At 67.3% G+C, this 88,262-nt stretch carries 77 protein-coding genes, 4 tRNA genes and 2 pseudogenes; 42 read left to right on the top strand and 41 right to left on the bottom strand.

Annotation, left to right across the window (positions count from 1 at the left end; all coding sequences use genetic code 11):
• Nucleotides 1-304 precede the first annotated feature (304 nt).
• Nucleotides 305-454 (top strand): annotated as a pseudogene (locus B1A74_RS14455) (DUF4172 domain-containing protein); the annotation flags it as partial.
• Between the two features lie 226 nt (nt 455-680).
• Here B1A74_RS14455 and B1A74_RS03750 read toward each other — a convergent pair.
• Both B1A74_RS03750 and B1A74_RS03745 read right to left on the bottom strand, forming a co-directional pair.
• A tRNA-Asn gene (locus B1A74_RS03750) sits at nt 681-756 on the bottom strand.
• 36 nt (nt 757-792) lie between these two features.
• On the bottom strand, nt 793-1,983 hold the full coding sequence (locus B1A74_RS03745) for a pyridoxal phosphate-dependent aminotransferase (protein WP_018946004.1): 1,191 nt from the start codon (nt 1,981-1,983) through the stop codon (nt 793-795).
• Nucleotides 1,984-2,045: 62 nt separating this feature from the next.
• Between B1A74_RS03745 and uvrB the strand changes: the two genes are divergently transcribed.
• The 5 genes from uvrB (at nt 2,046) to B1A74_RS03720 (ending at nt 7,164) form a co-directional block, all read left to right on the top strand.
• A complete protein-coding gene (gene uvrB / locus B1A74_RS03740; protein WP_077243799.1) occupies nt 2,046-4,127 on the top strand; it encodes an excinuclease ABC subunit UvrB in 2,082 nt (693 codons plus the stop codon).
• A gap of 27 nt (nt 4,128-4,154) precedes the next feature.
• Nucleotides 4,155-5,207 carry a beta-N-acetylhexosaminidase gene (nagZ, locus tag B1A74_RS03735; RefSeq protein ID WP_018946006.1) on the top strand — a complete coding sequence of 351 codons (1,053 nt, stop codon included), beginning with the start codon at nt 4,155-4,157 and terminating at the stop codon, nt 5,205-5,207.
• Nucleotides 5,208-5,325: 118 nt separating this feature from the next.
• Nucleotides 5,326-5,694 (top strand): DsrE family protein, encoded by a 369-nt coding sequence (locus tag B1A74_RS03730; RefSeq protein WP_018946007.1) that lies wholly within the window; start codon nt 5,326-5,328, stop codon nt 5,692-5,694.
• A 128-nt stretch (nt 5,695-5,822) separates the two neighbouring features.
• Complete coding sequence (locus B1A74_RS03725; protein WP_077243798.1) at nt 5,823-6,374, top strand: hypoxanthine-guanine phosphoribosyltransferase; 552 nt, start codon at nt 5,823-5,825, stop codon at nt 6,372-6,374.
• 37 nt (nt 6,375-6,411) lie between these two features.
• Nucleotides 6,412-7,164, top strand: coding sequence for an S-methyl-5'-thioinosine phosphorylase (locus B1A74_RS03720; RefSeq protein WP_024328798.1), 753 nt, complete (start codon nt 6,412-6,414; stop codon nt 7,162-7,164).
• 120 nt (nt 7,165-7,284) lie between these two features.
• Here B1A74_RS03720 and B1A74_RS03715 read toward each other — a convergent pair whose 3' ends face one another.
• Complete coding sequence (locus B1A74_RS03715) at nt 7,285-8,643, bottom strand: adenosylmethionine--8-amino-7-oxononanoate transaminase (RefSeq protein WP_077243797.1); 1,359 nt, start codon at nt 8,641-8,643, stop codon at nt 7,285-7,287.
• 3 nt (nt 8,644-8,646) lie between these two features.
• On the bottom strand, nt 8,647-10,017 hold the full coding sequence (locus tag B1A74_RS03710; protein WP_077243796.1) for a KamA family radical SAM protein: 1,371 nt from the start codon (nt 10,015-10,017) through the stop codon (nt 8,647-8,649).
• A gap of 266 nt (nt 10,018-10,283) precedes the next feature.
• On the opposite strand from B1A74_RS03710, the gene B1A74_RS03705 reads away from it, so the two are divergent.
• The gene (locus B1A74_RS03705) at nt 10,284-11,414 is read left to right on the top strand and encodes an aminotransferase class V-fold PLP-dependent enzyme (protein ID WP_018946012.1); all 1,131 of its coding nucleotides are present in this window, start codon (nt 10,284-10,286) and stop codon (nt 11,412-11,414) included.
• A gap of 6 nt (nt 11,415-11,420) precedes the next feature.
• On the opposite strand, the gene B1A74_RS03700 is transcribed toward B1A74_RS03705, so the two are convergent.
• The 10 genes from B1A74_RS03700 to fabD form a co-directional block, all read right to left on the bottom strand.
• A complete protein-coding gene (locus B1A74_RS03700) occupies nt 11,421-11,759 on the bottom strand; it encodes a PilZ domain-containing protein (RefSeq protein WP_024328801.1) in 339 nt (112 codons plus the stop codon).
• Between the two features lie 40 nt (nt 11,760-11,799).
• Nucleotides 11,800-12,825 carry a DNA polymerase III subunit delta' gene (locus B1A74_RS03695; protein WP_077243795.1) on the bottom strand — a complete coding sequence of 342 codons (1,026 nt, stop codon included), beginning with the start codon at nt 12,823-12,825 and terminating at the stop codon, nt 11,800-11,802.
• The gene (gene tmk / locus B1A74_RS03690) at nt 12,822-13,457 is read right to left on the bottom strand and encodes a dTMP kinase (RefSeq protein WP_077243794.1); all 636 of its coding nucleotides are present in this window, start codon (nt 13,455-13,457) and stop codon (nt 12,822-12,824) included. Before tmk ends, B1A74_RS03695 begins: the two co-directional genes overlap by 4 nt.
• Complete coding sequence (mltG, locus tag B1A74_RS03685; RefSeq protein WP_077243793.1) at nt 13,457-14,500, bottom strand: endolytic transglycosylase MltG; 1,044 nt, start codon at nt 14,498-14,500, stop codon at nt 13,457-13,459. The genes tmk and mltG overlap by 1 nt, the downstream gene beginning before the upstream one ends.
• A complete protein-coding gene (locus B1A74_RS03680) occupies nt 14,487-15,293 on the bottom strand; it encodes an aminotransferase class IV (protein WP_208855975.1) in 807 nt (268 codons plus the stop codon). The genes mltG and B1A74_RS03680 overlap by 14 nt, the downstream gene beginning before the upstream one ends.
• On the bottom strand, nt 15,290-16,645 hold the full coding sequence (locus B1A74_RS03675) for an aminodeoxychorismate synthase component I (protein ID WP_077243791.1): 1,356 nt from the start codon (nt 16,643-16,645) through the stop codon (nt 15,290-15,292). The genes B1A74_RS03680 and B1A74_RS03675 overlap by 4 nt, the downstream gene beginning before the upstream one ends.
• An 18-nt stretch (nt 16,646-16,663) precedes the next feature.
• Nucleotides 16,664-17,884 (bottom strand): beta-ketoacyl-ACP synthase II, encoded by a 1,221-nt coding sequence (gene fabF / locus B1A74_RS03670; protein ID WP_018946019.1) that lies wholly within the window; start codon nt 17,882-17,884, stop codon nt 16,664-16,666.
• 109 nt (nt 17,885-17,993) lie between these two features.
• A complete protein-coding gene (gene acpP, locus B1A74_RS03665; protein WP_018869396.1) occupies nt 17,994-18,233 on the bottom strand; it encodes an acyl carrier protein in 240 nt (79 codons plus the stop codon).
• A gap of 127 nt (nt 18,234-18,360) precedes the next feature.
• Complete coding sequence (gene fabG, locus B1A74_RS03660) at nt 18,361-19,098, bottom strand: 3-oxoacyl-ACP reductase FabG (protein ID WP_018946020.1); 738 nt, start codon at nt 19,096-19,098, stop codon at nt 18,361-18,363.
• A gap of 31 nt (nt 19,099-19,129) precedes the next feature.
• A complete protein-coding gene (fabD, locus tag B1A74_RS03655) occupies nt 19,130-20,074 on the bottom strand; it encodes an ACP S-malonyltransferase (protein ID WP_077243790.1) in 945 nt (314 codons plus the stop codon).
• Nucleotides 20,075-20,257: 183 nt separating this feature from the next.
• Between fabD and infA the strand changes: the two genes are divergently transcribed.
• The gene (gene infA, locus B1A74_RS03650; RefSeq protein ID WP_018946022.1) at nt 20,258-20,476 is read left to right on the top strand and encodes a translation initiation factor IF-1; all 219 of its coding nucleotides are present in this window, start codon (nt 20,258-20,260) and stop codon (nt 20,474-20,476) included.
• A gap of 105 nt (nt 20,477-20,581) precedes the next feature.
• On the opposite strand, the gene clpA is transcribed toward infA, so the two are convergent.
• From clpA to icd, 3 genes are all read right to left on the bottom strand, one after another.
• Nucleotides 20,582-22,858 carry an ATP-dependent Clp protease ATP-binding subunit ClpA gene (gene clpA / locus B1A74_RS03645; RefSeq protein ID WP_077243789.1) on the bottom strand — a complete coding sequence of 759 codons (2,277 nt, stop codon included), beginning with the start codon at nt 22,856-22,858 and terminating at the stop codon, nt 20,582-20,584.
• 5 nt (nt 22,859-22,863) lie between these two features.
• The gene (gene clpS, locus B1A74_RS03640) at nt 22,864-23,190 is read right to left on the bottom strand and encodes an ATP-dependent Clp protease adapter ClpS (protein WP_018869392.1); all 327 of its coding nucleotides are present in this window, start codon (nt 23,188-23,190) and stop codon (nt 22,864-22,866) included.
• 229 nt (nt 23,191-23,419) lie between these two features.
• Entirely contained in the window at nt 23,420-24,682 is a 1,263-nt protein-coding gene (icd, locus tag B1A74_RS03635; RefSeq protein WP_018946023.1) for an NADP-dependent isocitrate dehydrogenase, read from the bottom strand.
• Nucleotides 24,683-24,782: 100 nt separating this feature from the next.
• Here icd and B1A74_RS03630 point away from each other — a divergent pair, with 100 nt between their 5' ends.
• The 7 genes from B1A74_RS03630 to B1A74_RS03600 all read left to right on the top strand — a co-directional run bounded on the left by B1A74_RS03630 (nt 24,783) and on the right by B1A74_RS03600 (nt 33,066).
• Nucleotides 24,783-25,265 carry an NUDIX domain-containing protein gene (locus B1A74_RS03630; RefSeq protein ID WP_018869390.1) on the top strand — a complete coding sequence of 161 codons (483 nt, stop codon included), beginning with the start codon at nt 24,783-24,785 and terminating at the stop codon, nt 25,263-25,265.
• Between the two features lie 5 nt (nt 25,266-25,270).
• The gene (gene mnmA / locus B1A74_RS03625) at nt 25,271-26,392 is read left to right on the top strand and encodes a tRNA 2-thiouridine(34) synthase MnmA (protein ID WP_077243788.1); all 1,122 of its coding nucleotides are present in this window, start codon (nt 25,271-25,273) and stop codon (nt 26,390-26,392) included.
• 61 nt (nt 26,393-26,453) lie between these two features.
• Entirely contained in the window at nt 26,454-27,083 is a 630-nt protein-coding gene (gene hflD, locus B1A74_RS03620; RefSeq protein WP_077243787.1) for a high frequency lysogenization protein HflD, read from the top strand.
• Nucleotides 27,084-27,100: 17 nt separating this feature from the next.
• The gene (gene acnA / locus B1A74_RS03615) at nt 27,101-29,854 is read left to right on the top strand and encodes an aconitate hydratase AcnA (protein ID WP_077243786.1); all 2,754 of its coding nucleotides are present in this window, start codon (nt 27,101-27,103) and stop codon (nt 29,852-29,854) included.
• A gap of 47 nt (nt 29,855-29,901) precedes the next feature.
• Entirely contained in the window at nt 29,902-30,264 is a 363-nt protein-coding gene (locus B1A74_RS03610) for a hypothetical protein (RefSeq protein WP_051130319.1), read from the top strand.
• Nucleotides 30,265-30,266: 2 nt separating this feature from the next.
• Complete coding sequence (locus B1A74_RS03605; RefSeq protein WP_077243785.1) at nt 30,267-31,106, top strand: HDOD domain-containing protein; 840 nt, start codon at nt 30,267-30,269, stop codon at nt 31,104-31,106.
• Nucleotides 31,107-31,113: 7 nt separating this feature from the next.
• Nucleotides 31,114-33,066, top strand: a complete 1,953-nt coding sequence (locus B1A74_RS03600; RefSeq protein WP_077243784.1) for a putative bifunctional diguanylate cyclase/phosphodiesterase — start codon at nt 31,114-31,116, stop codon at nt 33,064-33,066.
• Between the two features lie 31 nt (nt 33,067-33,097).
• Here B1A74_RS03600 and B1A74_RS03595 read toward each other — a convergent pair whose 3' ends face one another.
• Nucleotides 33,098-34,489: a class II fumarate hydratase gene (locus tag B1A74_RS03595; RefSeq protein ID WP_077243783.1), complete on the bottom strand. Its 1,392-nt coding sequence runs from the start codon at nt 34,487-34,489 to the stop codon at nt 33,098-33,100.
• A gap of 74 nt (nt 34,490-34,563) precedes the next feature.
• Here B1A74_RS03595 and purB point away from each other — a divergent pair, with 74 nt between their 5' ends.
• The gene (gene purB, locus B1A74_RS03590; RefSeq protein ID WP_077243782.1) at nt 34,564-35,931 is read left to right on the top strand and encodes an adenylosuccinate lyase; all 1,368 of its coding nucleotides are present in this window, start codon (nt 34,564-34,566) and stop codon (nt 35,929-35,931) included.
• 7 nt (nt 35,932-35,938) lie between these two features.
• Nucleotides 35,939-37,105: a cupin domain-containing protein gene (locus tag B1A74_RS03585; protein ID WP_077243781.1), complete on the top strand. Its 1,167-nt coding sequence runs from the start codon at nt 35,939-35,941 to the stop codon at nt 37,103-37,105.
• Between the two features lie 49 nt (nt 37,106-37,154).
• On the opposite strand, the gene dusA is transcribed toward B1A74_RS03585, so the two are convergent.
• Complete coding sequence (gene dusA / locus B1A74_RS03580) at nt 37,155-38,228, bottom strand: tRNA dihydrouridine(20/20a) synthase DusA (protein WP_167539478.1); 1,074 nt, start codon at nt 38,226-38,228, stop codon at nt 37,155-37,157.
• A gap of 217 nt (nt 38,229-38,445) precedes the next feature.
• Between dusA and B1A74_RS03575 the strand changes: the two genes are divergently transcribed.
• Complete coding sequence (locus tag B1A74_RS03575) at nt 38,446-39,879, top strand: Glu/Leu/Phe/Val family dehydrogenase (RefSeq protein WP_018946035.1); 1,434 nt, start codon at nt 38,446-38,448, stop codon at nt 39,877-39,879.
• Here B1A74_RS03575 and B1A74_RS03570 read toward each other — a convergent pair.
• A complete protein-coding gene (locus B1A74_RS03570) occupies nt 39,872-41,266 on the bottom strand; it encodes a leucyl aminopeptidase family protein (RefSeq protein WP_077243780.1) in 1,395 nt (464 codons plus the stop codon). The genes B1A74_RS03575 and B1A74_RS03570 overlap by 8 nt on opposite strands.
• A 92-nt stretch (nt 41,267-41,358) precedes the next feature.
• Between B1A74_RS03570 and B1A74_RS03565 the strand changes: the two genes are divergently transcribed.
• The 4 genes from B1A74_RS03565 (at nt 41,359) to mnmC2 (ending at nt 46,623) form a co-directional block, all read left to right on the top strand.
• The gene (locus B1A74_RS03565; RefSeq protein ID WP_077243779.1) at nt 41,359-42,336 is read left to right on the top strand and encodes an ABC transporter ATP-binding protein; all 978 of its coding nucleotides are present in this window, start codon (nt 41,359-41,361) and stop codon (nt 42,334-42,336) included.
• Nucleotides 42,333-43,115 carry an ABC transporter permease gene (locus B1A74_RS03560; RefSeq protein ID WP_018946038.1) on the top strand — a complete coding sequence of 261 codons (783 nt, stop codon included), beginning with the start codon at nt 42,333-42,335 and terminating at the stop codon, nt 43,113-43,115. Before B1A74_RS03565 ends, B1A74_RS03560 begins: the two co-directional genes overlap by 4 nt.
• A gap of 104 nt (nt 43,116-43,219) precedes the next feature.
• Nucleotides 43,220-44,749, top strand: a complete 1,530-nt coding sequence (locus B1A74_RS03555; RefSeq protein ID WP_077243778.1) for a peptidoglycan DD-metalloendopeptidase family protein — start codon at nt 43,220-43,222, stop codon at nt 44,747-44,749.
• Nucleotides 44,750-44,772: 23 nt separating this feature from the next.
• Nucleotides 44,773-46,623: a tRNA (5-methylaminomethyl-2-thiouridine)(34)-methyltransferase MnmC2 gene (gene mnmC2, locus B1A74_RS03550; RefSeq protein WP_077243777.1), complete on the top strand. Its 1,851-nt coding sequence runs from the start codon at nt 44,773-44,775 to the stop codon at nt 46,621-46,623.
• Nucleotides 46,624-46,768: 145 nt separating this feature from the next.
• On the opposite strand, the gene B1A74_RS03545 is transcribed toward mnmC2, so the two are convergent.
• The 4 genes from B1A74_RS03545 to B1A74_RS03530 all read right to left on the bottom strand — a co-directional run bounded on the left by B1A74_RS03545 (nt 46,769) and on the right by B1A74_RS03530 (nt 51,879).
• The gene (locus B1A74_RS03545) at nt 46,769-48,943 is read right to left on the bottom strand and encodes a sensor domain-containing diguanylate cyclase (RefSeq protein WP_077243804.1); all 2,175 of its coding nucleotides are present in this window, start codon (nt 48,941-48,943) and stop codon (nt 46,769-46,771) included.
• Nucleotides 48,944-49,194: 251 nt separating this feature from the next.
• A tRNA-Leu gene (locus B1A74_RS03540) sits at nt 49,195-49,281 on the bottom strand.
• 24 nt (nt 49,282-49,305) lie between these two features.
• On the bottom strand, nt 49,306-51,282 hold the full coding sequence (locus B1A74_RS03535; protein WP_018946042.1) for a M48 family metallopeptidase: 1,977 nt from the start codon (nt 51,280-51,282) through the stop codon (nt 49,306-49,308).
• A 12-nt stretch (nt 51,283-51,294) separates the two neighbouring features.
• Nucleotides 51,295-51,879 carry a LemA family protein gene (locus tag B1A74_RS03530; protein ID WP_018946043.1) on the bottom strand — a complete coding sequence of 195 codons (585 nt, stop codon included), beginning with the start codon at nt 51,877-51,879 and terminating at the stop codon, nt 51,295-51,297.
• 131 nt (nt 51,880-52,010) lie between these two features.
• Between B1A74_RS03530 and B1A74_RS03525 the strand changes: the two genes are divergently transcribed.
• A complete protein-coding gene (locus tag B1A74_RS03525; RefSeq protein ID WP_024328824.1) occupies nt 52,011-52,823 on the top strand; it encodes a motility protein A in 813 nt (270 codons plus the stop codon).
• 3 nt (nt 52,824-52,826) lie between these two features.
• Nucleotides 52,827-53,681: an OmpA/MotB family protein gene (locus B1A74_RS03520; RefSeq protein ID WP_244269159.1), complete on the top strand. Its 855-nt coding sequence runs from the start codon at nt 52,827-52,829 to the stop codon at nt 53,679-53,681.
• 8 nt (nt 53,682-53,689) lie between these two features.
• On the opposite strand, the gene B1A74_RS03515 is transcribed toward B1A74_RS03520, so the two are convergent.
• Nucleotides 53,690-54,877, bottom strand: coding sequence for a BaiN/RdsA family NAD(P)/FAD-dependent oxidoreductase (locus B1A74_RS03515; RefSeq protein ID WP_077243776.1), 1,188 nt, complete (start codon nt 54,875-54,877; stop codon nt 53,690-53,692).
• A 212-nt stretch (nt 54,878-55,089) separates the two neighbouring features.
• On the opposite strand from B1A74_RS03515, the gene B1A74_RS03510 reads away from it, so the two are divergent.
• Complete coding sequence (locus B1A74_RS03510) at nt 55,090-55,614, top strand: hypothetical protein (RefSeq protein ID WP_024328827.1); 525 nt, start codon at nt 55,090-55,092, stop codon at nt 55,612-55,614.
• A gap of 101 nt (nt 55,615-55,715) precedes the next feature.
• Here the strand turns inward: B1A74_RS03510 and B1A74_RS03505 are convergent, their stop codons facing one another.
• The 11 genes from B1A74_RS03505 to B1A74_RS03455 form a co-directional block, all read right to left on the bottom strand.
• The gene (locus B1A74_RS03505; RefSeq protein WP_018946048.1) at nt 55,716-57,335 is read right to left on the bottom strand and encodes a methyl-accepting chemotaxis protein; all 1,620 of its coding nucleotides are present in this window, start codon (nt 57,333-57,335) and stop codon (nt 55,716-55,718) included.
• A gap of 174 nt (nt 57,336-57,509) precedes the next feature.
• Nucleotides 57,510-57,583 (bottom strand) — tRNA-Cys (locus B1A74_RS03500).
• A gap of 78 nt (nt 57,584-57,661) precedes the next feature.
• A tRNA-Gly gene (locus B1A74_RS03495) sits at nt 57,662-57,737 on the bottom strand.
• Nucleotides 57,738-57,802: 65 nt separating this feature from the next.
• Nucleotides 57,803-58,354, bottom strand: a complete 552-nt coding sequence (pgsA, locus tag B1A74_RS03490) for a CDP-diacylglycerol--glycerol-3-phosphate 3-phosphatidyltransferase (RefSeq protein WP_018946049.1) — start codon at nt 58,352-58,354, stop codon at nt 57,803-57,805.
• Nucleotides 58,355-58,360: 6 nt separating this feature from the next.
• Nucleotides 58,361-60,187, bottom strand: coding sequence for an excinuclease ABC subunit UvrC (gene uvrC / locus B1A74_RS03485; protein ID WP_077243775.1), 1,827 nt, complete (start codon nt 60,185-60,187; stop codon nt 58,361-58,363).
• 7 nt (nt 60,188-60,194) lie between these two features.
• The gene (locus tag B1A74_RS03480; protein ID WP_077243774.1) at nt 60,195-60,860 is read right to left on the bottom strand and encodes a uracil-DNA glycosylase; all 666 of its coding nucleotides are present in this window, start codon (nt 60,858-60,860) and stop codon (nt 60,195-60,197) included.
• Entirely contained in the window at nt 60,853-61,329 is a 477-nt protein-coding gene (locus B1A74_RS03475; RefSeq protein WP_077243773.1) for a CYTH domain-containing protein, read from the bottom strand. Before B1A74_RS03475 ends, B1A74_RS03480 begins: the two co-directional genes overlap by 8 nt.
• 13 nt (nt 61,330-61,342) lie before the next feature.
• On the bottom strand, nt 61,343-62,305 hold the full coding sequence (locus tag B1A74_RS03470; protein WP_018869360.1) for a beta-ketoacyl-ACP synthase III: 963 nt from the start codon (nt 62,303-62,305) through the stop codon (nt 61,343-61,345).
• Entirely contained in the window at nt 62,302-63,330 is a 1,029-nt protein-coding gene (plsX, locus tag B1A74_RS03465; RefSeq protein ID WP_077243772.1) for a phosphate acyltransferase PlsX, read from the bottom strand. The genes B1A74_RS03470 and plsX overlap by 4 nt, the downstream gene beginning before the upstream one ends.
• A 93-nt stretch (nt 63,331-63,423) precedes the next feature.
• Nucleotides 63,424-63,621 (bottom strand): 50S ribosomal protein L32, encoded by a 198-nt coding sequence (gene rpmF / locus B1A74_RS03460; RefSeq protein WP_018869358.1) that lies wholly within the window; start codon nt 63,619-63,621, stop codon nt 63,424-63,426.
• 104 nt (nt 63,622-63,725) lie between these two features.
• On the bottom strand, nt 63,726-64,253 hold the full coding sequence (locus B1A74_RS03455) for a YceD family protein (protein WP_167769397.1): 528 nt from the start codon (nt 64,251-64,253) through the stop codon (nt 63,726-63,728).
• Nucleotides 64,254-64,384: 131 nt separating this feature from the next.
• Here B1A74_RS03455 and B1A74_RS03450 point away from each other — a divergent pair.
• The 5 genes and pseudogenes from B1A74_RS03450 (at nt 64,385) to mltF (ending at nt 70,786) form a co-directional block, all read left to right on the top strand.
• Nucleotides 64,385-65,795 (top strand): annotated as a pseudogene (locus B1A74_RS03450) (acetyl-CoA carboxylase biotin carboxylase subunit).
• Between the two features lie 50 nt (nt 65,796-65,845).
• Nucleotides 65,846-67,699, top strand: coding sequence for a sodium-extruding oxaloacetate decarboxylase subunit alpha (oadA, locus tag B1A74_RS03445; protein ID WP_077243770.1), 1,854 nt, complete (start codon nt 65,846-65,848; stop codon nt 67,697-67,699).
• Nucleotides 67,700-67,702: 3 nt separating this feature from the next.
• Nucleotides 67,703-68,302, top strand: a complete 600-nt coding sequence (locus B1A74_RS03440) for a Maf family protein (RefSeq protein ID WP_077243769.1) — start codon at nt 67,703-67,705, stop codon at nt 68,300-68,302.
• Nucleotides 68,303-68,380: 78 nt separating this feature from the next.
• A complete protein-coding gene (locus B1A74_RS03435; protein ID WP_077243768.1) occupies nt 68,381-69,241 on the top strand; it encodes a diiron oxygenase in 861 nt (286 codons plus the stop codon).
• Nucleotides 69,242-69,304: 63 nt separating this feature from the next.
• The gene (mltF, locus tag B1A74_RS03430; RefSeq protein WP_077243767.1) at nt 69,305-70,786 is read left to right on the top strand and encodes a membrane-bound lytic murein transglycosylase MltF; all 1,482 of its coding nucleotides are present in this window, start codon (nt 69,305-69,307) and stop codon (nt 70,784-70,786) included.
• A gap of 5 nt (nt 70,787-70,791) precedes the next feature.
• Here mltF and B1A74_RS03425 read toward each other — a convergent pair whose 3' ends face one another.
• Nucleotides 70,792-71,703, bottom strand: a complete 912-nt coding sequence (locus tag B1A74_RS03425) for an NAD(P)-dependent oxidoreductase (protein ID WP_024328836.1) — start codon at nt 71,701-71,703, stop codon at nt 70,792-70,794.
• A gap of 53 nt (nt 71,704-71,756) precedes the next feature.
• On the opposite strand from B1A74_RS03425, the gene B1A74_RS03420 reads away from it, so the two are divergent.
• The gene (locus B1A74_RS03420) at nt 71,757-72,629 is read left to right on the top strand and encodes a DMT family transporter (protein ID WP_018946061.1); all 873 of its coding nucleotides are present in this window, start codon (nt 71,757-71,759) and stop codon (nt 72,627-72,629) included.
• A 121-nt stretch (nt 72,630-72,750) separates the two neighbouring features.
• On the top strand, nt 72,751-74,007 hold the full coding sequence (locus B1A74_RS03415; RefSeq protein ID WP_208855974.1) for a thioredoxin domain-containing protein: 1,257 nt from the start codon (nt 72,751-72,753) through the stop codon (nt 74,005-74,007).
• 138 nt (nt 74,008-74,145) lie between these two features.
• On the opposite strand, the gene B1A74_RS03410 is transcribed toward B1A74_RS03415, so the two are convergent.
• Complete coding sequence (locus B1A74_RS03410; RefSeq protein WP_077243765.1) at nt 74,146-75,504, bottom strand: NRAMP family divalent metal transporter; 1,359 nt, start codon at nt 75,502-75,504, stop codon at nt 74,146-74,148.
• A 215-nt stretch (nt 75,505-75,719) separates the two neighbouring features.
• Between B1A74_RS03410 and B1A74_RS03405 the strand changes: the two genes are divergently transcribed.
• The 9 genes from B1A74_RS03405 to B1A74_RS03365 all read left to right on the top strand — a co-directional run bounded on the left by B1A74_RS03405 (nt 75,720) and on the right by B1A74_RS03365 (nt 85,361).
• Nucleotides 75,720-76,625, top strand: a complete 906-nt coding sequence (locus tag B1A74_RS03405) for an ABC transporter ATP-binding protein (RefSeq protein ID WP_077243764.1) — start codon at nt 75,720-75,722, stop codon at nt 76,623-76,625.
• A gap of 6 nt (nt 76,626-76,631) precedes the next feature.
• Entirely contained in the window at nt 76,632-77,420 is a 789-nt protein-coding gene (locus B1A74_RS03400) for an ABC transporter permease (protein ID WP_018946065.1), read from the top strand.
• 113 nt (nt 77,421-77,533) lie between these two features.
• On the top strand, nt 77,534-79,123 hold the full coding sequence (locus tag B1A74_RS03395) for a methyl-accepting chemotaxis protein (protein WP_077243763.1): 1,590 nt from the start codon (nt 77,534-77,536) through the stop codon (nt 79,121-79,123).
• Between the two features lie 79 nt (nt 79,124-79,202).
• Nucleotides 79,203-79,982 (top strand): FKBP-type peptidyl-prolyl cis-trans isomerase, encoded by a 780-nt coding sequence (locus B1A74_RS03390; protein ID WP_024328841.1) that lies wholly within the window; start codon nt 79,203-79,205, stop codon nt 79,980-79,982.
• On the top strand, nt 79,982-81,499 hold the full coding sequence (locus B1A74_RS03385; RefSeq protein WP_244269158.1) for a S10 family peptidase: 1,518 nt from the start codon (nt 79,982-79,984) through the stop codon (nt 81,497-81,499). Before B1A74_RS03390 ends, B1A74_RS03385 begins: the two co-directional genes overlap by 1 nt.
• A gap of 63 nt (nt 81,500-81,562) precedes the next feature.
• Entirely contained in the window at nt 81,563-82,207 is a 645-nt protein-coding gene (gene lexA / locus B1A74_RS03380) for a transcriptional repressor LexA (protein ID WP_077243761.1), read from the top strand.
• Complete coding sequence (gene imuA, locus B1A74_RS03375; RefSeq protein WP_077243760.1) at nt 82,204-82,857, top strand: translesion DNA synthesis-associated protein ImuA; 654 nt, start codon at nt 82,204-82,206, stop codon at nt 82,855-82,857. The genes lexA and imuA overlap by 4 nt, the downstream gene beginning before the upstream one ends.
• Before the next feature lie 152 nt (nt 82,858-83,009).
• Complete coding sequence (locus B1A74_RS03370) at nt 83,010-84,485, top strand: Y-family DNA polymerase (protein ID WP_167769398.1); 1,476 nt, start codon at nt 83,010-83,012, stop codon at nt 84,483-84,485.
• Between the two features lie 330 nt (nt 84,486-84,815).
• Complete coding sequence (locus B1A74_RS03365) at nt 84,816-85,361, top strand: hemerythrin domain-containing protein (protein ID WP_024328846.1); 546 nt, start codon at nt 84,816-84,818, stop codon at nt 85,359-85,361.
• A 37-nt stretch (nt 85,362-85,398) separates the two neighbouring features.
• On the opposite strand, the gene B1A74_RS03360 is transcribed toward B1A74_RS03365, so the two are convergent.
• Together B1A74_RS03360 and B1A74_RS03355 are read right to left on the bottom strand one after the other, a co-directional pair.
• Nucleotides 85,399-86,163, bottom strand: coding sequence for a hemerythrin domain-containing protein (locus B1A74_RS03360; RefSeq protein WP_018946073.1), 765 nt, complete (start codon nt 86,161-86,163; stop codon nt 85,399-85,401).
• The gene (locus B1A74_RS03355) at nt 86,156-86,701 is read right to left on the bottom strand and encodes a hemerythrin domain-containing protein (RefSeq protein ID WP_024328848.1); all 546 of its coding nucleotides are present in this window, start codon (nt 86,699-86,701) and stop codon (nt 86,156-86,158) included. Before B1A74_RS03355 ends, B1A74_RS03360 begins: the two co-directional genes overlap by 8 nt.
• A 263-nt stretch (nt 86,702-86,964) precedes the next feature.
• Between B1A74_RS03355 and rnk the strand changes: the two genes are divergently transcribed.
• Nucleotides 86,965-87,375, top strand: coding sequence for a nucleoside diphosphate kinase regulator (gene rnk / locus B1A74_RS03350; RefSeq protein WP_018946075.1), 411 nt, complete (start codon nt 86,965-86,967; stop codon nt 87,373-87,375).
• A gap of 21 nt (nt 87,376-87,396) precedes the next feature.
• Here rnk and B1A74_RS03345 read toward each other — a convergent pair whose 3' ends face one another.
• Nucleotides 87,397-88,194, bottom strand: a complete 798-nt coding sequence (locus B1A74_RS03345; RefSeq protein WP_018946076.1) for a metallophosphoesterase family protein — start codon at nt 88,192-88,194, stop codon at nt 87,397-87,399.
• Between the last annotated feature and the right edge of the window lie 68 nt (nt 88,195-88,262).

The raw sequence follows: 88,262 nt of genomic DNA, 5'->3' as shown, positions 1-88,262 counted from the left end.
GCACCCGCCCCGACCAGCGCGCCCGGGCCACCCCCGCACGGTTTCCCCACAGCCCGCCACCGGATCCGTCCATGCTCCATCCCCGCACCACAGTCGCCAGTGCCCGCCAGTTTCCCGCACCCGGGTCGGATCGCGCCAGCGGGCGGAGACCATCATGCCCTGTAGCCCGGTCGTGGCGGGGTGGAATCGGGATGGATATCGTGGCGCTCGGCCGGAGAGATCCTGCGAATCAAGAGCGGGATCCTGGCCAGAATGTGGGGCCTGCTCGCAGGCGAAGTCCCGGCTGGTTCGTGCGGAGAATAGCGTGGGAAACCTCCGGGAAGCCGCCGGCTGGCCGAACTGGAACTGGGGTGCGGAGCGCATTGCCCGCCCGCTGGCCGCAGCGGCCCGGGAACAGGGCCGTCTGCTCGGGCGGATGCAGGGCGTGGGGTTCGCGCTGCGGGACAAGACCAGCGACTCAACCTGGAATTGACCCATTGGGACCAGGCCAACGCCGATACCCTTCGACCCCGCTACGGCGGGTTTTTTGTGTCGGAACATAGTCCGTGTCCGCGATGGCGTTGGTACTCGCAGAACGACCGTTGGTACACGCTCCTGTACACGACTCGCGAAGTGGTACAAATCCGGGTACACAAACGAAAAAGGCCAACCCGAAGGCTGGCCTAAGTCGTTGTTTTGTTTGGCTCCCCGGGACGGGCTCGAACCGCCGACCTAGTGATTAACAGTCACCCGCTCTACCGACTGAGCTACCGGGGAATTAGCCGCGTATCGTATAGCCCGATCCGGGGTCCGTCAAGCGTTTCGGGAGGCGAACTCGCGCAGGCGTTCCAGTGCCTTGTCCAGCATCTCCAGGCTGGTGGCGAAGGACACGCGCAGATGCCCGGGGGCCCCGAACGCGCTGCCCGGGACCAGGGCCACGCCGGCCTCGTCCAGCAGTCGCTCGCCGAGGGCCACGTCGCTGTCGACCCCGGCACGTTCCATCAGGCCGGTGACCCGCGGGAAGCAGTAGAAGGTACCGTCGGGCATGCGGCATTCGATGCCGTCGATGGCGTTGAGGCCGTCCACCACGTGCCGCGCGCGCTGGGCGAACGCCGAACACATCTGGCGCACGCAGGTCTGGTCGCCGTTGAGGGCGGCTTCGGCGGCTGCCTGGGCGATGGAGGTCGGGTTGGAGGTGCTCTGCGACTGGATCTTCTTCATCGCGCCGATCAGCTCGGCGGGGCCGCCGGCGTAGCCGATGCGCCAGCCGGTCATGGCGTAGGCCTTGGACACGCCATTGAGGACGACAGTGCGCTCCAGCAGGTCGGGGGCCGCGTTGACGATATTCACGAACTCGGTTTCGCCGAAGCGGATGTGTTCGTACATGTCGTCGGTGGCGATGACGATCTGCGGATGGCGCCGCAGCACCTCGGCGAGGGCCTCCAGTTCACCGCGCGAGTAGGCGGCGCCGGTGGGGTTGGAGGGGCTGTTCAGGAAGATCAGCCGGGTGTTGCCGGTGATCGCGGCTTCGAGGGTCTCCGGTCGCAGCTTGAAGCCTTCTTCCTGCGAGGCGCTCACGATGACGGGCCGCGCGCCGGCCAGCATCGCGATGTCGGGGTAGGAGACCCAGTAGGGGGCCGGCACGATCACTTCGTCACCCGGATTGAGCAGGGCCTGGCACAGGTTGAAGATGCTCTGCTTGCCGCCGGAGGAGACCAGGATTTGCCCGGGAGTGAACGTGAGCTCGTTATCACGTTCAAACTTGCGGATGATGGCGTCCTTCAGACCGGCCGTGCCGTCGACCGCGGTGTACTTGGTCTCACCGCGGGCAAGCGCATCAATCGCCGCCTGCTTGATATGCTCCGGCGTATCGAAGTCCGGCTCGCCGGCCCCCAGCCCCACGATGTCGCGGCCTTCGGCGCGCAGCCGGGCGGCCAGGGCCGTCACGGCCAGGGTGGGGGAGGGCTGGATGCGCTGTACACGATCGGATAGCTGGATTTCCAAGGGACTGCCTCGATGTGGATGGGGTCGAGCAGGCGGAGAGGCCGACCGGCTCGCGGCCCGAAATGATACTGAAATCAGACGCGGAGGATAAGCGGTTGGCGGAACATGAAGATGGAACGTTCCGGGTGGTATCGAAATACCAGCCGGCGGGGGACCAGCCCCAGGCCATTCGCGAACTGACCCGGGGCATCGAAGACGGCCTGGCGCACCAGGTCCTGCTGGGCGTGACGGGTTCGGGCAAGACCTTCACCGTCGCCAACGTGGTGGAGAACCTGCAGCGCCCGACGATCGTGCTGGCGCCCAACAAGACGCTGGCCGCGCAGCTCTACGGCGAGTTCAAGGAGTTCTTCCCCAACAACGCGGTGGAGTATTTCGTTTCGTATTACGACTACTACCAGCCGGAGGCCTACGTCCCGTCCTCGGATACGTATATCGAGAAGGACGCGTCGATTAACGACCACATCGAGCAGATGCGCCTGTCGGCCACGCGCGCGCTGCTGGAACGCCGCGATGCCATCATCGTCGCCTCGGTCTCGGCCATCTACGGCCTGGGCGACCCGCGCAAGTATCTGTCCATGGTGCTGCACCTCAAGCGCGGCGAGCGCATCGACCAGCGCGACCTGCTGCGGCGCCTGGCCGAACTGCAGTACACCCGCAACGACACCGAACTGCGCCGCGCGACCTACCGGGTGCGCGGCGAGGTGATCGACATCCATCCGGCGGAATCCGAACGCGAGGCGGTACGCATTGAGCTGTTCGATGACGAGATCGAGCGGCTGTCGTACTTCGACCCGCTGACCGGCGAGGTGTCGGGCACGGTGCCGCGCCTGACGATCTACCCCAAGACCCACTACGTCACCCCCCGCGAGACCCTGCTGGAGGCGGTGGACAAGATCCGCGACGAGCTGAAGGAGCGCCTGGATTTCCTGCGCCAGGAGAACCGGCTGGTGGAGGCCCAGCGCCTGGAACAGCGCACCCAGTTCGATCTGGAGATGATCCTGGAGATCGGCTACTGCAACGGGATCGAGAACTACTCGCGCTATCTCTCCGGACGCGCGCCGGGCGAGCCGCCGCCGACCTTCTTCGACTACCTGCCCGAAGACGCCTTGCTGGTGATCGACGAGTCGCACGTATCGGTGCCGCAGGTGGGCGGGATGTTCAAGGGCGACCGTTCGCGCAAGGAGACCCTGGTGGAGTACGGCTTCCGCCTGCCGTCGGCGCTGGACAACCGGCCGATGCGCTTCGAGGAATTCGAGCAGCTGATGCCGCAGACCATCCACGTCTCGGCCACGCCGGGGCCGTACGAGCGCGAGCACGCCGGCGCCATCATCGACCAGGTGGTACGGCCCACCGGGCTGCTGGACCCGGAACTGGAGGTGCGCCCGGTGGCTTCCCAGGTGGACGACTGCCTGTCCGAGATCCGCGACCGGGTGGAGCGCGACGAACGCACCCTGATCACCACGCTGACCAAGCGCATGGCCGAGGATCTGACCGACTACCTGTCGGAGCACGGCGTGCGCGTGCGTTACCTGCACTCGGATATCGACACGGTCGAGCGCATGGAGATCATCCGCGACCTGCGTCTGGGCGAATTCGACGTGCTGGTGGGGATCAACCTGCTGCGCGAGGGCCTGGACATGCCCGAGGTCTCGCTGGTGGCGATCTTCGACGCCGACAAGGAGGGCTTCCTGCGCTCCGACCGCTCGCTGATCCAGACGATCGGCCGCGCGGCGCGCAACGTGCGCGGCAAGGCGATCCTGTACGCGGACACCATCACCGGCTCGATGCGCCGCGCGATCGACGAGACCGAACGCCGCCGCGCCCGCCAGATCGAGCACAACGAGGCCCACGGAATCACGCCCGAAGGCATCCACAAGAGCGTGGCGGATATCCTCGAGGCCGGTCAGGCCGCGCCCGGCACCCGGCGCAAGTCCGGCGAGCGCAAGGGCGCGGACAACAAGGTGGCCGAGGAGGCCGCCGACTACGTCGACGCGCCACAGAATGCGGCGCGCGAGATCGAGCGTCTGGAACAGGAGATGTTCCAGAAGGCGCGCGACCTGGAGTTCGAGGAGGCGGCGCGTCTGCGCGACCGCATCGAGAAGCTCAAGGCCCTCGCTTTCCTGCCCGAGGCCTCGCTATCCTGATGCGCCCCTGACACCCCGGACCCGCCCATGCGCACACAGGATCCCCGCCCGCCCGGCGTGGTCATGCTCGACCTCGTCGGCACCGAACTGACCACCGAAGACCGCGAACGCCTTCAGCACCCCGCGACCGGCGGGGTGATCCTGTTCGACCGCAATGTCGGCGGGCCCGAACAGGTGCGCGCCCTGACCGGCGCGATCCGCCGTGAGCGCCCCGAACTGCTGATCGCGGTGGATCAGGAAGGAGGGCGGGTACAGCGCCTGCGCGAGGGCTTCACCCGCTTCCCGCCGATGCGCAGCCTCGGGGAGCTGCATGACCAGGTGCCGACACGGGCGCGCGAACTGGCCCGTGCCGCCGGCGAACTGCTTGCCCTGGAGCTGCAGTCGGTGGGCATCGATTTCAGCTTTACGCCAGTGCTGGACCGGGATCTGGAGATCAGCGAAGTCATCGGCGACCGTGCATTTCATGACGATCCCGCGGTGATCGCGGAACTCGGGCTGGCATTCGTACGCGGTCTGACCGCCGCCGGCATGGCCTCGGTGGGCAAGCATTTCCCCGGACACGGGGCCGTGGCCGCAGACTCGCACGTGGCCGTGCCGGAGGATCCGCGCCCGCTGGCCGAGATCGAGGCCGGAGATATCGAGGCATTCCGGCCACTGACAGGGCATCTGGAAGGGATGATGCCGGCGCATGTAGTGTATTCCGCTGTGGATGCGCGGCCCGCCGGATTCTCCCGTACCTGGCTTCAGGCCATCCTGCGCCGTGAGACGGGCTTCCAGGGGGCGATCTTCTCCGACGACCTCGCGATGGCCGGCGCCGAAACCATGGGCTCGCCCGCCGAGCGGGCGGACGCAGCCCTGGAGGCGGGCTGCGACATGATCCTGATCTGCAATCGCCCGCAGGAGGCCGATACAATCCTCGATCACCTGCGCGAACACCAGCAGAATGCCGACACCCGGGCGCGCCTGCGGCGCATGCACGCCCGGGCCGTGGAGAGCGATCCGCGCCGTCGCGAGGCCCTGCGCGTCCAGCTGCACGCCTGGCTGGAAGCGGGCCATGCAAGCCCGACGAAGGGTTCCTGACCGCAGCGTTTGCCGCCCCGTTGGCGCCGGGCTACCGACCCGCCTATAATGCGCCACCGGTTCGACACTGAGCTGCTAATAATATACTTAACCAATCCCACAATGATGGAGAATCGTCATGGCCGATAAGCTCATGATCGTCATGGTCAACACCGACCCGAACAATCCGTCCGAACTCGGCGCTCCGTTCTTCCAGGCCACCGTGGCCGCCGCCATGGAATACGACGTCGAGGTCGTGATGACCGGCCGTGCCGGCGAACTGGCCAAGAAGGGCGTGGCCGAGAATCTGTTCGTGCAGGAAGGCAGCAGCAAGAGCGTCTACGACTTCATCAAGGACGCCCACGAAGCCGGCGTCGTGCTGAAGGTCTGCACCCCGACGCTGGACCTGTGGGGCAACGACCTGATCGACGAAGTCGAGGAAACCGTGGGCGGCGCCTACGTGATCTCCGAGGCGATGGACGACGACACCGTCACCTTCACCTACTGAGGCGAAGCGACGGAATCCGTCGAGTGACCGGCCGGCCCCAGCGTCGGCCGGTCCTGTTTCGGGGCGGGGCATTCGCCACGCCCGCAGGCCGGGACTCCGCTTCCGGCCCCAGACGACCGGGGACCCGCATGAATCCCGAACAGGCACGTGCCACGCTCCGCGACGCCGACTGTCTGTACAGCCGTGACGCGGTGGAAACCGCCATCGACCGACTGGCCGAACGCACCGCGCATCAACTGGCGGACGAGAACCCGCTGGTGCTGGGCGTGATGAACGGCGGAGTGGTCCTGCTGGGCGGGCTGCTCACCCGCTGGTCCTTCCCCATGCAGGTCGATTACCTGCACGCTACCCGCTATCGCGGCGCCACGCGCGGCGAGGAACAGCTGCACTGGCTGTCCCTGCCGCACCAGTCCATGCAGGGACGCACCGTCGTGATCGTCGACGACATCCTCGACGGCGGCATCACCCTGGCCGGCATCCAGAACTTCTGCCGGGAGCAGGGCGCCCGTCGCCTGGTCACCATCGTGCTGGTGGACAAGGCCACCCCCGAGCGGGACCCGTCGATTACGGCCGACCATGCCGCCCTCGAAGCGCCGAACCGCTATCTGTTCGGCTACGGGATGGACTACCAGGACTATCTGCGCAACGCGCCCGGCATATTTGCCGTGGCCGAAAACTGAGACACCATACCCGACCAGCGAATCACGAGAGCGCGCGATGACCGCACCCCGACTGGCCATCATTGGCGGCACCGGACTGACCCGACTGAAGGACCTGGAGATCACCCACCGTCGGGTGATGCACACGCCGTATGGCGAACCCTCCGGCCCGCTGGTGTTCGGACACCTCAACGGCATTGAGACGGTGTTCCTGCCGCGGCACGGGGCGCGTCACACCATCCCGCCACATCAGGTGAACTATCGCGCCAATATCTGGGCCCTGCACAACACCGGGGTCGAGGCCGCCATCGCGGTGGCGGCGGTCGGCGGCATAACCGAATGCATGCAGCCGGGGCAGCTGGCAATCCCCGACCAGATCATCGACTACACCTGGTCGCGCGCGAACACCTATTTCGAAGGTGGCCACCTGGACGAGGTCACCCATGTAGACATGACCTGGCCGTACTGTCCCGAGGTTCGCGAAAAACTTCTGAACGCAGCCGGCGAGCTGGAACTGCCTGTCTGCGAGCAGGGGACCTACGGTGCTACCCAGGGACCGAGGCTCGAAACCGCGGCGGAGATCGACCGCATGGAACGAGACGGCTGTGACCTGGTGGGGATGACCGGCATGCCGGAAACGGCCCTGGCTCGGGAGCTGGGCCTCAGTTATGCCGCCTGTGCGGTGATTGCCAACCGTGCCGCCGGGCGCAGCAAGGGCGAGATCACCATGGACGAGATCGGGCGCAATCTGGAAACCGGGATGGAGCAGGTCAAACGTCTTCTTGCTCGCGTGATCGCGAGTCTCGACTGAAGGGGTGCACGCAGACGAGCGTGCTTCTCCGTCCATCTACACGATTTAACATAATATTCATTATGCGACATTACATGGACACAGGAAGGAATCGGTTTACGCTGATTACGCGCCGTGTCGTCAGTCGCGGGTGGCGATGTCGATGCCCTCGCCCATGACGTCCACGAGGAAGTCGATCTGCTCCTCGGTGATCACGTAGGGGGGCATGAGATAGGAGACATTGCCCAGCGGGCGCAGCAGCGCTCCCCGGGTCAGACCGTGCCGGTAGATGTCGAGCCCCCGCCGTTCCTGCCACGGATACGGGGTCCGGCTGGCCTTGTCCTGCACCAGCTCGACCGCGGCGATCATGCCGTGCTGGCGCACGTCGGCCACGTGCGGGTGATCATTGAGCGGCTCCAGGCGGCGCGCGATGTGCGCAGCCAGCTCGCGATTGCGCTCCAGCACCGGTTCGGACTCGAAGATGTCCAGCGTTGCCAGCGCGGCCCGGCACGCCAGAGGGTTCCCGGTGTAGGAATGCGAGTGCAGGAACATGTTGAGCTTTTCGTAATCGTCGTAGAACGCCTGATAGACCGTATCGGTGGTCAGCAGCGCCGCCATCGGCAGATAACCGCCGGTCAGGCCCTTCGACAGGCACAGGAAATCGGGCGTGATCGGCCCCTGCTCGCAGGCGAACAGGGTCCCGGTACGGCCGAAGCCCACCGCGATCTCGTCGGCGATCAGGTGCACGCCATGGCGGTCGCAAGCCTCGCGCAGCAGGCGCAGGTATTCCGGGTCGAACATGCGCATGTGACCGGCGCACTGCACCAGCGGCTCGACGATGACCGCGGCGACCTCGTGGGCGTGGCGTTCCAGCGCCTGTTCCATGTGCGCGAACTGGCGGCGCGCCACATCGGCGCAGTCCTCGCCCGGCTCGCGGTGAAAGCAGTCGGGCCCCGGGACATTGATCACGTCCAGCATCAGCGGCTCGTAGGTATGCCGGTACAGCGGCACGTCACTGACCGAGAGGGCCCCGATGGTCTCCCCGTGATAGGCGTTGGAGAGCCCGATGAAGCGAATCTTCTGCGGCTGGCCGACATTGCGCCAGTAGTGGAAGCTCATTTTGAGCGCCGCTTCCACGCCGGCCGAGCCGTTGTCGGCCAGGAACACCCGATCGAGGCCCGCCGGCGTTATGTCGATCAGGCGTTCGCTCAGCTCCACCACCGGTTCATGGGTGCAGCCGGCCAGGATGACGTGCTCCAGGCGGTCGACCTGGTCCTTTAGCGCGTCGTTGATGCGCGGATTGGCGTGGCCGAACAGGTTCACCCACCAGGAGCTGATGGCATCCAGATAACGGTTGCCGTCGAAATCGTACAGCCACACGCCCTCGCCCCGCTCGATCGGCAGCAGGGGAAGCGTGCCCTCCTCCCCGTAATCCTTCATCTGGGTACAGGGATGCCACAGGGCACGCAGGTCCCGCCGGCGTACGTCTTCGTTGCTCATGGATCAGACCCCGTGGCCGGCCTTCATCGCCTCGAATTCGTCCTCGAAGAAGAATTTCTCTTCACCGAAAGCCGGTTTCAGCTGATTCAGCCAGGTGGCGTTCTCGTCGTAGCGGGCAAAGAACGGACGCTGCACCCAGTCCGGGTTGCGACCCTGGATGAAGCGCAGCACGAAGACCTTCTCCCCGTGGATCTCGGTCACGCCCTGGATCTCCACCTTGCCCGGATCGGCGCTCATGGATGGCCCGCGCGCGGTGCGAGCCAGCCCCGAGACCTGCTGCATCGCCTCGCGGTAGATCTCCCATGCACGCGCCAGCGGCACCTCGAAGTAGCGCCGGGCGCCGGTGTCACGTTCCACGAACATATAGTACGGAATGATCCCGAGCCGCACCTGCTCGCGCCACAGATCGGCCCAGGCCTGCGCGTCGTCGTTGATGTGGCGCAGCAGCGGCCCCTGAGCACGGATCTCGGCGCCGGTGTCACGCACCCGGCGAATCGCCTCGCGGGCGATCGGCGTGCGCAGCTCGTTGGGATGGTTGTAATGCGCCATGAGCGCCACGTGCTTGCCGCCCTCGACCAGCTGTTCCAGCAGCCGCAGCAGGTCATCGGCATCACTTTCGGTCACGAAACGGTAGGGCCAGAAGGACAGCGCCTTGGTCCCGATCCGCACCGTCTGGACATGCTCCAGCCCGGGTTCCAGCAGAGCTTCGAGATAGCCGCGCAGGTTCCTGGTTTTCATGACCATCGGATCGCCACCGGTCATCAGAAGATCGGAGATCGCCGGGTGCTGGCGCAAGTACTGGTGCAGCAGATCGGCATCGGTGGAGGCGATGCGCAGTTCCTTGTCCCCCACGAACTGGGCCCAGCGGAAGCAGAAGGTGCAGTACGAATGGCAGGTCTGTCCCTGACTGGGGAAGAACAGCACCGTCTCGCGATACTTGTGCTGCAGGCCGTTCATGACCTCGCCGTCATCCTCGCTGGGCCGGTTCAGTTCCATCTGGCCGGCCGGATGCGGGTTCAGCTCATCCCGCAGCTCCTTCGCCAGGGCCGCGATCTCCTTGCGCTCGGCCCCGCGGCGATGCAGCGCAGCCATCCGCTCGTAGGCCTCCGGGGACAGCATCTCCCGCTGCGGGAAGGTGAGCTGGAACATCGGGTCGTCCGGGATATTGTCCCAGTCGATCAGCTCGTCGATCACGTACTCGTTGATCCGGAATGGCAGCACGCTGGCCACCACGCGCATGTCGAAACGCATGGATTCGGGCACGCGCTCGAGGGCTTCGATCCGATCCAGGTTGCGATCGTTGTAGACCTTGAAGTCACGTGGCTCGATCGAGCCCATCTCCGGGTCCCGGTAGAACTTGAGAACGGAATTCATCCGTGCCTCCTGTCGACGGTCGATGCGCCCGCTCCGGCCCCCGGGCCGTCGCGATCGTGGGAATTACGGTTACTTCGGGACCGAGGCGGTCACACGGCGGGCCTTCGGGGCGAGGGCTGCCGCCTCGGTGGTGAGCGGCGTCAGGGAAACAGCGACGCGTACGTTATCAAGCACCTCGCGGGCGGACAAGAGATTTCGCGTGACTCTCAGGTTACCACCCCTGCGGCAGTGTGGGTTACCCTCGCCGAACCTGAAAGGAGGGCGTCATGCACCCGGAATTCCCCCACAAGGACATCATCCACCTCAACCATGCCGCGGTCGGACCGTGGCCCCGGCGCACCGCCGAAGCGGTCGAGGCCTTCGCCCGCGAGAACCTGCATTACGGCTCGCGGGGTTATGGACGCTGGCTGGAAACCATCGCCGCCACACGGGAGCTGGCGCGGCAACTGATCGGTGCACCCGAGGCGGAAGACGTGGCCTTCGTGAAGAACACCTCGGAGGCGCTGTCCATGGTGGCCTTCGGTCTGCCCTGGCAACCGGGGCAGAACATCGTGATTCCCGAGGGGGAGTTTCCCTCCAACCGCGTGGTATGGCACGCCGCTGCCCAACGTTACGACCTGGAAGTCCGGGAGGTCGCCATCGGCGAGGAGCCCGAGCTGGATCTGCTGCGGGCCTGCGACCAAGCCACGGCCCTGGTGTCCGCGAGTGCGGTGCGCTATGACTCGGGCCTGCGCATGGACGTTCAGTTCCTCGGCAACGAGCTGCACGGGCGCGGCATCCTGTTCTGCGTGGATGCCATCCAGCATCTGGGCGCCCTGCCCTTTGACGCCCCGGGATGCCGTGCGGATTTTGTGATGGCCGACGCGCACAAGTGGATGCTGGCTCCGGAAGGCATCGGTCTGTTCTACGTCAATCCGGAGGTCCGTGATCGCCTGCAGCTGAACGAATACGGCTGGCACATGCTCGAGCACGCCGGCGACTTCGACAATCCCGCGCTGACGCCCTCGCCCGGCGCCCGGCGTTTCGAGCCCGGCAGCCCCAACATGCTGGGCATCCAGGCGCTCCATGGCAGTCTGTCGCTGTTGCTGGAAACCGGCATGGACCGGGTGGACGAAGAGATCCGGGAGCACTGGCTGCATCTCGAGGATCGCCTGCGCGGACTGGGCTGCGAGATCCTCAGTGCCCGCCACCGCCGCGCCGGCATCCTGACCTTCCGCCCCTCCGCGGGCCTGCTGGGGGATACCCCGCTGGAGACCGTCTACCACCGGCTGCAGGCGGACGGCATCCTGTGCGCCATGCGCGGCGGCGGGATCCGTTTCTCCCCGCATTTCTACCACGAGACCGCGGATCTGGACCGCGCGGTGGAGGGGCTGCGCGAGGCCCTGCCGGGCGGGTAAGGCCGTTCAGAAGGTGTGGGTTTTGCGATCCGAATTGAGCATGCCGCCCAGGTGATCCTCGATCCGGCGGCGGGTCTGCCCCTTGTCGGAGGTGTTGAACTGGACTCCGATACCGCGCAGGCGATTGCCCTGGGCCCGTGGCGGGGTGATCCAAACCACCGTACAGGGCGTTGGCAGGCGATCACCGTCCTCCAGCAACGACAGCAGCAGGAAGACCTGATCACCCAGCTTGTACGACTTGTCGGTGGGAATGAACAGCCCCCCGTTGCTCACAAAGGGCATGTACGCCGCATACAGCGCGGGTTTTTCCTTGATTGCCAAGGTCAGCATCCCTTGCCCGGCCATGAGCCCTCCCCAATTTCCACAGTGGTTTTTGCAGCGGCGCTCAGTATGCCCCGGAGCGCCCCCGCGATGCCAGCCGACTGGCCGTCGCCTGCGGCAGCATGGCCGCCGCCATGTCTTCCAGCCGCAGCTGCGGGTTCAGCTGCGCGCGCGCCTGACGCTGCCAGCGCCGCGATTCCTGGACCAGCGAGGCCAGTCCCCGCGCCCCGCGCTCACGGGCAAAGGCCTGCAGCCGATCCGGCGGGAACTGCGCGGCGAATCGATCCACCTCGCCGCTCACCAGCCAGCGCTGGGCCGACAACAGCAGGGCCTGCCAGCGCGGCAGCAGGGTCTCCAGGTTGCAGCGCGCCAGGTGCGTGACCGCCGAATGCAGCTCGCGTGTCTGCAACAGTTCCGCCAGAGCCTCACGTTCCTGTCGCCAGGCGGCGTGACGCTCGGGATCCGCCAGGAGTTCGGCCGCGACCACCGGGCGTCCGAGGCTGGCCGCCCAGGCCTCATCCACCGCCGAAGAATCCGGCGCGCCGGCGGCCAGCCAGTCACGTGCGGCCTCGAGATCCGGCGCCGGAAGATGCAGATCCTCGCACCGGCTGCGAATGGTGGCCGGCAGGGCCGAGGGTCGCGCGCTCTCGAGAACGATCAGCCCGCCCGCCGGGGGCTCTTCCAGGGTCTTGAGCAGCGCATTGGCCGCACTGGCGTTCATGGCGTCCGCCGGATGCAGCCAGAGCACTCGCCAGTCACCGGAGCCGCTGAGCGCCAGGAATTCACCGGCTTCGCGCACGGCATCCACCGGGATATCCTTGCCCGGCTCCGGCGGCATCACGTCGTGCAGCTCCGGATGCACGCCCCCGAGAAAACCGCGACACCCGCCACATTCCCCGCAGGCCGGCTGCGTGCCCGTGGCCCTTTCGCAGAACAGGCGCTGCAGCAGGGCCGAGACCAGCAGGCCCTTGCCCACGCCCTCGGCGCCGGTGACCAGCAGGCCACCGGGCAAATGCCCGGCCGCCGCGCGCAGCACCAGCGCCTGCCAGGGCTGCGCGAGCCACGGCGGCACCGCGCCCGGCTCGTTCACGTAGACGCCTCCAGCAAACCGCGGGAGCGCAGTCCATCGAGCATCCGCTGCCCCACGGTGGCGGCATCCGCCGAGGCATCCACCATCAGATAGCGCTGCGGTTCGGCATTGGCCCGGCGCCGGTAAGCCGCGCGGGCACGTTCGAAGAAATCCATCGCCTCGCGCTCGATGCGGTCCCGTCGTCCCCGCTGCACGGCCCGCTCCAGCCCGGTTGTCGGGTCGATGTCCAGCAGGATCACCAGATCCGGTCGCAGATCGCCCTGCACCCAGTCCTCCACTGCCGCAACCCGGGTGTCGCCCAACCCGCGTCCTCCGCCCTGATAGGCAAAGCTCGCATCGGTAAAACGGTCGCTCACCACCCACTGTCCCGCATCCAGGGCCGGACGGATCACTTCGGCGAGATGCTGCGCGCGCGCCGCGAACATCAGCAGCAGCTCCGCCTCCGGGATCATCTGCGGCAGGTCCGGATCCAGCAACAGGCCGCGGAGGCGTTCGCCCAGCCCGGTGCCCCCGGGTTCGCGGGTCGCGCATACTCGGTGGCCGGCCGCCTCCAGCGCCGCGACCAGGGTTTCCATCTGGGTGGTCTTGCCGGCCCCTTCTATGCCCTCGAGGGTCAAAAATCGCCCGGTCATCAACGTCCCCTTCGGCCGTAGCGGCTCGCGTCGCCATCCAGCTGATAGCGAATCACGGCCTCGCGATGTTCGCGATAGGTCTCGGAAAAATGGTGGCTGCCATCATTGCGCGAGACAAAAAAGAACTCCCGGGTGTCCGCCGGCCGCGCGGCCGCTTCGATGGCGGCCCGGCCCGGCAGTGCGATGGGCGTCGGCGGAAGCCCTGCCCGGGTATAGGTGTTGTACGGATGATCCCGCTCCAGCTCCGCGCCCGTCAGTCGTTGCACGCCGGTCTCCTGCACATACAGCAGCGTGGGATCGGTCTGCAGCCGCATCCCCTCGCGCAGGCGATTCACGAACACGGCGGCCACCCGGTCACGCTCGTCGCCGCGCCCGGTCTCGCGTTCCACGATCGAGGCCAGGATCAGCAACTCGTACGGCTCCTCCAGCGGCAGATCCTCGGAACGCCCCGCCCAGGCCGCATCCAGCGTGGCCCGCATCGCCTCGTGGGCCCGCCGCAGGACGTCCAGCGAGTCGGTCCCGGAGCCGAAGAAATACGTATCCGGCAGGAACCAGCCTTCGGGGTGCTCGATGTCGTCGAGGCCCAGGACATCCGGCAGATTGTGGACACCCACCGATTCCGCCGGCGGGTCCAGTTCATCATGCCGGCGCACCGCGGCGAGTGCCTGGCGCACGGTCCAGCCTTCCGGCAGTGTCAGACGGTGCCGCACCACGTCGCCACGTGCCATGGCCTGCACCAGGTCCGCCGGGGTCATCCCGGCATCCACCGCGTACTCGCCGGCCTGGAGCCGGCCCGCCACACCCTGTCGCCGGGCATACACCTCGACCACCCGCGCCGACTCCACCCAGCCGCGGCGTTCGAACTCCCGGCTGAGGCTGCGCAGACCGGTCCCCGGCTGCAGCTCGAAGCGCTGCGGCTCCTCCAGGGCCAGCGGGCGTTCCAGCTGGGCCCGATACCAGTCGGCCAGCCACAGCGCCCCGGCCGCAACCGCCAAGAGCGTCAGTACGCCCGCCAATGCCATGATCTTCCTAATCCGCTTCATGCAGTGCCCTCCTGAGCGCCTGCAAGGCAGCAGGCTCGGTCCTCGCCGCCCCGCCCCCGATCAACACGCCCGCGGCCAGCCCCAGCCGCGCGTTGCTCACATACAGTCCGTCGGCGGCCTGCAGACGCTCGTACGTCGGCCAGGCGACCTCGGTGCTGACACCAAATTCCTCGGCCTTCTCCAGCACCCAGGCACGTCGCGTGCCGGCGATTCCGGCCTCGTCAACCGGCGGTGTCACGAGGTGAGTCCCCTCGCGCAACCACAGGTTCCCCTGCGTGGCACAGGTAATCCGACCGGCGGCGTCCCGCAGGATCGCCTCATCCTCTCCCTCGCGCCAGTGCATGCGCGCCAGCACGTTATCCAGGCGTCCCAGGTGCTTGATCCCGCCGAGGGCCGGATTGACGCTGGCCGGTATCGTCGAAAACCCGATGCGCAGCGGCGTCGCCCCTGCCGGGTCCGGCCGCGACATCTCCGGCCCGGCACTGACCAGCCGGGTGACCGCTGGCTCCGCCGGAGGCGCATAGCCTCGCGGGCCGCGGCCCCGGGTCAGGGTAAGACGCACCAGCCGTTCGCCCGGCCCCGCCGCCGCCTCGATCTCCCCGCGCAGCCACTCCGGGTCCTGCGCGGGGAACCCCAGGCGCTGCAGCCCCAGCTCGAGGCGCGCCCGATGCCACGCCCACAGGCAGGCATGCCGCTGGCGTACCAGTACCGTCTCGAACAGCCCGTCGCCCAGCAGCAGGCCCCGATCGTCGGCCGTCACCTCCGATCCGGAGCCATCGTTCGCCCGACTCACCCCCCCCGCTCCACATCCGTACCCAGCGCATCCAGCAGACCGCGCGCCTTGTGCCGGGTCTCCTCGAGCTCCTGGTCGGGATCCGAATCGGCGACGATCCCGGCGCCGGCGCGAAACCGCAGTTCCCGGTCCCGCACCACCAGGGTACGGATCAGGATATTGGTATCCATGCGACCGTGATCACTGACATAACCACAGGATCCGGTGTAGGCCCCGCGCGGCACTCGGCCCTCCAGTTCCTGGATTACCTGCATGGAGCGGATCTTGGGGCATCCGGTGATGGTCCCGCCCGGGAAGGTCGAGCGCAGCAGTTCTTCCGCGCGCGTCCCCGGCCGCAGCCGTGCCGTGATGCTGGACACGATGTGGTGGACCCGGCGGTAGCTCTCAATGGTCATCAGCTCGGCGACCCGCACGCTGCCGGTACATGCCACGCGGCCCAGATCGTTGCGTTCCAGGTCCACCAGCATGATGTGCTCGGCGCGTTCCTTGAGGTTGACCTCCAGTTCGCCATAAAGCTCACGGTCGGCGTGCGCATCCGGGTCGCGCCGACGGGTGCCGGCGATCGGCCGGGTTTCGGCGACGCCTTCCTGAGCCGACACCAGGCGTTCCGGCGAGGAGCTGATCACCTCCGCTCCCGGCAGCCGCAACCAGGCCGCAAACGGCGCAGCGTTGGCACCCCGCAGGCGCCGATAGAGCTCGCCGGTATCCAGGGACCGGTCGGCACGAGCGTGCCATTCGCGTGACAGGTTGGCCTGGAAGGTATCCCCGGCGCGGATGTACTCCAGCGCCCCGCGCACCGCCGCGCGGTAATATTCGGGATCGTCCTCCTCGATCTGCAGCACCGGCAGGTCGCCGCCCCCCGGGCCCGCCGCCGCGTCCGTTGCCACCGCCGCCAGGTCGGCCTCCAGCTGCTCGCGCCGCGCGCGATCAGCCTCGGAATCCACCCACCAGGTGACTCCTTCGTGATGATCGCGGATCAGCGCGGCAGGAAACCGCGTCGCAACGGCCGTCGGCAACCATGGATCCGGTGCAAAGCGCCCCAGCGCGGGCTCCAGGTGCCAGGCGAATTCGTAGCCCACATACAGGAACCAGCCACCGAAGAACGGCAGATGGGCATGTTCGGGGGCTGGCATGCACGCGGTCGGCGGACACCCCAGATCGACATCGGCCGCCGCCAGCAATGCGTCACCATCGCCGGCATCCAGCGTGCGCCCGGGGAACGCAAACAGGATGGAAAAGCGCGCCGGCGCCTGCCCGATCAGGGCCGACTCCAGCAGATGCGGATAACGCTGGGGGAAACGCCCTGCGAGGACCGCCAGATCGATCCCCGAGGGCAGCCTTTCGACGGCCATGCCCGCGCGAGGCCGGCGTCAGATGGCGCGGAACACCAGGGTTCCGTTGGTGCCGCCGAATCCAAAGGAGTTGGACAGGGCCACGCGGGTGTTCATGTCACGGGCCTCGTTGGCGACATAATCCAGATCGCAGCCCTCACCCGGATTGTCCAGGTTGATGGTTGGCGGCGAGACCTGATCACGCAGGGCCAGCGCGGTAAACACAGCCTCGATCCCGCCCGCGGCACCCAGCAGGTGCCCGGTCATGGACTTGGTCGAATTGACCAGAAGGTTCTTCGCATGATCGCCGAAGGTCCGCTTGAGCCCCTCGGTCTCGGCCAGATCCCCGGCCGGGGTAGAGGTTCCGTGGGCGTTCACGTACCCCACTTCCTCCGGCTCAACGCCCGCGTCTTTCATGGCCCGGACCATGCACTTGGATGCCCCGCTGCCATCCTCGACCGGCTGGGTCATGTGATGGGCATCGGAATTCCAGGCGAAGCCGCCGATCTCGCAGTAGATGTTCGCGCCGCGGGCCTTCGCGTGTTCGTACTCCTCCAGGACCATCACCCCGGCCCCGTCACTGAGTACGAAACCGTCCCGGTCGGCGTCCCATGGCCGCGAGGCGCGGGCGGGATCGTCGTTGCGGGTCGACAGCGCGCGCGCCGCGGCAAAGCCGCCGATGCCCAGCGGCGTGGTGGCCATCTCGGCCCCGCCCGCAACCATCGCGTCGGCATCGCCATAGGCGATCATGCGCGCGGCGTCACCGATGTTGTGGGTGCCGGTGGCACAGGCGGAGACGATGGAGATGTTCGGCCCCTCCAGTCCCCGCATGATGGAGAGATTCCCCGCCACCATGTTGATGATGGCGCTGGGGACGAAGAACGGAGAGATCTTGCGGGCCCCGCCCTTCAGGTAGGCACCGTAGGAACGCTCGATGTAGGGCAGCCCCCCGATGCCGGAGCCAATCGCGACCCCGATCCGCTCCGGATCGGAACTGTCCGCGGACAGCCCGGCATCATCCAGGGCCTGGAGTCCCGCCGCCAGACCATAGATGACAAAGGTGTCCATCTTCTTCTGGTCCTTGACCGGGACATAGTCATTGGCATTGAAGTCCCGCACCGCGCCGGAAATCTTGACCGGCATGTCCGAGGCATCGAACACGTCGATGGGCGTGATCCCGCTCTTCCCGGCCTTGATGCTGGACCAGGCCTGGTCGATAGTGGATCCGACCGGGGACACGATGCCGAGGCCGGTGACCACAACACGTCGCTTAGCCAATGATTTTCTCCCTCGAAAGACGGCTGCACGCGGACGGCGAAGAGGGGGACGCGCCGTGTTGGCGCGCCCCTCGCCGCGACCATGGACCCGATCAGTCCTTGGCGTGCTCGTTGATGTAGTCGATCGCCTGCTGCACGGTGGTGATCTTTTCGGCCTGCTCGTCGGGGATTTCCGTTTCGAATTCCTCCTCGAGCGCCATCACGAGTTCGACGGTGTCAAGCGAATCCGCGCCCAGATCGTCGACGAAAGCGGCGGCGTTCGTGACATCCTCTTCCTTGACTCCCAGCTGCTCGACAACGATTTTCTTGACGCGTTCTTCAATGCTGCTCATGGTTGAAACATCCCCTTGGATATGAGGCGGGTCCGGTAAAGGTCCGCCATTCTATTGAAAAGCACCGCCGTGATCCACAACCCCGGCGGAGGACTCCGCGTAACGGGCCCGCGGCTCAGTGCATGAATCAGTGCATGAACATGCCGCCGTTGACGTGCAGGGTCTCGCCGGTAATGTAACCGGCCTCGTCGGACGCCAGAAAGCCCACCGCCGCCGCCACTTCCTCGGCGTCACCCAGACGGCCCAGCGGGATCTCGCCCAGCAGCCGTTCGCGCGTCGCCTCGTCCAGCTCGCGCGTCATGTCAGTGTCGATGAATCCGGGGGCCACCGTGTTGACCGTGATATTGCGGGCGCCCACCTCGCGCGCCAGGGAGCGGGCGAAGCCGGCCAGCCCGGCCTTGGCGGCGGCGTAGTTGGTCTGTCCCGCATTCCCGGCCGTCCCGACCACCGAGCCGATCAGCACAACCCGCCCGCGGCGGGCCTTCATCATGCCCTTGATGACCTTCTGCGTGAGTCGAGCGGCCGCGGTCAGATTGGTGTCGATCACCGCATCCCAGTCCTCGTCCTTCAGGCGCATAAAAAGGTTGTCGCGGGTGATGCCCGCGTTGTTCACCAGCACCTCGATGCCGCCCTCGGTCGCCTGAATGTCCTCCAGCGCGGTCCTGACCGATTCGGCATCGGTGACGTCCATGGCGACACCGCGGCCGCCCCAGGGGGCCAGGGCCTCCGAGATCCGGCCGGCGCCGGCGTCGCTGGTGGCGGTGCCCACCACCTGCATGCCCTGTTCCGCCAGACGGCGGGCGATGGCCGCGCCAATGCCGCGGCTCGCCCCGGTCACGAGAGCGATTCGTTGGTTTTCCGACATCAACGGTTTCCTTGCTGTTGGGAAATGGGCGTCAGCCGGCGGTCAGCCGGTCACGGACGCTTTCCAGGGTGGCCCGATCGGCCACGTCCGGATGATCAATCGAACGGTCGATGCGTTTCGCCAGCCCGGTCAGCACCCGACCGGGGCCACATTCCACCTGCACCCCGGCGCCGGCATCGCGCAGCCCCTGAACGGTTTCGACCCAGCGGACCGGGCGGTAGAGCTGCTCCGCCAGTCGGGTCTTCAGGCTGTCCACGTCGCTCGCCGGTGCGGCGGTCGCGTTCTGCCACACGGGAATCTGCGGGGCACGGAATTCGGCGGTGTCCAGCGCCGCCTGCAGACGTTCGGCCGCCGGGCGCATCAACGCACAGTGGGAAGGGACCGACACCGGCAGCTTCAGCGCCCGTTTGGCGCCCGCATCGCGAGCCGCCGACACCGCGCGGTCCACGGCCCCGGCCGTGCCGGCGATCACCACCTGTCCCGGTGCATTGAAGTTCACTGCCTCCAGGGTGTCGCCCTCGGCCTGTGCCTCGCACAGGGCGATCACGTCGGCATCCTCCAGGCCAAGGATCGCGGCCATGCCCCCCTCGCCTGCGGGCACGGCCTCCTGCATGGCCCGGGCGCGCTCCGCGACCAGACTAACGGCATCCGGAAACCGCAGGGCCCCGGCCGCCACCAGGGCGCTGTATTCGCCCAGGCTGTGTCCGGCCACCGCCATGGGCTCCGGAACCCCCTGTTCACGCAGCATCCGCCAGCAGGCCACGCCAGCCGCCAGCATCACGGGCTGGGTCCAGCGGGTCTCGTCAAGCTGTTCCGCCGGTCCGTGCTGAACCAGGCTCCACAGGTCGGCGTCCAGGCAGTCCGAGGCTTCCTGAAAGGTATCGCGTACCACGGCGAATTCATCACCGACATCGGCGAGCATGCCCACCGACTGGGACCCCTGTCCCGGAAAAACCGCTGCCCAGGAAACTGTCATGGTTCGTGTCCGAAATTCACTGGATGAGAAAGCGGGCGTAGTTTAGGCGCTGATGCCGGCCCCGGCAAACCCCGAAACGCGACCGGTTTCGTGTCCATCGAACGAAAAACCGGGAGTTTCCCTTGAGTTCCATCCATGCATCCGCATAATGTCGCAACCCTGATTCATTACGCGAGGAACTGCATGGCGAAGGAAGACGAAATCGAGCTCGAAGGAACCGTCGTCGAGACGCTCCCCAACACCACCTTCCGGGTGGAGCTCGAGAACGGGCACACGGTCACCGCGCACATCTCCGGGAAGATGCGCAAGCACTATATCCGGATCCTGCGCGGCGACAAGGTCATCGTGCAGATGACGCCCTACGACCTGAGCAAGGGTCGCATCGTCTACCGCAACAAGTAAGCGCGCCACAGTCTCCCCGGCATGCAAAAGGCCGGCGCCCCCGAAGGGTGCCGGCCTTTTTCGTGAGGGACACCACAGGCTCGTGGTGTCCCGTTCGTGGTCGGATCAGGAAGAGACGGCGGGTTCGTGGATATCCAGCTCGAGACCGTCCTCGCCCAGGCGCACGGTCACTTCGCCACCCTGCGCCAGCTTGCCGAACAGGAGTTCGTCCGCCAGCGGCTTCTTGATGTGCTCCTGGATGGTCCGCCCCATCGGCCGCGCACCCATCTGCGCGTCGTAGCCGTGCTCGGCCAGCCAGGCGCGCGCCTCGGATTCCACCGTCAGGGTCACCTTCTTCTCGTCCAGCTGGGCCTGGAGCTGGGTGAGGAACTTGTCGACCACGTTCAGGATGGTCGCCTCGTCCAGCGGGCCGAACTGGATGGTGGCATCCAGACGGTTGCGGAATTCCGGGGTGAACGTCCGCTTGATGGCCTCCATCGCGTCGGTGGAGTGATCCTTGCGCGTGAAGCCCACCGACGGCCGCGAAGCCGCTTCGGCACCGGCGTTGGTGGTCATCACCAGGATCACGTTGCGGAAATCCACTTCCCGCCCGTTGGCGTCGGTCAGCGTGCCGTGGTCCATCACCTGCAGCAGCACGTTGAACACGTCCGGGTGCGCCTTTTCGATCTCGTCCAGCAACAGCACCGAATGCGGATGCTTGAGGATCGCGTCCGTAAGCAGGCCGCCCTCGTCGTAGCCGACATAACCCGGCGGGGCACCGATCAGGCGCGAGACCGTGTGGCGCTCCATGTATTCGGACATGTCGAAGCGTGCCAGATGGATGCCCATCTGCTGGGCCAGCTGACGCGTGACCTCGGTCTTGCCGACACCGGTCGGACCGGCGAACAGGAAGGAACCGATCGGCTTGTCCTGATCACCCAGGCCGGAACGCGACATCTTGATGGCCGTGCTCAGGGTGCCGATCGCCTCGTCCTGACCGAACACCGTCATCTTCAGGTTGCGTTCCAGGTTGCGCAGGGTCTCCTTGTCGGTGCTGGACACCGATTTCGGCGGGATGCGCGCGATCTTGGCCACGATGTTCTCGATGTCCTGCACGCCGATGGTCTTCTTGCGCTGGCTCACCGGCAGCAGCTGGCGACTGGCACCGGCCTCGTCGATCAGGTCGATCGCCTTGTCCGGCAGGAAGCGATCGGTGATGTAGCGGTCCGACAGCTCCGCCGCAGCCTGCAGCGCCGGCTTGGTAAAGCGCACGTTGTGGTGCGACTCGAAACGCGACTTGAGCCCTCGCAGGATCTGATAGGTTTCATCCACCGTGGGCTCGGGTACCTCGATCTTCTGGAAACGCCGCGCCAGTGCGCGGTCCTTTTCGAAGATCCCGCGATACTCCTGATAGGTGGTCGAACCGATGCACTTGAGCTCACCGGAGGCCAGCATCGGCTTGATCAGGTTCGAGGCATCCATTACCCCGCCGGACGCGGCACCGGCCCCGATGATGGTATGGATCTCGTCGATGAACAGGACCGCGGCGGGTTCCTTCTTGAGCTGGGCGAGCACCCCTTTCAGGCGTTTTTCGAAGTCGCCGCGATACTTGGTTCCGGCCACCAGCGCGCCCAGGTCCAGGGCATAGACCGTGGCTTCCTCGATCGCTTCCGGCACCTGGCCATCGACCACACGCCGCGCCAGCCCCTCGGCGATCGCGGTCTTGCCGACCCCGGCCTCGCCCACCAGCAGCGGGTTGTTCTTGCGCCGCCGGCAGAGGATCTGGATGGTGCGCTCGATCTCGTGGTCCCGCCCGATCAGCGGGTCGATCTCGTCATTGCGCGCCTTCTCGTTGAGGTTGGTCGCGTACAGCTGCAGCGCGTTGGTCTTTTCTTCGGTCACCGTCTCGCCCTGCTGCTCGGAGGATTCCTCCGCCTGCTCCTGGTGAATCTGGCCGAGCTCGTCCTCGCCGACCTTCGAGATACCGTGGGAAATGAAGTTGACCACGTCCAGACGCGAGATGTTCTGCTGGCCCAGCACGTACAGCGCCTGACTGTCCTGCTCGCCGAACAGCGCCACCAGGACGTTGGCCCCGGAGACCTCCTTGCGACCACTGGACTGCACGTGGAACACCGCGCGCTGCAGGACCCGCTGAAAACCGAGGGTCGGCTGGGTCTCGCGCGTGTCGTTCGGCGGGATCCGCGGGGTGTTTTCGTCGATGTAGGCCTCCAGTTCGTCGCGGATCCGGTCAAGATCCGCACCGCAGGCACGCAGTACGGTGGCTGCACTGGGGTTCTGGGCCAGGGCCATCAGCAAGTGCTCCACGGTCACGAACTCGTGGCGTTTCTCGCGGGCCTCCTTGAAGACCAGGTTCAGACTGAATTCGAGTTCCTTGTCGAGCATGGGGGTCAGGCCTCCTCCATCGAGCATAGCAGTGGGTGCTGATGGCTCCGGGCGTATTCATTCACCTGGGCCACCTTGGTCTCGGCGACATCTCGAGTGTAGATGCCGCACACGCCCTTGCCCCGGGTATGCACCTGCAGCATCACCCGGGTGGCCTTCTCGCGATCCATGCCGAAGAAGGTCTCCAGGACCTCCACCACGAATTCCATCGGCGTGTAGTCGTCGTTGTTCAACACGACCTTGTACTGCCGTGGCGGCTTGAGTTCCGGCCTCGATTCATCGACCGCAACGGAATCGTCGTGATCGGGTTGGCGGGGCTTATCGTCACTCATCTTTCGGTCCAGCTCGCACTCGTGGCGCCCTCGGGCACCGCGTGTTCATTTCTGTAGAGTCCTGACATCATCGAACGGTTCCCGGCGCTTGCCAAGTGTCCGCATGGCGCGGGAGGCCAGCCCGCCTGTGGTGGGAGCGCAGCCCTCTGCGCGATCAGGCATGGCCGATCGGCCAGGGGGCTGGCCTCCCACAGGCTGTATCTCCACTGGCTGCCTGCGCCCGGGTCGTTCAGCCGTCCATGTGGCGGATCATCGCCTCGCCGAAGGCGGAGCAGGCGATCGGTTCCACTCCGTCCATCAGCCGCGCAAAGTCATACGTCACCTCGCCGGCGGCGATCGCGCCCTCCATGCCGCGCACCACGAGATCCGCCGCCTCGGTCCAGCCCAGGTGGCGCAGCATCATCTCGGCCGACAGCACCAGCGAGCCCGGATTGACCTTGTCCTGACCGGCATACTTGGGCGCGGTACCGTGCGTGGCCTCGAACATCGCGGTGGTGTCGGAGATGTTGGCCCCGGGCGCGATGCCGATCCCGCCGACCTGGGCGGCCAGGGCGTCGGAGATATAGTCCCCGTTCAGGTTCAGGGTGGCGATCACCGAGTAGTCCTCCGGGCGCAGCAGGATCTGCTGCAGGAAGGCATCCGCGATGACGTCCTTGATCACGATCTCGCGACCGGTCTTCGGGTTCCTGAACACCTGCCACGGGCCACCGTCGAGGTCCTCGGCACCGAATTCCTCGCGCGCCAGCTCGTAGCCCCAGGCCTTGAAGGAGCCCTCCGTGAATTTCATGATGTTGCCCTTGTGCACCAGGGTCACCGACGGGCGGTCATTGTCGATCGCGTACTGTATGGCCTTGCGCACGAGGCGCTTCGTACCCTCGCTGGAGACCGGCTTCACGCCGATCCCCGCGGTATCCGGGAAGCGGATCTCGCGCACGCCCATCTCGTCCTGCAGGAAGTCGATGAGCTTTTTCGCCTCGGGCGTGCCGGACTCGAACTCGATGCCGGCGTAAATATCCTCCGAGTTCTCGCGGAAGATCACCATGTCGGTTTTTTCCGGTTCTTTCAGCGGGCTGGGCGTACCCTGGTAGTAGCGCACCGGACGCAGGCAGACATACAGATCCAGCTTCTGCCGCAGCGCCACGTTCAGCGAACGGAAGCCGCCGCCCACCGGGGTGGTCAGCGGGCCCTTGATCGACACCTTGTATTCGCGCACTGCATCCAGCGTCTCATCGGGGAGGCCGGAGTCATCGTCGTAGACCTGCGTGGCCTTCTCGCCGGCATAGACTTCCATCCACTCGATCGCCTTCTGGCCGCCATAGGCCTTCTCCACCGCCGCATCCGTGACCCGGCGCATCACCGGGGTGATGTCCGCGCCGATGCCGTCCCCCTCGATATAGGGGATCACCGGACGATCCGGCACCACCAGGCCGCCGTCCTTGCCCACCTCGATGGGTTGGCCTTTCTCCGGGATGCGAATGTGCTGGTACGCCATGAAGACTCCTTTTGCAGCGCCGTGTCATTGGGATTTGGATGCCGGCGATTATACATGGCCTCCGTGGCCTTCGCCGCCGGGCGGCGGGTATCATTGCGCCATGAATGAACGCCTGCGCTGCCATATCACCGTCGCTGCGGTCATCGAGGATCGAGGCCGCTTCCTGTTTGTCGAGGAAGAGGATGCGGGCCTGCGCGTTCTCAATCAGCCCGCGGGCCACCTGGACCCGGACGAGGACCTGATCGCCGCAGTGCGGCGCGAGGTCCGCGAAGAGACGGCCCTCGAATTCGCCCCGCAGCACTCGCTGGGCTGCGACCTGCTGCGTCTGGCCGACGGCGCGGTCATCCTGCGCGTGGCCTTCACCGGCACGGTGTCGACACCGGCGCAGCCGATCCGCCGCGACCCCGCAATCCTTGCCACCCACTGGCTGGATGCCGCCACCGCGCTGAACGGTCATCGCCTGCGCAGCCCGCTGGTGGCCCGCAGCCTGCGACGCTGGGAATCGGGTCTGCGCCTGCCGCTGGAATCTGCCGGCGAACTCGTCGACAACGTGCGGCCCGCCCCCGCACGCCCCGAGGAATGAGCCGCATGGCCACCAGTGAACGCATCATCGTCGGGCTCTCCGGCGGCGTGGATTCGGCGGTCGCCGCCCTGCGCCTCCTGCAGACGGGACACCGCGTCGAAGGCCTGTTCATGAAGAACTGGGAAGACGATGACGCGGACGGCCACTGTGCCGCGGAAGACGACTACGCGATGGCCCGCGAGGTCGCGGCCACCCTCGAGATCCCGTTGCACAAGGCGAACTTCGCCGAGGATTACCGCCAGCGGGTCTTCGCCCACTTTCTCCACGAGTACCGCGCCGGCCGCACCCCCAACCCGGACATCCTGTGCAACCGCGAGATCAAGTTCCGCGCCTTTCTCGAGCAGGCCCAGGCACTGGGCGCCGACGCCATCGCCACCGGCCACTATGCCCGCGCCTGGCACGGCCCCGACCACAGCGAACTGCGACTCGCCGAGGACGCCAACAAGGATCAGACCTATTTCCTGCACGCCCTGGATCAGGCACAGCTGCGCCCGGCCCGTTTCCCGCTGGGGGACCTGCCCAAGGAACGGGTGCGCGAACTGGCATACGAGCACGGTCTGCCCAATCACGCGCGCAAGGATTCCACCGGCATCTGTTTCATCGGCGAACGCCCGTTCCGCGAATTCCTCGCCCGTTATCTCGAGGGCAGCGAGGGCGACATCTGCACCCCGGACGGTCGCGTGGTCGCCCGCCATCACGGCCTGATGTTCTACACCCTGGGGCAGCGTCAGGGACTGGGCATCGGCGGGGTCGAAGGCGCGGCCGATGCCCCCTGGTACGTGGTCGACAAGGACCTCGCGGGCAACCGACTGATCGTGGCGCAGAATTCGGCCCATCCGCTGCTGATGAGCCCGGAGCTGACGACCGAACCCGTGCACTGGATCCACCGCTTTCCGGCCGACGGGGAAACCCTGCAGGCGCGTCTGCGTCATCGCCAGCCGCTGCAGGACTGTCGAGTCTATCCGGAGGCGGACGGACGCGCGCGCGTGGTCTTCGAACAGCCGCAGCGTGCGGCCACGCCCGGCCAGTCCATCGTGTTCTATCGCGACGGCACCTGCCTGGGGGGCGGCGTGATCGCCACACGCCACACCCTGTCCGCGGACACCCCGGTTGCCGCCGGGGCATGAGTCCGGAGGGCGGTTTCCGGTATAGTGCCTCCCCTGATACCCAGACCCGGACGGACACGGCTTGGAGCGCAGCGACCACAACCGCACCCTGGCACTGGCGGCCATCTTTCAGGCCGCGAGCCTGGTCAAGGACCTGGCCTGGCGAGGCTCCTGCGACGAATACGAGCTGGAGGTCCTGATCGGAAGCCTGTTCGCCTTCGACTCGACCACGCCCGAGGAGATCTATCGCGGCGAAGTCAGCCTGCGTACCGGGCTGGAACGCGTGCGCACCCAGCTGGAAAGCGGTGGCAAGCCGCCGGACATGGAGATCACCCGCTACGCGGTGGGGCTGATCTTCCTCGAACGCAAGCTGCAGAAGCGCGGCGACATGATGCAGCAGCTGGCCGACGGCCTGCAGGGCGCCCAGCGGCAGGTGGACTACTTCACCCTGGCCCACGAGAGCGTGATCTCGCGGCTGGGCGAGATCTACAAGGAGACCATCTCCGAGCTCGGCCCGCGCATCATCGTCCAGGGCGAACAGAACAATCTCTCCAACCCGGATACCGCGGCCCGTATTCGCGCGCTGCTGCTGGCCGGCATTCGCGGCGCCGTGCTGTGGCGCCAGGCCGGCGGCTCGCGCTGGAAGCTCCTGTTCGGGCGCAAGCGCCTGATGAACGAGGCCGGCCACATTCTTCAACGTCTCAACACCTGACTTCGGATGGACGCATCATGAGCGACGCTATGCCCCGGAACACCCGCACCCTGTCCGCCGGCGGACACGAGTGCCAGTACGTCCCGATCGCCGACGACCGACGCGCGCAGACCCTGCCCTTCGCGCTCAAGGTGCTGCTGGAAAACCTGATGCGCCACGAGGACGGGCGCACGGTGACCCGCGACGACATCGAGGGCCTGCTGGACTGGGACCCGGCGGCGGAACCCTCGCGCGAGATCGCCTTCCGGCCGGCGCGCGTGCTGCTGCAGGACTTCACCGGCGTCCCCGCGGTGGTCGACCTCGCCGCGATGCGTGACGCCATGGAAGACCTCGGCGGCGATCCAGCGAAGATCGCGCCCCTGCAGCCGGCGGAGCTGGTGATCGACCACTCCGTGCAGGTCGATTCCTACGGCGAGGCCAATTCCATGAACCTGAACGCCGAGCTGGAATATTCGCGCAACCGCGAACGCTACAGCTTCCTCAAATGGGGCCAGCAGGCGTTCGAGACTTTCAAGGTCGTGCCCCCGGATACCGGCATCGTGCACCAGGTCAACCTGGAGTACCTGGCGCGCACCGTGTTCCTCGAGGACCGCGCCGACGGCAGCTGCATGGCCTATCCCGACACGCTCGTCGGCACCGACTCCCACACCACCATGATCAACGGCCTGGGCGTGCTGGGCTGGGGCGTGGGCGGGATCGAGGCCGAGGCCGCCATGCTGGGCCAGCCGATCTCCATGCTGATCCCGCAGGTGGTCGGCTTCCGCCTGACCGGCAAGCTGGCCGAGGGCGCCACCGCCACCGACCTGGTGCTGGTGATCGTCGAACAGCTGCGCAAACACGGCGTGGTCGGCAAGTTCGTCGAATTCTTCGGCGACGGCCTCGCCGACCTGCCGCTGGCCGACCGCGCCACCATCGCCAACATGGCGCCCGAATACGGCGCGACCTGCGGCATCTTCCCGATCGACGACGAGACTCTGGAATACCTGCGTCTGACCGGCCGCGAGGAAAGCCACATCCAGTTCATCGAGGCCTATGCCCGCGGGCAGGGCCTGTGGCGCGACGACAGCGCCCCGGTGGCGCGCTACTCCGACCTGCTGGAGCTGGACCTGTCCACCGTCGAGCCGAGCCTCGCCGGACCCAAGCGTCCGCAGGACCGGATCCCGCTGAGCCAGGCGGGTGCCGAGATCAGTCGCCACCTGGACACGGTCCTGAAGGAACGCGTTTCCGGCAAGGACGAGCCGTCGGAGGCCGAACGCTTCGCCACCGAAGGCGGCCATACCGCAGTGGGCGTAGAGCATCAGGCGGAAGAACCGCATCACACAGCCATCGAGATGGGCGGCGAGACCTTTACCCTGGACCACGGCGACGTGGTGATCGCCGCGATCACCTCCTGCACCAACACCTCGAACCCGTCGGTGATGCTGGGGGCCGGCCTGGTGGCTCGCAAAGCGCGCGAGCGCGGCCTGAAGGTCAAGCCGTGGGTCAAGACCTCGCTGGCCCCCGGCTCGCGCGTGGTGACCGATTATCTGCAGAACGCTGGCCTGCTCGAGGACCTGGAAGACCTGGGCTTCTATGTGGTCGGCTACGGCTGCACCACCTGCATCGGCAACTCCGGTCCGCTGCCGGAAGCGATCAGCGAGGCCATCGTGAAGGACGACCTTGTGGTCTCCTCGGTGCTCTCCGGCAACCGCAATTTCGAGGGCCGCATCCATTCCGAGGTGCAGATGAACTTCCTCGCCTCACCGCCGCTGGTGGTGGCCTACGCCCTGGCCGGACGCTCGAACCTGGATCTCTACAACGATCCGCTGGGCGATGATGCCGATGGCAATCCCGTCTATCTCAAGGACATCTGGCCGACTTCTCAGGAGGTGCGTGACGAGGTGGCCCGCCATGTCGGCGCCGGCAGCTTCACCACCGCCTACGGCGACCTCTATACCGGCGAGAACCGCTGGCGCAATCTCGAGGCCCCGTCAGGCGACCGCTTCGATTGGCAGGAAGACTCCACCTACGTGCGCAAGCCGCCCTACTTCGACGGCATGGGCATGACGCCCGCCGAGACCCCGGACATCGAGGGCGCGCGGGTCCTGGCCCTGCTGGGCGATTCGGTGACCACCGACCATATTTCGCCGGCGGGCTCCATCGCATCGGACAGCCCCGCCGCCCGTTACCTGGAAGAACAGGGGGTCAAGCCCGCCGACTTCAACTCCTATGGCTCGCGGCGCGGCAACCACGAGGTGATGATGCGCGGCACCTTCGCCAACGTGCGCCTGCGCAATCTGCTCGCACCGGGCACCCAGGGCGGCGTAACGCGGCACCTGCCGGACGGCGAGCAGATGTCCATCTACGACGCCTCCATGCGCTATCAGGCCGAGGGGACCCCGCTGGTCGTCATCGCGGGCAAGGAATACGGCACTGGCTCCTCGCGCGACTGGGCCGCCAAGGGGACCCTGCTGCTGGGCGTGAAGGCGGTCATCGTGGAAAGCTACGAACGCATCCACCGCTCCAACCTGGTGGGCATGGGCGTGCTTCCGCTGCAGTTCCACGACGGCGAGAACGCCGAATCGCTGGGCCTGACCGGCGAGGAGACCTATACCATCACCGGCATCCGGAGTGGCGAGGCGAAGGAAGCGACGGTGACCGCCACCGCCGATGATGGCTCACGGAAGGAGTTCCGCGTGCGCGTACGGCTGGACACCCCGCAGGAGATCGACTACTACCGTCACGGTGGAATATTGCCGTACGTCCTGCGTCAACTTGCGGGCGAAGGCTGAATCGCATCATGTCGCGAATCGCCCCCACTGCGGAACTGCGTGCCGGGATGACGCTGGCCGCCCCGGTGCATGACCGTTCCGGTCGCCTGCTGATCCCCGCGGGCATGACCCTGCAGGACAAGCATCTGCGGGTCCTGCGGGCCTGGGGCGTCAGCGAGGTGCGGATCCAGGACGGGGACCCGCCCGCGACCGAACCCGTCCCGGATGCGGCCGAGGGTACGCAGCCGACCGCCGGCGAAGAGGATCCGGATGCCGCCGAGGCGCGCCTTGGCGCCACCGCGGACGAAGCGCTGGCGGAACGCTTCCAGCACTGCGACATCGAGCGCTTTCCGATGGACGGGATCTACCGCATCGCGCGACGTGCGATGATCGACGAACTTCGGCAGTCCAGGGGTGCGGGCTCGCGATGACTATGCGGTTGGAAGATTTCCTGCAGGCGGATGACGCGCTGTGCAGCTTCTCCGGTGCGTTCAATGCCATCGTCGAACGCATCAACGATCCAACCGCGAGCGTCGCCGACATCACCGAGGCGATCGAACTGGACCCCACAGTCGCAGCCAAGACCCTGCGCCTGGCCAATTCGTCGTTGTACGGGTTCCCGCAGGAGATCGAGACCCTGCATCGGGCAGTGGCCATCATCGGCCTGCAGCAGATCCGGCAGATCGTACTGTCCACCGTGGTGATCGAACATTTCCGCGGCCTGCCGGTGATCGGCGTGGACATGAGTTCGTTCTGGCGACACAGTCTGGCGACCGCGATCATCGCCCGCGGGATCGCCCGTTTCCGTCGCGAAGCCAACGTTGACCGGCTGTACCTGTTCGGGCTGCTGCACGACATCGGCCGTCTGATTCTGTTCCTGCGCCTCGGCCGCGATACCGAGGACCTGATCAACCTGCGCGAACGCGACGGTGAGCTGCTGTTCGTCACGGAACAGCGTTTTCTCGGATTCGACCATACGACCATCGGCAGCGGCCTGCTGGAGCAATGGGGCATGACGCCCGCTCACGTGGAAGCCACCCGCTATCACCACGACCCGCTGGCCGCGCCCGCCTTCCCGGTCGAGGCCGGCATCGTGCACGTCGCCGATTCGCTGGCCAACGCCCTGCGCCTGGGTTCCTCCGGGGAGCGCATGGTGCCGCCGGTCCGGGCCGAGGCTTTCGAACGGATAGGACTGGAGACCGCCGCCTGTGAAGATATCGCCGATACGGCACGCGAACAGCTCGATCAGCTGGCCCGAATCCTCCTGGACTGACCCCGCCATGAGCCCTTCGTACCGGACGCCGGAAGAATTCGAGCAGCTGCAGGAGCGAATTCGCTACCTGGAGCAGAGCCTCGAGGGCAACGCCTACGTGATGGACGTGCTGTCCTCGACGACGGCAATCTTTGGCGATACCGAGGGCAACCGCCGCCCCGAAGTGATCGTGCGCAACACCCTCGAAGCCGTGCGCCGCCTGCTGGCGCTTCCGGAGTCGGCCATCTATCTGCTCGACGGCGACGCCTCGTTCAATCTGGCCCAGCACGACGCGGAAGACGATACCCACGGTGACCTGCCCGACCGTGTGGAACAGCTGATCCAGCAGGGGACCTTCTCCTGGGCCCTGCACGAAAACCACCCGGTGTTCCTGCCCGCCGGCGAAGATGGCGGGATGGTGCTGCTGCACGTCATATCCACCCGTACCCGGGTGCGCGGGATGTTCGCCGCCCGGCCGGGCCAGGACGAAGCCCCGCGTCACGAACTGGTCATGTCCGCCCTGACCCTGGTGCTGTTCAACGCGGCCTACGCGCTCGAATCGGCCGATCTCTACCACCTGATGGAACGGCGCCAGCAGGCCCTGCAACGCATCACCGAACGGCAATCGCGCGAGCTCCTGCATCACATGTCGCACGACTCGCTGACCAACCTGCCCAACCGCATGCTGTTCAGTGATCGTCTCGCCCAGGCCATGGAGCGTCATGCCAACGGCTCCAGCCATGTCGCGCTGATCCTGCTCGACCTGGACAATTTCAAGCGGCTGAATGACGCGCTGGGTCATCGCGCGGGGGACGAACTGATCCGCAAGGTAGCCACCGATCTTTCCGTCCTCCTGGAGACCCCCCGCGGATCAACGGGTGGCCAGGGCCCCAGCCCGACGCTATCGCGGCTGGGTGGCGACGAATTCGGCATCCTGGTGGAGGGGATCCAGGGGCTGGAGGGCGTCGTCCGTCTGGTGACCGAAATCGTGCGGACCACGGCGGTGGAACGGACGGTGGCCGACCATCCGGTGCTGACCTCCTGCTCGGCCGGGATCGCAGTGTTCCCCTACGACGGCGACGAACCCGACACCCTGCTCAGCAACGCCGACGCCGCGATGTACGATGCCAAGGAACGCGGCCGCAACGGCTTCCGCTTCTACACCCAGGACCTCAATTCGCGAACCTTCCGGCACTTCCGCCTGGAAACCGACCTTGGCGGCGCCATCGAGGATGACCAGCTGCGGCTGCACTATCAGCCCAAGATCGAGCTGGCGACCGGCCGTGTCGTGGGTGCCGAGGCCCTGATCCGCTGGGACCACCCGCGTCTGGGGATGCTGCCCCCCGGTCAGTTCATGGAAATCGCGGAAGACATGACCCTGATCGAACAGATCGGAGAATGGGTTCTGCAACAGGCCTGCCGCGATCTCGCCTCCCTGCCCGGAACCGCGCAGGCGCTTCCGCATATCGCCATCAACGTCTCCGCGCGCCAGCTGCGCCAGCCCAATCTTGCGGAGGAATTCTTCGCGATCACCGAGGAACACGGGATCCCCGCCGACCGCATCGAGCTGGAGCTCACCGAGAGCGTGATCATGGATGACGCCGACACCGCCGCGCGCGTGTTCCAGCGCCTGCGCGAAGTCGGCATGTCACTGGCAGTGGACGACTTCGGTACCGGACATGCATCGCTGACCCAGCTCAAGCAGCTTCCGGCCGACACCCTCAAGATCGACCGCTCCTTCGTGATGGATCTGGAGAAGAGCCACGAGGACGCCAAGATCGTGCGTGCGATCGTGGTCATGGCGCGCAGCCTGGACATGCAGCTGGTGGCCGAAGGAGTGGAAACCGACGCGCAGATCCACTTGCTGCGGGAATTCGGCTGCGATTACGCCCAGGGGTTTCGCTATTCCCGGCCGGTCGCCTTCGACGAATTGCGGGAGATGATCGTCAACGACGTGCGCATGCTGCCCGAGTCCGAATAACGCGAACACCGAACCGCGCCGAACGGCCGGTTCAGGCGCCGCCGTCCGCTCCTCCGGTCAGACGCAGCGGATCCAGCAGGCCGCGCAGGCGATCGCGGTCCATGCCGGTGTGCTCCGCCGCCACTTCGATGATCGGCCGCCCGGAGGCGTAGGCCTCCTTGGCGATGCGGGCCCCCGCCTCATAACCGATCTCGGCGTTGAGCGCGGTCACCAGGATCGGGTTGCGATCCAGGGCCGCGCGCATCACCTCCTCGTTGACGCTGAAGCCCGCCACCGCGCGCTCGCCCAGATGGTCGGCGGCGCGCGCCAGCAGCCCCGTCATCTGCAACAGGTTGTCGGCGATCAGCGGCAGGCCCACGTTGAGCTGGAAATTGCCGGCGGCGCCGGCGGCCGTGACCGCAGCGTCCAGTCCGATCACCTGGCGCGCCGCCATCAGCACCGCTTCAGGAATAACCGGGTTCACCTTGCCGGGCATGATCGAACTGCCCGGCTGCAACGCCGGCAGCGCAATCTCGCCGAGTCCCGCGAGCGGGCCCGAGTTCATCCAGCGCAGGTCCTCGGCGATCTTGATCAGCGCGGTGGCCACGGTCCGCAGCTGACCCGAATATTCCACTGCGGTGTCCTGGCTGGCCAGCGCGGCGAACCCGTTCGGCTCGCGCCGGAATGCCAGCCCGGTGCGTTCGGACAGGCGCTCCGCCACCCGCTCGCCGAACCCTTCCGGGGCATTGACCCCGGTACCCACCGCGGTCGCGCCGATGGCCAGCCGCCCCAGCCGGTCGCGGGTCGCCTCGAGGCGCTCCACCGCCTGCTCCAGCTGCGTGCGCCAGCCGGACAGTTCCTGGTCCAGGCGTACCGGCATGGCATCCATCAGATGAGTACGCCCGGTCTTGACCAGGGTCTTTGCCCCCGCCTCGCGCCGTGCGATGGTCGCGATCAGGCGCCGCACCGCCGGAAGAAGCTCGTGTTCCAGCTGGTTGAGCGCGGCCACGTGCAGCGCCGTGGGGATCACGTCGTTCGAGCTCTGCGAGCGGTTCACGTGATCATTGGGGTGGACCGCCCCGGTGGCGCCGGTCGAGGCCAGATGCGCCAGCACCTCGTTCATGTTCATGTTGCTGCTGGTGCCCGAGCCCGTCTGGTACACGTCCACCGGGAAGGCATCGGCATGCTCGCCCAGCGCCACCGCCTCGGCCGCCTGCACGATGGCCTGCGCGGCCTCTCCGTCCAGCTGGCCCAGACCGTGATTGGCCTCGGCACAGGCCGCCTTGACCTGCGCCAGGGCACGGATGAAGGCGCCCGGCAGCGGGCGTCCGGCGATGGCGAAGTTGTCGATTGCACGCTGGGTCTGCGCGCCCCACAGGGCATGTTCGGGCACCTCCACGGTGCCCAGGCTGTCGTGTTCCTGGCGATGGCCTGATCGGGTCATTCCTGGCTCCGGCGGTCGACTTGATCGTTGTATTATACTGCGCCGCACAAGCAAGCCCCATCACAAGGCCGACCATGTCCCTGAACGCCCTCACCGCCATCGCCCCGGTCGATGGCCGTTATGCCCGTCACACCCGCGACCTTGCTCCCTGGTTCAGCGAGCAGGGCCTGATGCAGGCCCGCGTGCGCGTCGAGATCGCCTGGCTCAAGGCGCTGGCCGCCGAGCCCGCGATCACCGAGGTCCCGGCGCTCTCCGCCGAAGGCACCGCCGCGCTGGAGCGCATCGCGGCCGAGTTCGACAACGCCGCCGGCGAACGCGTGAAGGCCATCGAGGCGACCACCAATCATGACGTCAAGGCGATCGAGTACTACATCAAGGAACAGATGCAGGACCATCCCGAACTCGCCGCACGCATGGAGTTCGTGCATTTCGCCTGCACCTCCGAGGACATCAACAACCTCGCCTACGGCGTGATGGTGGGCGAGGCGCGCAACGAGGTGATGCTGCCGGCGCTGGACGGCATCGTGGATACCCTGCGCCAGTTGAGCGGGGAGTTCGCCGACCAGCCGATGCTCTCGCGCACCCACGGTCAGCCCGCCTCGCCCAGCACCATGGGCAAGGAATTCGCCAATGTGGTGCATCGCCTGCAGGCCCAGCGCGAGCAGCTGGCCGGCGTGGTCTGCCGCGGCAAGATCAACGGCGCGGTGGGCAACTTTAATGCCCACGTGGTGGCCTACCCCGAGGTCGACTGGCCGGCACTGGCGCGGCGCGTGGTCAGTGACCTGGGCCTCGAGCCCAGTTCGCACACCACCCAGATCGAGCCGCACGACTACCTCGCCGAGATGTTCCATGCCTTCATGCGCGCCAACACCATCCTGCTGGATGCCTCGCGCGACATCTGGGGCTACATCTCGCTGGGCTATTTCAAGCAGAAGGTCGTGGCCGGCGAAGTCGGCTCCTCGACCATGCCGCACAAGGTCAACCCGATCGACTTCGAGAACGCCGAAGGCAACCTCGGCCTGGCCAACGCGGTGTTCGATCACCTCGCCGGCAAGCTGCCGGTCTCGCGCTTCCAGCGCGACCTCACCGACTCCACCGTGCTGCGCAACATCGGCATGGGCTTCGCGTGGTCGCTGATCGCCTGGAAGGCCTTCGCCCGCGGACTGGGCAAGCTGGAGATCGAATCCACTCGCATGGACGAAGATCTGGATGCCAACTGGGAGGTCCTCGGCGAAGCGGTGCAGACGGTGATGCGCCGCTACGGCATCGATTCGCCCTACGAGAAACTCAAGGACTTCACCCGCGGCCGTCGGATCACCCCCGAGGCCCTGCACGAGTTCATCGACGCGCAGGACATCCCCGAGGAGGCCCGCGCGCGCCTGCGCGAGCTGACCCCCGGGCGTTACACCGGTCTGGCGGACCGCCTGGCCCGCGACGTCTGAGTCGACCATGGCAGCGCCCGATCCGGATACCCCGCTGACCCTGCTGGGCGGACTCACGCCGGCCGCGTTCCTGCGGGATTACTGGCAGCAGAAACCCCTGCTGATCCGCGGCGCGATCCCCGGGTTCCAGAACCCCATCGAAGCCGACGATCTCGCCGGTCTGGCGACCGATCCCGAGGCCGGCAGCCGGCTGGTCCTCGGCCATCGCGAGCGCAACGACTGGGACGTGGAATACGGCCCGTTCGAGCCGGACCGCCTGGCCCGGCTGCCGGAACGCGACTGGACCCTGCTGGTCAGTGATATCGAACGGTTCTGGCCCGATGGCCCCGGATTCCTCGCACAGTTCGATTTCATCCCGCGCTGGCGGCGCGACGACCTGATGATCTCGTACGCCCCGCCCGGCGGCTCGGTGGGCCCGCACGTGGATCAGTACGACGTCTTCCTGTTTCAGGCGGCGGGCCGCCGCCGCTGGCAGATCCAGGATCCGCCCGGGAACCCGGAATGCTTCGAGGATTTGCCGCTGGCGATCCTGCGGGACTTCCGGCCCACCGACTCCTGGGATCTGGAACCGGGCGACATGCTGTACCTGCCGCCGGGCGTCCCGCATTACGGTGAATCCCTGGATCGCGAATGCATGACCTGGTCCGTCGGCTTCCGCGCCCCGGCCATCCTCGACGTGCTCACCGGGTTCCTGGAAGAACGCGCGAACGTGATCGGGGATCAGGCCCGCTTCGAGGACCCGGGGCGCCCCGCCGACCAGTGGCCGGGGGAGCTTCCGGCCGGCGACCGGCGCGAACTGCGCGATGCCCTGCGGGCCCTGCTGGCCGCGGACGACGCCGATCTGGACGCCTACCTCGGCCGCTTCCTGACCCGTCCCACGGCAGGCACCGGGCTCGCTGCCCCGGACGAGGACGCCCCGCCCCCGGCCCCGCAGCCGGGTGTGCGTTACCGCATCCATCCGGGCATCCGTCGGGCCTGGTTCCACGGTCCGGACGGCCCGGTGCTGTGCATCGCCGGGCATGATCACCCCACGCCGGCGCTGGAACCGGAACAGCTGGAGATCTTTTGTACCGTGGAGAGCCTCGCCGCGGCAGACTGGGAAGCCGGCTTTCCGTCGATCCATCAGGTGCTGGAAGATGGCCTGCGCGAGGGGTGGCTGGAGCCCGACGACTGAGGGAAACACTGAGCGGCGGTACCGCCCGGGGCCAGCCCTGCAGCGGATTTCAGCCGGCCGGGGCCACCGCGTCGACCTGCGCCGCCGGACAGGCGGCCGCCGCCCGTTCGATCAGTTCGGGGCCGGCATCGGGACGATGGGCCCCTTCGGTCAGGATCCGCCGCCACTGCCGGGCCCCGGGTTCGCCGTGGAAAAGCCCCAGTATGTGGCGGGTCAGCCGCGCCAGCGGCACGCCCTCGCGCCGCATCCCTTCGGCCATGTCCTGCAGCTTGCGGACCACCTCGGCACGCTCGGGCCGCCGGGCCTCGCCGAAATACAGCCGGTCGACCTCCGCCAGACTCCAGGGGTGATGATAGGCATGACGGCCGAACATGACCCCGTCCAGGGTGGTCAGATGTTCGCGCGCGGCCTCCACGTCATCCAGCCCTCCGTTCAGCACGATCACGCACCCCGGGAATTCGGCCTTCAGCCGGTGTACCCGCGCGTAGTCCAGCGGCGGGACGTCGCGGTTGTCCTTCGGGCTCAGTCCCTGCAGCCACGCCTTGCGCGCATGCACGATGAAATGCCGGCAACCGGCATCCGACACGGTACGCACGAAGGCATGCAAATCCGCATCCGAATCCTGCTCGTCGATACCGATGCGATGCTTGACCGTCACCGGGATGTCGACCGCCGCCTGCATGGCCTCCACCGCGCGCGCGACCCGGTCGGGTGTCGCCATCAGGCTGGCTCCGAAATCACCCGACTGTACCCGGTCCGACGGACAGCCCACGTTGAGATTGATCTCGTCGTAGCCGAAGTCCTCGCCAATGCGCGCGGCCTCCGCCAGCGTGTCGGGCTCGGATCCCCCCAGCTGCAGCGCCAGCGGATGCTCGACCTCCGCGTAGCCGAGGAGATGCGCGCGATCGCCCCGCACCACCGCGTTGGCATGCAGCATTTCGGTGTACAGCAGCGCATGCCGCGTCAGAAGCCGGTGGAAGCGTCGGCACCAGCGGTCCGTCCAGTCCATCATCGGCGCGACGGAAAAGCGCTCCGGCCGGCCCGCGAGCGATGGCACGCAGGCCGTCGGCGAGCCGGATTGCGGCGCGCACACGATGGGGTTGGCAGAAGGCGGATCGGACATTCCGGGCTGAACCATAAATGGGCCGCCCATGGTGTCCCGGCGCGCCCCCGACGTCCAGCAACGCCCGACTCTGCCTGTGCCAATGCGACACGGGTCAGCCTGACCCGCTGTGTCCGACCGACTCGACCGCCCGCGCCCGAACGCTTCGGCGTCTTTTTGCCTGCATGCGGGCCTGCGCATGTACAATCCGATGCGAATTCAGTCACGGAATCGCCGGATGACGTCTCCCGCAACCCCGCAGACCAACGATTTCCAGCAGAACGTTTCGCGCATGGTGGAACGCGCGATGCGCTACCTCGAGATCCCCGACGGGGCGTGCGAGGCGCTGCAAACCTGCGATTCGGTCATCCAGGTGTCCTTCCCCATCCAGTTCCGGGACCGCGTGGAGGTCTTTCATGGCTGGCGAGCCGTGCATTCCGCGCACCGGCTTCCGGTCAAGGGCGGCATGCGTTTCGCACCCAACATGGACCAGGCCCACGCCGAGGCCCTCGCGGCACTGATGTCCTACAAGTGCGCAATCATCGACATCCCGTTCGGCGGTTCCAAGGGCGGCCTGCGCATCGACCCGCGCCAGTACAATGAATGGGAACTGGAACGCATCACCCGCCGGTTCGCCCACGAACTGATCCAGCGCGACTACATCTCTCCGGCGCAGAACGTCCCGGCCCCCGACGTCGGCACCTCCCAGCGGGAAATGGCCTGGATGGCGGACACCTATCGCCAGCACCGTCCGGACGATATCAACCACGTCGCCGCGGTGACCGGCAAACCGGTGGATCTGGGCGGCATGCGTGGCCGGCTGGAAGCCACCGGCCGCGGCGTGCAGTACGCCCTGCAGGCCTTCTTCCGTTCGAAGGCGGCCGTCGCGGAGGCGGGCCTCGAGGGCGGCCTGAGTCAGCAGCGGGTCATCGTCCAGGGCTTCGGCAACGTGGGCTATCACCTCGCCCATTTCCTGCAGCAGGACAACAACGTCCGCATTGTCGGGATCATCAAGAGCGACGGCGGCATCTACGCCGAGCAGGGCCTCGATGTCAACGCGGTACATGACTACATGAACCGCACGGGCACCCTGGAAGGCTATCCGGGCGTGCGTTTCGAACGCGATGGCAACCGCCTGATGGAAGAAGACTGTGACGTGCTGGTCCCGGCCGCGCTGGAAGGCGCGATCCACGAGGACAACGCGCCGCGCATCCGCGCCCGCCTGGTGGTCGAGGCCGCCAACGGCCCCTGCACCTTCGAGGGCGACCGCATCCTGCAGCAGCGCGGAATCACGGTGCTGCCCGACGTGTTCGTCAATGCCGGCGGCGTGGTGGTCTCCTATTTCGAATGGGTGCGCAACATCCAGCACATCCGCTTTGGCCGCATGGAACGCCGCTACGACCAGGCCCAGGGCCAGCACATCGTCAGCGCCATCGAGATGATGACCAACCAGGATGTGCCCGAGTGGCTGCGCGACTCCATCGTGCGAGGTGCCGAGGAGATCGATCTGGTGCGCTCGGGCCTGGACGACACCATGCGCGAGGCCTTCAGCGAGATGCAGGAAGTGCGCGAGGTGGAAAGCAACGGTGAGGTCCTCGACTACCGTACCGCGGCGTACCTGATCGCCCTGCGCAAGATCATCCGCGCCCGTCCCGACCTGAAGGTCATCTGACCCGACCGAAACGGGCCTCCAGCGCCGCGAACACCGCCCGCAGCCCCATCGCCTCGCCACCCTTCGGCCGGCCCGGGCGTGCGCGGGTGTTGAAGGCCATGATGTCGAAATGCAGCCAGGGCGTTTCGGCCGGCACGAAATCCTGCAGGAACAGCGCCGCGGTGATCGCCCCGGCCTGCCCGCCCGAACTGGCGTTGACCACGTCGGCCACGTCGCTCTCCAGCATGTGCCGGTACGGCGCATGCAGCGGCAGCCGCCAGACCGGATCGTCCCACGCCCGTGCCGGCTCTTCCAGGGCGGCCGCCCAGGCGTCGTCGCTGGCGAAGAACGCGGCGATCTCGTGCCCCACGGCCACCCGCGCCGCACCGGTCAGGGTCGCGAAATCCACCACCAGGGCCGGCTCCAGTTCGCCCGCGCGGTCCAGCAGATCGGCCAGCACCAGGCGGCCCTCGGCATCGGTATTGTCGATCTCCACGGTACGCCCGCTGCGCGTGCTCAGGACATCGCCCGGACGGAAGGAACGCGAACCCACCGCATTCTCCACCGCCCCGATCAGGACCGTCAGGCGGACTGCAAGTCCGGCCCGCATGATCAGGTCGGCCAGCCCCAGCGCCGTGGCCGCACCGCCCATGTCCTTCTTCATCTGCCGCATCGCACTGTCGGGCTTGATGTTCAGACCGCCCGAATCGAAACAGACCCCCTTGCCCACCAGTACCACCGGCGGGGCATCCTCCGGCCCCCAGGTCAGCTCGATCACCCGCGGGTGGTGTTCGCTGGCGCGCCCTACGGCATGGATGCATGGCCAGTCCCGGGCCACCTCATCGGGATCCGCCACCACCCGGGCGGCTCCGCCGTGACGTTCGGCCAGATCCTCGGCCTCCGCCGCCAGTTCGCCCGGCATCAGATCGGCCGGGGCCGTATTGATCAGATCGCGGGTGTGGCCGATCGCCGCCACCATGGATGTGACCCGCTCCCGATTCACCCCGTCCGGCCAGATCAGCCGCACCGGCGTGTCGTCGGTCGGTGGCTCGCTGCGATATCGGCGAAAGCGATAACTTCCCAGCCCCCAGCCGACCGCCGCCCGTTCGATTGCCTCCGCTGTCAGTCCCGCCTCCTGCAGGCGATAATCTCCCCCCGGCAGGGACCCCGCCGCCGCGGCGAGCATCCACAGGGGCTGGTCGACGTCGTAGCCGACCAGGACCGCTTCCAGCTCACCCTGGTCCCCGGCGATCTGCAGAACACCTCCGGCCTCGCCGGTAAAACCCGTCGCCCGCGCCCAGCGCGCATAGCGCGCGGGCCGCCCCTCCAGCGCGGCATGCAGGGACTCCGGCGTCACCGGGATCAGTTCAACAGCGGCGGGCGACTCATCAACAAAAACGGATTCCACTGGGGGCTTCCTCATCAGCACGGCAAAGGCCCCATAATAACGCCACCTGCGGCCGGGACGCCCGGCCCCCACCGACCGACAGGGAACGTGCCATGACGCCAGCACTGGAAATCCGCGGGCTGCGCAAGACCTACAACAACGGCTTCGTAGCCCTCAAGGGAATCGATCTCGAGGTCTCCCCCGGCAGCTTTTTCGCCCTGCTCGGGCCCAATGGCGCCGGCAAGTCCACCACCATCGGCATCATCACCTCGCTCGTGAACAAGACGGCCGGGGAAGTCCGGGTGTTCGGCCACGACCTCGACCGGGATCCCCAGGGCGTAAAGCGCTCGATCGGTCTGGTCCCGCAGGAGTTCAATTTCAACCAGTTCGAACCGGTGGGCGAAATCGTCGTCAACCAGGCCGGCTACTACGGCATTCCCCGCCGCGAGGCCTGGGACCGCGCCGGCCACTATCTCAACGAACTGGGCCTGTGGGACAAGCGCGAGAACATGGCCCGCACGCTCTCCGGCGGCATGAAACGCCGCCTGATGATCGCCCGCGCCCTGGTGCACGAACCGCGGCTGCTGATCCTCGACGAACCCACCGCCGGGGTCGACATCGAATTGCGGCGCTCCATGTGGGACTTCCTGCAGAAGATCAACGACGACGGCCGGAGCATCATCCTGACCACCCACTATCTCGAGGAAGCCGAATCGCTCTGCCGCAACATCGCGATCATCGACGACGGGCGCATCATCGAGAACACCACGATGAAGCAGCTGCTGGCCAAGCTCGAGACCGAGACCATGGTCCTGGACCTGGTGGAACCCCCACTGGCGGTACCGGAGGGCGGCCCGATCCCGCTGCGACGCATCGACGAGCTGACCCTGGAGGCCGAAATCCACTCCAACCAGAACCTGAACGATCTGTTCCAGCTCCTTGATAACCAGGGGATCCGGGTCCAGAGCATGCGGAACAAGGCGAATCGTCTGGAAGAGCTCTTTGTCCGCATGACCCAGAACGAGGCCACCCGCAGCCCGCTGACACCCGGCGGCGACGGAGCCACCGAGCAGCAGGAGGGCCAGGCATGACCCGCGCGGATCTCCGGTTGTGGGGCACCGCCCTGCGCACCATCGCAATCAAGGAAATACTGCGTTTTGCCAGAATCTGGGTGCAGACCGTTCTGCCCCCGGTCGTCACCACCGCGCTGTACTTCATCATCTTCGGCGGCCTGATCGGCGAACGCATTGGCGAAATGGAAGGCTTTCGCTACATGGACTTCATCGTTCCCGGGCTGATCATGCTGGCGGTGATCACCAACAGCTATTCCAACGTCGTATCATCATTTTTTGGTTCAAAGTTTCAGCGTCATATCGAGGAGCTGTTGGTCTCGCCGATCCCCAACAGCGTCATCATCCTGGGCTTCATATTCGGCGGCGTAGCACGCGGGCTCACCGTGGGCGTGGCCGTTCTGATTGTCTCGCTGTTCTTTTCGCCCCTGAGCGTGCACAACCCGATCGTGATGCTGCTGGTCGTCCTTTTGACTTCCATCCTGTTCGCACTGGCCGGGCTGATCAATGGAGTCTTCGCACGAACTTTCGACGATATCGCGCTGATTCCAACGTTCGTTCTAACCCCTCTGACCTACCTCGGAGGCGTCTTCTATTCAATCAGCCTGCTGCCCGATTTCTGGCAGGGCGCGTCCATGCTGAACCCGATCTTTTACATGGTGGACGCCTTTCGTTACGGCAGTCTGGGAACCAGTGACTTTCCCGTGATCGCATCCTTTGCCATCATCGCGATGTTCATCATTGTGCTCTATGGTCTGGCACTGTGGCTTCTGAATCGGGGAACGGGCATTCGCTCATGAAGACATTCAAGCGACGGCACCGCGAGAATCGGCGTATCCGTGAGGGTGGTTCACATCGCGGCCAAACGTGGTATAAATCGGCAACGCCCAACGGAACCACGTCCATGAACGGTCAGCGCAGGATCACGTCTTCGGTCATCGTGGGAACCGCCGGCCTCGCCCTCGCAGTGGGTTCCGGCCTGGTCCTCGCCTCCAAGCCACAGGAAACGGAACAGCCCCTGCAGATCGCGCCACTCTCGACCGCGGACTCCGGGTCGCCGTACAACGGTTCCGGGTCTCGGGACACGGGGACCCGTGCCGACTGGAGCCAGGCCTCGGTGGCCGAACCGGTGCCCGCGGTGGGCGGCGCGGTTCCGCCGGGGGACACCCGCACGGTGGCATTCGCGTTCGAACCGGAGCGGGATGCCGGAGAGCCGCCGTCGGCCAGCGAGCCGACGACCGGGGCCACTTCGTACGAAACCTTTGACCTGGATGACGACGAGCCCTCCGCAACGGCCGAACTCGGCCACTCGGACTGGAATTCGCACACCCTGGATCGCAACGAGCGCCTCTCCGGGCTGTGGGAACAGGAATGGGATCTGCCGCTGGCCACGCTTTATCGCCTGCTGGACGACGACGAAAATGCCGACATCCTGAACCGTGTCCGCCCGGGCCAGGAGATCGAGTGGCAAGTGGACGACGAAGGCTACCTGACCCGGATGCGGCTGTGGACCGACAGCGCCTCGGGCTACGAATGGGTCCGCGAGGAGGACGGCTGGGACTTTGACCGCCATGAGGTCGAGAATGCCCGCGAGACCTCGCACCTGATCATCAGCGCCGAGATCGACGGCTCGATTTCCGCGGCCCTTTCTCGCCAGACCGAACTGTCCTCGCGGGCAGCCGCGGCGATCGCCGTGCTGATGGACCGCCACCTGCCGGTGCGCCTGAACGCACGCGCCGGCGATGAATTCACCCTGCTGGTGGAACAGGAGACCGTCGTCGGCGAGGACACGCCGCAAAACCTGAGACTGCTGGCGTTCGACTACAACGGCGAGCGGATTCAGGAGGAAGCCGCGCGCAACGTCAACGGACGCTTCTATCGCCCGGACGGCGAAAGCCTGCTGCCGCCGTTCGACCGCCGCCCCTTCTCCGGCAACTACCGCATCAGCTCGGGCTTCGATCCGCAGCGACGGCACCCGGTTACCGGCCGGGTCGCTCCGCACCACGGAACGGACTTCGCCATGCCGGTGGGGACCTCCATTCAGGCACCGGCGGATGGTCGAGTCACGCGCGTCGAGCACGACCGGTATGCCGGTCGCTTCATCGTGATCGCGCACGGGCAGGGCTACTCCACGCGCTATCTCCATCTGGACCGTGCCCTGGTCAGCCCGGGGGATGATGTCGAGCGGGGCGATCGCATCGCCCTGTCGGGCAACACCGGACGCAGTACCGGCCCGCACCTGCACTACGAGGTGCACGTAAAGGGACGGCCGAAGGATCCGATGCGAGTGGCGTTGCCCGAGAGCGACTCGCTCGAAGGCGAAGACCTCGAGCAGTTTCGCGAGATCGGCGAAGTCCTGTTCGCGCAGCTGGAGAACGGGCAGCGCGGCGAACAGGTCGCTCTGCGGCCGTTCAGCGAACTCGCCGGGCAGTAAGAACCAGCCCGCCGCTCCCGCCGTTGCCCGAAGCACTGGCCTTTGCACGTCTCGAATGGAGGGACGGACAGCCCGTCTCTCCCGAGTTCGGCGACGGCTATTTCGGCTCGGACGCGCCGCTCGAGGAAGCGCACGAAGTCTTTCTCGAGGCCAACGACCTTCCGCGGCGTTTTGCCCGGCCCGGCGCCCGACTTGCGGTCGCCGAGACCGGCTTCGGCACCGGTCTCAACGCCCTTCTGACACTGCGGGAGTGGCGCTCGCGGGCGCAGCCCGACGGCTTCCTGTCCCTGATCGGCTTTGAATCACGCCCCCTGCACCCCGACGACCTCGACCGCGCACATCGGATGCTGGGGCTGGACGGACCTGACGCCGAGCGTCTGCGCAGCGGTTACCCGCCTCCGGTAACCGGCCTGCACCGGATCCATTTCCCGCAGGCACGAGCAGTCCTGACCCTGGTGTTCGGTGATGCGGCCGTCACCCTCCCGCAGCTGAATGCCGGCGTGGATGCCTGGTACCTGGACGGATTTGCACCGCGTCGCAACCCCGGCCTGTGGAATATTGGCGTGTTCCGTCAAATGGCGCGGATCTCCCGGCCCGGCACCACCTTTGGAACCTATGCAGCGGCCGGACAGGTGCGGCGGGACCTGGAAGCGGCGGGCTTCACCGTGCGGCGGGAACCCGGCCATGGCCGGAAACGCGAACGGCTGTGCGGTCATTTCGGCGACAGCAAACCCGCAAGCGACCCGGAAGGTCGCCCGCGGCCCGAGCGCGTGGCGGTCATCGGCGCGGGTATTGCCGGGCTCTCGGCCGCCCTCGCCCTGCAGGACCGCGGCTGCAACGTCCACCTGTTCGATCCCGCCGGTCCCGGCGGCGGAGCCTCCGGTAACCCCGCGGCGGTGCTTCTGCCCCACCTGCTGCCCGACGACGCCGGGCTCAATGCCCTCGCCCTGACCGGGATGCGGCATACGCATGCGCTGATCAAGCGTGCCGCCGAAGGGCTGAACGGCGATGAATCCGAGGTCCTGCTGGGAGACAGCGTCGCCTTCCATGGTATTTCGGGGCATGCGCGCAAGCGCGTGCAGCGCCTGCGTGCGCGCGATCCGGCCGAGAGCGGGTATCTGTTCGATCCCGCCGCCACCACCCCTGCCGGCGCCCCGGGCCCGGTTCTGGACTACCCCGGCGGACGAGCGGTCAACATGAGCGCCCTCTGTCGCGGCCTGGCCGGCGCTCTCCCGGCAGTGGAACGCTACCGGGTCAGGGAGATCCGGCCCGGACCCGACGAAGTGCTGCTGGAGTTCGACGGGGATCCGGCAACAAGCACGACGTTCCACGCCGTCGTCATCGCCACGGCTGGCGTGCCCCTTTGTCCCGAACAGGCACGGCTCGACACCGTTGGCGGACAGATGACCCGTCTGCGTTACCCGCTGGCAAGTCGCGATTTCCGGGTGCGCACCGGCCAGGGCTACTGGATACGCCAGGACACGGACGACCACTGGATCGGCGCAACCTATCGCCATGACGGCCTGCCCGATGATCCGTCCCTCCCGCCCGAACCGACTATCGAAGACGACCATCACAACCTGAGGCACCTGGCATGGGTACCGGGGATGCCGTCTCCGGAGGATGCCCGCATCATGGAACGCTGGACCGGGATCCGCGCCGTCTACCGGGACCGTCTGCCGCTAGTGGGAGCATCCAGCATGGACGCGCGCGGCCGGGTGATGCTGACGCTCGGGCACGGCTCCCGTGGGCTGCTGTATGCCCCGATCAGCGGTGAACTGGCCGCCGACCGGCTGGTGGACCTGCCGGAACCCGTTGAAAAGGCCGTGGCGCGGCGCCTTTCACCGCGGCGCCTGGACAAGGGTCCGGGTTAAGGAAACGCTGATCCATGTGCACGCTGGCGGTGGTTCCCCGGGTTTTCCGAGACAAGGCGCGTCGCGCAGCGGGTAGTGACTCCGCCTGCAAGCGACGCAACGCAGGATCGGGGAACCGGGAGTGCCAACCCCGATCAGTGTTTCCTTAACGGACGTCGTCCCCCTCCACCCACGCCACCGCATTGCGTCCCCGCCCCTTCACCCGGTACATCGCCCGGTCGGCGGACGCGATCAGTTCGGACAGGCTCTCGCCGTGCTCCGGATGAAACGCAACGCCAATGCTGGCCGTGACGACGACCGAAACCAGCGCACCGTCATCCAGTGTCAGCTCCCATCGGGTTTCGAAGACGCCGCGGAGCCTCTCGATGAGGGGGGGCACTTCATCCCGTGAGGCGAGGGATCCCGTCAGTATCAGGAATTCGTCGCCACCCAGACGCACGAGCAGGTCTTCGGCCCGCAGCTGGTCCGCGAGAGCCGCGGACAACCTGCGCAGTAGCTGGTCACCCACCGCATGTCCGTACTGGTCATTGATCGGCTTGAAACGGTCCAGATCGATGAAAATCATGGCCAGCTGCTCGCCCTGGCGTCGGGCACGGGAAGACATGCGGGGAAACGCGCGTTCCAGCGCCGCACGATTGGCCGCCTCGGTCAGTGGATCCTGCCACGCGAGCGTCTGGAGCCGCTCTTCCAGGTGGCGGCGGGCCGTGACATCCAGCGCATGCCAGACCACCGCCGCCCGGCCTTCGAAATGCGCGGCAATGGGACGCACGCGGGCCTCGAACCAGCGTTGCCCGTCCTCGCGGCATTCGCCCGGGGCATATCCCTCCGCCGATCCGGCCGGATGCAGAACGCCCGGGTCCAGAAGATATTCGGTTTCCTGCAGGGCTCCCTCGGAGAGCGCACGCCTTACAACCGCGAGAAACTGCCGGGCCACGGGCTCGGGCAGCAACTCCTCCACGCAATGGCCCACGATCGCCCCGGGCCCCTCAGCGTCGACTTCCCCCCGTGCCCAGGCATCTCCGAAGGAGCGATATACCCTCCCCTCTTCGCCAATGACCAGCGCGTGCCCGGGCATGGCCTCGAACAGGGCATCCTGCAGGTCGCGCGCCTGGGCAAGGGCCTCGAACAGCATCCGGTTTTCGTGCACGTCCACGAGGATGAGGAGCATGGCCTGCCCCTGCTCCCATGGGATCGGCACCCAGCGCAGCAGATGGAAGCGCCAGTGACCATCCGCCATGAGGACACGGACCTGACGGCCGGATGGCTCCGGGTCTTCTTCGGAGAAGTCGAGATCGGCCGGCAGACCTTCGATATCGTCCGGATGAAACAGAGCAAGGTCTTCAACCGTACCGAGCACACCGGGGGTGCGCCCGGTAGCGCGGCGAAACGCCGGATTGGTCCAGAGCAACCGTGTACCCCGCACCACCAGCGTGGCATCTTCCAGGTTGCTGACCAGTGCATGATATTGCGCCAGAAGGCGACGACGGTCGCGGACGTATCCCGTCACGCGCCAGCTGAGACCGCCCAGGGCCAGCGTACCGACGATCCCGAAGGCCCACCAGGCCGGTGGCCGGGCGGTGGGAATGGCATCCTCCGCCGGGCGCGCCAGCAGCACCCATTCGCCACCGGCAAAACTGACCGTCTGGCGCCATTCAATGGGACCGGCCGCGATCTCCTGCGGATCATGGAACACCTCACCACGCGCGCCAGTCCCGTCCCTGCCCTTTATGGCAAGCTGCACGAGACCGCTGCCCTGCCCGAAACCCGCCCGCTCCAGAATCGCCTCGAAATCGAGGGCAACGCTGGACATCGTGAACAAGGGGGCAGACGGCGAACCGTTCGTCACCCCGTCAACGGAGCCCGGTACTCCAACCGGGCTGCGTACCAGCAGGCCGACCCCGCCCTGCTCCAGTTCCCAGGGCCCGGCCACCACCGTCTGTCCGGAATCCATGACCCGACGGAACGAGTCTCCCTGTTCGGGGTGCTCCGCAACGTCGAGGCCGAGGGCTTCACGATTGCCCTCCAGCGGATACACGAAATGGATGCGGGAACCTGCCAGCAGCGTCAATGAGCGGAAGACTTCCGGATCCCGGCGATAGAGCCGTTCGGCCACGCGTTCGAATTCCTCGACATCCAGACCGGGCCGGGCCTCGGCATAGGCCGAAAGACCGATGGTGGCGTGAACCAGACTGTTGATCACGCTTTCCAGGCGCGTACGCTTGCTGGCTACCTCGCTGGCGAGGTTGGAGTGATGGCGCTCCGTGAGCTGCCGCTCCCAGGCGCGATCCGCCAACAGGAACATGCCGGCAAACAGCAGCATTGCCACGAAGCCGACGGCCAGTGGCAGGGAACGCGGACTCCCGTGAAGGACCATCCCGCCAACGTCGTGGGCCCCGGGGTTTCGACCAGAATCTTCTTCGGACGGCTGGCTCATTTCCCCTGTCCCCGCAAACCTCATTTCCCCTGTCCCCGCAAACGGGGTCCCTTGAATCCACAATGCATCGGGAGCGGCACGAAAACCATTGCCTGTTGTCCTTCCGCCGGAAGAGCACAGATTCCCGGCAGAGAAGCTGGTGGGGACGGCCGGACTCGAACCGGCACGGCCTTGTGGCCGGCAGATTTTAAGTCTGCTGCGTCTACCTGTTTCGCCACGCCCCCGCAGACACGGCGGATGATACCGCGTCAATCGGCGGAGGACATTCCCTCCTCGCCGGCGTCGAATTCCGCCAGCGGCAGCGGGACGTGCATCGACGCCGCCATGGCCCGCAGCAGTTCCACTTCGGCGGTCCGTACCTGCCCCCCGTGCGTCACGGTCGTCAGCATGGCCCGCACAAGGCGTTCCTTGTCCGCCATGCGCAGCGCATCGAGGGTATCCAGCACCTGGTCGAGGACTCCCGCCCATGCCCGGCTCCCCTCGGATTCGGTCCAGGCTTCGGGGAAATCCACCGCCGCCGGCGCCTGTCCCTCGATGCGCTCGATCCCCGCCGTCAGTGCGGCGCGTCCGGCGTCCGGGTCCCCGGGGTGGCCATGACGCGCGAGCACGGCCAGCAGGAACCGGGCCTCTTCGTGGTGCCGATCGAGTCGCCCATGTCCACCGGCACCGTCGTCACCAGGCTTTCCGGCATCCATCAGATGCCGGTTGAGCAGACGCCCCAGGGCATATTCAAATGCCGAAACCCGGCCATCCGCATGGATCAGGCTTTCCACCAGCTCCTGCAACTGCTCGCGTTCCTCGCGCGGGTGGCGGCGCAACACGGGGAAGGCCATCTCCAGCAGCGGAATCCGCAGGTCGTCACGCAGTTGCGGCACCATGTCGAGCAGCTGTCCGACCCTGCGCTCGCTGTCCCCGCCGCGTTTCTCCGCGACCATCAGGCGTTGTTGCTCACGCACATCGGGGTCGGCATTCATCAGGAGATACAGCACCACTTCCGCTGCCCAGCCATCGCTGTGGGCGGCCTGTTCCAGCGGCCCCGGCATCGAGGCCATCAGGAGCCCGGCACCGAGTATCTGCGCCAGTCCCGGATCGGCAATGCCGTCCACCAGCCGGTCGGCATCCAGGGGCAGCCCCCCGGGGCCCCGCCGGTCTTCCTTTTCCTCCTGCTCGGCGGCCGCCTCGGCCGCGGCCTGCCCCGACTCGGCTTCTTCACGCATGCGCCGGGCGACCTGCTCGAACTCGGACGGATCGAACCCCGGCTCGATCGCCCGAATCCGTTCCTCCAGTGGGGGGTGCGTCGCGAACATGCGCCCGAGGCCTCCACTGGCGAACAGCATGTGCCCCACCTCTTCGGAGTCCGCATCGAGGCGGGCATGACGTGCGCCGATCTTCTTCAGAGCCCCGGCGATGCCATCGGGCTGACGGGTAAACTGCACGGCCGAGGCGTCCGCCAGATACTCGCGCTGGCGCGAAACCGAAGCCCGGATCCAGCGGCCGAAGAACAGGCCGATGTAGCCCACCACCAGCAGTGCCAGGCCCGCGGCCATCAGACCGGCGGCGTTGCGGCTGTCACGCGAGAAACGCATGGCGATCAGCACCCGCTGCCCCACCAGGGCAAGCACCAGGATCCCGTACAGGATTCCGATCAGACGAATGTTCAGGCGCATGTCGCCATTGAGGATATGCCCGAATTCGTGGGCGACGACGCCCTGCAGCTCGTTGCGGTTGAGGGTTTCCAGGGTCCCCCGGGTCACCGCGATGGCTGCGTCGCCCGGCGCATGCCCCGCAGCAAAGGCATTGATGCCGCTTTCCTCCTCCAGCACGTAGATCTCCGGTACCGGCACCCCGGAGGCGATCGCAATTTCCTCGACCACGTTGACCAGGCGTCGGCGCAGCGGGTCCCGGGTGTCCGGCTCGACCCGCGTGCCGCCCAGCTCCCGGGCGACCTGGCCACCCCCGCCTCGCAGTGACGACGCCCGGTAAAGGCTCGCGCCACCGATCAGGACGATCGTGAACAGGGTCACCCAGAACAGGAGATCGAGATTGTTCCGGACCAGCTTGTCCAGCTGCAGGGGCTCGCCCGGCTGTGCCGATGGATCGTGGCCCAGAAACAGCAGGGCGATCGCGTTCATCGCCACCACGATGGCCAGGACGGCCAGGGAAAACAGGACCAGCAGGACCCGGGTGCGGCGATGCGCCCGGTCCTGGTGTTCGAAAAAGTTCATGGTCGGGCTCGCTTACTGGAAGTTGACCTCGACCGCCTCCCGGCGCTGCGGATCCTCGATTTCCAGCAGCTCGGCGCGACGGAAACCGAAATTGTTCGCGATCAGGCTGTTGGGGAACATTTCGCGCAGGATGTTGTAACTCATCACCGCGTCGTTGAATGCCTGCCGCGCGTAGGCGATGCGGTTCTCGGTGCTGCTGAGCTCTTCGGAGAGCTGCATCATGTTTTCGTTCGCCTTGAGGTCAGGATAGGCCTCGGACAGCGCGAACAGACGCCCGAGCGCGCCGGACAGCCCCTGTTCGGACTGCGACAGCTCACGCATGGCCTCGGGGTTGGAAGGATCGGCCGCCGCCTTCTGCAAGCTGCTCTGAGCCTGGTTCCGGGCCTGGATGACCGCCTCCAGCGTATCTTTCTCGTGCGCCATGTAGCGATCCGCGACCTTCACCAGATTGGGGATCAGGTCATACCGGCGGTTGAGCTGAACATCGATCTGCGCGAACGCGTTCTGATAGCGATTGCGCGACGTCACCAGGCGGTTGTACGTCCAGACCCCCCAGATCACCAGAAGGATCACGATCCCGAGCAGGACCCATTCCATGTCTCTTCTCCCATGCTTGCAACGAGGTCTTGGCAGTGTACGCCTTCCACCGGCGGCTCGCGAGCGCGACGCGCGGGCGCGGGATGTTTATCCTTGGGACATATGTCCATCCAATCCCGGCCACTGCTCCCATGAATGTTTCATCCCTGCTGGGCATGATCGGCGGGCTGGCGCTGTTCATCAGCATCATCGCCTTCACCAGCCAGGACCTGCTGGTATTCCTCAACCTCCCCGGTCTGGGCATCGTGGTGGGCGGGACCCTCGCTGCCACCCTGCTCAGCTACCCCCTGCATGAGCTGGTGCGGGTGTTCCGTCTCGCGGCCACGGTCATCCGCGACGAGCGCTACGACGTCACCCAGGACATGGAGGAGATCGTCGAAGTCTCGCGGCTGTGGTTCGCCCAGAACCTGCCCCGAGTCCAGGAGCGCCTGGAGAGCCTGCGCAACCCGTTCCTCAAGACCGGGGTCCAGCTGGTCATCGACGACACGCCCATGGAGGACGTTTCGGATCTGCTGCACTGGCGTCTCGCGCGTCTGCGGGCCCGCGAACTCGCCGAGGCCCAGGTGTACCGCACCATGGCCACCTATGCGCCCGCCTTCGGCATGCTGGGGACGCTGCTCGGCCTGATCAACCTGCTGCTGACCACCGAGACGGACGATTTCGCGGTAATCGCCGTGAACCTGGGCATTGCCCTGATCACCACCTTCTACGGCATCCTGCTGGCCAACCTTGTGTTCCGCCCCATTGCCATCAAGCTGGAACGCCGTACCGAGGAACGCGTGGTCGTGATGACCATGGTGCTGGAAGGCATCATGCTGATGCGCAAGGGGCGTACCCCGGGCTACATCCGCGAGACCCTGCGTTCGTTCGCCGAGAACCACCACGATGAAATCCGTCAGGTTCCGCCGACCGAGGAAGACGAACCAGGAGCGGGCGGGCGCTGAACCATGGCCACGAACGGCGAACCGGAACCGGCCGCATCCGCTCGGGACCAGGCTCGGTCCCGCGACGGGGATCATGTCCTCGCGCGCGATGCGCTGGCGCCGGAAACCGGGCGCAGCCCCGACAGCCTGCGCGAGGACGAACACGCCTGGATCCTGACCTACCTCGACGTACTGACTCTGGTGATCGTGGTCTTCGTGATCATGCTGACCTTCGCCGAACCGCGGGACGAAAGCATCCGTGCCGCCGATGACGACCCGGTGGAGCTGGTCTATCGCGACCTCTCCAATCTGGTCGATCCGCGGCTGTTCCGGCTGTCACCCGAGGCCCCGGAAGTGCCCCCCGGGCCGGTCGAAGATCCGCCGCTGGCCGCCGATCCGCCCTCGCCCGTGGCGACCCCGGCCGACGACCCGCCGCCGGAGGCCGATCCCGAGGCAGTCCGCGACATGCGCGACCGCGCGCCGGAGGGCGTCGAGGTCATCGCACAGCCCGGCAGCATCGAGCTGCGGATCCAGGACGACATACTGTTCGCCACCGCGCAGGCCGATCTGGCCGCCGACGGGCAGGCGTTGCTGGACGACCTCCTTCCGCTGCTGGAAGAACACGAGGGTCGCGTGACCATCGAGGGCCATACGGACAACGTGCCCATCGCGACCCCGCGCTTCCCGTCGAACTGGGAACTCTCCTCGACGCGCGCCAGCGGTGTAGTGCGCTATCTCGTCGACCGCGGCATCGACCCCGGCATCCTGCAGGCGGTCGGCCACGCGGACACCCGACCGGTGGCCGACAACGACACCCCCGAAGGGCGTGCGGAGAACCGCCGCGTATCCATCGTGCTCGAAACCCCCGCCGACTCCTGAGACCCGGATCAGGCGACCTCGCCGGCGGCGTGACCGGAGGCCCAGGCCCACTGGAAATTGTGGCCCCCGAGATGCCCGGTGACATCCACCACCTCGCCGATGAAATAAAGCCCCGGGTATCCCTTTGCCTCGCAGGTGCGCGACGACAGCGCGCGGGTGTCCACGCCCCCGGCCATGACCTCCGCACGGGCATAGCCCTCGGTCCCCGACGGCGTGAACACCCAGGGCTGGAGACGACCGGCCAGCGCGGCCAGGTCGGCGTCGGAGAAACGCTCCAGCGGCCGCTCCGCCACCTCCGGATCCAGCCAGTGCCGGGCGACCCGCCGGGTGAGCCATTCGCCCAGCACCCGACGCAGCTGGCGCTTCGGCGTCTCTTCGCGCGCTGCGCGCAGCCCCTGTTCCAGGGACTCGCCGGGGAAGAAATCCACCGTCACCGATTGCCCCGGCTGCCAGTACGAGGAAACCTGCAGGATCGCCGGACCGCTCACGCCCCGGTGGGTGAACAGCACATTCTCGCGAAAGCCCGCATCGCCCGCCTCGGCCACCGCGTCCAGCGCAATGCCGGACAGCGCCTCGACCGCCGCGCGTGCGTCACCGTCCAGGGTCAGCGGAACCAGCGCGGGCCGCGTCGGCTCCAGCGGGATATCCAGACGTTGCGCCAGGTCCAGGCCGAAGCCCGTGGCGCCCATCCGCGGGATCGGATAGCCGCCGGTCGCGATCACCAGGGACTCGGCCTCGATGACCGCGGACGGCGTGCGCAGGCGCCACGGCGCCTGATCGGATACAACCTCCACGGGCGTGGACGTCCGCAGGGTCACCCCGGCCGCGGCGCATTCGTCCAGCAGCATGCGCACGATGTCCTTCGACGAATGGTCGCAGAACAGCTGACCGAGCTTCTTCTCGTGATACGGGATCCCGTGCGCCGCCACCAGGGCCACGAAATCCCAGGGCGTGTAACGGGCCAGGGCCGATTTCACGAAATGCGGATTCGCGGACAGGAAGTTGTCCGGCCCGCATTCCATGTTGGTGAAGTTGCAGCGGCCGCCCCCGGACATCAGGATCTTCTTGCCGGCCCGGTCCGCGTGATCCAGAAGGACCACGCGGCGCCCGCGCGCTCCCGCCACCGCCGCGCACATCATGCCCGCGGCCCCGGCCCCGATCACCGCCACATCGAAGATTTCCGTCGATTCGTTCATGGGCGGGGATTCTACCCGAGCAGGCCGCGCGGGCGGATCCATGCCGCCGGACAGGCACCAACTTGCCGGCATGGAACCCGTTCCCTGTACTATACTTGTATCCGGAAAGGCCTCGGGGGGCTTGCAAGCTGGTTTCGTGCGTCTCTCCCGCACCTTTCCGGGCATACCCCCTGCGTGGCCCTGCCGACAGCGAACCTGAACAGGAGCGACCCATGATCAACGGGATCGGACCCAATCCGGCCGCCATGGCCAGCCAGACCGCCGCCATGAACGCCAACCAGAATCCGGCCCAGAATCGTGCCGAGGGGGCTCAGCAGCCCGGATCGGCCCAGGCCCCGCAGGCCAGCTCCGGAGCACAACCGGCCCAGCCGGGTCAGGCCACGTCCGTCGGCGCCAGCCAGGGCGCCACCGCCCCGTCGCCCCAGGCGGCCGACACCCCCTCGGCCGCGCGCGGCATCGAGCAGGCCAGCGGCACCCAGGAAGCAAACGCCACGGGCGGGGCCACGGCCGCCGGTGCCATCAACGGGCCCGAGGGCGGTAACGCCGTCAGCGCCACCGACGAGGCGAGCAGCGTCGACGGGGCCGGCAACAACGGTGACGACCGATCCGTCCAGCTGGCCGCCCGCGAAGAGGAGCAGGTGGCCGAAGACAATCTGGCCGCTACCCTGATGCCCGACGGCACCATGGACAACCGTGGCATCAACACCGCGGGCTCCACCCTCGACATTCAGGTCTGACACCGCGGCTGCCCGCCGACCGGCCCGGCGGGCAGCGCACGGTCTCGACCGACCGGACCTGCCGCGACCCCCACCTGCACCATTCCGGCGGACGGCCACCCTTACACGCGGAAGCGCTGGGTCATCTCCTGCAGTTCGCGCGCCAGGCGCATCAGTTCCGCTGCCGAATCACTGGCCTGGCTCGCCCCCTCGGCGTTCTGCTCGGCCTCTTCGGTCACCGTCGCCACATTGCGGTTGATGGTCTCCGCGACCTGGCTCTGCTCCTCGGCCGCGCTGGCGATCTGGTCAATCATCTCGGTGATCGACTGCACCGCCTCGCGGATATCATCCAGCGCCGAACCGGCCTCGCCGGCCTGATCCACGGTCGCGCGCGCCCGCTCCTCGCCGGCCTGCATCACCTCCACCGCGTTGCGCGTGCCCCCCTGCAGGGTCTCGACCGTGCGCCGGATCTCCTCGGTGGATTCATGCGTACGCGACGCGAGGGCCCGTACTTCGTCGGCCACCACCGCGAAGCCACGTCCCGCCTCTCCGGCACGTGCGGCCTCGATCGCGGCGTTCAGCGCCAGCAGATTGGTCTGTTCGGCAATCTCCTGGATCACCTGCAGGACCTTGCCGATGCTCTCCGAGTCCTGCTCGACCCGCTGGATTGCCTCCGCGGCACGATGCACTTCCGAGGCCAGCTGCTCGATCCCGGTTACGGTCCGCTGCACCACCTCCTGGCCACTGCGCGAAGATTCCAGAGAGCGGTGTGCCGCCTCGGTCGCCGATTGCGAGTTACGGGCCACATCCTGGGCCGTGGCGGTCATCTCGTTCATCGAGGTCGCCACCTGCTCGATCTCCCGACGCTGACGATCCCCGCCTTCGCGCGTGCGATCGGACACGTTCGAGACCTCTTCCGCGGCCGAAGTCAGCTGCCCGCTGGAACCGACCACCGCACCGATCAGGGAGCGGAACTGTTCCATCACGTCGTTGAACGCCCGGGCCGCACGCCCGACCTCGTCATCGCCGTGCACGTCCAGCCGCCGGGTCAGATCGCCCCCGCCCCCGGCGATGTCACGCAGCCCTTCCGTCATCTCGGCGAGGGGGCGCGTAACGAAACGGCGGATGAACAGAAAGATCGCACCCAGCAGCGGCAGGCTGACCAGGATCGCGAAGCCGAACAGCTGGATCCCGAAATTCGTCGCTCCCTCGTGCACCTCGGTCATGTCGAGACGCATGGACGTGGCCCCGAGAACCTCGCCTTCCTCCGCGACCCCGTGACAGGTCATGCAGTTGCGCCCCAGGTAGTCGCGCTCATTGCGGATCGGCATGACCACGCGGAGCTCGTCCGTCTCGCGGTCCACGCTGACGAACGATTCGCCCCCGGCGAGGACCTCGCGCTCGATTTCATCACGGGGGGCGCTTTCTTCCGTCCCCTCACCCCACTGTTCGATCACGCCGTCGCCGCGCACGGCACGGAGATCCCGCACATTGCCCATTTCCTGGATCTGTTCCATGAACTCGTGACGCTGGTCCATGGTGCCGGTGATCATCAGGGTCGTCAGTCCGGCCCAGGTCATCTCGTGCAGGCTGCCGGCAAAATGCCCGGCCTGCTCCTGTGCGGTGTCACGCTGCTCCAGCACCGCCCATCCGATCATGCCGGACCAGACGAAGACCAGGATCAGCCAGATGACGCCGAGCAGCCTCAGCCAGATGGGAAGATCGTACAGGCGACGCAGCATGCGGTTACCCCGAGGTCATGGATTGCGGGCGCCCGGACTCACCGGCGCCTCCATCCGGTTTTTCGGCCGTTCGGCCCCAACCTTGAATGGCCGAAGGGAGCTGCGAAGACCCGGCAGGCACCCCGCAAACGAAAAGGCCCGCCGGCATAAAGCCGGCGGGCCTGCAATCGAAGATGGAGGCTGGGCCCGGAATCGAACCGAGGTACGCGGATTTGCAGTCCGCTGCATCACCACTCTGCCACCCAGCCGGGGCAAGGCTTGTTCGACGGTCATGGATGCCGCCGAAACAGAAAGCCCCGGCGGTGCCGGGGCTTCGGGAAATCGTTTGGAGCGGGAAACGAGATTCGAACTCGCGACCCCAACCTTGGCAAGGTTGTGCTCTACCAGCTGAGCTATTCCCGCCCGTCGACAGATGCGTATTCTACAGACAGCGCCGGCGTCGTCAACACCGGATACAAAAAATTCGTTCAGGCGTCCCGGGCCGCGGCCAGCATGTACTGCACCATGGACACCAGCGTCAGCACCGCCGCCAGGTACAGCAGCCATTCCCCGATCAGGAACAGCGACAACCCCGCCACCGGCTCGGCCCACAGCAGCAGGAAGATGGCCACCATCTGGGCGCTGGTCTTGAACTTGCCGATCCAGGACACGGCCACCTTCGCGCTCGTTCCGACCTCGGCCATCCATTCACGCAGCGCCGAGATCGCGATCTCGCGGCCGATGATCACGATCGCGGCCAGCGCCAGCCCCAGGCCGGGGTTGTGGTCCACCACCAGCACCAGCGCGGCGGCGACGATCAGCTTGTCCGCCACCGGGTCGAGAAAGGCACCGAAGCGGCTGGTCACCGACCAGCGCCGGGCCAGATAACCGTCCAGCCAGTCGGTCACCGCGGCCAGCGCAAAGATGATGGCCGCCACGATCCCCGCCACCGGCATCGGCAACGCATAGAAGGCCCCGATCATCAGCGGGATCATCACGATGCGCGACCAGGTCAGCCAGGTGGGGAGTCGTGGAAACATGTCGGATCAGGCCTCGTGGAACTGGTCGTAGATCGCCTGCGCCAGGCGACGATTGATGCCGGGCACCTTGGCCAGCTCGTCGACCCCCGCGCGGGAGACCCCGCGCAGCCCGCCAAAGTGCTTGAGCAATGCAGTGCGACGCTTGGGCCCCAGCCCGCGGACCGACTCCAGGGTGGACTCCTTGCGCGCCTTCGCCCGCCGCGCCCGATGACCGCTGATCGCGAAACGATGGGCCTCGTCACGGATCTGCTGAATCAGGTGCAGTGCACTCGAATGGGGCGGCAGTATAGAAGGCGCCTCCACCCCGCTCAACACCAGGGTTTCCATGCCGGGCCGGCGCTCTTCGCCCTTGGCCACCCCGACCACCCGGATGTGATCCAGCCCCAGATCGGCCAGCACGTTCAGCGCCTGGGTCACCTGTCCCTTGCCGCCGTCGATGAACAGGATGTCCGGTTCCCGGCCCTCGCCCTTTTTCAGCCGCGCGAAGCGACGGCTCAGCGCCTGGTGCATCGCGGCATAGTCATCGCCCGGCTCGATCCCTTCGATGTTGAAGCGCCGGTAATCGGATTTGATCGGCCCCTCCGGCCCGAACACCACGCAGGACGCCACGGTGCCCTCGCCGCGGGTGTGCGAGATGTCGAAACATTCCATGCGCTGCGGCGGTGCCTCAAGTTCCAGCTCCGCGGTGAGCGCATCCAGGCGTGCGGTCTGCCCGGCCTGACTGGCCAGCCGGGTCTTCAGGGCCTGCTCGGCGTTGCGCTGCGCCATGTCGACCCAGCGGGCGCGTCCGCCTCGTAGCGACCAAGCCAGCCGCACGCGTGCCCCGCGGCGTTCGCCCAGCAGGGTCTCCAGGGCCTCGGCCCCTTCCGGCGCGTGCGACAGCAGCACCTGCGGCGGTGGCTCACGTTCGGCGTAGTACTGGGCGAGGACCGCAGCCATGATCTCGTCGTGGCCCGCCGCCTCGGGGACGTCCGGGAACAGTTCACTGTTGCCCAGATTCTGGCCATTGCGAACGAAGAACACCTCCACCGCAAAACTCCCGCCCGACTGCGCCAGGGCGATCACATCGGCATTGCCCTCGCCGCCGGCTACAAACTGCTGCTGCGAGATCTCGCGCAGCCGGCCGATCTGATCGCGCAGGCGCGCCGCCTTCTCGAACTCGAGTGCGGCCGAGGCGGACTCCATGCGTTCCATCAGATCACCGATCACCGCCTCGCTGTCACCCTCCAGGAAACGCACGCTGGCCTCGACGTCGCGGGCGTACTCCTCCGGTGAAATATAGTCCACGCAGGGGGCGGTACAGCGACCGATCTGGTACTGCAGACACGGCCGACTGCGATGCGCGAACACGCTGTCCTCGCACTGGCGCACCTGAAACAGCTTCTGCAGCAGTGCAAGGCTTTCGCGCACCGCCCCGGCCGACGGATAGGGCCCGAAATAGCGGACCCCCTTTTTCTTCGCCCCGCGATGAAACCCCAGACGCGGATATTCGTGTTCGGAAACAAAGATATAGGGGTAGCTCTTGTCATCGCGCAGCAGCACGTTGTAGCGCGGCCGGTGCTGCTTGATGAGATTGGCCTCCAGCAGCAGCGCCTCGGATTCGGTGTGCGTGACCGCGATGCGGATGTCCGCGATCTGCCGCACCATCGAACGGATGCGCGGACCGCGGTCATCCCCGCCGCGGAAATAGCTGGTGACGCGGCTGCGGAGGTTGCGGGCCTTGCCCACATAGAGCACCTTCCCGTCCACGTCCAGCATCTGGTACACGCCGGGCGAACGGGTCAGGTTCTCGAGGAAGGGTTCGGGGTCGAATCCGGTCTCTGGCGCGCTCATGGCGCTTTCAGGATACCTGTTCACGGATGCGGGCGAACAGCCTCCGGAACATCGCCGGGGTCAGGCGCCCGGTCTGGGTGTTGTAGCGCGAGCAGTGATAGGAGTCCACCAGCACGGTGTCGTCATCCAGCCGGTGCTCCGCGGCGTGGGCAAACGGGTGTCGGGCGAGTGCCAGCCCGCGCGTGCGCAGGGCCGCGTCGTGGGCGACCTTGCCCAGCGCCAGGATCACGCGCGGACGGACCCCGGCGATCTCCGCCGCAAGGTAGCCGTTGCATTCGCGGATCTCGGCGGTGGTCGGCCGGTTCTGCGGCGGCAGACACTTCACCGCATTGGTGATACGGCAGTCGTGCAGCGCCAGACCATCATCCGCCCGTTCGCTCTCGGGCGCGCTGGCGAATCCGTATTCGTGCAGGGTGGCGTACAGCAGGATGCCGGCATAATCGCCGGTGAACGGCCGCCCCGTCGCGTTGGCCCCGTGCATTCCGGGGGCGAGACCAACGATCAGCAGCCGTGCATCGACCGGTCCGAACGACGGCACCGGAGCCGCATGGTAGCGGGGGTGCTCCGCACGTACCTCGTCGAGGAACTGCACCAGGCGGGAACAGCGCCGACAGTCGGGGGCAAACCCTCCGGACGGTTCCGGAGGCGGCGTCCCCTCCGCCGGGTCACTCACCCCGCTCCCACTCGCTGTAGGGGTGGCGCGCCAGTTCGGTATTGTAATAGCGCGGATCGTGCGAGACCTCGTCGCCGAGCCATTCCGGACGCGGAAATTCGGCGTCCGCATCGTCGAGTTCCAGCTCGGCGACGATCAGCCCCGCATTCGCCCCGTGGAATTCGTCCACCTCGAACACCCAGCCGTGGTGATCGACCCAGTGCCGGGTCTTCTCCACCTGCGCTCCGGCAAGGGTATCCAGCATTGCGTGTGCTTCAGCTTCCGGAACCGGGTACTGGTATTCGTCGCGCTCCACGCCCAGGGTCGCGCTCTTGATGTTGAGGTTGGCGGCCCCCGACTCCACCCGCACCCGGATGGAGGCCCGCTCGTTGCCGCACAGGTAGCCCTGGCGCATGTAACAGGACCGGTGCGCCTGCTCGCGCCAGCCGTCCCCTGCCAGCAGGAACTTGCGTTCGATTTCGCGTCCCATGTCGGTGTTTCCCCTACATGCGGATCAGGGCCGAGCCCCAGGTGAAGCCGCCGCCGAAGGCCTCGGTCAGGATCAGGTCCCCGCGCTTGATGCGTCCGTCGCGTACCGCCGTGTCCAGCGCCAGCGGCACCGAGGCCGCGGAGGTGTTGCCGTGGCGATCCACGGTCACCACCACATCATCCATGGACATGTTCAGCTTCTTCGCGGTGGCCTGGATGATGCGGATGTTGGCCTGATGCGGGACCAGCCAGTCCAGTTCCGACTTGTCGATCCCGTTGTGCTCCAGGGTTTCGTCGACGATCTGGTCCAGAGTATTGACCGCCACGCGGAACACCGCCCGACCCTCCATGCGGATGAAGTCCAGATCGGGGTTGTCACCGGGCTGCGAGATGCCCCCCGGGACTTCCAGCAGGGACCGGTGCTGGCCGTCGGCATGCAGGTGGGTGGAGATGATGCCGGGATCAGTGGACCGCGAGAGCACCACCGCGCCGGCCCCGTCGCCCCACAGGATGCAGTTCGAGCGGTCGGTGTAATCGGTGATGCGCGACAGCGTCTCGGCCCCCACCACCAGCACGTGCCGTGGCCCACCATTGCGCATGAAACGGTCGGCGGTCGCCAGGGCGTACACGAAGCCGCTGCACACCGCCTGGATATCGAACGCCGGGCAGCCACCGATGCCCAGCTTGGCCTGCAGGATACAGGCGGTGCTGGGGAAGATCTGGTCGGGCGTCGTGGTCGCCACCAGGATCAGGTCCAGGTCGGAGGCCTTCAGGCCGGCTGCATCCAGAGCACGCTGCGACGCCTGCAGCGCCAGATCCGAGGTCAGCTCCTCTTCCGCGGCGATGTGCCGCTCGCGGATCCCCGTGCGCTCGCGGATCCAGGCGTCGGAGGTCTCGACCATGGATTCCAGTTCCTCGTTGGTGAGGATGCGCTCGGGGAGGTAGCTCCCGGTTCCGGCAATACGGGCGTGGTTCACTCCGGCGTCTCCTGCCGCAGCAGCCGCTCCAGCTGCTTGTCGATGCGGGTCGCGATATTGGCCTCGGCCTCGATCCGCGCGATGCGGATGGCATTGGCGAAGGCCAGCGAATCCGCGCTCCCATGACTCTTGATGACGATGCCCTGCAGCCCCAGCAGCGAGGCGCCGTTATAGCGCCGGTGATCGAACCGCTGGCGCAGTCGGCGCAGCACCGGCAGGGCCATCAACCCGGCCAGACGCGAGTACAGCGAGCTGCGGAACTCGGCCTTCATGTTGCTGGTGATCATTTTCGCCACGCCTTCGCTGGTCTTGAGCGCGACGTTGCCGACGAAGCCGTCGCAGACCACCACGTCGACGTCACCGCAGTAGACATCATTGCCCTCGACAAAACCGACGTAGTTCAGTGAGGATTCCTCGAGCATGCGCCCGGCTTCGCGCACGCGGTCGTTGCCCTTGATCGCCTCCGAGCCGATGTTCAGCAGACCGACCCGCGGGCTGTCCAGACCGTCCACGGCCTTCGCCAGCACCGAGCCCATCACCGCGAACTGATACAGGTGCTCGGCCTCGACATCGACGTTGGCGCCCAGATCCAGCATGTGGGTATGGGCGTTCATCGACGGCAGGGCGGTGGCGATTGCCGGCCGGTCGATCCCGGGCAGGGTCTTGAGCACGTAACGCGCGGTGGCCATCAGTCCACCGGTGTTGCCGGCGCTCACGCAGGCCTGGGCCTCGCCCTTGCGCACCTGGTCGATGGCAACCCGCATGGAGGAGTCCCGCTTGGTACGCAGGGCGACCGCGGGCAGTTCCTCCATGCCCACTACCTGGGACGCATGGACGATCTCCACCCGCTCACGCTCCGCAGCGTTCCAGTCCTCCAGCTCCGGCTCGATCACCGCCTGATCGCCGACCAGCTGCAGCCGGAAGTCACCCTTGCCCTTCAGGGCCTGACGCGCCGCCGGAAGCACCACGGGCACGCCGTAATCGCCGCCCATCACGTCAAGGGCGATGGTGTAGCTGCTGCTCATGCCGAGTACCGTTGTGGCTGCCGGAACCGGGGCTCCCCGGAAACAACGGGGCCACGAGGCCCGTTACCCCATGGCCCCCGCATGTCCTGCAATTCAGTCTTCGTCGTCGTCGACTTCGACCGGCTGCTGCACGACCTGACGGCCGCGGTAGAAACCATCCGGCGTCACGTGATGCCGGCGATGGATCTCGCCCGTGGTCGGATCGGTGGACAGGGTCGCGCCCTTGAGCCCGTCGTGGGAACGGCGCATGTCGCGCTTGGAACGGGTCTTGCGGCGTTGCTGAACGGCCATGATGAATCTCCAGATTGAAGCCAGTTGGTACGGATAGCCCGTAAAACGGGCGGCAGTATAGCGTTTCACCGCGGCGAATGCCCGCCCCGGTACCTGCGGTCGGGTCAGGAGTCGTCCCCGCGGCCGGCGAGGTCGTCCTTCAGCCCGGCCAGCACCGCAAATGGATTCTCGCGTCCCTCGCCCTCGGCGAATTCGTCCGTCCGACCGGTGTTGCAGTCCTCGTGGCGCGGCACCAGCGGCCAGGCCAGCAGGACCTCTTCCTCCACCCAGTCGCGCGGGCGCAGCAGGCCCTCGGCATCCAGCTCGACGAAGTCGTCACCGGCATCGAGGCCCTCGATGGATCCCTCCAGCGGCACCAGCACCGCATCCGGCGTCAGGCGGAAATGCCAGGCCATCGGCTGCAGACAGCGCTGGCACTCGTGCCACAGCTCGCCCTCGATGGTCCCGGAGAGCCGCAGCTCGCCCAGCGCCCCCCGCCGGATCTCGAACCGCGCCGCCACATGCAGCGGATGACCCTCCAGCGACTCGGCACGCAGACGCGGCAGATCGCCGGGCACGAGCGCGTCCATGACGAACTCGCGCTGCTGGACGCGGGGCTGCTGCGGATCAAGTGAGGCGGGGACGCGGCTCATACAAACGGGACCGTGTACAAGGGCGCGGATTATGCGCGCGCGCGAACGGGGCGTCAAACCGAAACAGAAACTTGCGGGCACCCCCCGGGCGTGTCGATACTGCGGTTTCCAGGGTCGCCCGGAGAGCGATGTTGATCCGCAAACTCCTGATCGCCAACCGCGGCGAGATCGCCGTCCGGATCATCCGCGCCTGCCACGAGCTGGGCGTCACGCCGGTGGCCGTGCATACGGACGCCGACCGCCACGCCCTGCATGTCCATCGCGCGACGGAAGCGGTCGACCTCGGCCCCGACACCGAGTCCGGTTACCTCGATATCGCCCGACTGGTGGAAGCCGCCCGGACGCGGGGTTGCGACGCCGTGCATCCGGGCTACGGCTTCCTGTCGGAAAACGCCGATTTTGCCGAGGCCGTCACGCAGGCCGGCCTGATCTGGGTGGGTCCGCCGGCCGAGGTCATCCGCCGCATGGGCGACAAGGTCGCCGCGCGGGCGACCATGCAGGCGGCCGGTGTCCCGGTTACGCCCGGGTCCGAAGGCAACCTCGCCGACGCCGCCGAAGCACGCGCGGTCGCCGACGCAATCGGTTATCCGGTAATGCTCAAGGCGACCAGCGGTGGTGGCGGCCGCGGGATCCGCCTGTGCGAGGACCCCGAGGCGGTGGAACAGCAGTTCGAGCGCGTGCGGTCGGAGGCAACCCGTGCCTTCGGTAACACCGAGATCTTCCTCGAAAAGGCGGTGGTCAATCCGCGCCACATCGAGGTCCAGATCCTCGCCGATACCGAGGGGCGCGCCGTCCACCTCTACGAGCGCGACTGCTCCATCCAGCGGCGTCACCAGAAGCTCCTGGAGATCGCCCCCTCGCCGGCCCTGACGAGCGACCAGCGGGAACACCTCGGCGCCCTGGCGGTGCGCGCCGCCGAGGCGGCGGGCTACCGCAATGCCGGGACGGTCGAGTTCCTCCTGGATCACGACGGATCCTTTCATTTCATGGAGATGAATACACGACTTCAGGTGGAACATCCGGTCACCGAGATGATTACCGGTGTCGATCTGGTGCAGGCACAGCTGCGCGTGGCGGCCGGTGAACCGCCGGGTTTCACCCAGGCCGACATCCGTCCACAGGGGATGGCGATCGAATTCCGCATCAACGCCGAAGACCCGGCGAACGATTTCCTCCCCGACATGGGCCGGATCACCCGTTTCGTTCCGCCCGGGCGTGCGTACCGACAGCGCCCTGTACGATGGCTACGTGATCCCGCCGAATTTCGACTCCATGTGCGCCAAGCTGATCGTTCACGCCAGCGGCTGGGCATCCCTTCTGCCACGCTGCGAACGTGCGCTGAACGATCTGGAACTGCGCGGCGTACGCAGTACCGTGCCCTACCATCTGGCCATCCTGAATGACCCGGACTTTCGCCGGGGGGTGTTCGATACCGGGTTCATCGCCGCCCGACCGCACCTGGCACGGGCTCAACCGCCACCCGACCCGCGTCACCGCGCCGCGGTGGTGGCAGCCGCCATCGCCGCTCACCACGGACTTTAGCAGGCTCACATGTCCGGACCGTTCACTTGTTCCCAGCCAATGGATCGCCCATGGACCGCGTTCGCCTGACCGACGTGACCCTCCGCGACGGGCACCAGTGCCTGATCGCGACCCGCCTGAGGACCGAGGACATGCTGCCGGCCTGTGCGCAGCTGGATGCCATCGGCTTTCATTCCCTCGAGGTCTGGGGCGGTGCCACCTTCGATGCCTGCCTGCGCTACCTGGGCGAGGATCCGTGGGAGCGTCTGCATCGCCTGAAGGCGGCCCTGCCCCGCACCCCGCTACAAATGCTTCTGCGTGGCCAGAACCTGCTGGGCTATCGCCATTACGCCGACGACGTGGTGCGCGCCTTCGTGGAGCGCGCGGTGGCCGGCGGGATCGACATCATCCGCATCTTCGACGCGATGAACGATGCGCGAAACCTGAGGGTGGCGATCGAGGCGACCCGCGAGACCGGGGCGCACGCCCAGGGTACGCTCTGCTACACCACCGGACCGGTGCATGACAGCGCCCAGTTCGTGGCGCTGGCGCGCGAACTCACGGCCATGGGGGCGCAGAGCATCGCGATCAAGGACATGGCCGGCCTGCTGACACCTTCGGCCACGCGCGAACTGGTCACCGAACTGGTCGACGCCCTGGACGTACCCGTGCATCTGCATGCCCACGCGACCTCGGGCCTGTCCGAGCTGTGCCACTGGGAGGCGATCCGTGCCGGCTGCCGGCACATCGAAACCGCACTGACACCGTTTGCGGGCGGCACCAGCCATCCGCCCACGGAAAGCATGGTGGCCGCGCTGGCCGGCACCGAACACGACACCGGCCTGGATCTGGAGGCCCTGCAGACCGTCGCCCGCCATTTCCACGACGTGCGGCCGAAATACCGCCGCTTCGAGAGCCGCTTCACCGGGGTGGACACCCGGGTTCAGGTCAACCAGGTGCCCGGCGGCATGGTCTCCAATCTCGCCAGCCAGCTGCGCGAACAGGGTGCCCTGGACCATTTCGACGCGGTGCTGGAGGAAGTGCCGCGGGTCCGCGAGGACCTAGGATACCCGCCGCTGGTCACCCCGACTTCGCAGATCGTGGGCACCCAGGCCGTGCTGAACGTGCTGAGCGGAGAACGCTACGCCCGCATCACCAACGAGGTGAAACGCTATCTCGGCGGCCACTACGGCCGGGCCCCGGGGCCGGTGAACGAAACCGTCCGTCGTCAGGCCATCGCCGACGGGCCGGTCCTGGAAGAACGCCCCGCCGACCGGCTGGAGCCGGAAATGGAACGGCTGACCGCCGACGCCGGCGACCTCGCCGAATCCCCCGAGGACGTCCTGACCTGCGCGCTGTTCCCCGAGATCGGACGGCGCTTCCTCGAGGACCGACGCGCCGGGACCCTCGCCCCGGAACCCCTGGACCTGCCCGGCGATGACCGTCCCGGCTGCCCCGCCCCGCGGCGTTTCACGGTGCAGCTCGACGGCGAAGCGCACGAGGTGGAAATCCGCGGCAGCGGGCCGCGCGACGATGGGACCCGGAACCTGTTTCTGAGCGTGGACGGCGTTCCCGAAGAGATCGGCCTGGTCACCCACGACAGCATCGAGCTGGCCCCGTGGGGCAGCAGCGCGACGGCGCCGCCGGCGTCGTCGCCGGTCGCAAAAAGCAAGCCGGGCCCGAGCGCCGGTCCGGGCGATGTCACCACCACCATGCCCGGAACCGTGGTGGACATCCTGGTGGCCCCGGGAGATCCGGTGGAGGCCGGGCAGGCGGTGGTGGTGGTCGAGGCGATGAAGATGGAATCCGAACTCGTCGCCCCCGCCGGAGGCACCGTGACCGCAGTACATGTGGAACGCGGCGCCGCGGTGACCGCCGGGTGCGTGCTGGTGACGGTCGAAACCGCCGTCGCCACGGGAGACTGAGCCATGCCATCGCCGGAACGCAGCGTCATCCTCGCCTCGACCTCGCCCTATCGCGCACAGCTGCTGCAGCGTCTGGCGCTGCCGTTCGGCACCGATGCCCCCACCGTTGACGAAGGGCCGTACCCTGGCGAAGCACCGGCGGATCTGGTCCGCCGCCTGGCCGAAGCCAAGGCACGCGCGGTCAGCGGGCGCCACGGCGACGCCCTGATCATCGGTTCCGACCAGAACGCCGCCCATGCCGGGCGCATCCTGGGCAAACCCGGAGACGAAACAAGCGCGCGCGAGCAACTGGCGATGCTGTCGGGGGGCACGGTCACCTTCCACACCGGGCTTTGCCTGCTGGACACCGCAACCGGCGAGGCACAAGTGGAAGAGATCCCCTGCCGGGTGACCTTCCGCGATCTGGACGCCGCCGAGATCGCCGCGTACGTACGCCAGGACCAGCCGCTGGACTGCGCCGGCAGTTTCCGTTCGGAAGGCCTGGGCATCAGCCTGTTCGAGCGCATGGACACCGAGGACCCCACCGCACTGGTCGGCCTGCCCCTGATCCGCCTGGCCGCCCTGCTGCGCGCGGCGGGCGTGAGCGTTCCCCCGCGTACCTGAATCCGGGACATTGGTCCCGCAGCGGTTTGCGAGTATGATTCGCGCGACTGACTGCAGCCATTGCCCGGTGATCCCCTGATGAATTCGTCGCAGGAGCTGCTCGACCATCTGAGCCGCAACAGCGCGCCCTACGAGGATCCGCTCCTGCGAGTGGAATGGGAGACGTTATCCCTGGACGATTTCTGGATCCCGGAACAGGCCATCTCGCTCTACGGGACACCCGAATACGAGCAACTGCCCGAGGCGCTCAAACGGCGCCTGTCGCAATACGAATTCATCTACTTCATCAGCGGGGCCCTGTGGCTGGAGGGGCTGTTCATGGAGCGCATCGCGCGCATCTCGATGCACTCCGCCGACCGCCTCGACCGGCTCAATTACCGTCTGCACGAACTGCGCGAAGAAGCCGGTCACAGCCTGATGTTCATCGAGTTCATGCGGCGCAGCGGTCTGGAACTGCCGATCCGGCGGTTCCCCAAGCCGCGCATGGCCACGCTGGTCGGACGCTTCGCCCCGTTCGAATCGGCGGTGTTCTGGATCGCGGTGATGATCGGCGAGGAGGTCCCCGACCGCATGAACCGGCTGATCCGCCGCCACCGCGAGGACATCAGCCCCGCCGTGCATGACGTGGTCACCACGCACATGATCGACGAGGCCCGGCACATGGCCCACGCCCGGGATACGCTGGAACAGCACATGGAAACCCTGCCGAACTGGCAGAAGATGCTGTACCGCCCCCTGATGCGCCGGGTGTTCCGCCAGTTCGTGCACGCCTTCTATTACCCCACGCCGGACATCTACCACCTTGCGGGACTGCCCGAAGGCCCCGATTACCGCCGGATCGCGCGGAACAACCCGCAGCGGGCCGCGTTCATCGACGACTGCGTGGACCCCGCCCTGCAGATCCTGCGCCAGCAGGGTCTCGTACTCCACTGGCGCTGACCCGAACCGGCCGCTGATCCGGATCACGGATCCGGAGCGGCACGATGCGCTACCCTTCGGCCCATGCGCCCGACCCACCGCCTCCGCCCCGCACTCTCCACGCGCCACCAGATCGAACTGGGCGTGTTCATCGTGGTGCTGGTCGCGCTCGCCCTGCGGGTGTGGCTGCAGCCCGCGCCGGTCACCGAGCAAATCCAGTTCCGCGAGGAACTGCGGGTGGCCTTCGTGGAACACGCCCTGGGCCGCTCCGACCTGGCGGACTACGGCGGGCGCGAACAACTGGAACTGGAGCTCCTCGACCGCCTCGCCGAACGTCTGGGCGTTTCCCTGGAGGTCCGGCGCGTGGAACGCCCCGCGGATGTCCACGCCCTGCTGCGGGCCGGTCGCGTCGATCTTGGAGCCGGTCTTCTGGTACCGCCGGGCGACGATTCCGGACTACGACGGGGCCCCGAGATTCTCGAGGTTCAGCGTATCCTGGCCTACTGGCGGGGTTCCGCGAACGGCGGCCCCCTGCTGTCGCCCATGGACATCCCCGCAGGCAGCCGGATCGGCGTCCCCGCGGGGGCATCGCTGCCGCCCATGCTGCATCGCCCGCACCGGGAGGATGGCCAGGATGACGTCGCCACCACGGACCCGCACGAGATCCTGCCCCTGCCCGGGCCGCAGCTCATGCGCGACGCCCTGGAGCGCGGCGAGATCGATTTTGCCCTGATGACATCGCTGGAATACCGGCGCCTGCAGCGGCTGCATCCCGAACTGCGCGCCGGGTACGAACTGTCCGGAAACACCCCGGTAGTCTGGCTGTTGCCCGACCGTGGCGACACCAGCCTGGAGCGCGAGGCACGGGCACTCCTGGATGAACTGCGGGGGCACGGCGCGCTGGAGCGGCTCATCGATCAGTATCTGGGTCACCTGGAAACCCACGACCTGGTCGATACCCTGACCTTCGAACGACGCGTCCATGACCGTCTGGAACGCTTTCGCGATCTGTTCGAGGCCGCCGGCGAGGAATACGGCCTCGACTGGCGCTTCATTGCCGCCGTGGCCTATCAGGAATCGCACTGGAACCCCGACGCGGTCTCGCCCACGGGGGTGCGGGGCCTGATGATGCTGACCCGGGCCACCGCGCAGGATCTGGGGATCCCCGACCGCACCGATCCACAGGCCTCGGTGGACGGGGGCACGCGCTACCTGCTGCAGATGCGCGAACGCCTCCCCGAAAGCATCCCCGAACCGGACCGCACCTGGATGACCCTGGCCGCCTACAACGTGGGCCTGGGGCATGTGAACGACGCACGTGCGCTGGCCGCCAACAACGGCGACGATCCGGACCGCTGGGTCGACGTGAAGGAATGGCTGCCGCGACTGGCCGAATCCCGCTGGTACGAACAGACCCGGCACGGCTACGCCCGCGGCTGGGAGCCGGTCAGCTACACCCGCAATATCCGCAGTTACTACGACAAGCTGATGCAGCGCTTCCCCGAACCCGGCGATCGCGCGCAGCCCCCCGCCCCCGGTTACCGCAACACCCCCCTGGCACTGTAGCCGGGTTATTCGGCACGCCCGCCCGACGATCCGGCACAGTAGCGTGCCAGCAGGGACACGTCGGCGTCACCGCGCCCGTCCGCGCAGGCGGCGTCCACGGCAGCGCCGATCCGCCGGACCCCGTCCAGTTCCAGACCCGTGCGCCGGGCCAGCTCGGCCACGATCCCGGCGTCCTTCTGGTAGAGTCCCAGCTGGAACCCGGGCTCGAAGTCGCCGTCCAGCAGCCGCTGGCCGTGCACCTCGAGGATCCGCGATCCGGCAAAACCGCCCAGCAGCGCCTCGCGGATGCGTGCGGGATCCACGCCCTGCCCCTCGGCCAGCGCAAAGGCCTCGCCGATCGCCGCCAGGGTTTCGCCGACCACCAGCTGGTTGCAGGCCTTGGCGATCTGCCCGGCACCGCTGTCACCGACATGGGTGAGCGTGGAGCCCACGGCCTCCAGCAGGGGCCGGATCTGCTCGACCGCGTCCGCGGGCCCGCCGATCATCAGGCTCAGGGTACCGGCGCGGGCACCGGGCTCGCCCCCCGAAACCGGGGCGTCGATAAACACCATGTCACGCTCCGCCGCGGCGCGTGCGAGCTCGCGGGAACGTACCGGCTCGATGGTGCTGTGGTCGATGATGATCAGGCCCGGACGACCGTGTTCGAGCACCCCGCCGGGCCCCTCCATCAGGGCCGCGACGTCGGGCGTATCCGAAACGTTGAGCACCAGGACACGGACCTGCGCGAGCAGCCCGGCCAGATCCCCGTGCACCCGGGCACCCTCCGGTTCGAAGGCCCGCGCCTGTTCCGGACGTCGGGCCCAGACATGCACCTCGGCCCCCGCAGCAAGCAGGTTGCGGGTCATGGGCGCGCCCATGATGCCCAGGCCCACGCAGCCGACCGGCTGCAACGCGGCGGGGATCGTCGCTGACGACATGGAAAACTCCTCGGACTGGAAATCCGGCCAACGTAGCAGAAAAGGAGCCCGCATTGATTCGCAACCTCAGTCCGCACGCCACCGGTGCCCTGTTCGCGTTCATCGGAGTCATGGCGATCAGCTTCGACGGCCTGCTGGTACGCCTCGCCGATGCCAGCGCGCCGGACATCCTGTTCTGGCGCGGCCTGTTCATGGCGATCACCCTCACCGTCGTGCTGCGACTGATGAACGGGCGCTGGACCTGGGCCTGCATGCAGCGCGGCGGCATGGACGCATGGTGGACCGCGACCGGATTCGCTGCCACCAACTATCTGTTCGTCCTCGCGGTTTTGCATACTACCGTCGCGAACGCCGTGGTCATCCTCGCCGCCTCGCCGCTGTTCGCGGCCCTGTTTTCGGGCCTGATCCTGCACGAATGGATCCCGCTGCGGACCTGGGTCGCGATCCTGCTCAGCCTGGCCGGCATCGTCGGCGTGTTCGCCGGCTCGCTGGAAACCGGCGGCTGGCTGGGGGACCTGTTCGCGCTGGGCGCGGCCATGGTGGTCGGCCTCAAGCTGACCCTGCTGCGCCGTTCGCCGCAGATCGACCGGCTCGCGGTGATCGCCACCGGCGGCCTGCTGGGCGCGGTGATTGCGCTCTTCTTCGCCGCGCCGCTGGCGGTGTCGGCCACCAGCCTGGCCACACTGCTGCTGATGGGCGCGGTGCAGCTGCCACTGGCGCTGGTGATGATCGCCCTGGCCACCCGCCACCTCCCGGCCGGGGAAGTCGCCCTGTTCCTGGTCCTGGAAGCGGTGTTCGGTACCCTGTGGGTCTGGCTGTTCCTGGCCGAGGCGCCGCCGCTGATGACGCTCGTCGCGGGGACGGCCGTTCTGGTAACCCTGGCTCTGCACGCGCTGGCCAGCTGGCGCGACGACGAGGCACGCTGAAAGCCGGTTATACTCGGCGACAGGGAACAGTACGGGGAGCCCCATGCCGGGAAGGCACGATCCACCCGCGAAGAGTCACGGACATCCGGCACGGAGGTACGCGTTACTGGCCTGGATATTGATGGGCTTCCTGCTGCTGTCGCTCGCCGGCGGCACCGCCCAGGCCCAGACCCCGGGTGGCGAACCCGACGACGCCGACGGGGCCTCCCCTGCCATCACCCTGCATTTCTTCTGGACCCGCGAGTGCCCCCGCTGCCTCGACGCACTGCCCGTGGTCCATCAGCTGGCGCAGGACTACCCCTGGCTGGACGTGCGCAGCTACGACCTGACCGCACACCCGCAACTGGGCTCGCTCTACCGCCAGATGGCCGCCGAACGCGGCGAACAGGCCCGGGCGGTGCCCGGTTTCCTGTTCTGCGGCGCGATGCTCGAGGGGTTCGACACGCGCGGACGCCAGGAGGCCCGGCTGCGCGAACTGCTGGAGACCTGTCACCGGCGGGTTCAGGCCGGCGAACCACCCGAGCTGGAACGCGCGCTGTGGACCGAGGCCGAACCGCTGCGCCTGCCCCTGTTCGGCGAGCTGCACCCCGACCGGCTGTCCCTGCCGGCGCTGACGCTGATCCTCGCGGGCTTCGACGCGTTCAATCCCTGCGCCTTCTTCGTCCTGCTGTTCCTGCTGAGCGTGGTAGTGCACAGCCGCAGTCGGGGCCGCATCCTGCTGATCGGCGGGGTCTTCGTAACCATCTCGGGGGTCATCTACTTCACCTTCATGACCGCCTGGCTGAACGCCTTTCTGGTGCTCGGCGAGATGCCTCTGATCACGCGCATCGCCGGGGCCGTGGCGCTGGCGATGGCGCTGATCAACATCAAGGACTACTTCCTGTTCAAGCGCGGAGTATCGCTGAGCATCCCGGACTCGGCCCGGCCCGGACTGTTCCGCCGCATGCGCGAGCTGACCCAGGCCGACAGTCTGCCCTGGGTGCTGGGCGCCACCGTGGTCCTGGCGGTGGTGGTCAACCTCTACGAGATCCTGTGCACCCTGGGCTTCCCGATGATCTACACCCGGATCCTGACCACCCACGACCCCGGGGCCGTGGGCTATTACGGCTATCTGCTCGCGTACAACCTGATCTACGTGCTGCCGATGCTGGCGATCGTCGCACTGTTCGCCTTCACCCTGGGCAACCGCAAGCTGCAGGAACACGAGGGGCGCCTGCTCAAACTGCTGTCCGGGATGATGATGCTGGCGCTGGGCCTGTTACTGCTGCTGCGCCCGGACCTGCTCTCCAGCCCCGCGTTCGCGATCGGGGCGATCGGCGTGGCCGTCCTGCTGACGCTGATCGTGCGCCGGCTCACCCGAGCGCGCGCCTCGAGCTGAGGTAATTCCTGTCACAAGGAGCCTGCCGGCACGCGAATGCATTCGCGGCCAGGGCCGCTCCTGCGGCACCTCCACCACACCTGCCTGTGGGAGCGTGCTTGCACGCGAACGCGATATGCGCCGGGAATCTCCCGGCAATCACACCCGGGCCGTCGGCTCGAACGGGACGACCAGAGCCTGCTCCTCCTCCTGGATCCGCTCGCGTTCTTCCTCGGCCGCATCCTGCAGCCCGAAGAACCACACCACGAACAGCAGCGTGAACACGATGAAGAACGTCATCCCCGCCCAGGACAGTACATGCATGACCGGACCCGGGCGATCCTTTTCCGGCACCTCCGGACGCTGGATGGCGCGGTAATTGAGCCAGGCGAACACCGGCGAGGTCAGGAACGACACCACCATCGCGAACTGCAGCATCGCCAGCAGATCGGTCAGCAGAAACTGAATAATCACGATGCAGGCCACCACCGTGAACAGCAGCCATGCGACCAGAGTGCGCCGCAGCCCCGTCTCCGGGCGGTCGAACAGCAGCAAGGTGCTCATCGCCAGCGAGCGCGGCCATCCGTCCATGCAGGTCAGGGTAGTACTGAACATCGCGGAAAACGCCGCCAGCACGATCAGCCAGTGCGCCCAGTCGCCGATGGTCGAGGTATACATCTCGATGAAGCGAGCGGAGAACTCGCCGGCCGTCATGTCGGCCAGCTCGATCCCTGCGCCGGCGCGATACATCACCAGCGCACCCAGGGCGAGGAAGAACACCGCCAGGACCACGGTCACGATGTAGCCGATGTGGAAATCGGTGGTCGACTCGCCCACCGTGGCGCGGTGGCCGGTCTCGATCTCGCGCGAAGTCCGCCACAGCGACGGCCACGCCGCGATGTCGATGGGCGCCGGCATCCAGCCCATGAACATGATGATGAAGCCGATGGAGGCAAGGTCCCAGGGATCGCGTCCGACGAACCCCTCGGGGATCTCCGCACTCTGCCAGATCGCCACGATCACCGCGGTCAGGGTGGACACCGCCAGCAGGAACACCACCACCTTGGCGATCTTGTCCAGCAGCTGATAATGCCCGGCGATGATGATGGCGGCACACAGCAACAGGATGCCGATGGCGATCCCGGTTACATGCTCGGCCGCATCCACGAACGGGAACGCCAGAAACAGACTGGCGGAGATGAACGCGACCCCCGCGGTATTGAGGAAGGCGTTGACCAGATTCAGGCCAAAGAAGGCCGCGAGAAGGCCCTTCCCCATGCGCCGGTAGCCATGCAGGATCGTGTCGCCGGTGGCCGCGCGGTACTTCACCGCGTACAGGAAGAACGGGTACTTGAACAGGTTGGCCAGCAGCAACAATCCCAGCAGGGACCAGCCGTAGAGTGCACCGGCCTGGGTCGAAGACACCAGATGGGAACCGCCGATCGCGGCGCCGGCCATCAGGATGCCCGGCCCGATGGCCTTGCCCAGATCCGTCCGGGGTTGCCAGAACAACTGCATCGATCACCTCGCGTTGGCCGGAACAGTCTGCCGCAGAGCTGCTGCCTTTACAGGAGCGCGCTTGCGCGCGAACGCGGCGAAGGGTAGCGCATTGCCCCGGCGACGACCATGGGCACCGGAAATCCCCGTGCTGTCCTGCCCCCTTCGCGGCACCCGGCGGGAACACCTTACACTGTGCGGGATCCCGACTACTCGTTTTGCGAAAAGGACACCCCTTGACCGCCATCCGCATCCAGGACCTGCGCAAGTGGTACGACGGCACGCCGGTGGTGGACGGCGTCAACCTGGACATCCCGGAGGGCGAGTTCTTCGGCCTGCTGGGCCCCAACGGGGCGGGCAAGACCACCACCCTGCGCATGCTGCTGGGCCTCACGCCCATTGATGCCGGTCACATCGAGGTCCTCGGCCGGAGCATGCCCGAGGGCGAGCGGGCGGTCCGCCACCGACTGGGCGTGGTGCCGCAGTTCGACACCCTGGATCCCGATTTCACCGTCAGCGAGAACATGACCACCTATGCCTCGTATTTCGGCCTGTCCGGCCCGGCGCTGCACACGCACATCGACCGGCTGCTGGAACGGGTGAACCTGAGCGACAAGCGCGACGCGCCGATCCAGTCACTGTCCGGGGGCATGAAGCGCCGCCTGACCCTCGCCCGCGCGCTGATCAACGACCCGGCCGCGGTGATCCTCGACGAACCCACGACCGGACTCGATCCCCAGGCCCGTCACCACCTCTGGCGACAGCTGCGCGAGCTGCGTGCCTCGGGCGTCACCCTGGTGCTGACCACGCACTACATGGAGGAGGCCGAGGAGCTGTGCGACCGCATCGCGATCATCGACCATGGCCGCATCATCGCCTGTGACACGCCCGCCGGGCTGATCCAAGAGCACGTCGAGCCGTGGGTGGCCACGGTCGCCGGCCACGGCGCCGCCGCCTCCATCGAAAACGAACTGGGGCCGCGCGACCGCGCCCACCAGGTCGCCGACACCTGGCTGATCTACACCCCCGACCCGGAAGGCCTGCGCGGCCGGCTGGAGGCGCGCGGGGAACGCATGGGCCTGCGCGAGGCCAACCTCGAAGACGTCTTCCTCAAGCTCACCGGCCACGACCTGCGGGACTGAATGCCCATGCGCCAGCGCACCCACCCCCTGCTGCCCCGCCCCGGCCCGCGCCTGTTCACGGTGTGGCGCCGCAATCTGCGGGTGTGGCGCAAACTGATGCTGCCGGCGGTGGTCGGCAATTTCGGCGAACCGATCCTCTACCTGCTCGCGTTCGGGGTCGGCTTTGGCGCCATGGTGGGCGAGGTCGACGGCATGCGCTACATGGTGTTCATCGCCTCCGGCATCGTCGCCTCCAGCGCGATGATGACCGCCAGCTTCGAGGGCATGTACTCGGCCTATACGCGCATGGCAGAACAGAACACCTGGCTCGGCATGCTGGCGACCCCGCTGACCCTGGACGACATCGTCTTCGGCGAGGCGATCTGGGCGGCCACCAAGGGCCTGGTCAGCGCCATCACCGTGCTGATCGTCGCCAGCCTGCTGGGCCTGGTGACCGACGCGCGCGCCCTGCTCGCACTGCCGGTGATCTTCCTCGCCGCCTTTACCTTCGGCGCGCTGGCGCTGGTCGTCACCTCGCTGGCGCGCAGCTACGATTTCTTCCTCTACTATTTCACCCTGGCGGTCACGCCCATGCTGCTGCTCTCCGGAGTATTCTTCCCGCTGGAACAATTGCCCGACTGGGTGCAGACCCTGGCCTGGATGCTGCCACTGGCCCACGTAATCGAGCTGGTCCGACCCTTGATGACCGGCAGCTGGCCAGTGCAGTGGCTGCCCCATCTTGCCGTCATCACCGGCTACGGCGCCGTGGCCATCAGCCTGGCCAGCTACCGCATCCGTCGCCGCCTTCTTCGCTGACCCCGAAAAATCAATTGACAGCGCTAACAAAAGGGATTTAGCTTCAGTTCCGCCCGCAGCCGCCGTAAGCCTGCAAGAGACCCGGCAACACGGCCTTTCCCGAGGGGGGAAACATGAAGAAGAATCTTCCGGTCACCCAACGTGAGGTGGACTACCCCGAGAGCGCCAATATTCTTTCCACTACCAACCTCAAGGGCGCCATCACCTACGTGAACCCGGATTTCCTCCGGATCAGCGGTTTCGAGCACGAAGAGCTGATTGGCAAGAACCACAACGTCATCCGCCACCCGGACATGCCGCCGGCCGCCTTCGCCGATCTCTGGAACACCATCAAGAGCGGGCGCTCGTGGATGGGAATGGTGAAGAACCGCTGCAAGAACGGGGACCACTACTGGGTCAGCGCCTATGTCACTCCGGTCATGCGGGATGGTCAAGTGATTGAATACCAGTCCGTACGCACCAAACCCCGGCGCGAACACGTAGAAGCGGCCGAACGCGTCTATGCCGATCTGATGCAGGAGCGCACGCCACTGGCCCTGCGCCTGCCCCGGATGGGCATCAAGACCCGGGCCCTTGCTTCCATCGCCGGCGGGCTGGCGGCCGGGCTGGGCGTGGCCGCCACCTTTACCGGCCTGACAGCCCCCAGTGCCGCAGTGATCGCCGCTTCGGGACTGGTGGTGGGTGGCGGACTGGCGTGGAACGGTCTTTCTCCGTTATGCAACGCGGTCGCCCGGGCGCGCCGACTCACCGGCAACCCGGTCAGCCAGTACATCTATACCGGCCGCATGGACGAAGCCGGGGAACTGGAATTCGCCATGCGGATGCTGGAAGCCGAAGCCGGCGCGGTGGTCGGCCGCATGGGCGACGCGGCGGAACAGCTCGGCGAGACCGCCGAAGGCCTGACGGCCGCGGTCAATGAAAGCCGCTCCGCCTGCGACCGGCAGCAGCAGGAGACCGAGGAGGTCGCCAGTGCGACCAACCAGATGGTCAACAGTGTGCAGGACGTTGCCCGCAGCGCACAGAGCACCGCGGACGCCGCCGATCAGACCGATTCCGAGGCCCGCGAAGGCCAGGAAATCGTCCAGAAAAGTACCCGCTCGATCGAAACCCTGGGTGAAGAAGTTGCGCGCGGAGCCGCGGTCATGAGCGAACTGGGGGAAGAAAGCGAGAAAATCAGCAGCGTTCTGGACGTCATCCGGGGTATCGCGGAGCAGACCAACCTGCTCGCCCTGAATGCGGCCATCGAGGCCGCCCGCGCCGGCGAACAGGGTCGCGGGTTCGCAGTGGTCGCCGACGAGGTCCGCACCCTCGCCAGCCGGACCCAGAACTCCACCTCCGAAATCCAGGCGATGATCGAAAGGCTTCAGGACCGGGCCCGGGCCGCCTCGGAAGTCATGAACCAGAGCCATGAACAGGCCCGTGCGAGTGTCGACCAGGCCCGCCGGGCCGCCGAATCCCTGACTCATATCACCGAAGGGATCGCGCGCATACGCGACATGAGCAATCAGATCGCCGCCGCCGTGGAAGAACAAGGGACCGCCGGAGGCGAGATTAACCGCGGCGTGGAAACCATTCGCAGTGCGGCCGACACGACGGCCACGCGCGCCGGGGACAGCCATGGTGCCGCCCGTTCCGTCAGCGAACTGGCGGCCGGTCTGCAGAATCTCTCCCGACAATTCTGGGAGCAGCGGCGTCAGGGTTGAAGAGACACGGATTCATGCGCGCACTCACCGGGCCCGGTCTGGTAGGTTATTCCTCCTGCCAACTGGTTCCGGAGGGCTCATGAAGGCCTGGTTGTTTGCAATCTTCATCACTCTGATCCTGCCCGCCACCGCGCTGGCGGAAAACGTCCAGATCCGCGACCTCGAAAAAGGCGAAGGCCCCGAGGTCGTGCGTCATGACACCGTGACCGTACATTACACCGGCTGGGTGTACGAGGATGGCGAGGACCAGGGCGAACCCTTCGACTCCAGTCGCGACCGCGGCCAGCCGTTTACCCTGACCCTGGGCGCCGGCGAGGTCATTCCGGGCTGGGAGAAGGGCCTGGAAGGCATGCGCGAGGGCGGGAAGCGCGAGATCATCATCCCGCCGGAACTGGGCTACGGGTCACGCGGCGCCGGTGACGTGATCCCGCCGAACGCCACTCTGCGCTTCGAAGTGGAGATCCTGGAAGTGGAGCGGGCGCCCTTCGGCGGCCTGAACAATAACGAGCTGGCCGGGATGCTCGAACGCGACGACGTCACGATCATCGACATCCGCCGCCCCGACGAATGGGCCGAGACGGGGGTGGTGAAAGGAAGTCTGCGCATGACCGCCTTCGACGAACGCGGCCAGTTCATTCCGCAATTCGGTCAGGCGTTCACCGATGCGGTAGACCCGGATGACACCGTGGTCCTGATCTGCCGCACCGGCAGCCGCACCGGCGTACTGGCCCGCGCGCTGGCCGACGGTCTCGGGTACGAGGACGTCCATAACGTCACCGACGGCATCAAGCACTGGCTGGAAGAAGACCGCGTGGTGCAGCACGACTGCCCCGACACCGAGGAGACGGCGGTTTGCTGATGCGGCGACATGGCGGCCCCGGTGCCCTGGGTCTGGTCCTGCTGCTGCTCGCCGCCCCGGCACCGGGCGAAGAAGACAATCGCGAGGACCTTCCGGCGGTGCTCCCCGAGCCGGTGACCACCACGCATTCGCTGGAAACGGTGGACGGCGAACGGCTGGAGTACCGCGCGACGGTCGGCTACACCCCGCTGGGCGAGGATCGCGAACACCCCGAGGCGCGGGTCTTCAGCGTAGCCTATACGATGGGCGACGAAGAAGCCGACCGCCCGGTGACCTTCCTGTTCAACGGCGGACCGGGGGCGGCCTCGGCCTATCTCAACGTCGGCGGACTCGGACCGCGGGTGCTGGAGACCGACGAGCGTGGCCTGTCGGCCACCACCCCGCCGCGCCTGGTGGACAACCCGAAGACCTGGCTGGCATTTACCGACCTGGTCTTCGTGGATCCGCCGGGCACCGGCTTCAGCCGGGTCATGGAGGCCGGCGATCCCGAAGATTTCTTCGAGCCGGAGGGCGACCTGGCCGCGCTGGAAGAAACCCTGGAACGCTGGCTGGACGACCACGGACGGCGCGGCGACCCGGTGTACCTCGGCGGGGAAAGCTATGGCGGCTATCGCGCCGGTGCCCTGCCGGCGCGGCTGATGCGCAACTCCGGCATCAGCGTCTCGGGCACGGTGCTGGTCTCCCCCGCGCTGGATTTCGGCATGCTCGAGGGCGGCACCGGCCGCCCGCTCCCGCACGCACTGATGCTGCCGGCGCTGACCGCCTCGGCCCGCGCGCATGACCGCCTGGGCGATGACCCGCCGAGCCTCGAGCAGGCGGAGGCATTCGCGCTGGGGGACTATCTCGAAGGCCTGCTGCATCCGGACCGGATCGACGCGGACTGGATCGATGAAGTGGCCCGATTCACCGGGATCGACCGCGACCACCTGCGCGCGACCGGCGGCCGCGTCACCCTGAACATGGCGCAGCGTGGCCTGCTGCGGGACGAGGGCCGGCTGGTCAGCCTGTACGACGGCGGGATCGATTCGCCCGATCCGATCCCGACCCGCACGCGGCCGCGGGCCGATGCCATCCTCGACGGTCTGGTGGCCCCGCTGTCCACCGCCATGCTGGACCACCTGCGCAACACCCTGGACTGGTCACACGGGCATCAGTATCGCCTGCTCAGCCGCGAAGTCTTCGGTGCCTGGGACTGGGACAGCTCGCAGCGGACCGGCCCGGCCTCGGCGATGGACGACCTGGCCACCGCGCTGGCACTGGATCCCCGCTTTCGCATCTTCAGCGTGCACGGCGAGGCCGACCTGATCACCCCCTATTTCGCCACCGAATGGCTGCTGGGGCAGATCGCGCATGCCGCGGACCCGGGCGACGACGAGCGCATCGTCACCGGCCGCTATCCCGGCGGGCACATGCTGTACATGCGTGCCGACACCAACGCCGAGCTGTTCGACGACGCCCGGCGCTTCTACACCGGGCACGCAGCAGACGAGGACGGGGCCGCAGCGGACCCCGACTGACCGCTTGCCGACCCGGGCGCCCTCCGGTTACTGTAATTATGAACAGTATCCGGAGCTGCCCTCGTGTCGTCCGACCCCTCGCTTACCCCGCGCCAGCAGGCCATCCTCGACTACATCACCGAGGTGGTCACCACCCAGGGCACCGCGCCCACGCGCAACGAGATCGCCACGGCCTTCGGTTTCCGCTCGCCCCATGCGGCGGAATGCCACCTCAAGGCCCTGGCGCGCAAGGGTGCGATCGAACTGGTGGGCGGGGCGGCCCGCGGGATCCGCCTGCCTCCCGACACGCGCCCCTCGCCCGCCACGCCCTCGGGAGCGGACGGCATCCCCCTGGTCGGCCACGTCGCCGCCGGCTCGCCGCTGCTGGCCACCGAACACATCGAGGGGCACTACCATCTCGGTGACGCACTGTTCCGGGCTCGTCCCGACTACCTGCTGCGGGTACACGGCGAAAGCATGCGCGATGCCGGTATCCTCGACGGCGACCTGCTGGCCGTGCGCCGCACCCCGGAGGCCCGGGAGGGGCAGATCGTGGTCGCGCGCATCGAGGACGAGGTCACGGTCAAGCGCTTCCGGCGCGATGGTTCGCGGATCCGTCTGCTGCCCGAAAACCCCGATTTCAGCCCCATCGAGGTCGATCCCGAACGCCGCGAACTCGCGATCGAGGGGATCGGCGTAGGGGTACTGCGAAATCTGGAAGGCGAATGACCCGCGCCCTGGACTCGCTGCTGGAACACCCGGCCCTGTGGCGCGGCCGCCAGGGCGCCCCCGTCAGTGGCGACGCGGTCTGGCCGGCGGGCACGCCCGAACTGGAAAAGGCCCTGGGCGGCGGCTGGCCGCGCGGCCAGCTGGTGGAACTGCTGGGCGCGCCCTTCGGCAGCGGCGAGACCCGCCTGCTGGTCCCGATGCTCGCCGCCTGCGCGCGCGCGCGGCTGTGGATCGCCCTGATCGGCCCGCCGGCCACCCCCTGGCTGCCCGGCTGGCAGCAGCTGGGCATTCCCCCGGAGCGGGTCCTGCTGGTGCAGGCCGAACAGGACCCCGAACGCCTGTGGAGCGCGGAACAGTGCCTGCGTGACCCGGCCTTTGGCGCACTGCTGGTCTGGATCCACGGCCCTGCGGAAACCGCGCGCCTGCGGCGTCTGCGCCTGGCGGCCGGCGAAAGCCGCGCCTGTGCCGTGCTCTACCGTCCGCCGCAGGCGGCCGAACAGCCCTCGCCAGCGCATCAGCGCCTGCAGTGGCAGCCACATGGCCGGGACCTGCGCCTGCACTTTCTCAAGGGCAACGGCGCACAGCACCGACGCGGTCGGCCGCTGGATATCTCCGTTGCACACCCGCCCCCCGCGGAGGACGCCCCGTGATCCCGGACGCGCACCCGTCGCAACCGGCGCCCGCCCGCGACCGCGGCCCTTCGGGCCCCGCCCTGCAGCTGCTTCCGGGGCTCCCGGAGCTGCCCCGCGATTCTGCACCCGCCCCGTCCCCGAACGCCGCGCCGGGGGCCCCGGAGTGCTGGCTGGCCATCCAGCTCCCGCATCTGGCCCTGGACCTCCAGGCCCGCCACCACGCGGATGCCGACCGTCTCGCGCAGCATCCCCTGCTGATCGTGGAACGCGGGGAACGACCCCGGGTGCATGCCGCCAACCGTGCCGCGCGCCGCGCCGGCGCCCGCCCGGGCATGCCCCTGGGCGATGCCCTGGCCCTGCTGGACACCCCGGAACTGATCGAGGACGATCCGGTGGCCCGCGCGCGCGAGATTCACCAGCTCGCCGCCGCCCTGCTGCAGTTCAGCGACCACGTGCATCCCGAACCCGGAGCACAGCGCATCCTGCTCGAGGTCGGGCGCAGCCGGCGCCTGTTCGGCGGGCTGCCGGCCCTGCGCGAACGGGCAGAGGCGGTGCTGCGCGAACTGGGTTTCCAGCCGCGCACCGGCATGGCCCGCAGCCCGGCCGCTGCGCGGCTGCTCGCCGCGCACCGGCACCCGGAGATTCCCGAGGACCGTGATGCCCTGCGTCGCAGCCTGGCTCGCTTCCCGCTGGGCACCCTGCCTCTGCCCGCAACCACCCGCGAGGCCCTGCAGGCCACCGGGCTGCGGGTGTTCGGCGAGCTGCTGCGCCTGCCCCGCGCGGAGCTGGCCCGGCGCCACGGGCCGGACCTGCTGCAGACCATCGACCGTCTGCTGGGCGATGCCTGCGAAACCCTGCCGCGTTTCGTCCCGCCGGCGACCCTGGAACTCACCCTGCGTCTGGATCACGAGATCCGTGCGAGTACGGCCCTGGTCTTCCCCTTGCGGCGCCTGCTGCAGCAGGCCGAGCAGCAACTGCGCGGCCGGGCCCTGAGCCTGCAGGGCATGCAGCTGGATCTGCAGCATCGGGAGGACACCACCCGCCTGAATCTGGAGCGCGGGCAGCCGGGCATCCGTGCGGCGGACTGGCTGAGCCTGTGGCAGACGCGGCTGGAGCGCGAGACCCTGCAGGCCCCGGTTATCGGCCTGCGCCTGCACTCGGCCGAACTGCTCGAGCCGCCCGCCACCGATGACGGGCTACTGACCGGAGACCCCGCCGGGGACCACGACGATGCCGGGCACGGCGCCGGCCACCCCAGGCACCTGCCCGCCGTGCTCGCACGCCTGCGCGCGCGTCTGGGGGCGCAACAGGTCGGACGCCTGGTCAACCGCGGCACCCCGGCCCCGGAAGATGCGCAGGAACCCGTGTTCGCCGCCATGCGGCCGGGGCCGGACACCGCCACACATCCCCCCAGCCCCGCGCAGCAAGCTTGCGGTACGGCCCTGTGGGTACATGCCCCGGAGCCGGTGCCGGCACCCCGAAGCGGCGACACCCAGCCACTGGGGCGGCTGGAAAACGGCTGGTGGGACCGGGAGAACGACCGACGCCGCGACTATGCCCTGACCCGCGATGTCCGCGGCCGCTGGATCTGGCTGTTTCGCTGCCTGCGCAATGGGGGCTGGTTTCGCCAGGGGTACTGGGGATAAGGCCCGCTCCTTGTGTGCGGCACCGAACAGAACCCACACCGACACAAATGCATTCTCGTCCCGGCACGGGGAAGCGAGTCGTGATCATCGGCCCTGCCCCTGCCCAGGAAATATCCCGAACCCACCCCGCACAGGGACACACGACGAGGCATGCATTATGAAAAAAAAACCTTTCACGCTCATGCTCGGCTATGCCGGGACCATCCCGTTCGCCGCCCGCGTCCAGATGGTGCCGGCGGCCGGCCTGGCCCCCTCCTCGAAGGGCCTGGCTGGATATTCATGCCCGCCCCCCCGTCCGCAAACCCCGAATCAGCACGCTGAGGTAAACCCATGGATCTGATGATCAACGAACCCTTCCCCGGGTTTAACCGTCCTCTGGAGGTCCTGCGTACCTGTCACCGCCGCCTGCTGGCCTGTCTGGAGCGGCTGGAACACCTGCATGCTCACGTCCCGGAACACGGAGCGGATGCCACGGCCCAGGCCGCCGCCCAGCGCCTGCTGCATTATTTTTATTCGGCCGCTCCGCACCATCATGCCGACGAGTACGAGGACCTGTTCCCGAGGCTCAAGCGCCTGGGCGACCATCCGGCGTCTCACCCTCAGCTCCCCGCCTGGCTGGACAGCCTGACCGCGGATCACGAGGCCCTCGAAAGGGTCTGGGCCCGGCTGGAGCCGGACCTGCTGGACATCGCCGAAGGCCGCCCCGCTTCCCTCGCGGGAGCCCCGGAATGGGTCGCCCGCTATCGCCGGCACCTGAGCCTCAAGGAACAGGCCGTGCTGCCCCTGGCCGAGCACCTGCTGGACGCCGATCAGTGCCGCGCCATCGGCGAAGCCATGGCTCGCCGGCGTGACATCGAAATTGAATGCCGTGCCTGACCCCTCCGGAACGGGAGCGGGTTAAACCAACCTTTCTTTAACCCTTCCCCGACTCCGGCGGGTTCTGCGGCCCGCCGGAGTCGGCGGCATCTTCGGATTCGTCGCCGGGGACGACGAGCATGTGTCGGGCCTTGTCGAAGAGCTCGCGGGATACGTCGGGTTGTTCCTTCAGGCGCCTGCTCCAGTGCGGGAACAGGTTCTGTTCCTCGCGCCCTTCGTGCTTGGCCAGTCCGCCCGAGATCAGGGCGAAGAAGGGCGCGATGACCCCGGGTTCGTCGACCCCCTCGGAGAATTCGTGTTCCAGCATCGCGGTCTGATCCAGCAGTTCGTCATGTTCGCGCAGCATGATGGACGTCGGGTCGTCTCCGCCCGGATGGCGCGGCAGATCAAGCAGCGGAACGATCAGTTCATTCTCCACGTGAACGTGGCGTCGCAGTCCGGCCACATAGGCGTGGAATGCCGGAGCGGCACCCTCGGCATCGCCGGCATTGACCCGGTGAAGGGCGCTGGCGAACAGGCGGTCGATGCGCAGGTGGTCACGAGTGAGGAGGTCGACCAGGTCGACGGGTTCGGTGTCGTCGCGCCGGCGCACGCGCAGGGTCCACAGCGGTGGCCCGGCTTTTACGGTTTCCCAGTGGATGGCGTGGCGCAGCTGCTGCGCGACGGCGGCCATCAGCAGTTCGGGCTCTTCCTCTACCAGTACGTCGAAGGTCTGGCCGGGGCCGAGTTCGCGCAGGGTGTAGTAGGCGCGGGTATGGGCGTGGTCGCCCAGTCCGCGCAGGTCCAGGGTGAAATCAGTCATGGGGTTCGGGGTCCAGGTCGCGCCGGCGAGCCATGGCTTCGCCGATGGCGCGGCACTGATCGGCGTCCAGCAGGTGTTCGGCCAGGGGCAGCACGGCCTCGTCCTCGAGGGACAGATGGCGGCGGTATTGTTCGATCCATTCCGCGGCCCCCTCCAGCGGGGCATCGCGTCCTTCGGCGATGTCGAGCAGGTCCGGCTCCAGGCGGGACCAGCCATTTTCCAGCGTTTCGTGCTCCGCGGTAAGACGGTCCAGCCAGTCGGGCAGCTGGGGATGGCAGTCGGGCTGATCGCCCAGGCTCCTGAGCCGCGGGAACAGGTCCTCGTCCTCGTCGGCGTGATGATGCGGTGCGGAGGCATGGAAATATTTCAGCAGCCGCTGGGCCGCGGCCTGGGCCTCGGCATCCGCGCCGTGTTCCGGGACGTGCGCATGCAAGCGTTCGAGCGTCTCCAGGCAGCCCCTGAGGCGTCGATGGCAGGCGCGCAGGACCTCGACGGGACGGTCGAAACCGGGTAATGGCTCGTTCATCTGGAGATTCATGCAGGGGCTCCCGGGTACAGAACGTCTTCCCCTGTGTAGCAGTTCGACGGCCGTGTGGCCTTGATACGGATCACATCGTGCTTCCGGGTTTGTCTTTTGCGTCATTCGACCCCAGAATCGGTCGTCAGAGGCACCGCATCCGCGTGTCCCGCCGGGCCGCCAGCGTCCCCGGTATGTGGTGTCCGTCGGCTTCCCGGCGGCCTTTTCCCTGCATGCTTTACCGGTCACCGCAGTGGCGTTGACCGGCCTCGAGAGGTGGAGTTGTGGACAAGCCCGAGATCGTTGTTTCGGCAACCGACATGGAGCGGCTGGACCAGTTGCTGGAATCCGTGTCCGCGGAGGAGTGGCCCGGCAGAACGGAGCTGGAAGCCGAACTGGATCGTGCGCGGGTGGTGGACTCGCACGAGATGCCGGCGTCGGTCGTAACCATGAACTCCAGCGTGCGCTTCCGGGTGGTGGAATCCGGGGAGGAATTCACCATGACCCTGGTCTACCCGCGTGACATGGATGACAGCGGGCAGACGCTGTCGATCATGGCGCCGGTGGGCAGTGCCCTGCTCGGACTCTCGGAAGGCGAGGAGATCGAGTGGCCGCGTCCGGGCGGGGGCGTGATGCACGTGCGCATCGACAAGGTGCTGTTTCAGCCGGAGCGGGCGGGCGAACACCATCGTTAGATTACCACGGACGCACTGCACTCACGACGCTCTCCCGGAAGCGGCGGGCTCCTGACCGGACGCGTCAGGGCCCCCCGTGCCGGGCGTCAGGGTCTCCAGCCGGCCGTCCGGATACAGGCCGACCACCCCGGCCCGCCCGACACCGCGCACCCGCACCCCGTCCGGGGTATATGCCTCGTAGTCCTGGTGATGGTGCCCGTGAACGATCAGTACGGCCCCCAGCAGCTCGGCCAGGCCGTCGATGGTGTCGAAGCCGCTCGCATGCGGCGACGGCGCCTCGTGGGTGATCAGGATATCGGCCCGCAGCCCGCGCAGGCGTTCGATGTCTTCGGGATAGATGGAGGTTCGATGGCGCCGGGGCAGACCCGGCTCGCGATCCCCGGCACCCTGCCAGCGATCGCGTTCGGGGAGCTGCGCCACATGTTCGTTTCGGGTGAAGAAGACCGGCGCCTTGCAGCGCGGGCCCCGCGGGTACCAGACGCGTCCACGGAACACCCCGCCGAGACCCGCTACCGGCCGGCCGGCCACTTCCGCGACACGCGCGTGCAAATTGCCCGCCACATAGGAACTGCCGAACACATGCGCCCAGGCCGCATCGGTATCACTCTCGTGATTGCCGGGGATCCAGTAGATCTCCGGCATCGTGGCGCCCGCCGCCACGGCTTCGCGCAACGGCGCCAGTACGGTATCCAGCGACTGTTCGCGCAGCTCCATGTCCCCCAGCAGAATCACCGCCCGTGGACGATGGCGGGCCACCGCCTCGATCAGGGGATCGAAGAGGCCATGGGGATCGCCATAGAACAGAATATCGGGTGCCACGCCGCTCCCGGGGGTTCGCGAATGCCCTACCCTAACGCATCCCCGCCCCCGGAGGCGCGCCGCCCGCG

It is taken from the genome of Thioalkalivibrio halophilus, assembly GCF_001995255.1.
Classification (GTDB): domain Bacteria; phylum Pseudomonadota; class Gammaproteobacteria; order Ectothiorhodospirales; family Ectothiorhodospiraceae; genus Thioalkalivibrio; species Thioalkalivibrio halophilus.
This window is presented reverse-complemented; position numbering and strand designations above follow the sequence as displayed.

Coding starts and splice junctions, on each gene's coding strand:
- clpA (WP_077243789.1), bottom strand. CDS start 22,858: ATGCTCGACAAGGAACTCGAATTCAGTCTGAACCTGGTCTTCAAGGAG.
- B1A74_RS03385 (WP_244269158.1), top strand. CDS start 79,982: ATGCGGCGACATGGCGGCCCCGGTGCCCTGGGTCTGGTCCTGCTGCTG.
- B1A74_RS03630 (WP_018869390.1), top strand. CDS start 24,783: ATGAATGAACGCCTGCGCTGCCATATCACCGTCGCTGCGGTCATCGAG.
- B1A74_RS03715 (WP_077243797.1), bottom strand. CDS start 8,643: ATGAGCAACGAAGACGTACGCCGGCGGGACCTGCGTGCCCTGTGGCAT.
- B1A74_RS03595 (WP_077243783.1), bottom strand. CDS start 34,489: ATGACCCGATCAGGCCATCGCCAGGAACACGACAGCCTGGGCACCGTG.
- B1A74_RS03710 (WP_077243796.1), bottom strand. CDS start 10,017: ATGAATTCCGTTCTCAAGTTCTACCGGGACCCGGAGATGGGCTCGATC.
- B1A74_RS03705 (WP_018946012.1), top strand. CDS start 10,284: ATGCACCCGGAATTCCCCCACAAGGACATCATCCACCTCAACCATGCC.
- plsX (WP_077243772.1), bottom strand. CDS start 63,330: ATGAGCAGCAGCTACACCATCGCCCTTGACGTGATGGGCGGCGATTAC.
- B1A74_RS03720 (WP_024328798.1), top strand. CDS start 6,412: ATGACCGCACCCCGACTGGCCATCATTGGCGGCACCGGACTGACCCGA.
- B1A74_RS03605 (WP_077243785.1), top strand. CDS start 30,267: ATGCGGTTGGAAGATTTCCTGCAGGCGGATGACGCGCTGTGCAGCTTC.
- B1A74_RS03525 (WP_024328824.1), top strand. CDS start 52,011: ATGAATGTTTCATCCCTGCTGGGCATGATCGGCGGGCTGGCGCTGTTC.
- B1A74_RS03510 (WP_024328827.1), top strand. CDS start 55,090: ATGATCAACGGGATCGGACCCAATCCGGCCGCCATGGCCAGCCAGACC.
- purB (WP_077243782.1), top strand. CDS start 34,564: ATGTCCCTGAACGCCCTCACCGCCATCGCCCCGGTCGATGGCCGTTAT.
- pgsA (WP_018946049.1), bottom strand. CDS start 58,354: ATGTTTCCACGACTCCCCACCTGGCTGACCTGGTCGCGCATCGTGATG.
- B1A74_RS03675 (WP_077243791.1), bottom strand. CDS start 16,645: ATGGCCGTCGAAAGGCTGCCCTCGGGGATCGATCTGGCGGTCCTCGCA.
- mnmA (WP_077243788.1), top strand. CDS start 25,271: ATGGCCACCAGTGAACGCATCATCGTCGGGCTCTCCGGCGGCGTGGAT.
- dusA (WP_167539478.1), bottom strand. CDS start 38,228: ATGTCCGATCCGCCTTCTGCCAACCCCATCGTGTGCGCGCCGCAATCC.
- B1A74_RS03360 (WP_018946073.1), bottom strand. CDS start 86,163: ATGACTGATTTCACCCTGGACCTGCGCGGACTGGGCGACCACGCCCAT.
- uvrC (WP_077243775.1), bottom strand. CDS start 60,187: ATGAGCGCGCCAGAGACCGGATTCGACCCCGAACCCTTCCTCGAGAAC.
- B1A74_RS03505 (WP_018946048.1), bottom strand. CDS start 57,335: ATGCTGCGTCGCCTGTACGATCTTCCCATCTGGCTGAGGCTGCTCGGC.
- B1A74_RS03410 (WP_077243765.1), bottom strand. CDS start 75,504: ATGCAGTTGTTCTGGCAACCCCGGACGGATCTGGGCAAGGCCATCGGG.
- acnA (WP_077243786.1), top strand. CDS start 27,101: ATGAGCGACGCTATGCCCCGGAACACCCGCACCCTGTCCGCCGGCGGA.
- fabG (WP_018946020.1), bottom strand. CDS start 19,098: ATGTCGGAAAACCAACGAATCGCTCTCGTGACCGGGGCGAGCCGCGGC.
- B1A74_RS03425 (WP_024328836.1), bottom strand. CDS start 71,703: ATGTCGTCAGCGACGATCCCCGCCGCGTTGCAGCCGGTCGGCTGCGTG.
- icd (WP_018946023.1), bottom strand. CDS start 24,682: ATGGCGTACCAGCACATTCGCATCCCGGAGAAAGGCCAACCCATCGAG.
- B1A74_RS03610 (WP_051130319.1), top strand. CDS start 29,902: ATGACGCTGGCCGCCCCGGTGCATGACCGTTCCGGTCGCCTGCTGATC.
- B1A74_RS03455 (WP_167769397.1), bottom strand. CDS start 64,253: ATGAGCCGCGTCCCCGCCTCACTTGATCCGCAGCAGCCCCGCGTCCAG.
- B1A74_RS03440 (WP_077243769.1), top strand. CDS start 67,703: ATGCCATCGCCGGAACGCAGCGTCATCCTCGCCTCGACCTCGCCCTAT.
- B1A74_RS03730 (WP_018946007.1), top strand. CDS start 5,326: ATGGCCGATAAGCTCATGATCGTCATGGTCAACACCGACCCGAACAAT.
- fabD (WP_077243790.1), bottom strand. CDS start 20,074: ATGACAGTTTCCTGGGCAGCGGTTTTTCCGGGACAGGGGTCCCAGTCG.
- B1A74_RS03535 (WP_018946042.1), bottom strand. CDS start 51,282: ATGAACTTTTTCGAACACCAGGACCGGGCGCATCGCCGCACCCGGGTC.
- nagZ (WP_018946006.1), top strand. CDS start 4,155: ATGCGCACACAGGATCCCCGCCCGCCCGGCGTGGTCATGCTCGACCTC.
- B1A74_RS03355 (WP_024328848.1), bottom strand. CDS start 86,701: ATGAATCTCCAGATGAACGAGCCATTACCCGGTTTCGACCGTCCCGTC.
- B1A74_RS03520 (WP_244269159.1), top strand. CDS start 52,827: ATGGCCACGAACGGCGAACCGGAACCGGCCGCATCCGCTCGGGACCAG.
- clpS (WP_018869392.1), bottom strand. CDS start 23,190: ATGAGTGACGATAAGCCCCGCCAACCCGATCACGACGATTCCGTTGCG.
- tmk (WP_077243794.1), bottom strand. CDS start 13,457: ATGACCGGGCGATTTTTGACCCTCGAGGGCATAGAAGGGGCCGGCAAG.
- oadA (WP_077243770.1), top strand. CDS start 65,846: ATGGACCGCGTTCGCCTGACCGACGTGACCCTCCGCGACGGGCACCAG.
- B1A74_RS03415 (WP_208855974.1), top strand. CDS start 72,751: ATGGGCTTCCTGCTGCTGTCGCTCGCCGGCGGCACCGCCCAGGCCCAG.
- B1A74_RS03585 (WP_077243781.1), top strand. CDS start 35,939: ATGGCAGCGCCCGATCCGGATACCCCGCTGACCCTGCTGGGCGGACTC.
- B1A74_RS03365 (WP_024328846.1), top strand. CDS start 84,816: ATGGATCTGATGATCAACGAACCCTTCCCCGGGTTTAACCGTCCTCTG.
- mltF (WP_077243767.1), top strand. CDS start 69,305: ATGCGCCCGACCCACCGCCTCCGCCCCGCACTCTCCACGCGCCACCAG.
- B1A74_RS03700 (WP_024328801.1), bottom strand. CDS start 11,759: ATGGCCGGGCAAGGGATGCTGACCTTGGCAATCAAGGAAAAACCCGCG.
- B1A74_RS03555 (WP_077243778.1), top strand. CDS start 43,220: ATGAACGGTCAGCGCAGGATCACGTCTTCGGTCATCGTGGGAACCGCC.
- B1A74_RS03395 (WP_077243763.1), top strand. CDS start 77,534: ATGAAGAAGAATCTTCCGGTCACCCAACGTGAGGTGGACTACCCCGAG.
- B1A74_RS03600 (WP_077243784.1), top strand. CDS start 31,114: ATGAGCCCTTCGTACCGGACGCCGGAAGAATTCGAGCAGCTGCAGGAG.
- uvrB (WP_077243799.1), top strand. CDS start 2,046: ATGATACTGAAATCAGACGCGGAGGATAAGCGGTTGGCGGAACATGAA.
- infA (WP_018946022.1), top strand. CDS start 20,258: ATGGCGAAGGAAGACGAAATCGAGCTCGAAGGAACCGTCGTCGAGACG.
- B1A74_RS03560 (WP_018946038.1), top strand. CDS start 42,333: ATGACCCGCGCGGATCTCCGGTTGTGGGGCACCGCCCTGCGCACCATC.
- B1A74_RS03545 (WP_077243804.1), bottom strand. CDS start 48,943: ATGCTGCTGTTTGCCGGCATGTTCCTGTTGGCGGATCGCGCCTGGGAG.
- B1A74_RS03565 (WP_077243779.1), top strand. CDS start 41,359: ATGACGCCAGCACTGGAAATCCGCGGGCTGCGCAAGACCTACAACAAC.
- mltG (WP_077243793.1), bottom strand. CDS start 14,500: ATGAAGCGGATTAGGAAGATCATGGCATTGGCGGGCGTACTGACGCTC.
- B1A74_RS03435 (WP_077243768.1), top strand. CDS start 68,381: ATGAATTCGTCGCAGGAGCTGCTCGACCATCTGAGCCGCAACAGCGCG.
- B1A74_RS03575 (WP_018946035.1), top strand. CDS start 38,446: ATGACGTCTCCCGCAACCCCGCAGACCAACGATTTCCAGCAGAACGTT.
- B1A74_RS03530 (WP_018946043.1), bottom strand. CDS start 51,879: ATGGAATGGGTCCTGCTCGGGATCGTGATCCTTCTGGTGATCTGGGGG.
- B1A74_RS03515 (WP_077243776.1), bottom strand. CDS start 54,877: ATGAACGAATCGACGGAAATCTTCGATGTGGCGGTGATCGGGGCCGGG.
- acpP (WP_018869396.1), bottom strand. CDS start 18,233: ATGAGCAGCATTGAAGAACGCGTCAAGAAAATCGTTGTCGAGCAGCTG.
- rpmF (WP_018869358.1), bottom strand. CDS start 63,621: ATGGCCGTTCAGCAACGCCGCAAGACCCGTTCCAAGCGCGACATGCGC.
- B1A74_RS03725 (WP_077243798.1), top strand. CDS start 5,823: ATGAATCCCGAACAGGCACGTGCCACGCTCCGCGACGCCGACTGTCTG.
- imuA (WP_077243760.1), top strand. CDS start 82,204: ATGACCCGCGCCCTGGACTCGCTGCTGGAACACCCGGCCCTGTGGCGC.
- B1A74_RS03400 (WP_018946065.1), top strand. CDS start 76,632: ATGCGCCAGCGCACCCACCCCCTGCTGCCCCGCCCCGGCCCGCGCCTG.
- B1A74_RS03475 (WP_077243773.1), bottom strand. CDS start 61,329: ATGGGACGCGAAATCGAACGCAAGTTCCTGCTGGCAGGGGACGGCTGG.
- B1A74_RS03390 (WP_024328841.1), top strand. CDS start 79,203: ATGAAGGCCTGGTTGTTTGCAATCTTCATCACTCTGATCCTGCCCGCC.